This window comes from Mycobacterium sp. E2989 (assembly GCF_001667595.1).
GTDB lineage: Bacteria > Actinomycetota > Actinomycetes > Mycobacteriales > Mycobacteriaceae > Mycobacterium.
Genome location: NZ_LZJX01000086.1, coordinates 1 through 87,229, shown reverse-complemented (window position 1 = coordinate 87,229; position 87,229 = coordinate 1). Strand labels below are relative to the sequence as shown.

At 69.1% G+C, this 87,229-nt stretch carries 89 protein-coding genes, 4 tRNA genes and 2 pseudogenes; 62 read left to right on the top strand and 33 right to left on the bottom strand.

Annotated elements, in window-relative coordinates; all coding sequences use genetic code 11:
* Nucleotides 1–94: pseudogene (locus tag A5680_RS26575) on the top strand (hypothetical protein); the annotation flags it as partial.
* Here A5680_RS26575 and A5680_RS15440 read toward each other — a convergent pair.
* The gene (locus A5680_RS15440; RefSeq protein ID WP_067820715.1) at nt 81–2,981 is read right to left on the bottom strand and encodes a hypothetical protein; all 2,901 of its coding nucleotides are present in this window, start codon (nt 2,979–2,981) and stop codon (nt 81–83) included. The pseudogene A5680_RS26575 and the gene A5680_RS15440 sit on opposite strands and share 14 nt — an antisense overlap.
* Nucleotides 2,982–3,166: 185 nt before the next feature.
* Here A5680_RS15440 and A5680_RS15435 point away from each other — a divergent pair, with 185 nt between their 5' ends.
* The 3 genes from A5680_RS15435 to A5680_RS15425 all read left to right on the top strand — a co-directional run bounded on the left by A5680_RS15435 (nt 3,167) and on the right by A5680_RS15425 (nt 4,739).
* Complete coding sequence (locus A5680_RS15435) at nt 3,167–3,955, top strand: hypothetical protein (protein ID WP_156675123.1); 789 nt, start codon at nt 3,167–3,169, stop codon at nt 3,953–3,955.
* Between the two features lie 49 nt (nt 3,956–4,004).
* Nucleotides 4,005–4,235 (top strand): hypothetical protein, encoded by a 231-nt coding sequence (locus A5680_RS15430; protein WP_055403595.1) that lies wholly within the window; start codon nt 4,005–4,007, stop codon nt 4,233–4,235.
* A 147-nt stretch (nt 4,236–4,382) separates the two neighbouring features.
* On the top strand, nt 4,383–4,739 hold the full coding sequence (locus A5680_RS15425; protein WP_067820709.1) for a hypothetical protein: 357 nt from the start codon (nt 4,383–4,385) through the stop codon (nt 4,737–4,739).
* 24 nt (nt 4,740–4,763) lie between these two features.
* On the opposite strand, the gene A5680_RS15420 is transcribed toward A5680_RS15425, so the two are convergent.
* Nucleotides 4,764–5,666 carry an IclR family transcriptional regulator gene (locus A5680_RS15420; RefSeq protein ID WP_067820706.1) on the bottom strand — a complete coding sequence of 301 codons (903 nt, stop codon included), beginning with the start codon at nt 5,664–5,666 and terminating at the stop codon, nt 4,764–4,766.
* A 65-nt stretch (nt 5,667–5,731) separates the two neighbouring features.
* Here A5680_RS15420 and A5680_RS15415 point away from each other — a divergent pair, with 65 nt between their 5' ends.
* The 6 genes from A5680_RS15415 (at nt 5,732) to A5680_RS15395 (ending at nt 10,839) form a co-directional block, all read left to right on the top strand.
* A complete protein-coding gene (locus A5680_RS15415) occupies nt 5,732–6,661 on the top strand; it encodes an SDR family NAD(P)-dependent oxidoreductase (RefSeq protein ID WP_067820704.1) in 930 nt (309 codons plus the stop codon).
* On the top strand, nt 6,658–7,461 hold the full coding sequence (locus A5680_RS15410) for an acetoacetate decarboxylase family protein (protein ID WP_067820702.1): 804 nt from the start codon (nt 6,658–6,660) through the stop codon (nt 7,459–7,461). Before A5680_RS15415 ends, A5680_RS15410 begins: the two co-directional genes overlap by 4 nt.
* 4 nt (nt 7,462–7,465) lie before the next feature.
* Complete coding sequence (locus A5680_RS15405) at nt 7,466–8,680, top strand: amidohydrolase family protein (RefSeq protein ID WP_067820699.1); 1,215 nt, start codon at nt 7,466–7,468, stop codon at nt 8,678–8,680.
* Between the two features lie 14 nt (nt 8,681–8,694).
* Nucleotides 8,695–9,972, top strand: a complete 1,278-nt coding sequence (locus A5680_RS15400; protein WP_067820696.1) for an amidohydrolase family protein — start codon at nt 8,695–8,697, stop codon at nt 9,970–9,972.
* Nucleotides 9,973–10,077: 105 nt separating this feature from the next.
* Nucleotides 10,078–10,269 (top strand): hypothetical protein, encoded by a 192-nt coding sequence (locus A5680_RS25785; protein ID WP_156349575.1) that lies wholly within the window; start codon nt 10,078–10,080, stop codon nt 10,267–10,269.
* Nucleotides 10,270–10,338: 69 nt separating this feature from the next.
* Entirely contained in the window at nt 10,339–10,839 is a 501-nt protein-coding gene (locus A5680_RS15395; protein ID WP_067820693.1) for a hypothetical protein, read from the top strand.
* Between the two features lie 43 nt (nt 10,840–10,882).
* Here the strand turns inward: A5680_RS15395 and A5680_RS25780 are convergent, their stop codons facing one another.
* Complete coding sequence (locus A5680_RS25780; RefSeq protein ID WP_156675122.1) at nt 10,883–11,947, bottom strand: hypothetical protein; 1,065 nt, start codon at nt 11,945–11,947, stop codon at nt 10,883–10,885.
* Nucleotides 11,948–12,322: 375 nt separating this feature from the next.
* Here A5680_RS25780 and A5680_RS25775 point away from each other — a divergent pair, with 375 nt between their 5' ends.
* From A5680_RS25775 to A5680_RS26570, 7 genes are all read left to right on the top strand, one after another.
* Nucleotides 12,323–12,553, top strand: coding sequence for a hypothetical protein (locus A5680_RS25775; RefSeq protein WP_156349576.1), 231 nt, complete (start codon nt 12,323–12,325; stop codon nt 12,551–12,553).
* 10 nt (nt 12,554–12,563) lie between these two features.
* Nucleotides 12,564–13,235: a hypothetical protein gene (locus A5680_RS15385; protein WP_067820690.1), complete on the top strand. Its 672-nt coding sequence runs from the start codon at nt 12,564–12,566 to the stop codon at nt 13,233–13,235.
* Nucleotides 13,236–13,298: 63 nt separating this feature from the next.
* Entirely contained in the window at nt 13,299–13,595 is a 297-nt protein-coding gene (locus A5680_RS15380) for a hypothetical protein (protein WP_156669622.1), read from the top strand.
* 101 nt (nt 13,596–13,696) lie between these two features.
* Nucleotides 13,697–15,628: an alpha/beta hydrolase gene (locus tag A5680_RS15375; protein ID WP_067820685.1), complete on the top strand. Its 1,932-nt coding sequence runs from the start codon at nt 13,697–13,699 to the stop codon at nt 15,626–15,628.
* 139 nt (nt 15,629–15,767) lie between these two features.
* Nucleotides 15,768–16,181 carry a hypothetical protein gene (locus A5680_RS15370; protein WP_067820681.1) on the top strand — a complete coding sequence of 138 codons (414 nt, stop codon included), beginning with the start codon at nt 15,768–15,770 and terminating at the stop codon, nt 16,179–16,181.
* A 1,562-nt stretch (nt 16,182–17,743) separates the two neighbouring features.
* The gene (locus A5680_RS25770; protein ID WP_156675121.1) at nt 17,744–17,911 is read left to right on the top strand and encodes a hypothetical protein; all 168 of its coding nucleotides are present in this window, start codon (nt 17,744–17,746) and stop codon (nt 17,909–17,911) included.
* A gap of 125 nt (nt 17,912–18,036) precedes the next feature.
* Nucleotides 18,037–18,630, top strand: coding sequence for a zinc ribbon domain-containing protein (locus tag A5680_RS26570; protein WP_082970384.1), 594 nt, complete (start codon nt 18,037–18,039; stop codon nt 18,628–18,630).
* Between the two features lie 432 nt (nt 18,631–19,062).
* Here the strand turns inward: A5680_RS26570 and A5680_RS15355 are convergent.
* The 3 genes from A5680_RS15355 to A5680_RS15345 all read right to left on the bottom strand — a co-directional run bounded on the left by A5680_RS15355 (nt 19,063) and on the right by A5680_RS15345 (nt 19,325).
* Nucleotides 19,063–19,137: transfer RNA gene (locus A5680_RS15355), tRNA-Val, on the bottom strand.
* Between the two features lie 13 nt (nt 19,138–19,150).
* Nucleotides 19,151–19,224: transfer RNA gene (locus A5680_RS15350), tRNA-Cys, on the bottom strand.
* Between the two features lie 28 nt (nt 19,225–19,252).
* Nucleotides 19,253–19,325 (bottom strand) — tRNA-Gly (locus A5680_RS15345).
* Between the two features lie 181 nt (nt 19,326–19,506).
* On the opposite strand from A5680_RS15345, the gene A5680_RS15340 reads away from it, so the two are divergent.
* From A5680_RS15340 to A5680_RS15325, 4 genes are all read left to right on the top strand, one after another.
* A tRNA-Val gene (locus A5680_RS15340) sits at nt 19,507–19,581 on the top strand.
* 120 nt (nt 19,582–19,701) lie between these two features.
* Nucleotides 19,702–22,959 (top strand): serine/threonine-protein kinase, encoded by a 3,258-nt coding sequence (locus tag A5680_RS15335; protein ID WP_067820673.1) that lies wholly within the window; start codon nt 19,702–19,704, stop codon nt 22,957–22,959.
* A gap of 33 nt (nt 22,960–22,992) precedes the next feature.
* Nucleotides 22,993–23,286: a hypothetical protein gene (locus tag A5680_RS15330; protein WP_067820733.1), complete on the top strand. Its 294-nt coding sequence runs from the start codon at nt 22,993–22,995 to the stop codon at nt 23,284–23,286.
* 53 nt (nt 23,287–23,339) lie between these two features.
* On the top strand, nt 23,340–24,170 hold the full coding sequence (locus A5680_RS15325; RefSeq protein WP_055403607.1) for an enoyl-CoA hydratase/isomerase family protein: 831 nt from the start codon (nt 23,340–23,342) through the stop codon (nt 24,168–24,170).
* Here A5680_RS15325 and A5680_RS15320 read toward each other — a convergent pair.
* The 3 genes from A5680_RS15320 to A5680_RS15310 form a co-directional block, all read right to left on the bottom strand.
* Nucleotides 24,165–24,953 carry an MBL fold metallo-hydrolase gene (locus A5680_RS15320; RefSeq protein WP_067820670.1) on the bottom strand — a complete coding sequence of 263 codons (789 nt, stop codon included), beginning with the start codon at nt 24,951–24,953 and terminating at the stop codon, nt 24,165–24,167. The genes A5680_RS15325 and A5680_RS15320 overlap by 6 nt on opposite strands.
* On the bottom strand, nt 24,950–26,500 hold the full coding sequence (locus A5680_RS15315; protein WP_067820667.1) for a long-chain-fatty-acid--CoA ligase: 1,551 nt from the start codon (nt 26,498–26,500) through the stop codon (nt 24,950–24,952). The genes A5680_RS15320 and A5680_RS15315 overlap by 4 nt, the downstream gene beginning before the upstream one ends.
* Before the next feature lie 156 nt (nt 26,501–26,656).
* A complete protein-coding gene (locus A5680_RS15310) occupies nt 26,657–27,130 on the bottom strand; it encodes a hypothetical protein (protein ID WP_067820730.1) in 474 nt (157 codons plus the stop codon).
* A gap of 240 nt (nt 27,131–27,370) precedes the next feature.
* Between A5680_RS15310 and A5680_RS15305 the strand changes: the two genes are divergently transcribed.
* The 3 genes from A5680_RS15305 to A5680_RS15295 are packed head-to-tail and all read left to right on the top strand — an operon-like array spanning nt 27,371 to nt 29,952.
* Nucleotides 27,371–28,159 (top strand): SDR family NAD(P)-dependent oxidoreductase, encoded by a 789-nt coding sequence (locus A5680_RS15305; RefSeq protein ID WP_067820664.1) that lies wholly within the window; start codon nt 27,371–27,373, stop codon nt 28,157–28,159.
* Nucleotides 28,160–28,176: 17 nt separating this feature from the next.
* A complete protein-coding gene (locus A5680_RS15300; RefSeq protein WP_067820661.1) occupies nt 28,177–29,109 on the top strand; it encodes a catalase family peroxidase in 933 nt (310 codons plus the stop codon).
* Nucleotides 29,110–29,166: 57 nt separating this feature from the next.
* Nucleotides 29,167–29,952, top strand: coding sequence for a sulfite exporter TauE/SafE family protein (locus tag A5680_RS15295; protein WP_055403918.1), 786 nt, complete (start codon nt 29,167–29,169; stop codon nt 29,950–29,952).
* A gap of 142 nt (nt 29,953–30,094) precedes the next feature.
* Here the strand turns inward: A5680_RS15295 and A5680_RS15290 are convergent, their stop codons facing one another.
* Nucleotides 30,095–31,183 carry a glutamate--cysteine ligase gene (locus tag A5680_RS15290; protein ID WP_067820658.1) on the bottom strand — a complete coding sequence of 363 codons (1,089 nt, stop codon included), beginning with the start codon at nt 31,181–31,183 and terminating at the stop codon, nt 30,095–30,097.
* Between the two features lie 38 nt (nt 31,184–31,221).
* Nucleotides 31,222–31,659, bottom strand: coding sequence for an anti-sigma factor antagonist (locus tag A5680_RS15285; RefSeq protein ID WP_055403920.1), 438 nt, complete (start codon nt 31,657–31,659; stop codon nt 31,222–31,224).
* Nucleotides 31,660–31,814: 155 nt separating this feature from the next.
* Between A5680_RS15285 and A5680_RS15280 the strand changes: the two genes are divergently transcribed.
* On the top strand, nt 31,815–32,435 hold the full coding sequence (locus A5680_RS15280) for a TetR/AcrR family transcriptional regulator (protein WP_067820655.1): 621 nt from the start codon (nt 31,815–31,817) through the stop codon (nt 32,433–32,435).
* 4 nt (nt 32,436–32,439) lie between these two features.
* Here the strand turns inward: A5680_RS15280 and A5680_RS15275 are convergent, their stop codons facing one another.
* A complete protein-coding gene (locus tag A5680_RS15275) occupies nt 32,440–33,105 on the bottom strand; it encodes a DedA family protein (protein ID WP_055403922.1) in 666 nt (221 codons plus the stop codon).
* A 36-nt stretch (nt 33,106–33,141) separates the two neighbouring features.
* Nucleotides 33,142–33,951, bottom strand: coding sequence for an SGNH/GDSL hydrolase family protein (locus A5680_RS15270; protein ID WP_067820727.1), 810 nt, complete (start codon nt 33,949–33,951; stop codon nt 33,142–33,144).
* A 103-nt stretch (nt 33,952–34,054) separates the two neighbouring features.
* Between A5680_RS15270 and A5680_RS15265 the strand changes: the two genes are divergently transcribed.
* Both A5680_RS15265 and A5680_RS15260 read left to right on the top strand, forming a co-directional pair.
* Nucleotides 34,055–35,125 (top strand): permease, encoded by a 1,071-nt coding sequence (locus A5680_RS15265; RefSeq protein ID WP_067820652.1) that lies wholly within the window; start codon nt 34,055–34,057, stop codon nt 35,123–35,125.
* 30 nt (nt 35,126–35,155) lie between these two features.
* On the top strand, nt 35,156–35,962 hold the full coding sequence (locus A5680_RS15260) for an IclR family transcriptional regulator (RefSeq protein WP_067820649.1): 807 nt from the start codon (nt 35,156–35,158) through the stop codon (nt 35,960–35,962).
* On the opposite strand, the gene A5680_RS15255 is transcribed toward A5680_RS15260, so the two are convergent.
* From A5680_RS15255 to A5680_RS15230, 6 genes are all read right to left on the bottom strand, one after another.
* The gene (locus tag A5680_RS15255; protein WP_369817907.1) at nt 35,950–36,681 is read right to left on the bottom strand and encodes a polysaccharide deacetylase family protein; all 732 of its coding nucleotides are present in this window, start codon (nt 36,679–36,681) and stop codon (nt 35,950–35,952) included. The two genes, A5680_RS15260 and A5680_RS15255, sit on opposite strands and share 13 nt — an antisense overlap.
* Before the next feature lie 180 nt (nt 36,682–36,861).
* The gene (locus A5680_RS15250; protein ID WP_067820646.1) at nt 36,862–37,584 is read right to left on the bottom strand and encodes a class II aldolase/adducin family protein; all 723 of its coding nucleotides are present in this window, start codon (nt 37,582–37,584) and stop codon (nt 36,862–36,864) included.
* Nucleotides 37,581–38,375 carry a 3-(cis-5,6-dihydroxycyclohexa-1,3-dien-1-yl)propanoate dehydrogenase gene (gene hcaB / locus A5680_RS15245; protein WP_067820643.1) on the bottom strand — a complete coding sequence of 265 codons (795 nt, stop codon included), beginning with the start codon at nt 38,373–38,375 and terminating at the stop codon, nt 37,581–37,583. The genes A5680_RS15250 and hcaB overlap by 4 nt, the downstream gene beginning before the upstream one ends.
* Nucleotides 38,359–38,601: a dihydrodiol dehydrogenase gene (locus A5680_RS15240; protein WP_067820639.1), complete on the bottom strand. Its 243-nt coding sequence runs from the start codon at nt 38,599–38,601 to the stop codon at nt 38,359–38,361. Before A5680_RS15240 ends, hcaB begins: the two co-directional genes overlap by 17 nt.
* Entirely contained in the window at nt 38,598–39,125 is a 528-nt protein-coding gene (locus A5680_RS15235) for a 3-phenylpropionate/cinnamic acid dioxygenase subunit beta (RefSeq protein ID WP_055403928.1), read from the bottom strand. Before A5680_RS15235 ends, A5680_RS15240 begins: the two co-directional genes overlap by 4 nt.
* Nucleotides 39,122–40,420, bottom strand: coding sequence for a Rieske 2Fe-2S domain-containing protein (locus A5680_RS15230; protein ID WP_067820721.1), 1,299 nt, complete (start codon nt 40,418–40,420; stop codon nt 39,122–39,124). The genes A5680_RS15235 and A5680_RS15230 overlap by 4 nt, the downstream gene beginning before the upstream one ends.
* A gap of 346 nt (nt 40,421–40,766) precedes the next feature.
* Between A5680_RS15230 and A5680_RS15225 the strand changes: the two genes are divergently transcribed.
* Genes A5680_RS15225 through A5680_RS15205 form a run of 5 tightly spaced genes read left to right on the top strand, consistent with a single transcriptional unit; the run spans nt 40,767 to nt 44,762 of the window.
* A complete protein-coding gene (locus tag A5680_RS15225) occupies nt 40,767–41,693 on the top strand; it encodes a Rieske 2Fe-2S domain-containing protein (protein WP_055403929.1) in 927 nt (308 codons plus the stop codon).
* Entirely contained in the window at nt 41,690–42,175 is a 486-nt protein-coding gene (locus A5680_RS15220) for a hemerythrin domain-containing protein (protein ID WP_067820633.1), read from the top strand. The genes A5680_RS15225 and A5680_RS15220 overlap by 4 nt, the downstream gene beginning before the upstream one ends.
* A 55-nt stretch (nt 42,176–42,230) precedes the next feature.
* Nucleotides 42,231–42,986, top strand: a complete 756-nt coding sequence (gene pcaH, locus A5680_RS15215; protein WP_067820629.1) for a protocatechuate 3,4-dioxygenase subunit beta — start codon at nt 42,231–42,233, stop codon at nt 42,984–42,986.
* Complete coding sequence (gene pcaG / locus A5680_RS15210; protein WP_067820626.1) at nt 42,979–43,539, top strand: protocatechuate 3,4-dioxygenase subunit alpha; 561 nt, start codon at nt 42,979–42,981, stop codon at nt 43,537–43,539. Before pcaH ends, pcaG begins: the two co-directional genes overlap by 8 nt.
* Nucleotides 43,536–44,762, top strand: coding sequence for a lyase family protein (locus tag A5680_RS15205; RefSeq protein WP_067820623.1), 1,227 nt, complete (start codon nt 43,536–43,538; stop codon nt 44,760–44,762). The genes pcaG and A5680_RS15205 overlap by 4 nt, the downstream gene beginning before the upstream one ends.
* Here A5680_RS15205 and A5680_RS15200 read toward each other — a convergent pair.
* The 3 genes from A5680_RS15200 to A5680_RS15190 form a co-directional block, all read right to left on the bottom strand.
* Nucleotides 44,753–45,400, bottom strand: coding sequence for a TetR/AcrR family transcriptional regulator (locus A5680_RS15200; RefSeq protein WP_055403933.1), 648 nt, complete (start codon nt 45,398–45,400; stop codon nt 44,753–44,755). The two genes, A5680_RS15205 and A5680_RS15200, sit on opposite strands and share 10 nt — an antisense overlap.
* Before the next feature lie 147 nt (nt 45,401–45,547).
* Nucleotides 45,548–47,389, bottom strand: a complete 1,842-nt coding sequence (locus A5680_RS15195; RefSeq protein ID WP_067820620.1) for a long-chain fatty acid--CoA ligase — start codon at nt 47,387–47,389, stop codon at nt 45,548–45,550.
* A gap of 133 nt (nt 47,390–47,522) precedes the next feature.
* Nucleotides 47,523–47,786: a hypothetical protein gene (locus A5680_RS15190; RefSeq protein ID WP_055403935.1), complete on the bottom strand. Its 264-nt coding sequence runs from the start codon at nt 47,784–47,786 to the stop codon at nt 47,523–47,525.
* Between the two features lie 354 nt (nt 47,787–48,140).
* On the opposite strand from A5680_RS15190, the gene A5680_RS15185 reads away from it, so the two are divergent.
* From A5680_RS15185 to A5680_RS15175, 3 genes are all read left to right on the top strand, one after another.
* Nucleotides 48,141–49,085 (top strand): GNAT family N-acetyltransferase, encoded by a 945-nt coding sequence (locus tag A5680_RS15185; protein ID WP_067820718.1) that lies wholly within the window; start codon nt 48,141–48,143, stop codon nt 49,083–49,085.
* Nucleotides 49,086–49,164: 79 nt separating this feature from the next.
* Nucleotides 49,165–50,418: a S9 family peptidase gene (locus tag A5680_RS15180; RefSeq protein WP_067820617.1), complete on the top strand. Its 1,254-nt coding sequence runs from the start codon at nt 49,165–49,167 to the stop codon at nt 50,416–50,418.
* Between the two features lie 14 nt (nt 50,419–50,432).
* Nucleotides 50,433–51,833: a wax ester/triacylglycerol synthase family O-acyltransferase gene (locus tag A5680_RS15175; protein ID WP_067820614.1), complete on the top strand. Its 1,401-nt coding sequence runs from the start codon at nt 50,433–50,435 to the stop codon at nt 51,831–51,833.
* A gap of 6 nt (nt 51,834–51,839) precedes the next feature.
* On the opposite strand, the gene A5680_RS15170 is transcribed toward A5680_RS15175, so the two are convergent.
* Nucleotides 51,840–52,034, bottom strand: a complete 195-nt coding sequence (locus A5680_RS15170; RefSeq protein ID WP_197281273.1) for a hypothetical protein — start codon at nt 52,032–52,034, stop codon at nt 51,840–51,842.
* Nucleotides 52,035–52,273: 239 nt separating this feature from the next.
* On the opposite strand from A5680_RS15170, the gene A5680_RS15165 reads away from it, so the two are divergent.
* From A5680_RS15165 to A5680_RS15145, 5 genes are all read left to right on the top strand, one after another.
* Entirely contained in the window at nt 52,274–53,434 is a 1,161-nt protein-coding gene (locus tag A5680_RS15165) for a site-2 protease family protein (RefSeq protein WP_067820611.1), read from the top strand.
* 258 nt (nt 53,435–53,692) lie between these two features.
* On the top strand, nt 53,693–54,373 hold the full coding sequence (locus tag A5680_RS15160) for a metalloregulator ArsR/SmtB family transcription factor (protein WP_055403941.1): 681 nt from the start codon (nt 53,693–53,695) through the stop codon (nt 54,371–54,373).
* A complete protein-coding gene (locus A5680_RS15155; RefSeq protein ID WP_055405731.1) occupies nt 54,370–54,795 on the top strand; it encodes a hypothetical protein in 426 nt (141 codons plus the stop codon). The genes A5680_RS15160 and A5680_RS15155 overlap by 4 nt, the downstream gene beginning before the upstream one ends.
* 31 nt (nt 54,796–54,826) lie before the next feature.
* Nucleotides 54,827–55,171, top strand: a complete 345-nt coding sequence (locus tag A5680_RS15150) for a cupin domain-containing protein (RefSeq protein WP_055400833.1) — start codon at nt 54,827–54,829, stop codon at nt 55,169–55,171.
* Nucleotides 55,172–55,175: 4 nt separating this feature from the next.
* Complete coding sequence (locus A5680_RS15145) at nt 55,176–56,117, top strand: nitronate monooxygenase family protein (protein WP_067820608.1); 942 nt, start codon at nt 55,176–55,178, stop codon at nt 56,115–56,117.
* Between the two features lie 83 nt (nt 56,118–56,200).
* Here A5680_RS15145 and A5680_RS15140 read toward each other — a convergent pair whose 3' ends face one another.
* Nucleotides 56,201–56,701 carry a DUF1990 family protein gene (locus tag A5680_RS15140; RefSeq protein ID WP_067820605.1) on the bottom strand — a complete coding sequence of 167 codons (501 nt, stop codon included), beginning with the start codon at nt 56,699–56,701 and terminating at the stop codon, nt 56,201–56,203.
* 56 nt (nt 56,702–56,757) lie between these two features.
* On the opposite strand from A5680_RS15140, the gene A5680_RS15135 reads away from it, so the two are divergent.
* From A5680_RS15135 to A5680_RS15090, 10 genes are all read left to right on the top strand, one after another.
* The gene (locus A5680_RS15135) at nt 56,758–57,651 is read left to right on the top strand and encodes an aldo/keto reductase (protein WP_067820602.1); all 894 of its coding nucleotides are present in this window, start codon (nt 56,758–56,760) and stop codon (nt 57,649–57,651) included.
* A gap of 20 nt (nt 57,652–57,671) precedes the next feature.
* On the top strand, nt 57,672–58,295 hold the full coding sequence (locus A5680_RS15130; protein ID WP_055400841.1) for a PaaI family thioesterase: 624 nt from the start codon (nt 57,672–57,674) through the stop codon (nt 58,293–58,295).
* Between the two features lie 164 nt (nt 58,296–58,459).
* Nucleotides 58,460–59,164: a trimeric intracellular cation channel family protein gene (locus tag A5680_RS15125; RefSeq protein WP_231977634.1), complete on the top strand. Its 705-nt coding sequence runs from the start codon at nt 58,460–58,462 to the stop codon at nt 59,162–59,164.
* Between the two features lie 16 nt (nt 59,165–59,180).
* A complete protein-coding gene (locus tag A5680_RS15120; RefSeq protein ID WP_067820599.1) occupies nt 59,181–60,419 on the top strand; it encodes an amidohydrolase in 1,239 nt (412 codons plus the stop codon).
* Between the two features lie 207 nt (nt 60,420–60,626).
* The gene (gene thrS / locus A5680_RS15115; RefSeq protein WP_067820596.1) at nt 60,627–62,681 is read left to right on the top strand and encodes a threonine--tRNA ligase; all 2,055 of its coding nucleotides are present in this window, start codon (nt 60,627–60,629) and stop codon (nt 62,679–62,681) included.
* Nucleotides 62,674–63,243, top strand: coding sequence for an HIT domain-containing protein (locus tag A5680_RS15110; protein WP_067820593.1), 570 nt, complete (start codon nt 62,674–62,676; stop codon nt 63,241–63,243). Before thrS ends, A5680_RS15110 begins: the two co-directional genes overlap by 8 nt.
* 7 nt (nt 63,244–63,250) lie before the next feature.
* The gene (gene pgsA / locus A5680_RS15105; protein ID WP_055400849.1) at nt 63,251–63,883 is read left to right on the top strand and encodes a phosphatidylinositol phosphate synthase; all 633 of its coding nucleotides are present in this window, start codon (nt 63,251–63,253) and stop codon (nt 63,881–63,883) included.
* An 8-nt stretch (nt 63,884–63,891) separates the two neighbouring features.
* Nucleotides 63,892–64,821: a phosphatidylinositol mannoside acyltransferase gene (locus A5680_RS15100; protein ID WP_067820590.1), complete on the top strand. Its 930-nt coding sequence runs from the start codon at nt 63,892–63,894 to the stop codon at nt 64,819–64,821.
* Nucleotides 64,821–65,945: a glycosyltransferase family 4 protein gene (locus A5680_RS15095; RefSeq protein ID WP_055400854.1), complete on the top strand. Its 1,125-nt coding sequence runs from the start codon at nt 64,821–64,823 to the stop codon at nt 65,943–65,945. Before A5680_RS15100 ends, A5680_RS15095 begins: the two co-directional genes overlap by 1 nt.
* Complete coding sequence (locus tag A5680_RS15090; RefSeq protein WP_067820587.1) at nt 65,945–66,970, top strand: NUDIX hydrolase; 1,026 nt, start codon at nt 65,945–65,947, stop codon at nt 66,968–66,970. Before A5680_RS15095 ends, A5680_RS15090 begins: the two co-directional genes overlap by 1 nt.
* 4 nt (nt 66,971–66,974) lie before the next feature.
* On the opposite strand, the gene A5680_RS15085 is transcribed toward A5680_RS15090, so the two are convergent.
* Both A5680_RS15085 and A5680_RS15080 read right to left on the bottom strand, forming a co-directional pair.
* Nucleotides 66,975–68,174 (bottom strand): PE-PPE domain-containing protein, encoded by a 1,200-nt coding sequence (locus A5680_RS15085; RefSeq protein ID WP_055400858.1) that lies wholly within the window; start codon nt 68,172–68,174, stop codon nt 66,975–66,977.
* 12 nt (nt 68,175–68,186) lie between these two features.
* The gene (locus tag A5680_RS15080; RefSeq protein ID WP_082970381.1) at nt 68,187–69,275 is read right to left on the bottom strand and encodes a PPE family protein; all 1,089 of its coding nucleotides are present in this window, start codon (nt 69,273–69,275) and stop codon (nt 68,187–68,189) included.
* A 218-nt stretch (nt 69,276–69,493) separates the two neighbouring features.
* Between A5680_RS15080 and pdxS the strand changes: the two genes are divergently transcribed.
* From pdxS to A5680_RS15055, 4 genes are all read left to right on the top strand, one after another.
* Nucleotides 69,494–70,405, top strand: coding sequence for a pyridoxal 5'-phosphate synthase lyase subunit PdxS (gene pdxS, locus A5680_RS15070; RefSeq protein ID WP_067820578.1), 912 nt, complete (start codon nt 69,494–69,496; stop codon nt 70,403–70,405).
* Nucleotides 70,406–70,419: 14 nt separating this feature from the next.
* Nucleotides 70,420–71,265, top strand: coding sequence for an acyl-CoA thioesterase II (tesB, locus tag A5680_RS15065; RefSeq protein ID WP_055400944.1), 846 nt, complete (start codon nt 70,420–70,422; stop codon nt 71,263–71,265).
* Nucleotides 71,262–71,858: a pyridoxal 5'-phosphate synthase glutaminase subunit PdxT gene (gene pdxT, locus A5680_RS15060; protein ID WP_055400864.1), complete on the top strand. Its 597-nt coding sequence runs from the start codon at nt 71,262–71,264 to the stop codon at nt 71,856–71,858. Before tesB ends, pdxT begins: the two co-directional genes overlap by 4 nt.
* A 124-nt stretch (nt 71,859–71,982) precedes the next feature.
* On the top strand, nt 71,983–72,738 hold the full coding sequence (locus A5680_RS15055) for a YebC/PmpR family DNA-binding transcriptional regulator (RefSeq protein WP_067205682.1): 756 nt from the start codon (nt 71,983–71,985) through the stop codon (nt 72,736–72,738).
* Nucleotides 72,739–72,808: 70 nt separating this feature from the next.
* On the opposite strand, the gene A5680_RS15050 is transcribed toward A5680_RS15055, so the two are convergent.
* Genes A5680_RS15050 through A5680_RS15030 form a run of 5 tightly spaced genes read right to left on the bottom strand, consistent with a single transcriptional unit; the run spans nt 72,809 to nt 76,429 of the window.
* Nucleotides 72,809–74,395: a polyamine aminopropyltransferase gene (locus A5680_RS15050; protein WP_067820575.1), complete on the bottom strand. Its 1,587-nt coding sequence runs from the start codon at nt 74,393–74,395 to the stop codon at nt 72,809–72,811.
* Entirely contained in the window at nt 74,392–74,847 is a 456-nt protein-coding gene (locus tag A5680_RS15045) for a DUF350 domain-containing protein (protein ID WP_055400870.1), read from the bottom strand. The genes A5680_RS15050 and A5680_RS15045 overlap by 4 nt, the downstream gene beginning before the upstream one ends.
* A 28-nt stretch (nt 74,848–74,875) precedes the next feature.
* Entirely contained in the window at nt 74,876–75,307 is a 432-nt protein-coding gene (locus A5680_RS15040) for a DUF4247 domain-containing protein (RefSeq protein ID WP_055400874.1), read from the bottom strand.
* Nucleotides 75,304–75,807: a DUF2617 family protein gene (locus A5680_RS15035; RefSeq protein ID WP_067820572.1), complete on the bottom strand. Its 504-nt coding sequence runs from the start codon at nt 75,805–75,807 to the stop codon at nt 75,304–75,306. Before A5680_RS15035 ends, A5680_RS15040 begins: the two co-directional genes overlap by 4 nt.
* A 10-nt stretch (nt 75,808–75,817) precedes the next feature.
* Complete coding sequence (locus A5680_RS15030) at nt 75,818–76,429, bottom strand: DUF4178 domain-containing protein (protein WP_055400878.1); 612 nt, start codon at nt 76,427–76,429, stop codon at nt 75,818–75,820.
* A 181-nt stretch (nt 76,430–76,610) separates the two neighbouring features.
* Between A5680_RS15030 and ruvC the strand changes: the two genes are divergently transcribed.
* From ruvC to A5680_RS15000, 6 genes are all read left to right on the top strand, one after another.
* Nucleotides 76,611–77,165 (top strand): crossover junction endodeoxyribonuclease RuvC, encoded by a 555-nt coding sequence (gene ruvC, locus A5680_RS15025; protein WP_055400880.1) that lies wholly within the window; start codon nt 76,611–76,613, stop codon nt 77,163–77,165.
* Entirely contained in the window at nt 77,162–77,755 is a 594-nt protein-coding gene (gene ruvA, locus A5680_RS15020; RefSeq protein ID WP_067820569.1) for a Holliday junction branch migration protein RuvA, read from the top strand. The genes ruvC and ruvA overlap by 4 nt, the downstream gene beginning before the upstream one ends.
* Complete coding sequence (gene ruvB, locus A5680_RS15015) at nt 77,752–78,804, top strand: Holliday junction branch migration DNA helicase RuvB (protein WP_055400884.1); 1,053 nt, start codon at nt 77,752–77,754, stop codon at nt 78,802–78,804. The genes ruvA and ruvB overlap by 4 nt, the downstream gene beginning before the upstream one ends.
* A 110-nt stretch (nt 78,805–78,914) precedes the next feature.
* Entirely contained in the window at nt 78,915–79,598 is a 684-nt protein-coding gene (locus A5680_RS15010) for a hypothetical protein (protein ID WP_055400886.1), read from the top strand.
* Nucleotides 79,599–79,734: 136 nt separating this feature from the next.
* On the top strand, nt 79,735–80,121 hold the full coding sequence (locus tag A5680_RS15005; protein WP_067820566.1) for a DUF1304 domain-containing protein: 387 nt from the start codon (nt 79,735–79,737) through the stop codon (nt 80,119–80,121).
* Between the two features lie 128 nt (nt 80,122–80,249).
* A complete protein-coding gene (locus A5680_RS15000) occupies nt 80,250–80,930 on the top strand; it encodes a hypothetical protein (protein ID WP_067820563.1) in 681 nt (226 codons plus the stop codon).
* Between the two features lie 61 nt (nt 80,931–80,991).
* On the opposite strand, the gene car is transcribed toward A5680_RS15000, so the two are convergent.
* The gene (gene car, locus A5680_RS14995) at nt 80,992–84,525 is read right to left on the bottom strand and encodes a carboxylic acid reductase (RefSeq protein ID WP_067820560.1); all 3,534 of its coding nucleotides are present in this window, start codon (nt 84,523–84,525) and stop codon (nt 80,992–80,994) included.
* Nucleotides 84,526–84,673: 148 nt separating this feature from the next.
* Nucleotides 84,674–86,014: a 4-aminobutyrate--2-oxoglutarate transaminase gene (gabT, locus tag A5680_RS14990; protein ID WP_067820557.1), complete on the bottom strand. Its 1,341-nt coding sequence runs from the start codon at nt 86,012–86,014 to the stop codon at nt 84,674–84,676.
* Between the two features lie 209 nt (nt 86,015–86,223).
* Between gabT and yajC the strand changes: the two genes are divergently transcribed.
* Together yajC and A5680_RS14980 are read left to right on the top strand one after the other, a co-directional pair.
* Nucleotides 86,224–86,559 (top strand): preprotein translocase subunit YajC, encoded by a 336-nt coding sequence (gene yajC / locus A5680_RS14985; protein ID WP_055400896.1) that lies wholly within the window; start codon nt 86,224–86,226, stop codon nt 86,557–86,559.
* A 78-nt stretch (nt 86,560–86,637) separates the two neighbouring features.
* Nucleotides 86,638–87,177: pseudogene (locus A5680_RS14980) on the top strand (protein translocase subunit SecD); the annotation flags it as partial.
* Nucleotides 87,178–87,229: the final 52 nt, after the last annotated feature.

The window sequence follows — 87,229 nt, the reverse complement described above, 5'->3', positions numbered from 1 at the left end:
CGGTCCGCTGATGCACGTCATCGCGGGCAAGGCGGTCGCACTGAATATCGCCGCCCCCGCCGGAATGAGCCGCCGCCCGCTCACTTCAAGACGTAGTCCGCAGCCTTGTAGGCCTCCGCTCCCATGATCCGGCCGAGCGCGGTGTATGCGGCGAACTGCCCTTCGTTGAACCATTGGTCTGATGTCGGGTCGTGGGGGAAGACGACGTTCGACGCGGCATAGGTCAAGAGCCACTGTGGACACGTTTCGCTGAGAACGGCTTTCGCGTAGATCAGCACGCCCTTGCGGTCGTCCTTCGCAAGACCCGAGGCGGCCGGGTAGGTGATGGTGGCCACCGCGACCGTCTTCTTGGTGACGCGGTCTTTCAAGCTTTCCAACGCCTTGTCTTCTGGAAGCGTGCCCGAGCCCGGGGCGAGGTAAGTCAACGGGTAATCGGCCGAGTCGAACGTGATCGTCACGCCCAGCTCGTATTTGGCCAAGCGGATCGCGTCGGCCAGCCCACTGAGCAACGGGGGAGTGTCGCCGCCGCCGTCGAAGCAGAAGATCAGTCGGCTGCGACGACGCAGTGCCTCGACAAGTCCCAGGTTTTCGTAGTGGCCGCCGTCACTGATCTGCACCAAGCGCGCGTCGTTGTAGTTGAACCCGAACAGTTCTCGGTAGAAGTAGCCGGCGCCGCGGATGGTGGGTAGCCACTTCGGCCACGGCCTCCGGTTCTCCTTCTCGTCGCCGCCGGTCCCGTCCTCGGCGTTTTTGAGGCTGGCGACGAAGTTGGGATTGGGCAACCAGGTCCCCAGTCGGGCGCCCGAAACGGCCAGCAGCTTTTCGAATCCCTTTTGTTGGCGGCCCATCGCCGAGGCGAAGGCCGCGCCGCTCACCGCGACCGCGGCCACCACCGTCAGATCGCGTTTGATGCGTGGTGGCGCGATAGCGAAGAGGGTGGGGGTGTGCAACCATCCCAGCTCGGGGCCGCCGATGTGGTCACCGCTGAGCACGTAGGAAACCGCATTCAGTCCCGGCGCCGGCTTTCCGTCGCCGGTGATGGTGGCCGCGGCGGCGAAAATGAATCGGGGCCCTCGGTCGCCCGGCACCTGGCCATAGTCGGGCAACCACGTCCACTCGATCTCCTCGTAGCGTTTCGCCCGCCAACCACCGCCCGGTGCGCGGACGCGACGCACGGCGAAGGTGCGGGCGAGGCGGCGCCGGTAGAAGGGATGCAAGCTCACCGAGGTGACGTCCACCACGCCGATCCACAAAATGGTGACGACCAATGCCCCGACGAACCACACGTTGGGCACGTATCGAGAGCCCCCCTCCACCCCGTCCGCGGTGACAGTGCGGAAGACGGCCGCGGCGAAGACGCCGAGGGTGGTCAGCCACGCGATCAGTAGGACGGCGAGTGTGACGGTCACCAGGATCGTCGGGACAATGCCGGGCGGCAGCAACCGTTTCCAAGTCGAAAGCTTCGCCGCCTCTTCGGAGAGGGCGGTGCGTTTCTTCCACGCCATCGCGACCACCGCGGCCAGATAGTTCAGGCCCACCACGCCGGAGAAGGTCGCCGCCGCGGCGCCCGGATTGTCGGAGGCGTGCAGACTCAACGTCGAGCACAGCCGCATCAGAACGGGCAAACCGACGGCGACCGCCAGCACCACCAACCCGAACACCGCGCTGCCAACCGCGAGCCTCTGCATCCGCATCTTCCAGGTCTCGCCCCCCTCTTGCCAGCTGAGCAATTCGATGACGATCGCCACGGTGGTGAAAATTACTGCCGAGGCCGCGAAGAACCCGACTGCATACCACGACGCGGGATGGCTGATCAGGCAGAGGGAATAACCCCGGGGCAGGCGCTTGAGTCCCTCGTTGACAAGCGGATTCGGCACGGGAACGATGGCCGCGAATGAGAATTGCGGGCGGGCCAGCAGATAGCCGAATACCCATCCCATCAGGATGGGAAGGGTGAAGAGGATGGTTAGGGATGCCAGCAGGTTCTTGAGCACCTCGGCCAGCGCCCTGATCAAGTCGGCCGGGGAGTCCGCGATATAACTGGAGCCCCTGCGGAAATGGTCGAACTCGACCGACCCGTCCTCGAATCGCTCGGAAATCAAGGGGCTTTCGGGGTCGCTCTGCAGGGCGAGCAGTCGGGCGCCCGCGGTGTATCCGCCCCCGGACACCGAAATGATGTAGTCCACGGTGTCGACCAGTTTCGGCTCGACGCCCTTGCCGAATCGCTGCGGATCGTCGCGCGTCTTGAGTTTGTCCTCGGTGGAAAACACCTGCAGCGCCCCCATCGCCACGCAGGCCGACCGCACCCCGCCGCCGGAAAGGCAAATGGCTTGTACCCGTTCCTCTTTCCGGCGGTCGAGCACGTCGTTGGCGCCCGGCACGCTGTACGCCTCGACCCAGCTCCACTCGTCCTCGGTGACAAGCGGTGTGGTCGTGCCCGGCGACCGCACGCCCGTTTGCTCCTTCGGAATCAACACGCGATCCCACCACGCGGTGGCGGCGTCCTCGGCCGACGTGAGCCGCCCGTACCTGCACCATGCGGCCGCCTGGCGGAAAAGGATCCCCACCGTCGTGGGTATGCCCAGGAGCGCTATCAGCAGGGCGCACCATTTGACGGTCGCCGCCGCGGACGTCGCATTGATCAAGATCGTGGACTTCTGGTTATGCACCGTGAGGTAAAGCAGCCCATCCTCGGCGAGGTCGGCGAGGGCCGTAAGCACCACGGCCGCAACGACGTACCCCGCCACCAACCGGCCGGTCACGGAGGCGGCCCGGGTCCGGAAGTAGCACGCGAAACCGCCGAGCACCAATACGTAACCGAGGATGACGAAGAGGTCCGCGCTGACGTAGGCGGGAATCCGATCGGCGACGCCCGGCACGCCTTTTCGGTCGCCGTAGATATAGCGCGCGATGTGGGGCACGCAGGTGTGCGGCAGAGCCAACAGCGCGATCGCCGAGCCGCCCGCGATCGCCAGAACCACTAACACCCTTTGGGCCGCGCGATGAGAAATGAAGCTCTCGGTTTTCGGCATCGTCTACCTCGTTAACCGGGTCCTGTCTCAGCGCATGGTAATTAAGCCCAGACACCGATGTAGCGCAACGGCGGAATTGCTCCCGCGAGTTCTTATAGCCGTTTCGGCGACAAAGGCTTTGGCGCTGGTGTAGCGTGCCGATCAATTTCATAGCGACGTGGCAGAAAGACCGAGCAATGAAAGCAGCAATCGCGGCCGCGACCGTAGCCGTTTTTGCGTTAGGTCTGCCCAGCGCCGCGCCGGCTCACGCCGATACGACCGCCACCGTCAAAGCGCCGACGACCCCGCGCATGAAGGGCTCCAAATCGAATGCCGGCCAGGACGGCGTCTACAACGCCGGCCAGGTCCTGACGCTGGTCTGTCACAGCGCGGGCGACCCGGTGAAGGGGTTTTTCAGCTACCAAATCGCCAACGACGGCTGGGATAGCCTCTGGTACAAGACAACTGACGGCCACTACGTCGCCGATGTCGACATCGACACGCGCACTCTCGACGCGCTGGGGCCCGACTGTGGCGGCGCCGCCGCGGCGGCGCCCGCCGCGTCACCCGGCGAGGACAAGGCGGCTCACGCGATGGCGTGGGCGCGCGGACAGATGGCCGCGGATCCCGACAGCACGGTGCAGTGCGAGGCGTTCGTCGAGCAGGCCTACAACCACACGTTCAGATACCCGTCGGCGATGGATGCCTTCAACGACTTCAATCGCAAAGGGCTGATCCACCCGAACGGCGACAATATCCCGGAGGGAGCGCTCGTGTTCACCAGCAATCCGGGGTTCGACCACGGCACCGGACACGTGATGCTCAGCGAGGGCAACGGCCAGTACCTCACCGCCAACTACTTCACCCCGCCGCACATCCGCGAAATACGGCCGAGCCCCACCGATTCGCAAAACATCTTTCTCGGTTGGGCGTTCGCGCCGTAGTCGAGGCGCGGCGTCGGCGTTCGCCGCCATCTGTGGTACTCACGACCACATGAACAATCCTTCGCCGGGCCCGGGTTGGTGGCTGGCCTCCGATGGCAAGTGGTACCCCCAGCAGTGGGAGTACACGTGGGATTACCTGGAGGGCGACACCGCCATGGAGGAGATGAAGCAGAAGGCGGACGAACTCGGCCGCCAGGGGTGGGAAATGGTCGGACTCGATGCCGACCACCGCGGGGCCTTCTCCGTCGCGTGCTTCTTCAAGCGGCCGCTTGCGCCGTAAGCCGCGCTGATAGCTGGGCCGCCCCTTCGAGCGCCGCTGCCCGAGTCCGGCCGGACATTCGGTGAGACGTGACCGGCGCAAGTGGGTAAACAACGCTGTAACGCGCCGGGCGCGTCGGTAATGCAATCAATTGAAAGGCGGCATCAGATGGCTCGTGACGAGGGCGGCCGGTGGGACGTCGGCATCAAGGACGACGCGGTTTTTGTGCAGCGCGTCTCGGAGGCCGACGAGCAACTATTCATCGATTCGTTGGACTCTGATGAGGCTCGCAAATTGGCTGAGCTCTTGACGAAGTACGCGGACAAGCTGGATAACTCCGATCAGGACGAGGGCGAGAAGAAGGACAAGAAGGACAAGGACAAGGACAAGGACAAGAAGGACAAGGACGACAGAGACGAAGAAAAGGACAAAGACGAGGACGACAGCGACGACGAGGACGACGAGGACGACGAGGACGACGAGGACGATAAGGACGACGAAAAGGACGACAAGGACGACGACTGAGTCCACCCGCGCTCGTCGGGTTGGCTACGAACTAATTTGGCCCACCGAGTCGTCGGCCAACGCCGCGCTTAGCCGGCGGGTCACGGAAGCGAGCTGCGCCCCCATCCGGGTGACCGCCTCGCCGCTCATCGGTTCGGCGCTGGGGACCAGGCTGATCATCAGCGCGATGCGGGACCCGGGCTCGAGGATCGGGGAGTCGATGTGGCTCACTTCGTAGGTGCGCTCCGGCGCCAGGCTGACGGGGAACCACTCCTCCTGATGGATCAGTTCGTTGGTCAAGGCCTGCGCGAGTTGGCTCAGCCGCGTTGAACGGACTTCGGCGCTGCGCACGATCAGCGCCAGTTCCTGCAGCCGTAGATCGGGCAGCAGGTGCAGACCGACCGCGTAGCCCCGCTCCCGGGCCGTGGTGATGGCTTGGCGGTAGCGATCGCGCACATCCGCGGGCAGCGCGGCCAGCCAGCGCTCCCGAGCCTCCGGCGCGGACCACGCGACGGTCGACGCCCCATACGGCGGGCGGTGCGGGAACTGAGTGCCGATCGGCATCGGGTGCCCGCCGCCGTGCCGGCTTCGGACCTGATCGACCACGGTGGAGTAGTCCTCGCTCACCGAGAAGGCCACGCAGTGGGCGCCCGTCGCGGCCGACAGTTCGGCCATCGCCGAGCGGGCCAACACCAGGGCGGGGTAGCGCGCCGCCGCCTCTCGGCCGAGGCGGACCAGGGCGGGACCGAGGTGGTAGGTCTTGCGGACCGGGTCGCGCAGCAGCCAACCGGCGCGCAGCAGTTCGGAAAGCATCGAGTGGCAGCTGGCCTTGTGCACGCTCAGGTGGCGCGACACCTCGGCCAACGTCAACCCGCGGCTCGCGTCGCCCGCCAGCTGCTCGAATAGGTTCACCACCCGCTCGGTCTGCGGAGAAGGGCGCGGCGCCATGGGCGCAATGGTCGCATAATGCGACCGCTTGCGATGTCATAAGCGCCTATGTGACGATCGCCACAATGAAGGACCTCGCGGGCAAGGTGGCGGTCGTAACCGGCGGGGCCGGTGGCATCGGCCGGGCCATGGGCAGGCGTTTCGGCCGAGAGGGCATGAAAGTGGTGCTGGCCGACGTCCTCGCCGAACCCCTCGACGAGGCGACCCGGGCGCTCGCGGACGAGGGCGTCGACGTGGCCGGCGTGGTCACCGATGTCACCGACTATGCCTCCGTCGAATCGCTGGCCAAGGAGGCGCAATCTCGCTTCGGTGCGGTGCACGTGGTGTGCAACAACGCCGGCACCGGCGGCGTCTCCGAGGGCTACATGTGGGAACACGACCTGGCCGACTGGCGCTGGGGGATCGACGTCAACGTGCTGGGCGTCATCCACGGCATCAAGGCGTTCGTGCCGCTCCTGTTCGAACAAGGCGAAGGGCACGTGGTCAACACCTGCTCGGGCAACGGCGGGTTCGCACCGATCGCCCGGGGGGCAATGGGCGGACCGGCCACCGCGGTCTACCCGATGACCAAGGCCGCGGTGCTCTGCCTGACTGAGAGCCTCTACACGCATCTGCAGATGACCGGAACCCGGGTGCGGGCGCACGTGCTGTTCCCCGGCGGCTTCTTGAACACCGGCATCTGGGAGTCCTGGCGACACCGGCCGGAGCGCTACGCCGCGACCCAGGAACGCCGCACACCCGACCAGACCCTAGAGAAGGTGGTGGCCCGCTTCGAGGCCGCGGGCGTGCATGTCGCGTTCACCCCGCTCGAGACGGTCGCCGACCAGGTCGTGGACGGGATTCAAGCGGACCGGTTCTGGATGATGGGTCCGCCCACACCGGCCGATGAGGTCGTGAGCAAGAAGGCGGTATCGATCCTCGCCCGCGGCGAGCCCGACTACCTGGTCGATGTCCTCGGCCAGCATGCCAAGCACACCGAAGGAGGAACACGTTGAGCGCCAACCAGATTCGCTACGGCCCTCGCCCGCCCGAGGCGCAAGTCGACCACGAGATCGACGCCACCAAGGCGCCCATCGCCACCGAGGCGATCACCGTCACCTACCTCACCGATCCCGACATCGTTGCGGCCGTGCTGCCCAAGCCGCTGGAGCCGGCGGCCCAACCCCTGGTGCGCGTTCAGCTGCAGCGGGTCCGGATCGAAGGTATGGCGCCCTTCGGGTCGGCCGTGTTCTCGGTGACCGCCCGGCACGGCGAAGTCGAGGGCGACTATCCGCTTTTCATGCCCCAGTCCACCGAACAGTCGGTCACGGGTGGGCGCGAAACATTCGGCGAGCCAAAGAAATTGGCGCATATCGAGGTCGAGCGCGACGGTGACCGCGTCACCGCCGGCGTTGACCGGTTGGGCCACCAGCTGATCAGGGTGGACGGGCGTATCAGCGGCCCGGCGGAGTTGCCGCCCGACCAGGTGAACACCGAGTTCTACTTCAAGTTCCTGCGCGCCCCCGACGGCAGCGGCATCACCGACCCCCATCTGGTCTACGGCGAATATCACCGGCATTACGAGCTTTTGGAGAACATCGACGGCACGCTCGAGCTGGGGGAGTCGCCGCTCGATCCGGTGGCCGACGTCGCCGTCCGCGAGATCACGTCCATCACGTGGTGTCGGCGCCGCACCATCCAGGTGGGTCGCATCGCGGCGCGGGTGCCGCAGGAGTGGCTGCTGCCGTACGTGCACCAGCGCTACGACGACGTGGCCCTGCTCGCCGCCCCCGGGCCCGAGCCGGCGCGGGTATAGGCGCATGGACCGGTACACGGTCATCTCGGCCGACTGCCACGCCGGCGCCGACCTGCTCGACTACCGCAACTATCTGGACCCGGGCTACCGCGACGAATTCGACAGCTGGGCAAAGACATACGTCAACCCGTTCGGGGATCTCGCGGAGGCCGACGCCGAGCACAATTGGGACAGCGACCTACGCAACTCGGAGCTGGATCGCGAAGGCATCGCGGGGGAGGTCATCTTCCCTAACACCGTGCCGCCGTTCTTCCCGCACGCCAGCCTGGCCGCCCCGCCGCCGGAGACCGCCCGCGAGCTCGAGCTGCGCTGGGCCGGCTTGCGTGCGCACAATCGCTGGCTGTCCGACTTCTGTTCCCTGTCGCCCGAGCGGCGCGCCGGGGTGGGCCAGATCCTGCTGGGCGACCTCGACGAAGCCATCGCCGAGCTGACGCAGATCGCCAAGCTGGGCCTGCGCGGGGGCGTGCTGCTGCCCGGAATCGCCCCCGGGACCGGCCTTCCCCCGCTTTACGCCGAGCATTGGGAGCCGCTCTGGGCGGCGTGCGCGCACGCGGGCCTGGTGGTCAACCACCACGGCGGTAACGCGGGGCCGAGCCCGATGGATGGCTGGGGAAGCTCGCTGGCGGTGTGGGTGTACGAGACGCACTGGTGGGCGCACCGGGCGTTGTGGCACTTGATCTTCAGCGGTGCGCTGGATCGGCATCCGGACCTCACGGTCGTCTTCACCGAGCAGGGCGCCGGGTGGATACCGGCAACCCTCGACTCGCTCGACGTGGCCGCGGCCCGGTACGGGCGAGCGAGCTCTGCGATCGCCCGGTTCGCCGGACCCACCGCCGGTTCGCTGAGCCTGCGGCCCAGCGAGTACTGGTCGCGCCAGTGCTACGTCGGCGCGAGCTTCATGCGTCCGGTCGAGTGCGCCGAGCGCCACCGGATCGGCGTCGACCGCATCATGTGGGGAAGCGATTATCCGCACTACGAGGGCACCGCCCCCTACACGCGAGAAGCATTGCGGCACACGTTCTCCCATGTCCCGGCCGAAGAGGTGGCGGCCATGCTGGGCGGGAACGCGGCGGCCGTCTACGGCTTCGACCTCGAGGCGCTCGCGCCGTTGACCGCCCGCATCGGCCCGACCGTGGCCGAGGTTGCCGAACCGCTGGCCGCCGTGCCGGCCGACGCGAGCAGCACCGTGTTCGAGCCCGACCCCATCCGCACCTGGTAGCGAAAGGACGCACCATGAACCGTCAGGCCCCGTACGTCATCATCTCCGCCGACACCCACGCCGAGCTCCCGACCGAGCGCTACCGCGAGTACGTCGACCCCGAATACCGGGACGACTTCGAGGCGTACCTGGCGGAGAAGACCGCGGCGGCGCAGGCCGGGGGATTCATCGACGAGCAGTTCGCGCAGGAGTGGTTCTCCGAGAACGGCGAGGGCATCGCCGGCGGATGGGACGTCGCGCTGCGGGACAGGGAGCTCGACGGCGACGGGGTGGTCGGCGAGGTGATCTTCCCCGACGCCGACGCCGTGACCGGGGTCGCCGGGGCGCCCTTCGGGGCCGGGCTGGGCCAATCGGGCGACCTCGACCCGGGGCGCGCGATGGCCGGGGCGCGCGCCCACAACCGCTGGTTGGCCGAGCTGTGCAGCCACAGCCCCGAACGGCGGGCCGGGGTCGCGGTCGTGCCGATCCTGGCGGACGTCGACGCCGCGGTCGCCGAGATCACCCGCGCGGCCGAGTCCGGGCTGCGAGGCGGGATCCTGATTCCCGCGCGCTGGGTCGGCTACCCGCCCTACCACGACCGCCGCTACGACAAGGTCTGGGCCGCGTGCCAGGACCTGCAGATGCCGGTGCACACGCACTCTGGCCCCGCGCCGCAGGAGGAGTACGGCGGCCACCTGGGGATCTACGTCACCGAGGTGCGCTGGTGGGGTGCCCGGCCGATGTGGTTCGCGCTGTGGTCGGGGGTGTTTGAGCGCTTCCCGCGGCTGCGATGGGGCGTCACGGAGTGCGGTGCGTTCTGGGCCAACGACCTGCTCTGGCTGATGGACACCCGGTATCTGCGCGAGCACTCGGCCAAGAAGATGAGCCACCAGATGGAGGGCGACCTGACCATGCCGCCCTCGGCCTACTTCGACCGCAACTGCTTCATCGGGGCCACCACCACCGAGCGCCGGGAGCTGGCGCGTCGCTACGAGATCGGCGCGTCTAACCTGTTGTGGGGCAACGACTTTCCCCACCCGGAGGGCACGTGGCCGCACACCCGGAAGTGGCTGCATCGCTCCTTCTGGGACATTCCCATCGACGAGACCCGACAGATGCTGGGCCTGGCCGCGGCGGAGATATACAACTTCGACCTGGGCGCCCTCGCCGGGTTGGCCGAACGCATCGGCCCCACTCCCGAGGACCTCGGTCAAGACGACGCGGTCAGCATCCCCAAGTGGGAGGCGGCCCGCCTCACCGGACGCCACTGGCTGACGGACGCCGAGCCCATCCCCGACCTCGTCCAGCGCTGATCGCAGCGAATGCCGTTGAGTCCATGAGGTTTCGGCGCCGGCACCTTTAGGACGGCAGACGGGCTCTGTAGCATTGGCACTTTCGGTGGTGCTGATGGGTGGAGCGTGCCCCTTAAACGTGTTGACGAGTTGAAGCCCGGCGACAAGATCCGGATGAAGATCGGGCACGCCACCGTCGTGGCGACCGAGCCCCTCGACGACGATCGCACCCTGCTGACCTTCAGCTACGGCACCCAGGGCGCGGCCGACAACGCGCTGACCGTCGATGTCCTCGAGGACGACGAGTGGGGTTGGTGAGGCCGGGGGCTTGCCCGTGCTGGACCTCCGGACGAATATTGCATGGATACGGCCCTTTGAGGAGAGACGATGACGTCGACCCGCTGGAAGAGCTTCGCCGGTTTATGCGCGGCGTCGCTCCCGCTCGCCCTGCCCGTTTCCCCCGCCGCCTTCGCCGACAATCCGTCCTGGAACGGCCAGTACGCGATCACGTTCATGGTCGGCCCCAAGGCGGGGAACAGCATGGCCGTCGGCAATCCCGAGCAGCAGCACACCGAGACCTACGGTTTGCGCTCGAGCTGCAACAACGGAAAGTGCGTCGCCACGATCGTCAGCGGCCCGCCGCCCACCAACCCGACGGTTCCGCAGCCGATCCAGTTCACCTGGGATGGCAAGTCCTGGACGCAGACCAACGACTTCCAGTGGGACTGCATGATGCCCGACACGTCGATCCAGTGGAACCCGGCCCGCGCCACCGTGACTTACACGCCCCAATCCGACGGGTCGCTTAACGGCCTGATGCACACCGAGATCTTGAGCGGCGCGTGTCAGGGAACCATCGACATGGACATGAAGGCCGAGCGCGTCTGACGTACGACGCCGCGCGCGAGACTTTCATTCGACCGGATGGCAGCTAGTACAGGTAGACCACTGCATCGTTCGCGCCCGTGCAGGTGACTACGTGGGACCCCATGCAGGTCATCAGGTAGCTCTGGTTGGTGACAGGACTCGTGACGTTCAGCGTCACCGTCGTGCCTCGTAAAGCTTGTCGAAGGTACTGAGCGCGCACCGCTTCAGCGAATGGGCAACTGGTTATCTCGGTTCCAGCCGCAGAGTTCCCGAGCGGGATGTTGACGGGATTGTTTGAGCAGTGCGTAGCGTCCGGCGGGAGTGATTCAGGAGGAGCAATCGGCGGGGGAGGCTGGTTTTGCGGCTGGTAAGTAACCGTTGATGTCGGGGGCCGCTCCGTCACGGTTCGAGTAGCCGTTGCTGTCGCTTGTTGGCTGTCACCGTTGTCGACCATCAACGGCCGGTAAGCACTGATGATCGCAATCACGAAGATCACCGCCGACGCGATAATGGCTGCCCATCTCCAGCCGGCTGCCCAAGTCCTTTGTGAACGGTGGCTGTAATCCTGGCTGGCGTTGCCTACCTGAACGGCCACGATTGTGCTTGTTATGGAGAGCACCGCTGAAGAAATAGCTACTAGCCACAGCCCCCATCCGACTTGGGCGACATGAGGTGCTCCGAAGAAGATCTTTGACACGGACATGACCGTGGCGATGTTGACCAAAGCAATAGCTAGACATCCGATGCCCGAAACTAGCACCGTCCACGCGATTGGTACCGCCCAACGAAGATTGAAACTCGTCCTGCCCCAGTTGATTTGAATGAACGAAGCGACGGCCGCAACAGCGCCCAGTATGAGAGTGACAAGTCCCCAATTCCCGGGAAAATCCATGCCGCCAAAATTTATTGGTCCGAGCGATGCCCAGGTGCCGATGCTCCCGACTACGATCCCTATGCCCGCGACGATCGCTGCGATTACATTCGGCAGATAGAACGGTGCCGCGCTGAGCGGTGCTTGCGTAGGCGGGTATTCGATCGGTGGGCCGGCGCCCGGTGATCGTCCCCAGGAAGCCCCGCCCAGCTGGTGAAGGAAGTCAGTATTTTCTTGATCGTCCCCCGGTGCCGCCATATGCACTGCCTTCCACAGTCATCGACGTTCATCCAATTCGTCGATCGGAAGCGTAGGCGCTTCGGCGTTTACTCACATTGAGAATTGTGGAAATCTGTTCGCAGATCGAAACGGCCGCTTGGTCAGCCTGCTGCGTTGACCCGCCCCGTCCGCCACACTGCCAGCTGTCTCACCTCACAACGAGCGTCGCTGATACAGCTCGGAGCCGATGTCGCGCGCGCTGAAATTCTCAAACGCCAGACACCTTCTAGCCACCCTAATAGCCTCGACTTACGCCCAAAATGGTCTCCGCAACACGTACCGAAAAGCTTTCAACTGCGGTGATCGTCCACCTGCATGGCTTACCACCGCGGCCGTCGACGCAAAAGGAACATCATGACGACACCAGGACTTACAAGATTGGCCGCCCGCACCGTCCTCGTCGCGGGGTTGGGGATGGCCGGCATGGGACTGACCGCGGCCGTGGCGAACGCCGACCCCGCGACGCCCAGCACCCCCGGGCCCAACCCCACCGCGGCCCAGAACCCGCACTCGGAATCGGGGCTCTGCAACCAAACCGTCGTCCCGCGCGGCGCCCCGGCGCCGCCCCCGGGGTACTGCGGGTGAGGGCCGACGAATGAACTGGGCGACATTGATAACCAACGCGCTGGTACCCCTGGCGTCGGTGATCTCGAGCGCCACCGTCGCGATCTGGACGAAGCGCATCGACTTCAGGACCAAGGAGGAAGACCGCCGCCACGAGCGCGTCCTCGACTTCGAGAAGCGGGCGGCCGATGACAAGAAGGCCGTGTTGAAGTCGCTGATCTCGGCGACCATCTACATCAAACGCGCGGCACAGTACGAGGGGTCCGGCACCCCCGAGGAGATCGCCAGCCAGCGGCGCGCCGAGGCCATTCGGGAGCTTTACGACTTCCGCATGCGCCTGGGGCTCGACGACGGGGTGGCCGAGCTGATGGTCTACGCCGCGCCGCCGGTGCGCGACGCGGTCAGCCTCCTGCTCGACGAGTGGGACCGCCAGTTCCGCGAGCATGGCTATTCGTTGACCCAATTGGATTCGTGCAAGCGGCAATTGGCGCAGTCCACCTCGTGTCCCGAACCGCGGGAGGACGTCACCGTGTACTACGAGGGCGAACTCAAGTGGTCCGAGCTGAGGAAGGTCGAGACGGTGTGGCTGGACCGGTTGGGCCGGGAATCCGAGCTCGACCTCGACGCACTCCTGGCGTTATGCGACCGCACCCTGGAGGCCGCGCACAAGGACCTGCGCGGCGGATACGGGCTCGACTGCTGAGTGCCTCGCACGGCCTGACCGTTTGCTGATTATTCGGCGTTATTGCTGGGTAACCTGGCGATCATGCGTGTCGTCTACGTTGCTGTCGCGATCGGCATAGCCATCGCCTTGTTCTCGGTCGCCCCGGTGGCGGCGCCTGCCCGTGCCGACTTGAGCGGTTACGGAAATTGCGTGGGAAGCATCACCGAAATCCCGCTCTGGGAACACGACTACCAGAACGGTCAGCTCATCGGGGTGATCGAGCAGGACCTCAATTCCGGTGTTACTCCCGCGGCCGAAGGCCAGAAGGTCTCGCGGATGGGGTTCGACCCGCGCCTGGCCAATCGAATCGTGGAGTGCGTCATTCAGGAGCGCCCGTAAAGCCTTTGGCGGCCTTTCGTCGCGTGACGTCGCCGGGGCGCCCGCGGAGGTAACCTCATAGCTGGTTTTCAGGACCGGCGACAGGCTCGAGGGGCGATGTGATGCAGCTGAAATGGCTCAGCGTTGCCGACCTGATCGGTAGGGCCGGCGGCGATCCGTGGGCGATCAACCAGAGCCTGCAGGCCGGCAGCCCGGCTCAGATTTCGAGCCTGGCCGAGGCCTTTCATAGCGCGGGCCGGTGCACCGCCGAGGCCGATCACGCGTTCGAGCAAGCCCGCAAGCGCTTCGACGCCGCGTGGAACCACCAGAACGGCGACCATCCCATCAACGACTCCGCCGAGGTGCAACGGGTTGTGAAATCCCTTGGCGCACAGTCCGAGCAGTTGCCCAAGATCGGTGCGGACCTGGAGAACGTCGCCGCCGCGTTGGCCGAGGCGCAGAAGGCGGGTGCCCAACGGATCGCCACCTTGGAACATGAGCTGCAGGGCCTGGACAACCTCATCGACGCCGCGGAGCACGATCTGCAGCATGGCAACCTCGACGCAAAGAGCAAGGCCTTCCTGGAGAAGTTGATCGAGGACGCGAAGGCCGACGCCGCCGACGATGTCCGGGATGCCCTGCACGACATGGAGTCGATCCGGGACGGCTACTCGTCCACGCTGCAGAACTGCCTGGGCAACCTGCGCACCGACGGCTACGACCCGAACGTGATTGCGCCCGTAGACGCCGACACCCAGATCCCGCCGCCGAACACCAAACCCGAGGACGTGAACCGTTGGTGGACATCGCTGACCCCGCAGCAGCGGCAGCGATTCCTCGCCGAGCACCCCGACCAGATCGGCAACCTCAACGGCGTCCCCATCCTGGCGCGCAATCAGGCCAACCTCACGGTGATGAACCAGGACCTCGACCGGGTGCGCGGTGTCGCCAGCCGCAGCGGCGTCTCGGTAGACGACGTCCTGCGCGACCCGGCGAAATTCGGGCTGTCACCCACGGACATCACCCGCTACCAGAACGCCAACGAGACCAAACTGGGCCTCGACCACGACGCGGGGGACCCGCTTCGTCCGAAGCCGGTCTACCTATTCGCTTACGACCCAATGGCATTCGGCGGCAAGGGCAGGGCGGCGATCGCGATCGGCAACCCGGACACCGCGAAGAACACTGCGGTGATCGTGCCCGGCACCAGCAGCAGCGTCAAGGGCGGCTGGCTGCACGACGGCCACAACGACGCGATCAACCTGTTCGAGCAGGCAAACGCCGCCGACCCGAACAACCCGACGGCGGTGATCGCGTGGATGGGTTATGACGCCCCGAACGGGTTCGACGACGTGCAGCGCATCTCCACGCCGGAACTGGCCCGCACCGGCAGCGCGGCGCTGGCGCAGGACGTCAACGGCCTGTGGGCGACACACCTGGGTGCGGGCCAGCATGTCACGGTGCTGGGCCACTCCTACGGTTCGACCACGGTCGCCGACGCGTTTGCGTTGCACGGCATGCACGCCAATGACGCTGTGCTGCTGGGTTGTCCGGGCACCGACGCGGCGCAGTCCGCGGCGCAGTTTCACCTGGACGGTGGCCATGTTTTCGTCGGGGACGCATCCACCGATCCCGTCGGCATGCTCGGTTCCCTCGACGGCACGAGCAAGAGCGTCTTCGGGCAGAACTTCTTCGGCACCAATCCCGGCCTGGGCACCGACCCCGCCGTCGACGGGTTCGGCTCGGTGCGCTTCCGCGCCGAGGTCCCCGGCTCGGATGGCATCAACCCGCACGACCACTCGTACTACTACCACCGCGGCAGCGAAGCGCTCTACGGCATGGCCGACATCGTCTCCGGCCACGGCGACCAGCTCCAAGCCGACGGCATGACGGCCGACCACCGTTACTCGGTAGGGGGCATAAAAGTTGGTGTTCCGGGTCTGCCCCCGGTCACCATCGGCCCGCACACGCCGGCCGTCATTGACCCGGAGTGGGAGCGGTCGCCAGGATCCATTACCGACAACCATGTTTTCGATGCCCAACACCACCACTAAGGAACGATGAATGTCGTTGCGACAAGCACTGATTGCTTCCGGGTTGGTCGTCGCCGTGTTGTTAGGAGGGTGCGCGCCAGTGCAACACAAACCACAAGCCGGCGGGTCGAGTAACCCGTACGAAGACACGGCCCACCCCATGAGTGACGAGCAGACCAAGGCTCAAGTGATCGAGCCGGCGCGACAGATCGTCGCCGCCGCCAAGCTGGACGGGGTCAGCGGGGCGTTCTCTTACGCTTCCTGCAACGACCAGGGAGACCCGCCGTTTCAGGGCACCGTCACGCTCAGCTTCCTGATCCACGGCGACCCCGACGCCTATTTTCAGCAAGTCCGGACGGCGATGACCTCGAACGGCTGGAGCGACGGGGCGCCGGCCGGCCAGCACCTGCACGGCGCCGCGCTCAACAAGGACGGCGTGGTCGCGACTATCAGTTACCAGCCGTCCGACCACGCTTACGGGCAGATCATCCTCGACGGCCAGTGCCGAAACATGGGCAACCACAAGGGCGAAGGCCAGTGGACCAACATCAACGATCAGCTGGGTGGGCGGTAGGGCTTAGGTTCGTGCGCGCGGGGAACCGCTTAGCCTGGGCGCGGTGGGTTCTTCGCGGCTCTTCCTCTGGGTTGAGACGGCTGCGTGGTTTCGCAGAGCGCTACGCGTGGGTGTGCCGAACCGCCTAAGCTTTTGAAGGAATTCTTGAGGCGTCCATGCCCGGCCAGCTCGCCGCGTTATCAAGCGGCCCGTGTGCCACGTCGATCGAGCAGCGGCCTCCGGTCCTGGGGCCACAGAGTTTACGAACAGCTTCCCGGCGGGCTCATTTCATGGGCTGCAGCCAGATCCACGGATGACCGTGCAGAAGGCCGAATCACTGTTCAAATATTCCGTTGCCGCCTACTGCCCGGACATGCTCAAAGCGTATTGGGCTCGTTAGGTAGCCGCTGGACGCACGGACGCGCGTCCGCGAAAGTCCTTGTGCCGCATGACCGCATCCTCACACCGTCCGCGTTGCCCGTTCATGACCCCCTGGCTAGCCGATGGGGTTCTACCGCAACGTCGAGGTTGAACCCGAGGGCACGCCCGCGGCTACCCACCGTCGTCGCCGCGCCCATCGACCCGAGGGAAGACCGGCCTGCCCGCCGACCCAAAGCGACGTTCGCATGACCATTCAGCTAACCCAGCACGGGCCGGTGGCTACCGCTAGCAAACACGGTGACCGTGGGGGAGGCCCCCGCAGGGCGTTTTGGCCGCCGCATCCCAGGCATCGCGGCTTTTCAAGCACAGCGTTTCCGCTGTTCAAGGCTGCGCTTGTGGCTTCCCGGCCCGGCGGAGTACAGCAAATTCGCCGTACACCCTCGAACGTTTGCACGGCCAGCAAATAATTTCACACACGCCCGGGTCCACGCGAGGTTGGCAACGCTGTCACAGGTCGACGGCACCCCAGTTCGGGTGAAATTGCCCCGGTCACGCCCATGACGAGGATGATGAGAACACCACTACTGCGTCGGGCGGGGGCATTGGGGGTGAAGCCATGAAGGCGAATCGCAGTGTCGACGGCTATGGCCGCAGTCGCACTACCTCCGATGGCACATGCCGAACTCTGCGCCTGGCAACCCTGCAACAGAAAGAATCGAATCATGTGGTTGAAAGCTGTGTCCGCCGCGGCGGTGTTGGTCGCGTGGATGTTTATACCCTCAACAGCAGCGAACGCGGCGGGGCAATGCACCGACAAGACCAATCCGCAGGCCCATCAGGTATGTATTGCGAACGCGAACGGGCAGTGCGGCGGCATCGGAATGTTCGGGGCGTCGCACTCCACCTGCACCTACCCTGATGGTTCCCGCGATGAATGCGACTGGCACATCACCAGCCTCACCACCGCAACCGGCTCCTGCACGTGGTTCCCGACGCCGCCAGATTTCCCTATTGGCCCACCGCCCCCAGCGCCGTGACCAAAGTCTGCCCAGCTTTTAGTGCGGTGGGGACCGCCGTGGAGATGAGGATGCCGGGCAAGACCCCGCTTGGCGCGGACATGACGCTGGTGTCGCTGGCCGACTGTGACCGGTTGCCGGCGTTGCGGCGGATGGCCGCCCGCCTGGCCGAGCAGATCGACGCCTGTGACAACGCGCAATTTGGACCGGCTCTGTGCCGGGCTGCGTGCGACGCTGGCCGAGGTCGCCGAGTTGGAAGTCGTCGAGGGGGTGTCGGCGGCTGATGAGATTGCGCGGCGTCGGGATGCGCGGCGGGCGGGACGGGCGAAGGGCCGCGGCGGGGCGTCGGCGTGAGGGCTTCCCTGCGGTGCGGTCAGTGGATCACACTGCGGGGGTGGAGCCCTCCGGCCGCGAACACCGCTGACAATTTTCCGTCAACCGGCTGAGCGACGGCATGCGGTTCTGGTAGGGGTTAACTCATGCCGTCGTGGCCGTCGTGGCCGTCGTGGAGACCATTCACGCAACTCATCCTCGCAGCCCAGTTAGGCTTCGCCGCCTGGCTGTACAACGCCCTTGAAAGCTCTAACACCGATTGCCCTAAAGACCAAGTCGCGGACTTTTGCCAAGCTGGTAAAGCGCTCGGTATGGCGGTCGGTGGGGTATTCATCCTCTTTATCTGGGCTTTGGTCGATGTCATCCTCGGTGTCTGCTGGGTGGTGACGAACGACCGTCTGAGGGAGTGTCCGGAGTGCGGAGCGAAGTCTAAGAACGGGTTCCTCGCCTGTCCGGACTGTGGGTATCAGTTCGTACCGGCCGCATCACCAGTCGGGTCGCATACCAAGACCTGCCCAGACTGTGCCGAATCGGTTCGCGCGAAGGCCAAGGTGTGCAGGTACTGCGGACATCAGTTCCCAACACAGAAGGCCGCCCCAGCGAAGAAAGTCACCCCAACGAAGACAGTCACGCCAGCGAAAAAGGTCAGGTGCTTTAAATGCCAGCATGTCCAGGCGGTGCTGGCGAGCGAGACTGAGTACACCTGCGAGCAGTGCGGCCAGCGCTTAAAGCGTAAATAGGCTGAACCGCGCTGACCCTGACGGCGCACCCGCGCGGTGGGTGCCGGGGTGGGGTCGGGCGGGCCGGCCTAGTCGAACCCGGCCCGCCACGACACCCGATGTCTAGCAAGCGATTTGGACCGAGCGACCGGGGATAATGCGAGCCCGCCGCGGCCGGTCTCCTTGCCTCGGCTGGCTCTTCGCGGCGGGACCTCGCTGCGTCGCGCGGCTTCCAGAAGTTCCTGGTCCGAGTAGGCCGTGACGCCGTCGTCGGACGAGGCCGCGAAGTTGCTGTCGTTGTCGGGGTCCATGGCGTCCGGACGCTACCCGCGGCCGAGCGACGTGTCCGCCGGCAAAGGTATCGTGACGGCCGCTCGGGTGCCGGATCGGCAGCGTATAGGCAGCGGACCGCTCGGGGCAAGTCGAAAAATCCGCTTTGACGTGCACAAACTCTGGTGCGCGATACTGGGATTGAACCAGTGACCTCTTCCGTGTCAGGGAAGCGCTCTCCCGCTGAGCTAATCGCGCCGGGATCAAAAGCTGGAGGTGGAGACGGGAATCGAACCCGTGTGCACGGCTTTGCAGGCCGTTGCCTCACCACTCGGCCACTCCACCGCTGGGATTGATGCCACTTGCACCTTCGAGCGGATGACGGGATTCGAACCCGCGACCCTCACCTTGGCAAGGTGATGCGCTACCAACTGCGCTACATCCGCGCGCCTCGGACGAGATCGTCGCCCGGTGCGAAGCACGACGATAGTCCACGTGAGCGGGCACATACAAATTTCTCCGTACGAGCCGCGTCCAGGCTAACGCAGCGTCCTGACGGCGCATGCGGGCCGGTATTGTCGAGGCGAGGCTCGTGCTAATCTTCGACGTCGTTCGCCTCTCGGCGCCGGTCCCGTGGCTCAGTGGGAGAGCGTCCGCTTCACACGCGGAAGGTCGCTGGTTCGATCCCAGCCGGGACCACCACTTCGTGGCAGCCAAGCATCGGCCACCGCCCCGAACGCCCGAAACTTCCGGCATCGCCCCAGGTCAATCCGCGCTATGGTGACACGACCGGGGGCCCTCTCTACTCGCGAGGACAGGTCGATGGCCGACGTGGACGCAGCGGCGATCCAGCAGGATCTGATCGCCGGCATCGGCACGGAACTCGACTTCGACGACGTCACCGAGATCGGCCGCGGCGGATTCGGGGTCGTCTACCGTTGCGCTCAGCCTGAGCTCGACCGCCTGGTGGCGGTCAAGGTGCTCACCAACGACCTCGACCCCGAGAACCTCGACCGCTTCCTGCGCGAGCAGCGCGCCATGGGCCGGCTCTCCGGGCACCCGCACATCGTCACGGTGCTGCAGGCTGGCACCACCCGCAGCGGCCGGCCGTTCATCGTGATGCCCTATCACGACCGCGGCTCGCTTTGGGGCCTGGTTAGCGGCGGGGGTCCCCTGCCCTGGCCCGAGGTGCTCAGCATCGGCGTCAAGCTCGCCGGCGCGCTGGAAGCCGCGCACCGTTCCGGCATCCTGCACCGCGACGTCAAACCGGGCAACGTCCTGCTGACCGACTACGGCGAGCCCCAGCTCACCGACTTCGGCCTGGCGCGCATCGCCGGCGGGTTCGAGACCCGCGCCGGGGTCGTCATGGGCTCACCGGCGTTCATCGCCCCGGAACTTCTCGAAGGCGCCACGCCGACAACCGGATCCGACGTCTACTCGCTGGCCGCGACGCTGTTCTGCGCGCTGACCGGACACCCGCCGATGGGCCGGTCGGTCCACGAGATGCTGACCGAGCGGGGTGTGCCCGACGACGTCATCGCCGTGATCGAAACCGGCATGACCCGCGATCCCAGCCGTCGGCCGGTCTCCGCGCTCGACTACGGGGAGCAGCTGCGCGAGGCGCAACGCCGGCGCCGGACCCCGGTAGACAGCATGGTCGTGCCGGTCGACGCCGCGGGGTCGACGGTCCCGGCCGCGGCGTATCGCGCTCGGGAAACCACGCCGCCGGCGCCGGCGACGAAATTCCGCCCCCCCGCGTCGACCCGGGCGCTCGTCGCGCGCGACCGGTTGATGGCGCTGCTGCGCGAGGCCGGGCGCCGGCGGCTGATCCTCCTGCACGCGCCGTCGGGATACGGCAAGACCACCCTGGTGGCCCAGTGGCGCGCCGAACTGACCGCCGCCGGCGTGACGGTGGCCTGGCTGACGGTCGACGACGACGACAACAACGTGGTGTGGTTCCTCGCCCACCTGCTCGCCGCGATCCGGCGGGTGCGTCCCGCCCTCGCCGAACCGCTGGAGCAGATGCTCGAACAGCGCGGCGACGAGGCCACCCGCTACGTGCTGACCTCACTGATCGACGCGATCGACGACCTCGGCGAACCCATCACCCTGGTGGTCGACGACTGGCAGCGGGTGTCGGACCCGCAAACGATCGACGCCCTGCGCTTCCTGATCGAGAACGCGGGCGATCACCTGCAGGTCGTGGTGACCAGCTGGGCGCGCCCCGCCGTGACGTTGAGCAAGCTGCGGGTCCGCGACGAGCTGGTCGAAATCGATTGCGAGAAGCTGCGTTTCGACGCCGACGAGGCGCGGTCCCTGCTCAACGACGTCGCCGGCCTGCAGCTGCCCGGTGAGGACGTCGAGGCCCTGACCGCGTCGACGGACGGCTGGGTCGCCGCCCTGCAACTGGCGACGCTGTCCCTGCGCGGCGGCGGCGACGCCGGCGACCTGGTGAGCCGCATGTCCGGCGACGACGAGGCGGTCGAAGAGTTCCTCGCCGAGAACGTCCTGGACACCCTGGAGCCCGAGCTCGTCGAGTTCATGATGGCGACCTCGATCACCGAACGGATCTGCGGGGAGCTGGCGTCGGTGCTGGCCGAAGTCGGTGGGGGCCACGCCATTCTCGAGGACATCGAGCGGCGCGGGCTGTTCCTGCGGCGCATCGACCATGCGCCGCAATGGTTTCGCTACCACCAGATGTTCGCCGGGTTCCTGCGGCGCCGGCTCGAGCGCGAGGAACCCGGAAGCCTGGCCGAGCTGCACCACACGGCCTCGGAGTGGTTCGCCGAGCACGACCTCATCAACGAGGCCGTCGACCACGCGCTGGCCGCGGGGGAGGCCGCGCACGCGGTCGACCTGGTCGAGCGCCTGGAGACCAGGGCGCTGATCAACCAGTCCCGCATGACCACCTTCCTGGGCCTCGTCGAAAAGCTGCCGCCCAGCCTCGTGGTCTCCCGGCCGCTGCTGCAGCTCGCATCGGCGTGGGCCAACATCCTGCTGCACCGCAGCGAAGCCACCGAGGCCGCGCTGATGCGCTTCGCCGCCGCCCTGGCCAAGGCGGACCTGCCCGAGGAGAGGCGCGCCGACCTGGCGCTGGAAGCCAGCGTGGTGGGGGCGGTGGCCGAGATCTACGCCGACCGGACCGACGGGCTCGAGGAGCAGTTGGCCGACGTGGTCTCCGGCGCGGACCAGCTGCGTCCCGTGCTGCCGCAGGCCGCCGCCACCGCCCTGGCGTTCGCCGCGATCTACCGCTTCGACCTGCCGGCCGCGCAGCAACTCCTGGAGTGGGCGGAACCCTTCAACGAACAGGTCGGCGCGGTGGGCGCCGTGTACGCGTGCTGCTGGGCCGGCATCGCCGCCCGCCAGCAGCTCGACATCGGCCTCGCGTTGCGCAAGTTCCGCGAGGGGTTCGAGATCGGCTCGGCGGTGGGCCCGCACTCCTACGCGGCGCGCATCGCCGGCGCGGCGCTCGGCGAATTGCTCTACGAGACAGGCGAATTGGACGAGGCCGCCGAGCTGCTGGAGGAAAGCTACCACCTGGGTCCCGAAGGCGGCGGGGTCGACTACCTGGCGGCCCGCTACGTCGTCGGCGCCAAAGTCAAAGCCGCACAGGGCGATCGCGAGGAGGCGGTCGGCCGCCTCGACGCCGGGATGGCGGTGGCCGAGAAGCTGCGGCTGCCGCGCCTGGCGGCCGCCATCAACCACGAGCGGGTCCGGCTGGGGTGCAAACTCGATCCCGCGGAGGCCGACCGGCTGCGGGCCACCGGTGACGTGGCCCGCGACGGCGACGGGATCGCCACCGTCACCGCCGAGCTCGACGCGGCCTCCGGCATCCGGCTGCTCGCCCGAAGCCGCGCCCGCGACGACCGCGACCTGGCCTGCCGCAACGCCGCCGCGCTGCTGGCCGGCATCGATCCGGCCGCCCGGCCGCTGGCGAATTTGCAGGCCCGGCTGCTGCTGGTCGAAACCCTCACGGCCGTCGGGCGCGCCGACGACGCGCTCGAGGACCTGGCGCTGGTGCGCGACCTGTGCGCCCGACACGGATTGCCGCGGCTGCTCACCGACGCCGGCCTCGGTTAACGACGACACACAACACGCGAAAGGACGGTGGCCGTGGTAGGCAACCAAGAAGGCATCGGCATCCTGAAACTCGAATGCCCGCAAGGCCATCCCGTCGGCAGGCTGCTCAAGGACACCCCGCACCAGGCGGTCGCGTTCGACCCGGGCGCCCAGGTGGGGCCCCGCCGGTTCTGGCCCGACGAAGACGACCAACCCAGGTTCACCCTCAACTGCCGGTTCTGCGAGAAGCCGGTGGCCGAGGCCACGACCGCGTTGCGGGACAAGCTCGCGACCCTGCTCGACGACGCATCGGCGGGCAGCGCGACGGTCACGCTGGCGTACGTGTAGATCGGCGCGGCTACTGTAAGAGCGACAGTAGCGACCGATGTGAGAGGAATCCCGTGGCCGAGACCCCGCACGACAGCCCCCGCCCGCCCGAGGGGGATTGGCTGGGCACGCCCTACCTGACCTTCGAGCGTCAGGGGTCGATCGCGGTGTGCACCATCGACCGTCCGGAGGCGCGTAACGCCCTGACCCCCGCGATGTACTTCGGAATCCGTTACGCCGTGGGACGTCTCAACGAGGACCCCGAGCTGGCCGGGCTGTTGATCACCGGGACGGGTGACGTGTTCGCGCCCGGCGGCGACATGGGCGGCGGGGGAGCGACCGACAACTGGATCACGTTCGGCGGCGCGCTGGGCATGGACGTCACGCCCTTCGACACGGTGCGCACCTCGGCCAAACCCATCGTCTCCGCGGTCAACGGCCTGTGCCAGGGCGGCGGGTTCCAGATCGCGCTGTGCAGCGACCTGTCGGTGGTCAGCGAGCGCGCCACCTTCCGCGTTCCTGAGCTGTTCCGCGGCTACGCCGACACCTACTACAGCCAGATGCTGGCCCGGGTCATCGGGCCGGTGCGCACCCGCGACCTGATGTTCACCGGGCGGGTGCTGACCGCCGCCGAGGCCCTGGACTGGGGCCTGGTCACCCGGGTGGTGCCGCACGAGGCCCTGCTCGACACCGCGAAAGAGCTTCTCGCACAGTGCTGTCGGACCGCCCCGCGCGCCCGCGGCGTGATTAAGTCCAGCATCGACAGCTACCTGGGTCTCTACGACCGCATCGGCATGGTCAGCAGCCTCAGCGACGCCGAGGCCCGCGAGGGCTTCCGCGCGTTCAAGGAGCGCCGCTCGCCCGACTGGGTGCACCCCGACCTGCGGGCCGAGGGGCGGCTATAGGTCGATCCACTCCCCGTGGGCGGCGACCCGCAGCCGGTCGCCGATCCCGGCCTGATCGAACGCCGCCGCGAATTCGTCGACGCCCTCGCTGAAGTGGGCCCAGCCGTCGACGTGGGCGGGTATGACGACGCGGGCGCCCAGGACCTCGGCGGCGGCGGCCGCGCGCGCCGAGGTCAGCGTCAGCGGTCGTCCGCGCTCCTTGGTCGGCACGCTGGCCGCGCCCGCGAACAGTACCGCGACGTCGACGACGCCGACGCGCTCGGACACTTCCTTGACCGCCGCGATCGAGGCGTTGTCGCCGCTGAGGTACACGGTGGGCAGGTCGGGTCCGGACAGCACGAAGCCGGTCACCTCGCAGTTGACATGGCCGCTCTCGTCGCGCTGCCCGTCCGCCGGGCCGTGTACCGCCGGAACCGCTTGCACCACAAGCGATTCGGATAGCTTGTAGGTCTGCCAGGGCGCGACGCCCACCGCGGGCGGTCCCAGCCGGGCGGCGCCGCCCGGGTGGGTGAGCACCAGCGGCGCGGCCAGGGCCATCGCGCGACCCTCGTCGTCGAGGTTGTCGGGGTGCTGGTCGTGGCTGATCAACACCGCGTCCACGGCTCCGAGCGCTTCAGCGCGCACCGCCGGGCCGGTGAGCTTGGTCAGGTACGCGTGCACACCCGGCGGGTCGAACGTCGGGTCCATCACGATCCGCTGACCCGCGATGTCGACCACCGTGGTCGGGCCGCCCAGCACACTGATCGCGCGGTCGCGCCGCCGCGCGTCGACCACCGCGCTCATATGCCCCGGGCCCGGTCGCGCCAATACGGCGCGCGCAGTTCGGCTTTCAAGATCTTCCCGCTCGCGTTGCGGGGCAGCGTTTCCACGAAGCCGACCGTTCGCGGGCACTTGTAACCGGCCAGGTGCCGGCGGCAGAACGCGATGACGTCGTTCGCGTCGACCTCACCGTCGGGCACCACGATCGCCTTGACCGATTCACCCCAGAAGTCGTCGGGCACACCGATCACCGCCGCGTCGGCGATGCCGGGATGCTCGATGAGCACGCTTTCCACCTCGGGCCCGTACACGTTCTCCCCGCCGGTGATGATCATGTCCTTGAGGCGGTCCTCGATGTAGACGTAGCCGTCGGCGTCCAGGCGGCCGACGTCACCGGTGCGCACCCAGTCGTCGTCGGTGATGGTCTCGGCGGTCGCCTCCGGCCGGTTGAGGTAGCCACTCATGTTCTGGTTGCTGCGCACCCAGATCTCGCCGGGCTCCCCGGCCGCCACCTCGGCGCCCGTCTCGGGATCGACCACGCGAATCTCGGTGCCCAGCACCGCCTTTCCGGCCGCCAGCTGCAGGTGCGGGCGGGCGGAATCGCGGTGGTCGTCGTCGCTGAGCGCGGTGACCGCGCCACACAATTCGGTCTGCCCGTACACCTGGACGAAACGCGTGTCCGGCCAGGTGTCCAGCGCCCGGTGCAGCAGCGGCAACGGCATGGGCGCGGCCCCGTACACGATGTAGCGCAGGCCCGCGATCGCGGCGTGGGCGGCCTCGCCGGCCTCGAGGAACCGGGCGATCACCGGCGGGACGAAGAACGCGTGCGTCGCGCCGGCCCGCACCGCGCCCACCAGGGCGGCGGCGTCGGGTTCGCGGGTCATGATCGTCGGCACCCCGGCCCGAATCCCGAAGAGCGCGTAGCCGATTCCGCCGACGTGGAACAACGGCATCGCCACCAGGTTCGCTTCCCCGTCGCCGAACGGGAACGCCGGCGCGAGGTTCGCCGCGTGATTGACCAGCGCGCGCTGGCTCAGCAGCACGCCCTTGGGCCGCCCGGTGGTGCCCGAGCTGTAGATCACCAGCGCGGTCTCGCTCAGGTCGACGGCGGCGTCGCCCTCGGTGGGCTCGGCCGCGGCCAGCAGGGACTCGTATTCGTCGCCCACCGCGACGATGCGCTCCAGGCCCGGCACGCGTTCGGCGGCCGCCTCGGCCGCGGGCCGCAGCTCGGCGCCGGCGAAGAGCAGCCGCGCCCCGCTGTCGTGGAGCACGTGCACGAGTTCGTCGCCCATCACGCGCCAGTTGACGACGGTGGTCACCGCCCCGATCGATGCGGCGGCGAACAGCACCTCGAGGCAGGCGGGGTGGTTCTTGTCCAGGAACGCCACGCACTGTCCGCGCTGCACCCCGGCGGCGCGCAGCGCGCCGGCCGCGCGACGGATCCGCGCCGCCCAGTCAGCCCAGGACCACTGCCGCTCCCCGTAGCGGATCGCGATGGCCTCGGGCCGTTGCCGCGCGTGCCGCTCGACGAACCCGGCGAGCGTTTCGGTCGTGTGGTCGCCTGCTGGCATGAACCCCTCCGCGTAGTGAACTTCCTCCCGTCGAGTGTGCACTGAGGGCTTTGACTGTGCGCTGAGGGCCGAAATTGCGCGGTTTTCCCGCCGTGGACGCACGCGCAAAGCCGTGGACGCACGCGCAAGCCCGGGAGGCACACCCGCGAAGCGGAATCAGAACATGGACTCGATCATCGTGCCGCCGTCGCTGACCGCCTGCGGGGTCGCACTGTTGTCCTGGCGGTAGTCGATGAACGCCGACTGCCCGGTCGAGGGGTTCAGCAATTCGGTGAAGCTGCCGATCACGGGAATCGCGCCCTCGGGGGCCAGCACGTCGGCGGTGTAGTCGACGGAGGCCTCCTGCTGGAAGTGCCGTCCCGCCTCCGCCTTGGTGTGCGGCTCGCCCACGACCTGCACGTTGCGCAAGATGGCCGACGCGTCCCCGGCCAGCTGGTCCTTGTCCGCCTGCAGCAGGACGAGGGCATCGGTCCCGCCGGCGGGCTTGACCGTGACCCGCAGCTGCGCGCTGGCGTCGGCGTTGCTGAGCGCCACCCAGTTCGGGCCGCGGTGCCCGAGCGTCCAGCCGGGTGCGGGGACGATGGAGACGCCCTGGGCGATGTCGATCGCCTCGGCCGAGGCGAGCCGCACCGGCGGGGCCCCATTGGCGGTGGCCGTCAGGACCACTATGGCCGTCGCGGCGACGGCGGGGAAGGCGTACAGCCGGGGGCGCAACGGCGCGGGCACGGGCAAATTGAACATGGTCCTACGATCGCGCCGCCGGCACGCGATGTCCAAGACCGCCCCGCTATTTGCTGATAGCTCTCCCTTATCGACGGGGTGTGTCAGCATTTCTGCGGCAACACGATCGTCGAAAAGAGGGGACCAGCCGTGGCGAATCCTGACCGAGCCCGCTCACGCACCTTCGTCGTCACGGGCGCCGCCTCCGGGATCGGCCTGGCCACCGCGCGGCGCCTGCTGGCCGAGGGGGGCACGGTGATCGGCGCGGACCTGGCCGAGCCGCCCGACCTCGGGCCCCGGTTCGAGTTCGTCGCCGCCGACGTCGCCGACGAGGCCGCGGTCGCCGCCGTGCTGGCCGCCGTCCCGGATCGCCTCGACGGCGTCCTGCACGCCGCCGGGGTGGCCGGGGGCGGCCCGGTCCACCTGCTCGACCGGGCCGAATGGGACCGGGTGATCGGGATCAACCTCACCGGCACCTTCCTGGTCGCCAAAGCCGCGCTGGCCCGGATGATCGAGCAACCCCGCGTCGACGGCGAGCGGGGTTCGCTCGTGACCGTCGCCAGCGTCGAGGGGCTGGAAGGCACGGCGGGCGGCAGCTCGTACAACGCGGCAAAGGGGGGCGTCGTGTTGCTCACCAAGAACATCGCGCTCGACTACGGGCCCAGCGGAATCCGCGCCAACGCCATCTGTCCCGGCTTCATCGAAACCCCGATGGCCCAAGGCGTGTTCGGCCTCCCGGGCATGGAGGGCCCGCTGCAATCGATCACGCAAGAGCACGCCCTGCAACGGCTGGGCCAGCCCGAGGAGGTCGCGGCCATGGCGGCCTTCCTGCTGTCGCCCGACGCCTCATTCGTCAGCGGCCAGGCCATCGCCGTGGACGGCGGCTACACCGCCGGCCGCGATCACGGTGTCGTCAAACTCTTCGGCTTTCCCTCCTAGCGCCTTAAGATTCGCGCATGGTCACTCCCGATGACGCGATCGAGGCGATTCGAGGCACCGGCGGGGCGCAGCCGGGCTGCCGCGCGCTGCACGCCAAAGGCACGCTGTACCGCGGCACCTTCACCGCCACCCCCGATGCGCTAATGCTCTCGCGCGCAAAGCATCTCGACGGCTCGACCGTCCCGGCGCTGATCCGCTTCTCCAACGGCGCCGGAAATCCCAAGCAGCGCGACAACGCGCCGGGCATCCGCGGGATGGCGGTCAAGTTCACCCTGCCCGACGGCTCCACCACCGACTTGTCGACGCAGACCGCCCGCCTGTTCGTGTCGAGCACCCCGGACGGGTTCGTCGACCTGCTCAAGGCGATGCGGCCCGGGCTGACCACGCCGCTGCGCATGGCCAGGTACTTCCTCACCCACCCCCGGCTGCTCGGCGCGCTGCCGGTGGTGCGCGACGCCAACAAGATCCCGGCGAGCTACGCCACCGTCGAATACCACGGCCTGCACGCCTTCCGCTGGGTCGCGGCCGACGGCAGCGCGAGATTCGTTCGCTATCACCTGGTTCCGGCCGCGGCGGAGAAGTTCCTGTCGCCGTCGGCGGCCCACGGCGAGGGGTCCGACTTCCTCGCCGACGAGCTGAACGCGCGCCTGGGCAGCGGGCCGGTGCGGTTCGAATATCGCGTGCAGATCGCCGGGCCCACCGACTCGACCGTCGACCCGTCCGCGCCCTGGCAGAGCACCCAGATCGCGACCGTCGGCACCATCGAGATCACCGGCTTGGAAACCGAGCGCGAGCACGGCGGCGACATCGTCGTGTTCGACCCGATGCGGGTGACCGACGGCATCGAGCCCTCCGATGATCCGGTGCTGCGCTTCCGGACGCTCGCGTATTCGGCGTCGGTGAAGCTGCGCACCGGCGTCGATCGCGGGGACGAAGCCCCCGCCGTCTGAGGCGCAAGCCGAACCCGCCGCCCGCCGAAACCGGCGGCAGGCTAGGGTTTTCCCTCAGTGTCGCCTTCCCACATTTTCCTGATTTGCTTGGCCGGGCTCGGCGCCGGCGCCATCAACGCCCTGGTCGGGTCCGGCACCCTGATCACGTTCCCGACGCTGGTCGCCCTCGGCTTCCCGCCGGTCACGGCCACCATGTCGAACGCGACGGGGCTGATCGCCGGCAGCGTCTCCGGCACCTGGGGGTATCGCGCGGAGCTGCGCGGCCAATGGGATCGGCTGCGCTGGCAGCTGCCCGCGTCGCTGGCCGGCGGGGTGCTGGGTGCCTTCCTGCTGCTGCACCTGCCGGAGAAGGTCTTCGCCGAGGTGGTGCCGGTGCTGTTGGTCCTGGCGCTGGTGCTGGTGGTGATCGGCCCGCGGATCCAGGCGTGGACGAGCCGGCGCACCGAGGCGGCGGGCCGTTCACCGGAGCACATCACCCCGGCCCGCATGGCCGTCCTGGTGCTGGGCACCTTCGGGGTCGGCGTCTACGGCGGGTATTTCACTGCCGCCCAAGGCATTCTGCTGGTCGGCCTGATGGGGGCGTTGCTGCCCGAGTCGGTGCAGCGGATGAACGCGGCGAAGAACCTGCTGACCCTGGTGGTGAATGTGGTTGCCGCCGTTGCCTATACGTTGGTGGCGTTCGACCGGATCAGCTGGCCGGCGGCCGGGCTGATCGCGGCGGGCTCGCTGGTAGGGGGGCTGATCGGGGCGCGCTACGGGCGCCGGTTGTCGGGCAACGCGCTGCGCGCCGCGATCGTGGTGGTGGGGCTGATCGGGCTGTACCGCCTCCTCCTGGTGGCGTGACGGAGGCCAGGCAAACGGGTTGGCGCAGGGCTGCCTGCATCGAGTGTGCGTTTACGGCTTTGAGTGTGCGTCCATGGCGGGGCCGCTCGGCGTGTCGCCGCCCTGGGCGCACGCGCAAGTGACCGCAAGCGCGGCAACGGACTCAGCTCAGCGTGGCGGCGGCCGCCTCGCTGACGACGTCGGCCACCTCACCCCGCCGGCGCCAGGCCCGCAGCTGGCGCATGGCCCCGTTGCCCTGGGTGGCGACGCGGTCGAGTTCGCTTGCGACGCGGTCGTATTCGCCGAGCGACTCCAACGCCGGGCGCACGCGTTGCACCAGCGCGTCCAACTGGTCGGTCGCGGGCACCGCTCCGCGGCCGTGGATCAGGTCGAGCGTGCGTCCGGCGAGCCCGTCGTGGGCGGCCTTCCAGTACGCCGCGCGCAGGGCCGCCGGCGCGAGCCGCCCGGGCTCGTCCTCGGGCGCGTCGAGCGCGGTCATCACCGCCGCCCTGACCAGCGTGGCGAGCAGCACCGTCTCCGCGACGGTGGCCGGCACGTCGGCCACCCGCACCTCGATGGTCGGGAAGTTCTCCGACGGCCGCACGTCCCAATAGACCATCTTCTCGTCCAGGATCACGTCGCTGTCGATCAGCATCCGCACCGTGCGGTCGTAATCGTCGGGTGAGGGAAAGAAGGGCGGCGGGCCGGCCACCGGCCAGCGTCGCCACAGGACGCTGCGCCAGCTGGCGTAGCCGCTGTCGGCGCTGCGGTACACCGCCGAATTCGCCGACAGCGCAAGCAAAGACGGCAGCCAGGGGCGCAACCAATTGCTGACCCGGATGGCGGCCGCCCGGTCCGGAACCTGCACGTGCACATGGCATCCGCAGATGCCCTGCTCGTGCGCGACCATCCCGTACTCGGCGCCAATGCGCCGGTAGCGGGGCGTGTCGGTGACGGGAAACTCGTGCGGTGTGGCGGGCGGGAGGCCGGCCGCCAGCAGCTGCAGGCCGACCGCCTCGGCGGCCTGCGCCGCGGTGCGCCGCAGCCGGGCCAGTTCCTTGCCGAGTTCCGAGCTGGCCGCCACCACGCTGGAGGTGGTTTCCACCTGGCAGCTGCTCAGTTCCAGCTGCAGCTCGACTCCAAGGCGCTTGGCCTCGGCGGCCACGTCGTCATTGCGCGGCGCTGGTTCGCCGGTTCGCGGGTCGACGAGGAGGAATTCCTCCTCCGCGCCGAAGGTGGGGGGGCCGCTCATCCCGACGGGGAGGCCCGATCAGTGACGGTGCTGACCCGTCACCAACGGGCCGCGGACGCCAGCGCGGAGTCGGCGGTCGGGTAGATGGGCAGCAGGCCCGACAGGCCGCACGCGTCGACGAGGCGGGTGACGACCGGCTCGCGGCTCACCAGGCGCAGTTCGACGCCACGGTCCTTGCACCGGCGCGCCTCGTCGGCCAGCACGGCGAACGCGCAGCAACCCATGAAATCCAGGCCCGTCACGTCGACGACCAGGGGACCGGGCGCGATGACGATGCCCGCGACCTCGCTGACCAGTTGGCGCCAGGTGTGCTCGTTGCAGGCGTCGACCTCGCCGCCCGCGTAGATCAGCACGGCCGGGCCGGTGCGATCGGCCGTCGCGCGCAGCGTGCTGTTCGGATCGCCCAGCTCGTAGACCAGCTTCGTGCTCAGCATCAAGTGCGTGGTTGTCATAAGTTCTGCAATGGCCGAGCTCATCGTGGACTCCTAATCGACCGGCGTCTACGACGCTGCGAATGGATGCCCGTCCTGCCCTCTGAAGACAGACTCTTCGCGGAGTGCGAATCTCTTTTCTATAACAAGACAGGTCTGTCTGTCTACATAACTGACTTAAGAGTATGTTGTGGGTTGTTATGACAACTCCCGATGTCGGAACGCCCCCCGCCTCCGCTCGTGAACGTATCTTGGCCGCGGCATATGACCTGTTCAGCAGGCGTGGGATCCGCGCCGTCGGCACGGAAGAGGTGATCGAGCGGGCCGGTGTCGCCCGGGCCACGCTGTATCGGCATTTCGCCACCAAGAACGACCTGGTGCTGGCCGTGTTGCAGCGGCGCGAGGAGCTGTGGACGCACGGCCTGATCGAGGAACAGTCGCGGCAGCGGGGGGAGACGCCCGAGGAGCAGTTGCTGGCCATCTTCGACGTGATGCACGAGTGGATTCAGCTCCGCGACGGCTACGAGGGCTGCTCGTTCATCAACGTGCTGCTCGAGCTCGGGCACGATTCGCCGGCGGGGCAGGCCTGCATCGTCCACATCGATCACGTCCGCGACATCGTGCGTCACCGGGCCGTCGCGGCGGGATTGACCGACGTCGAGGACTTCGCCTCGTCCTGGCACATCCTGATGAAGGGCGCCATCATCCTGGCCGCGGTCGGCGACGCTGATGCGGCGTTGCGCGCCCGCAAGATGGCGGCCGGTCTCATCGAGGAACACCGGCCGGTCGCCCCGGAGGACATCGGCGAGGCGGCCAGCTAAGGGGTCAGGCGGCGTCGGCCGCGGTGCTCTCGGCCTTGCGGTAGTGCTCGGCCTCGAGTTCGGCGATCGCGCGGGAGGTGCGCTCCCGCAGCAACACCGCGGCGATCAGGCCGCAGACGACGGCGATGACGAGCGCGATCCAGGAAAACCGCTCCAGCCAGCGCTCGGCGGCCATCCCGGCGAAATAGACCAGCGCGGTGGTGCCGCCGGCCCAGCAGATGGCGCCGGAGACGTTGGCGGCCAGGAACCGGGGGTAGTGCATCTTCAGGGCTCCGGCCAGCGGGCCGGCGAAGATGCGCAGCAGCGCGATGAAGCGGCCGAAGAACACCGCGCGAACTCCCCAGCGGTTGAACAACTTCTCGGCCAACGCGACGTGTCCGGGACCGAAATGTTTGGGGAACCGGCGGCCGAGCCGGTCGAACAGCGGCATGCCGAACCGGCGCCCGATCGTGTAGCCGATCGAGTCGCCGACCACCGCGCCGATCACCGCGGCGGCGCCGACGCCGACGGGGTTGACCGGCAGGTCGTCGTGTGAGGACATCAGCGCCGCGCTGACCAGGATGATCTCGCCGGGGAGGGGAATGCCCAGGCTCTCCAGCCCGACCACGCCGCCGACCACCAGGTAGACCGCGAGCGGCGGGATCGCGTGCAGCAAAGCCTCGACATTCATGGGTCCAGGATGCCTGACCGTCGGGCGGTGCGCGCCCTAAACCCTGCGGTTGACGCGGCTGGGCGTGCCGAGGCTCTCCAACTGTGGGCGTTTGGGTTCGCGCCCGTCGGCCGACGACATGCCGCGCAGCCGGCGCCAGATCCACGGGAAGAAGCTGTCCTGCGTCCAACGCAGCTGCTCGTACGCGCCGCTGGTGCGCGAGCGCCGCTGGGCGTCGGGCGTCGCATGGGCCCAATCATGGTTGCTGCCAGGCAGATTCAGCGCCTCGGCGGCCGCGGCGGCGAACAGCATGTGCCCTTTGGCCGACGCGTGCACGCGGTCGATGGCCCAGGTGTCCAGCTCGCGCATCGACGGCGCGTTGTACAGATCGACGAGGCCGAACCCGTAGCGCTCGGCGGCCGCGGCGATCGCCGCGTTGATGCGGGCCAGCCGCCCGGACACCAGCCGCCCGAGCGGCAGGAACTGCGCGACGTTCGGGAAGGTGGTCGTCACCACCGTCGCGCCCGATCCGGCCAGCGCCGCGTAGACGTGCTCGAGGTCGACCAGGGCGGGCCCGAACGACCGGCCCGGCTGGATGACGTCGTTCATGCCGACGCACACGGTGATCAGGTCGGGTTCCATCGCCAGCGCCCGCGGCACCTGCTCGTGCAGGACGTCGGCGATGCGTTTGCCGCGGATCGCGAGGTTGGCGTAGTGCAGGCCCGGATGCAGCGAATCGATCATGGCGGCGAGCCGGTCGGCGAATCCGAGGAGGCCGACGACGTCGTCGCCGTCCCACAAGCCCTCGGTCTGGCTGTCCCCGATGGCGACGTAACGGCGATATCCGGAGGGAAAAGCCCCGCGCACGAAGCCGAGAATAATAGCGATCGCGATGCCGGGGCGGGAGGCGTGCCCCGCCACGCGCCTGCCCGGCCCTACGGCGCGTGGACTAGCCTCGATGAACGTGGCTATGCCGTTGAAGGGCAATGCAATTCGGTTCGGGCGCCGGGGAACGGTGGCGGCCGGTGTTTTCGTCGCCGTCACGGTGTTCGTGGTGGGGCTGCTGTGGGCGAAGTGGCTGCCCTACGCGGCGAAGGCCACCGCGGCGCATCGAACCCACCACTGGTCCGCGTCGAGCATTCTGACCGTCGGCGGCGTGCGCGCGGGCGACGGCCCGTCCTGGCACGCGGCGGCGACCTTCTTCCACGCCTACCTGTGGTCGATCTGGCCGGCACTGGTCGCGGCGCTCCTGATCAGCGCCTCGGTGCAGGCGCTGCTCCCGCCGTCGTGGCTGCCGCGCGCGTTGAACCGCCGCCGGCCGCTCTTCAGCGCGGTGGCCGGTGGGGCCGCCGGCATGCCCTCGATGATGTGCACCTGCTGCGCCGCCCCGGTCGCCGTCACCTTGCGGCGCAACGGCATCACCCCCGCGGCGGCCATCGCGTATTGGTTGGGGAATCCATTGCTCAACCCGGCGGTGCTCGTCTTCCTGCTCTTCGTCGCCCCCTGGCAGTGGAGCCTGACCAGGGTGATCGTCGGGCTCGCGGCGGTGCTCGGCATCGCGGCCGTGGTGGGCGTGATCTCCCGTGCCCCCGGGGGCGAGCCGGAGCCGCTTGCCCGCGACGGCGAGGCCACCGCACGGCCGCGCGGGTTCGTGCGGGCGCTGCTGTGGTTGGGCGTGTTCCTGCTGCCCGAGTACGCGGTCCTGGTGCTCCTGCTCGGGGCGTTCCGCGGTGTCCTGCTGACGCTGGGGCAACCCGCGCACCGGGGCGTGCTGGCGGGCCTGCTGATCGTGGCGGTCGTCGCGATCGCCGGCACGCTGATGGTCATCCCGACGGCCGGGGAGATCCCGATCCTGCTGGGGCTGTCCCTGCTGGGCGCGTCGTCCGGGACGATCGGCGCGCTGCTGATCACGTTGCCGGCGGTGAGCGTTCCGGGCGCCGCGATGGTCGCCCGCACGTTCGGCTGGAAGGCCGTCGCGACCGCGACCGGCGGGGTGATCGCGGCGGGACTGGCCGGCGCGGCCGTGCTCAGTTTGCTGTGAGCCACCACCCGCGCGGGTAGCTTCACTGTCATGGCGAAAAAGCGGGCCGCGGCGGACGCCGAAGCGCCGGCCGCCGATTCGCTTGCGCCGCAGTATCCGATCGAGTCGGTCGACAACGCGCTCAAGCTGCTGCTGTTGTTGGGCGAACAACCCCAGATCCGGTTGAGCGAGGCCACCCGCTACCTGGGCGTGGCGTCGTCCACCGCGCACCGGTTGCTGGCGATGCTGGCCTACCGGGGGTTCGTCCGCCAGGACCCGGTGTCGAAGGCCTACCTGCCCGGCCCGTCGCTGACCGGTGTGGCCGTCGCGATCTTCGGCCGCATCGACATCCAGCGGTCGGCCACGCCGATCATGCGCGGCCTCGCCGAGCAACTGCGCGAAACGATTCACGTCGGGATGCTGGACGGCGCCAGCGTCCGCTTCGTCGCCGCGGTGGAAGGCCCCGCCGCGGTCCGGGTGGCCTCCCGGCTGGGTCGCAGCATGCCCGCGCACTGCACCTCGACCGGCAAGGTCATGCTGGCTCAGCTGACCGAGCCCGAGCTGCGTCAGCTGCTGCCGCACGAGCGGTTGGAACGCATCACGGCATCCTCGATCGGCAGCCGCGCCGAGCTGGAGGCCGAGCTTGCCGCGACCCGCGAACGCGGGTACGCGATCAACCGCGAGGAAAGCGAGGAGGGCGTCGCATCGATCGCGGTGCCCATCCCGACGCGGGCCCCCGGCCTGCGGCTCGCGCTCAACGCCGCCGCACCGCAAAACCGGCTGGACGCTTCCCGGCATGCCGCCGTGGCCGCCGCACTTGTCAAGGCGGCCAAGGAGATTGGCGATCAGCTCGGGTGAGGCGTCCGGAACGCGGGCCGCAGGAAGACGTCGTTGAGCGTCACGGTGCGCAGCCCGCGTGACCGGATGATGTCCACGAGCTGGCCGTAGACGCGGGTGACCGACGGGTGGTTGAGATGGCCGATCACGATGTTCTGTGCCACGAACGACTGGCAGGCCATCCTGACGATCTGGTCCTCGGAAACCGGTGCGGAGTCCCGTAAGTCGCCGGACCACAACGTGGTCATCTGGTAGCCCAGGTCGGCCGCCACCGCGGCGACCGCGGCATTGTGATGGCCGTACGGGGGCCGAAAGTAGGGGACCGCGTCGACGCCGTACGTGTTGCGCAGGAACGCATCCGTGCGCGTCAGCTCCTCGGCGATCTGGCCCTTGGACAGTCTGGTCAGGTCGGCATGGGTCCAGGTGTGGTTGCCCAGCTGGATCTGCCCGGAGTCGACCAGCGGTCGAAGCAGGCCGGCGTTGTCCGTCCAGGAGCGGTAGCAGCCGGTGACGAAGTAGGTCAGGCGCACACCGGTGTCCTTGGCGAATTGTGTGTAGAGCCGCACCACTTCGGTGTTGGCGCCGTCGTCGACCGTCCACGCCAAGAGATCGCCATTGCCCGGAAGTTTGTTCAGCACACCGCCACCGGGCAGCGCGACACGTGAGCGCGGGTCCGGCGGCGGTGCCAGCGGCCGGGGCGCGTCCGCGAGCGCCGTCGCCCCGTTGGGCCGCAACGGGATTCCGCTGACGGCCAGCGTCGCGGCCACCGCGACCAGGAGCCGGCGCCGGTCCAGTTCGGTCACGCGAGCACTCCTGGCAAAACGACATTCGGGCAGCTGCCAGGGTAGGGGCGTCGCCGTCGCGAAACCCGGCACATCAGCGGGGTGTTCGCGGAGTTGATATGAAGCTGTGACGCCCGCTCAGCCGGCCGGCAACCGCGCCACTTCGTGACGCCAGGCGGCCTCCGCGGTGAACGCCGGCCCCAGGTCGGGCAGGTCGTCCCAGTCGGCGTCGTCGATGTCGCGCAGGGTCCCGCCGGCGGCCCGCACCCGCAACGACATTCGGGCCAGCGCGTCGAGGCTGATCGCCTGCAGCACCGTCTGCTGCACGGTGGCGGCCGCGCTGGTGATCCCGTGCCCGCGGCAGATCACCACCGGCCGGCCGCGCATGGCGGCCACCATCTCGCGGCCGAGCTCCGCCGTGCGGATCAGCACGGCGCGCTCGTAGACGGGCACGCCGCCGCGCGCGAGCCACGCACCGGGAATGTCGAAGGCGCCGTAGATCGGCCGGATCGCGATGCCGGCCAGGTCGGCGGCGACCACGGCCGGCGGGTGCAGGTGCGCGACGGCCCGGTGCCGCGGATCGGCCCGCAGGGTCTCGACGTGGATGGGCAGTTCGTTGGGCACGCGGTACCCGTCGAGTTCACCTTCCGCGCCGGCGCCGCCGTCGAAGGTGACGAGCCGGATGTCGGCGGGCCGGGTGAACGCCACCCCGGCGTCGGTGTCGCTGCGGCAACGGATCAGCAGGTGCCCGTCGTCCACCCGCAGGCTCAGGTGGCCCAGGATGCCGTCGACCAGGCCGCGGGCGGCCGCGACCCGGCAGGCCTGCGCCACCAGCGCGCGTTGCTCGTCGAGCGAGGTCATTGCGGGGTGCCCAGCCCGAATCCGCCGTCGGGACGGACGCTTTCGCCGGTGATCCCGCGGGCACGGTCGGAGGCCAGGAACACGAAACTCCACGCGTGGTCCTGCCCGGACAGGGCGACGTGCAGCGGCGTGCGCGCGGCCACCTCCTGCGCCCGGCCGGGCTTGTCGTCCAGGCGGACGCCGTCGAGCCCCAGGCTGGCCAGGCCGCGCAGGTCGGTGCCCAGCGTGCCGCCCGGCGCCACGCCGTTGACGCGGATCCGCGGCGCCAGCTCGTGCGCCAGGGCCGCCACCAGGCCGCGGACGGCGAACTTCGACGACACGTACAGCGCGCCGCCGCGTCCGGGATAGAACGACGACGCGGACTCCGTCAGCACGATCGAGGGCCCCGTTCCCGCCCGCAGCCGGGGGAGTGCGGCCTTGACGGACTGCAGGTGGCTCAGCACGTTGGTGCGAAACATCTCGTCGAACGCGCCGGGAAGCGCGTCGGCTTCGATGTCGCCGATGCCCTTGTAGAAATCGAAGATTCCGACGCAGTTGACCAGCGTGTCCACCCCGCCGAAGGCGTCCACCGCGGCGTCGACCGCGCGTTCGTTGGCGTCGCGGGTGATCGCGTCGCCCTGGATGACGGGGACGCCGGGCAGCTGCCGGCGCAGGGCCTCGCATTTGTCGTTATCCCGTTCCAGCACGGCGACTTTCGCGCCCTCGGCGCCGAAAGCGTCCACCACCGCCCGGCCGATCCCCGAACCACCGCCGACGACCAGTGCGCGCTTACCCTCAAGCCAGCCGGTCATCGCCCTCCTCGGAGTCGTCGGGCAGCAGCGGCGCCCCGCACCTGCCGACCATGGTCGTCAGTGTGCGGGCGTTCTGCCATGTCAGCGCCTCCAGTTCCAGCGCGTCGAGGCTGATCGACCGCCCGGTTTTGGGTGCGCTGATCAGCAGGCGAGACCCGTTGCGGGTGTCCACCCGCCGCACCTCGACTTCGGCGAATTCGTTTGCCACCACGATGGATTCATTCACAGGAACACCGCCAAGTTTTGCATCCGCAGCACCGACTCGTCGGCGATGATATTGCGACGGGCCAGCTTCAGCGTCTTTTCGGGGCCGTCGCACCAGCGCAGCACGTCCTCGCGGCCGCACGACAGCAGCGCGCTTTCGTTCACGTCGCCCCGGCTGCGGAACAGCAGTTCGGCCGATTCGACGAACAACTGTGCTGGGTCGTCGCTTTCGAAGGTGCGCACGTTGGCGATGAAGTGCCGCAGCCGTGACGGCGGGTCCTCGGCCCAGGCGTGCTCGGTGCCCATCCGCGCGACCCGCTGGCTCAGCGAATACTTGTCCTCGTCGAAGTGGGCCATCTGCGGTGAGGTGTCGAATCCCGCGCCGCGCGCGGTCGTGACCCGCACCGGCATCACGTAGCGGACATCGTCGGTCATCGTCTCGAGCCAGGCCTCGTACTGCTGGGCGTCCAGCAGGTAGGCCTCGTCCACCAGGAATTGATGCGCCTGGAGGTGCCGAACATCGTTGAATGGCAACGCCTTCCTCACGCGCCGGCCCCCTGAAGGTAATCGGCCCACAGGTTCAGCAGCGCGCGCTGGTTGTGCTCGTTGTAGCCGACCTGCGCGCGTCCCGGCCCGTGGAACAACTCGGCCGTCAGCGGTTCGACGACCGGACTGCCGTCGGACAACAGGCCCATTCGGCTGTTCAGCAGCAGCCGGCGGGCCATCGCACCGCCGGCGGTGGTGGTCAGCGACACCCAGTTCTCCACGTCGTCCTGCTCGAACATGCCGGTCGAACCGAAGCACATCAGATACGCCTTGTACGAATCCCGCTTGTACTGCGGGGGAGCGGCCGAGTCCACCGCGAACCACGAGCACACCTCGGTTTCGTTTTCGCTGATCGGCTGCCACAGCCGAATCGAGATGAACGGCAACGTCTCATCGTGGTGGCCGTCGCGGACCTTGGGCCAGTTGTGCACGAAACTCAGGTTCGGAAAGCAGGTGGCGGCCGAGATCATGAAGCCGTCCTCGCCGACCATCCGCTGCTGTTGCGGCGTCCACACCTGTTTGATCCTCGCGATCATGTCGTCGGGGTAGCCGACGTAGCGCATCCGCTCGTCGAAGCCGCCCGGCGGAAGCTTGTAGGTGGTGCCGCCGCCGCGGTGCGCCCAGTAGGTGGCGCCGTCCTTGCGCTTCTGCGCTTTCGGCTCGCGGAACAGGCCGATGTCGACGATCGACGCGTGGGTGTGCGGCGTGTGGTACATGTCGCCGGCGAAATTCTCGGCGCCGATCTTCCAGTTGGCGTTGATCCGCCAGCGCTGCGGGCCGCGGACTTCCAGGCCGGTGGTGCTCTGCTTGGTGTAGAAGTCCAGGTAGAACGCGAAGTCGCCGAGGAAGTCTTCGAGCGGTTCGGCGCGGGGATCCAGGCTGATGAACAGCAGGCCGTTGTAGCTCGCGAATTTCGGTGCGGGCAGCAGGGTTTGGGTGCTCCGGGCGAACCCGTCCTCGCCCCCGTAGGCCTCCCGATGGAACGGCAGGCCGGTGAGTCGGCCGTCGTTGCGGTAGGTCCAGCCGTGATAGGGGCAGCGGAAGTTGGAGGCGTTTCCCATCTCCGCGCGGCACACCTGCATGCCGCGGTGCAGGCACATATTGAAAAATGCGCGCACCTCGCCGGTCGAGTCGCGGGTGATGATGAAGGAGTCGTCGAGCACCCGGCGCACCACATAGTCGCCGTCCTGCGGAATCTCCGACTCGTGCCCCACGAAGATCCACGACCGGCCGAACAGCCGCCGCTTCTCCAGCGCGAAGACTTCGGGGTCGTTGTAGATGTGGGCCGGGATCATGCCGTGGCGTACGTGGCTGAAAACGCCGTCGGCGAGGGCGTCGCGGGCGCCGCTGTCGACCGTCACGGTAACTCCCAGTTGTCTGCTGAGCAGAGATGCATTCCGCTAAGTAGAATCCCGCATGCACCCGCCGCGGTCAATCGGCGCTCGACCGGCGGGCAGGCATTCACCAGCATGCTTTCTGGTAACTCACAGGTTGCTGACAATCACTGGGCCGCAACGCCGGGCTACGGTGGGTCACGTCGGCTCCGCTGCTCATGTGAGTGTGCGGTAAATCAGCGGTAAATGGTTTGATTTTGCGTGCGCTGCTGCGTGTTGGCGACGCATCTGAGGAAGGGCTGGTGGGATGGCTGCTCGGGATGGTCGGCTGCAGAAACTCGGATCGCGAGTGGTGTCCGCCATCGGGCGGCAAGAGTGGCTGGATCGGCCGAGCTATCGGTTCGAGCACGTGTTGAGCTTCGCCTTCAACGGCCTGGGCGGCGCCCGCAACGCCGTCGCCAACGCTCTGCACGGCGTGTGGCTGGGCCACCCGGTCCACCCGCCGCTGGCGTCGCTGACCAGCGGCGCGCTCGGCACCACCGTCGCGCTGGACGCGCTCAGCTTGCTGCCGGGCCGGCCCGCCACCGAGGTGCGCGACGCGTCGAAGTTCGCCTCCCGCGCCCTCGGGGTGGGCATCCTCGCCAGCATCGGGTCCGCCGTCACCGGCGTCACCGATTGGCAGCACACCCACGAATCGGACCGCCGGGTCGGGGTGGTGCACGGCCTGGTCAACCTGGTCGCCACGGCGCTGTACGCGCAGTCCTGGTGGGATCGCCGCCGAGGCCGACACGGCCGCGGCATCGCCCTCACGGCGACGGGTTACGGCATCACGGTCGCGGGCAGTTACCTCGGCGGCGCGCTGGTGTTCGAGTCCGGCATCGGCATCGACCAGTCGGGCGCGCGGCTGCGCAGCACGGAATGGACGCCGGTGCTCCCCGCGAGCTCGCTGAACGGGAAGCCGGTGCGCGTCGAGGTCGACGGGGTGGGCCTGGTGGTGTGCCGGACCAAGCCGGGCGAGGTCGCGGCGTTCGGGGAGTGGTGCCCGCACCTGGCCGCCCCGATGGCCGACGGCTGGATGGACCGCGGCCGGCTCGTATGCCCTTGGCACGGTTCATGGTTCGCCGCCGAGTCGGGGGATGTGCTGCGCGGCCCGGCGGCCGCGCCGCTGCCGTGTTACCAGGCGAGGTTGGTCGACGGAATGGTCGAGGTACGTGCCGAGGAGGTAGCCAAGTGAACGCGTACGACGTGTTGAAAGAACACCACATCGTGATCAAGGGCCTGGGCCGCAAGGTGAGCGAGGCGCCGGTGAACAGCGAAGAGCGGCATGCCCTTTTCGACGACATGCTGATCGAACTCGACATCCACTTCCGCATCGAGGACGACCTGTACTACCCGGCGCTCAAAGACGCCACCAAGCTGATCGCCGTCGCGCACGCGGAGCACCGCCAGGTGATCGACCAGCTTTCGGTGCTGCTCAAGACGCCGCAGAGCGCGCCCGGTTACGAGGACGAGTGGAACTCCTTCAAGACGGTGCTCGAAGCCCACGCCGACGAGGAGGAACGCGACATGATCCCGGCTCCGCCCGAGGTGAAGATCACCGACGCGGAGCTCGAGGAACTCGGCAACCAGATGGCCGCCAAAATGGAGCAATACCGCGGGTCGGCCCTGTACAAGATGCGCACCAAGGGTCGGGCCGCGCTGGTGCGCTCGCTGTAACTCGGGGCCCCACCCTGCGGGGTTCGGCGGGCCATCGAGAGTAGCGTCACGGCTCATGAACCCCGAGTGCGTCGCGTCTCAGGGTGACATCACGGCCGAGATCGCCGCCATCGCAGCCGAATACCGCGGGCCGGAGCCCCAGCCCCGGCTGGACTACCCGCCCTACCGCGGCACCGTCCTGCGCCATCCCCAACGACCCCTGGTGCCGGTGGATCCCGAGGGGGTCGAACGCTGGGCGCCCTGCTTCGGCGACCAGGACGTCGACCCGCTCGACGCCGACCTGACGGCGGGCCACCCGGGCGAGCCCCTCGGCGAACGCGTGATCGTGGCAGGCCGGGTGCTCGACGGATCCGGCAATCCGGTGGCCGGCCAGCTGGTCGAGATCTGGCAAGCCAACGCCGGCGGCCGCTACCGCCACCAGCGCGACCAGCACCCGGCCCCGCTCGACCCCAACTTCGCCGGCGCCGGCAGGTGCCTGACCGGGCCGGACGGCTCCTACCGCTTCCTGACCATCAAGCCGGGCCCGTACCCGTGGCGCAATCACCACAACGCGTGGCGCCCGGCGCACATCCACTTCTCCCTGTTCGGGACCGCTTTCACGCAGCGCCTGGTCACCCAGATGTACTTCCCGGGAGACCCGATGTTCGACCTCGATCCCATCTTTCAGTCGGTCCTCGACCCCGCCGCGCGGCGACGGCTGATCGCGCGCTACGACCACGACCTCACCGAGCCGGAGTACGCGACCGGCTACCGGTGGGACGTCGTGCTGGCCGGCGCCGCCCGTACCCCGACCGAGGGCGACGATGACTGAATTCCCTTGCACCCCAGGGCAAACGGTCGGCCCGTTCCTGGACCTCGGGCTGCCGTTTCCGGGGGACAGCGCGCTGGTCGGCGACGGACACCCGCAGGCGGTACGGCTGCACGGCACGGTCTACGACGGCGCCGGCGCCGGCGTCGGCGACGCCCTGGTCGAGCTGTGGCAGGCCGACGGCGCCGGCCGCATCCCGCGGCAGGCCGGATCGCTGCGCCGCGACACTTCGTCGTTCACCGGGTGGGGCCGGTGCGCGACCGATGCCGACGGTCGTTACGCATTCACCACCGTGGTGCCGGGTTCGAGCGCCGGAGCGCCGCCGTTCTTCGCCCTGACCGTATTCGCGCGGGGTCTGCTGGACCGGCTGTTCACCCGCGCCTACCTGCCCGACGGCAACCCGGGTGCCGACGCCCTGCTGGGCGGCCTCGACCCCGAACGACGCGCCACCCTGCTCTGCGAACACGAAAGCGATTGCCGGGCATACCGTTTCGACATCCGCCTGCAGGGCCCGCGGGAGACCGTATTCCTGGCATACCGGAGCGGCGGGCGATGACCAACCTGTTGTGGCCCGGGGATCACCGTGCCGGAGAGCACATGACGGACCGGGCGCTCCTGCAGTCGATGGTCGCGGTGGAGTCCGCCTGGCTGGACGCCCTCGTCGCAGAAAAATTGGCCCCACCCGCGTGCGGCGGGGCGGACCTGCCAATGCTGTTGACCGCCAACGATTGTGAATCCCTGGCAGTGGCCGCCGAGGACGGCGGCAACCCGGTCGTCGGCCTCGTCGAGCTGCTGCGCCAACGCGCCGCGCCGGAAGTCGCACCGTGGATCCATCGGGGCCTCACCAGCCAGGACGTCCTGGACACCGCTGTGATGCTCGGCGTGCGCGAGGTCGTGGGGGAGCTCGCCGCACAGCTCAGGGGCCAGGTCTCGACGCTGACCGAACTCGCCGCCCTGCACCGGAGCACTCCCATGGTGGCGCGCACGCTTGGCCAGCACGCCGCGCCGACCACCTTCGGCGCGAAGGCGGCCGGCTGGTTGAACGGCGTCGTGGACGCCTTCGAGGGGTTGTCCGAGTTGGTCGTGCCCGCCCAGATCGGCGGTGCCGCCGGAACATTGGCCGCCACCACCGAGCTGGCCGCGCTGCTCGCCGGCGGGGCCGACCCCGCCGGGGTTTCCGCCGGACTGGCGCACAGCGCGGCGACGGCCCTGGGTTTGGCGGTCCGAATGCCTTGGCACACGACGCGCACACCGGTCACCGCGGCGGCCGACGCGTTCGTCGGCTGCACCGACTCGTGGGGCCGGATCGCCGCGGACGTCATCACCCTGACCCGGCCGGAGATCGGGGAACTCGGCGAGCCGGGTGGCGGCAAGCGCGGGGGTTCGTCGTCGATGCCGCACAAACGAAACCCGGTGTTGTCCATCCTCATCCGGCGGACCGCGCTGTCCGGCCCGCAGCTGGCGGCGACCCTGCACACCGCCGCGGCGCTGGCCAACGACGAGCGGCCCGACGGCGCCTGGCACGCGGAGTGGGACACCCTGCGGATCCTGGCCCGGCGCACCATGGTCGCCGGATCCCAATGCCGTGAATTGCTGGCCGGGCTGACGGTGCACGCCGACCGCATGTACGAAAACCTCGAAGCGGCAGACGTTTTGGGGGAGCAGGAAGCGATCGCCGAGCTGGCGGGGAAGCCCGCGTCGCCGACCTACTTCGGTGCGGTGGACCGGCTGATCGACGAGAGCCTGGACCGGGCGCGGCGGGTGATCGGTCAGCGCTGATAGATGCTGGCCAGCCAGATGTGCAGCAGCGTGTCGACGGCGCGGTCCTCGGGCATCGCCTCGTCCTCCCCGGTGAACGTCGCGGCCATCACCCGCTCGCTGAGCATGTTGAGCGCGACCGACAGCTGCTCGGCCGGGACGGTGTCGGGGGCCGCGCCCCGCCCGCGCTCGGCCTTGATTGCCGTCGTGGTCAGCGAGATCCACCGCTGCATCAGCGTGGACCACAACTGCCGCACCTCGGGGTTGGTCGCCTTCGCCGCGGCGCCGGCCACGGCGACCGCCGGGTGCGAGCCCGATACCTCGAAGAACGCCTCGATGCGGGCCCGCCAGAGGTCCGCGGGGTCGCCGGTCGAGATGCCGCCGAGCGTGCTGAGGGCCGCGTGCGCCTTGCCGTTCATCTGGTCGAGCAGCGACAGCAGCACCGCGTTCTTCGATCGGAAATAGAAGTAGAAGGTGGGACGCGAAATTCCGGCGCCTTTTGCTAGGTCGTCCACCGAAAAGTCGGCCAACGGCCGTTCCTGCAGCAGCCGCTCGGCCGTGGCCAGGATCGCTTGTTCGCGGTCGTCACCGGAGTGCGGTGACGACCGGCGGCCGCGCGAGGCGTGCAGGTACTTGGTTCGTGTCGGCAGGTCGGACACGCCCGTTACTGTTGGGCACGCCGATATACGCGAACGAAACGGTTGATTACGCGCAGCAATAATGTCGATTAAGTTCGGCGCTTTGTTCGCGGGTGCCGACGCATTTGCTGGCCGCGCGGTGCGCCCGGTGGCCCGAGGCCTTCGTGCTTATGCGCCGTAGAGGGCGTCGAGGCGGTCGTGGAATTTATCGATGACGACCTTGCGGCGCAGTTTCATGCTGGGCGTCAGATCGCCGGACTCGACGGTGAATTCGCGGTCGGCGATGGTGAACCTCTTGATCTGTTCCCATCGGTTCAGTTCGGTGTTCAGGGCGTCGATGTAGCCGGCGATCAGCTGCCGGGTCTTGTCGTCGCGCGCGATGTCGGCGAAGGACTTACCCGCCAAGCCGTTCTTACCGGCCCACTCGGTGATCGCCTCGCCGTCGAGGCTGACCAGAGCGACGCAATACGGCTTGCCCTCCCCGTACACGACGATCTCGCTGACGTACGGGCAGCAGCCTTTGAAGCGCGCGTCGATCGCCGACGGCGCCACGTACTTGCCCTGCGAGGTCTTGAACATGTCCTTCTTGCGGTCGGTGATGCGCAGGAACCCGTCGGGGTCCACCTCGCCGATGTCGCCGGTGTGGAACCACCCGTCGGTGTCGAGCGCCTCGGCGGTGGCGTCGGGAAGGTCGTGGTAGGCCGTCATCAGCCCCGGCCCTTTGAGCAGGATCTCGCCGTCGTCGGCGATCTTCACGTCGGTGGCCGGGAAGGGCCAGCCGACCGTCCCGAACCGATAGGCGCTGGGGCGGTTGATGAATGAGGCGGCCGCGGTCTCCGTCAGCCCGTAACCCTCGAGCACGATGATGCCCACGGCGTCGAACCACTGGGCGACGTCACGGTCCAGCGCGGCCGCGGCGGAGACGAAGAACCGCAGGCGTCCGCCGAACCGCTCGCGGATGGTGCTGAACACCAGCCGGTCGGCCACCCGGTAGGCCAGCGACGATGCCAGCGAGGGCTTTTTCCCGGACTGTCGCGCCTCCGAGACCCTCTTGCCGACCCCTATCGCCCAATCGAAGATCATTTTCCTGAGCCTGCCGCGCTCGGCGGCCATGTCCTGGATGCGGGCGTGCGCCTTCTCGAAGATGCGCGGCGCCGCGCCCATGATGGTCGGCCGCACGGCCGCGAGATTGTCGATGATCCGCTCGACGCGCCCGTCGATGGCGGTGGGGAAGCCGATCTGCAGGGGCAACGCCAGCATCACCTTGCCGAACGCGTGCGACAGCGGCAGCCAGAGGAAATTGAGGTCGTCGGGACCAAGGATGCCCAACGCGTCGATGGCCGCGGCGGTGTACGTCCATGCCCCGTGCGTCAGCCGCACGCCCTTGGGCCGGCCGGTGGTGCCGGAGGTGTAGATCAGGCTGGCCAGGTCGTCGGGGCCGACGGCCGCGATTCGCTCGTTGACGGCCTCGGGCGCGTCCGCGAGCAATTGCTTGCCCAGCAGATCCAGATCGGCGAGGGAGATCACCCAGTCGCCGTCGCCGTTGCCGTCGATGACGACGACCTTGCCCACGTCGGGCAGTTCGGCCCGGTGCGCGATCAGCTTGTCGAGCTGGGTCTGGTTCTCGGCGACCACCACCCGGCTGCCGGAATTGGCCACGATGTAGGCGACATCGGGCGCGTTGGTCGTCGGATACACGGTCGTGGTCGCGGCCCCGGCGCACATGATGGCGAAATCGACGAGGACCCACTCGTAGCGCGTCGCGGAAGCGAGCGCGACCCGGTCCTCGGGCGCGATACCCAGCGCGATCAGGCCCGCGGCGAGGTTGGTGACGCGTTCACCGACCTGTTGCCAGGTCACGCTCGCCCAGGTGTGGTCCTGTGGATAGCGGAAGGCCTCCGTATCGGGGCTGGCGGCGACGCGGTTGACGAACATCCGTGCGACTGACGGGGCCCGGTTCTCGATCTTGCGGAGGTCGGGCCTCTCCATTGAGGCCAGTGTTGCTTTCATGACGCGAATCCATTACTGGGAGAACGGATACCGGTGACGTGGCGCACCGATATACCGTTCGATCCTGGGCAGCGCGGTGACCTCGCGGTAGAGACGAAAGTCACGTGGGGATCGGCAAACGTCCCGGCGAGCGTCAGTCGGCCAGCGCTATCTCGATGGACAGGCACTCCCCGAGGGCGTGCGCCGCGGACCAATCACCGCCGCGAACCGCGCGCTCGAGGTCGTCGACCAGCGGGCTGTGCGCGCCGAGCTCCGCCAACCACGCGGAGACGGTCGCGGGAATTTGATGGGCGGGCACCCGGGCGATGTGTCCATCGTGGAGGCGATCGGTCAGCTGGTAGATCGTGGCAGTGGGCCTGCGTTGCGGCCAATGCTGCCGCCACTTCGCTGTATTCATGTTCCCTCCCCGTTAGCCTTAACGATCCATCCGACCAGTCCCGAGGGGCCGGGCGTAGAGGCGAAGAGCACGACTACCGAAAGGCTTTGGTCTTGCTTGCGGCCTGCCGAAGTCCCAGTCCGACAGGGTCTTTTGTCACTGCGGTCACCTACTTACTTCTCCGGCGATGGCGGTGCGGGTCGCGTACCGTACATCGGGATGGTGCATCGCCACGTTACTCGTTTCGGGTTCCCCAATTTACGAAATCGGCGAGATGACCGCTTTAGCAATGGATTCGCAATCGGGATGTGATTCCGGGTGGGCGAGCGGGCCGGCGTGAGGGCCGTCAGCGCCGACGAACTTGCCGCTCTGCCGATGTTTGCCGACATCCGGGCGGAGGACCTCGCCCCGCTGGCGGCCCTGCTCGAACCCCTGCACGCCGTGGCGGGCGAGGTGCTGATGCGGCAGGGCGAACGAGCGGAGTCATTCGCGATCATCGCGTCCGGTCGGGTCGAGGTGCGGCACGCCGGCCCCGCGGGCCGGGTGACAACCACCGAGTTGTCGTCGGCAACGATCGTCGGCGAGATCGCGTTGCTGCGGCACGCGACCAGAACGGCGACGGTGACCGCGCGCGAGGACGTGCGCGGCTACACCGGTTACAGCGCCGCGTTCGACCGCATGCTGGCCATGCCGGCCATTGCCGGCCAGATGCTGCGCACCGCGCGGCAGCGGCTCGCCGCCTACATCACCCCCATCCCGGTATCGACCAGAGACGGGGCCCCGCTGTCGTTGCGCCCCGTCCTACCCGGCGACGCCGAGCGGTTTCAAACCAGCGGTTCCTTCTCCCGGGAGACCCTTTACCGGCGGTACCAGGGCGGGACCCCGACCGAGGCGCGCCTGAGCTATCTGTTCGAGGTCGACTACGTCGACCACTTCGTCTGGGTCGTCACCGACGGCGCCGCGGGGCCGGTGATCGCGGACGCCCGCTTCGTCCGGGACCAGGACGATCCCGCCTCGGCGGAGGTCGCGCTCACCGTCGCGGACGGCTACCAGGGCCGCGGGATCGGCACGCTGCTGCTCGGTGCGCTGGCGGTCGCCGCGCGCGTCGACGGCATCAGGCGGTTTCACGCCCGCGTGCTGGCCGATAATCCGCCCGCGCGCGCGTTGGGGGAGAAGGTGAAGGCGCGCTGGGCGCACGAGGAGCCGGGCGTGGTCACCACGACGGGCGAGATTCCGCGCTTCGCCGACCTGCCGCTGGATCCCGAGGTGTCACAGCAGATCCGCCGGGTCGCCCGCCAGGTGATCCAGGCGTTCGACTAGGCCGGGCATGGACTTTCGCGGCGGCGACCGGGCCGTAAGTCCCTAACCGGCCGGTTTGACCGCCTGCTACCTTGCCCCCATGGCGGGACCGACCAACGACGGCGCTTCCGAACCCCCGGGTGCGGCGCCTTCCAGCGCATCCGGTGGCATCGGGTTGAGCAGCGCAGTCAGGCCGTTCACCAGCACCGGTCGATACCTCGCCCAGTCGTGGCGCGACTACCTCGGGCAAGCGCCCGACGAGCTTCCGATCGCGCGGCCCACCCTCGCCCTGGCGGCGCAGGCGTTCCGCGACGAAGTCGTCCTGGTAGGCCTGAAGGCGCGCCGCCCGGTCAGCCGACCCGACGACTTCGAGCGGATCACGAGCGAGGTGGACGCGGCGCTGAAGTTCTACGGCGACCGGGGCTGGCTGGACCATCCGAAGAAATTTTTCGGTGCGCCTCCGCCGCTTTCGGATGTCGAGGTGCGAAAGGTCAAGAAGGGCAGGCGTTCCTACTACCGGATGTCCTTCGAGAGCGGATACCACCCCCGACCGGGTGAGCAGGGCGCCGAGCGGTGGATGGGCTACACCGCCAACCGCCGCGAGTACGCCCTGTTGCTCCGCCATCCACAACCGCGGCCCTGGCTGGTGTGCGTGCACGGAACCGAAATGGGCCGGGCCGCTTTGGATCTCGCGCTGTTCCGGGCCTGGCGGTTGCACGAGGATCTCGGGCTCAACGTGGTGATGCCGGTGCTGCCGATGCACGGCCCCCGCGCCCGCGACCTGCCGAAGGGCGCGGTGTTTCCCGGGGAGGACATCCTCGACGACGTGCACGCGACGGCGCAGGCGGTGTGGGACATCCGGCGGCTGTTGTCCTGGATACGCCGGCAGGAGCCGGAATCGCAGATCGGGTTGAACGGTCTTTCGCTCGGCGGCTACATCACCGCGCTGGTTGCCAGCCTCGAAACCGGGCTCACCTGCGCGATTCTCGGCGTTCCGGTCGCCGACCTGGTCGGGCTGCTCAACCGGCACGCGGGGCTGCCCCCCGAGGACCCCCGACGCCAGACGATGGAACTGGCCGAGGCGCTGGGGCGGATGACCTCGCCCCTGTCGCTGGCGCCCCTGGTGCCCCTGCCGGGCCGTTTCATCTACGCGGGCGTCGCCGACCAGGTGGTGCACCCGCGCGAGCAGGTGATTCGCCTTTGGGAGCATTGGGGCAAACCGGAAATCGTCTGGTACCGCGGCGGTCACACCGGATTCTTCCGCGCGCGGCCGGTACAGCGGTTCGTCGAGGCGGCATTGCAGCAGTCGGGCCTCTTGGCCGGGGCCATGACCGAACGCGACCGCCCCGCCTAGTCGCGGAGGCCGAAATGCAACCCTTGGATCCGTTGGACGCGGCCATGATGACCGCGGAGTGGGTGTCGAGCCCGATGCACGTCGGCGCCGTGCTGATTCTGTCGCCGCCGGATGACGCCGGGCCCGATTACGTCGAGGAACTGCACCGGACGGCGCTCGCCGGGATCGACCCGGTCGATCCCCGGCTGTGCAAGTACCCGCATCGCGGTGTGGACACCGGGGGCATGTGGGTCTGGCGACACATGGATCCCGTTGACGTGAGCCGACATTGCCAGCGCCGCACCGTCACCGAAGACGGGTTCTGGCGGCTGATCGGGGAATTGGACGCGCTGCGCCTGGACTGGAACCGGCCGATGTGGATGTCGTATCTGATCGACGGGCTGGACGGGGGCCGGTTCGCCTTCTACATCAAGGTGCATCACACCGTCACCGACGGGGTGGCGGGCTTCCAGATGATCACGGACGCGCTGAGCACCGATCCGAATCGCCGCTCGATGCCACCGTTTTACGCCGACCATCGGCGTGCGCCCGCACCGCCGGCCCCGGGCGGCGGCCTGGTGTCCCGCCTGGTGGCACCGGTGAAATCGCTGACCGACGCGGCGGCCGCGGGCGCGGGGCTGATCGGGCGGGTGGCCGCCGGCGAGATCACCACCGTGCTGGACTCGCTGGTGGGGCACACCACCGTGCTGCCCCTGGGCGCCCCCTTCACCCGGTTCAACGGCCGCCCGGGCCCCGAGCGCGCGGTCGCCGCGGGCAGCTGGGCACTCGAGCGCATCCACGCGGTGCGCGAGGCGGCCGGGGTGACCGGCAACGATGTGCTCACCGCGATGGCGGCCGGCGTGGTGCGGCGCTGGTTGGGCGATCACGGCGAATTGCCCAATCGGTCCCTGGTGGCGGCCTGCCCCGTCACGGTGCGCGACCGCGACCACGACGTGCCGGATGACCAGCACGGCAACCGCTTTGGATTGTGGATGTGCCCGCTGGGCACCGACCTGGACGATCCGAAGGACCGGCTCGATCTGATCCATCGGTCGATGTCGGAGGGCAAGCGGTGGGTGTCCAAGCGGGGAGCGGCGGCATCGCTGCTGACCAACGCCGGAAGCATCGCCGCGACGGCCATCGGCCCGTTGCTGCCGTTCACACCGAAAATCCGCACCGGGTACAACCTGCCGATCTCGCACGTTCGCGGCCCCTCGGCCCAAATGTATTGGAACGGCGCGCGTATCGAGGCGATGTACCCGGTGTCGACGGTGTACGACGGCCACGCGCTCAACATCACGACGTGCCTGTACGCCGAGCGGGTCGGATTCGGTTACGCCGCGGGCCGCGACGTGGTGCCAGATATCGAGACGCTGATCCCGTGGACCGAGGAATCCCTTGCCGAGTTGGAAAGCGTTGTGGGCGTTGCTAATTGAAGCGCGTTAGCTGCGGCGGCGCCCCAGAACGCGTTCCAGGACGGTGTTGGACAGGTCGCCGTCGTCGGCGACGCGGGAGAGGCCGCGGCGACGCAGGAATGTGTCCAGGCGGCGGTCGGGGGACCAGTCGGCGTAGATCGGCCCAAGATAGTGCGATTGCAAGAATTCCGAAGCCAGGGCGTCCACGTCAGAGTCGGTCAGCAAGAGATACCCCCATAGCCGTCTCACTCCTTTGGTCAACCGCATCAGTCAAGTTACGGGAGACCGCGCGGTAATTCCGTCACGCGCAGATTGCGGATGCGGCCCAAAGTCATCACGGCAAGCCGGCCCGGCCGCCGGCGCGGGGTCCAACGACCCTAGTGGCGACGCCGGCGTCGACCTACGTTCGGGTCAGAGGCGGCCCTCGAACCGCCTCCCCTCAACGACTTTGGAGGTTCGAGGTGCGCGACGCGATCCCACTGGGGCGGATCGCCGGCTTTCCGGTGAACCTGCACTGGAGCGTGCTGGTCATTTTGTGGTTGTTCACCTGGAGCCTGGCCAGCACGCTGCCCTCCAGCGTCGGGGGTTATTCGCCGCTCGCCTACTGGGCGGCCGGCGCGTGCGGTGCGCTGGTGCTGCTGGCGTCGCTGGTGGCGCACGAGCTGGCGCACGCCGTGGTCGCCCGCCGCGCCGGGGTGCCGGTGGGCAGCGTGACGCTGTGGCTGTTCGGCGGCGTGACCACGCTCGGCGGCGAGGCGAAGACGCCGGCGGCGGCGTTGCGCATCGCGATCGCGGGTCCGGTCACCAGCCTCGGGCTGGCGGCCGTCTTCGGCGGCCTGGTTGCCGCCCTGCCGGCCATGGGCGCCAGCCCGATCGCCGTCGGGGTCGCTTCGTGGCTGGCCGGCATCAACCTGCTGCTCGGGCTGTTCAACCTGTTGCCGGGCGCCCCCTTGGACGGTGGCCGGGTGCTGCGGGCCTTCCTGTGGCGCCGGCACGGGGACAGCGTGCGCGCCACCATCGGCGCGGCCCACGCCGGGCGGGTGGTCGCGTTCATCCTGATTGCGTTGGGATTGGCCGAGTTCCTGGTCGGCGGTGTCGTGGGCGGTGTGTGGCTGGCCTTCATCGGCTGGTTCATCTTCGCCGCCAGTCGCGAAGAGGAGACGCGGATTTCGACGCAGCAGATGTTCGCCGGGGTGCGCGTCGCCGACGCCATGACCGCGCGGCCGCACACCGCGCCAGGCTGGATCACCGTCGACGATTTCGTGCAGCGCTATGTGCTCGGCGACCGGCATTCGGCGTATCCGGTCGTCGACCGGAGCGGGTCGGTTACGGGGCTGATCACGTTGCGGCAGTTGCGGGACATGGAGCCCGGGCGGCGCGCCACCGCCACCGTGGGTGAGGTGGCGCAACCCCTGCAGGAGGTGCCGTCCGGCGCGCCGCAGGAGCCACTGACCGCCCTGCTGGAGCGGATGGCCCCCGCCGGCCCCCGCAGCCGTGCGCTGGTGTTCGAGGGCGACCAGGTGGTCGGCATCGTCACGCCCACCGACGTGGCTCGGCTCATCGAGGTGTATCGGCTCGCCCACCCAGAAGACCCGAAACGGGCGTCGGCGCAGAGCATTTGAGCGCATGGCTCTAGGCGGGGGGGGGGGTGCCGGGTGTGATCTTCAGCCGCCTTTCGTTTTTACAAAAATTTATTGTGTAAACTCTTGGCCCATGGCGTGCGTGCGTGGTGCGGCTTTGGCCGAGCGCCCGGCTGGGTGGGCGCCGGGCGGCCGCGGGATTCGCGGGTTGGGCGGCCAAGACGCCCCGGGCCGGTGTAGACACGCCTTGGGTGGCCGCTCGAGCGATGGCCGGCCAAGCAGAAGGAGCGTGAGGGTCCCGTGAAGTTGCCGCCGAGGTCGACCGGCGAATCCGCCAGCCGCCGCCGCGAGGTGCTGCGGATCCTGCGGGCGTCGCCCGATGCCATGAGCATCGCCGCCATCGCCGAGGTGCTGGGCGTGCATCCCAATACCGTCCGCTTCCACCTCGAGAGCCTGGTCGGCCAGGGCCAAGTGGAGCAGGTCGAGCTGGACCGCAAGGGGCCGGGCCGTCCACCCCTGATGTTCCGCGCGGTGCGGCAGATGGACCGCGGCGGCACGCGGCACTATCGCCTCCTCGCCGAGATCCTGGCCGTGGCGTTCGCCGGCGAGCGGGACGCCGGCGCCAAGGCCTTGGCCGCGGGCCGCGCCTGGGGCCGAAAGCTGGAATCCAGCCTGGAAGCGGTGCCGCCGAAGGCCGCCAACGCCGCCGACGCCATCGACCAACTGGTGAACATGCTCGACGAACTCGGCTTCGCACCCGAGCGCCGGAAGGCCGATGGCGGGCAGCAGGTCGGGCTGCGGCACTGCCCGTTCCTGGAATTGGCCGAAGACCGGATGGCCGTCGTCTGCCCGGTGCACCTCGGCCTCATGCAGGGCGCCATGGAGGCGTGGGGCGCGCCGGTCTCGGTCGACCGGCTCGACGCGTTCGTCGAACCCGATCTGTGCGTGGCGCACCTGGCGCCGCAGAAAGTGGCCAAATGAGCGCCGGGCCGGCGGTCGCCGTCGCGGTGACGTTCGTGTGGCTCGGCATGGTGCTGGCCATTTCGTTCCTGGAGGCGCCGCTGAAATTCCGGGCGCCCAACGTGACCTTGCAGATCGGACTCGGCATCGGGCGGCTGGTGTTTCGCGCCCTCAACACCGTCGAGGTCGCCTTCGCCCTGGTTGTGGCGGCGATCGTGGTCGCCGGCCCCTCGCGGGCGGGCGTCGCCGCGGCGATCTTCGTCGCCATCGGCGCGCTGGCGGTGCAGTTGATCGCGGTGCGGCCCCGATTGACACGCCGATCCGACAGCGTGCTCGCCGGGGCGCAGGGGCCGCGCTCGCGGGCCCACTACGTGTACATCGGCTTGGAAGTGGTCAAGGTCATCGCGTTGGTGGTGGCGGGGATACTGCTATTGACGGCCTGATCGCGTCCGCTCAACCGCAAAGGACTCAGCTATGGAATCGATCTCGTTGACCAGCCTCGCGTCCGAAAAGCTGGCCGAAGCCAAGGAATCGCACAGCGGCCGGGCCGCCCACACCATCCACGGTGGCCACACCCACGAACTTCGCCAGACCGTGTTGGCTTTGCTTGGCGGCCATGACCTTTCCGAACACGACAGCCCCGGCGAGGCGACGCTGCAGGTCCTGCAGGGTCATGTCCGCTTGACGGCCGGCGGTGACGCGTGGGAGGGCAGGACCGGTGACTATGTCGCCATCCCGGCGGAGCGGCACGCGCTGCATGCGGTCGAGGATTCGGTGGTCATGCTGACCGTGCTCAAGACCCTTCCCGCGGTTCACTAGCCGGATGCTCGCCACGCGCTGGTCGAGGGAATTCGGGCTGCGGGTCCCGATCGTCAACGCGCCGATGGGTGGGGTCGCCGGCGGCCGGCTGGCCGCGGCGGTCACCGCCGCCGGCGGTCTGGGCATGGTCGGCATGGGCAGCGTCGCGACGAGGGAACTGCTGCAAGCACAGCTGCGGCACGTGCGGGGGACCTTCGGCATCGGTCTGGTCGACTGGGTGATGCGCACCGAGGCGGGCCTGCTAGACGACGCCGTGGCCGCACGGCCGGCGCTGCTGTCGGTCAGCTTCGGGACCGACTGGTCGTGGGTCGCCAAGGCCCACGACGCCGGAATCCCCACGGCGACACAGGTTTACGACGGCATCGGGGCTCGGCAGGCGGCCGACGCTGGCGTCGACATCCTGGTGGCCCGGGGTGCGGAGGGCGGCGGGCATGGCGAGACGAAGCTCGCGACGCTGCCGTTGCTCGACACCGTGCTGGACGCCGTCTCGGTGCCGGTCCTCGCGGGTGGGGGTGTCGCGTCGGCGCGCAGCCTGGCCGCCGTGCTGGCCGCCGGGGCGAGCGGGGCGTGGGTGGGCACCCGCCTGGCCGCGTGCCCGGAGGCGCTCTCCGGCGACGGCAGCCGCCGCGCGCTGATCGCGGCCCGGGCCACCGACACCGCGGTCACCCGGGCGTTCGACGTCGCCCAGGCCCGGCCGTGGCCCGCGCGCTTCCCGTCGCGGGTGCTGACCAACGACTTCGTCGAGCGCTGGACCGGCAAGGAGGACGCGCTCGACCCGCAGGCGTGCGACGAACTCGAGGCCTCGATCGCCGCCGACGATCGCCGGGTGGCCCCGGTCGACGCCGGTCAGGGCGTCGGGATGATTCGCGACGACGCGTCGGTGGCGGAGGTGATCGACGAAATGTGTTCGGGCGCAGAGCGGTTGCTGAGGGCCTGGGGATCCTAGCGCCGCCCGCCACGCTGGCGTGACGTTCGGCGGCCTACGTCACGCTGGCGTGACGCTCGGCGGCCTGGGGACCTAAGCCCGGCTCAGACCCCGCGCAGATAGCGTTTGGCGATGACGCGCTGGGCCACCGCCACCACCGGCCTGGCGACCTTGCTCCACCAGGTCGCCGGCCGGGAGAACGCCGTCACCTCCGCGAACACCGCGGAGGTGGCGGGGTCGCGCCGGACGACGAAGCGTTCCTCGCCGGACTCCGGATGCCCAGGCAGGGTGCCGTAGGCGAATCCGCGCATGTCGGGTTCGTCGATCACGTACACCACCCGGCACGGCGCGGGCAGAAAACCCATGCGTACCAACACAACCGTGTCGACCTCGGCGACCTCCGAGCTGGCCCGCACCCGCAGGCCCGCGCCGTGCTGCATGCCCCACCGCATGACGGCGTCGGCGGCCTTCTCGAAGCGCTGCTGCCCCGTGCCGATCTGTTTCTCGGTGTGCAGGTGGCCGTACCCCGCGGGCAACGTGCCGGACGCGGTCGCCCCCACCTCGGAGTAGGTCAACGGCAGTTCCTCGAGCGCTCCTAGGTCCACCGGCCCAGCTTGCCACGCCGGGATGCGCGGCGGATTTCCGGCGTACGGTCGTAAAAGTGACCGCACAAAACTCGGAAACCGTTGCATCAAAAAGCCAAGCGTCCGGAACGTTCACACTCGGCGGCGACCTGACCATCAACCGGCTCGGGTTCGGCGCCATGCGCCTGACCGGCAAGGGCGTCTGGGGCCCGCCGGCCGACCGGGACGAGGCCGTCCGGGTGTTGCGCCGGGCCGTGGAACTCGGGGTGAACTTCATCGACACCGCCGACTCCTACGGCCCCTACATCGCCGAGGAGATCATCCGCGAGGCGCTGCACCCCTACGACGGGTTGGTCATCGCCACCAAGGCGGGCCTGCTGCGCACCGGACCCGACGTCTGGATCCCGCTGGGCAACCCGAGCTATCTGCGCCAGGAATGCGAGATGAGCCTGCGCCGCCTCGGCGTCGAGACCATCGACCTGTTCCAGATGCACCGCATCGACCGTGACTTCCCGCTGGCCGATCAGGTGGGCGAGCTGGCGGCGCTGAAGAACGAGGGCAAGATTCGCCACATCGGCCTGTCCGAGGTGAACGTCGACCAGCTCACCGAGGCCCAGCGGATAACCGAGATCGTGTCCGTGCAGAACATGTACAACCTGTCGGCCCGGGGCGCCGAACCGCTGGTGGACGCCGCGACCAGCCAGGGCATCGGGTTTATCCCGTGGTTCCCGCTGGCCGCCGGGCCGCTGGCAGCTACCGACGGCCCGCTGCAGCGCATCGCCGCCGATCACCACGCCAGCCCGTCGCAGCTGGCGCTGGCCTGGTTGCTCAAGCGGTCGCCGGTGATGCTGCCGATTCCCGGCACGTCGAAGGTGGCACACCTGGAGGAGAACGTCGCCGCCGCCCAGATCGAGCTGAGCGACGACGAGTTCGAGGCGCTGTCGACCGCCGGAGGTCAGAACACCGTCTGAGCACCCGATACGGTGTCCGGGTGAGCAGCGGACAGGCCAGGCATCCCGGCGGCGGGTTCAACCCGCCCGAACCGACGACCAAGGGCGGCCCCGACTACGGCCGGTTCATCGACGCCGTGCGCAAGCTGCAGGACCACGCCCGCGCCGTCGACGCCCCCGACGAGGTGATCACCGAGGCGGCGAACCAGCTGGAGAAGGTGTCGGCGTTGCTCGCGCCGTACGACGCCGACGAGTGGGCCTCGCCCTCGGGCCGGCGCATGGACCTACCGATGCGCGGCAACCTCCTGACGGTCCCGATGTCGGCCCGCAAGGGTGACGACGGCCGCGTGCACGGCTGGGCGCGCTTCGCCCGGTTCCATCTGGGACGCAACGGCGCGGTGCACGGCGGCTCGCTCGGCATGCTCTTCGACACCGTGCTCGGCCTGACGGCGGTGCTGCTCACGGGGAGCCGCCGCCAGCGCACCGCGTACCTCAAGATCGATTACCGCAACATCGTGCCCATCGAAAAGGAGTTGCAGTTCGACGCCGGGGTGGACCGCGTGGACGGGCGCAAGATCTTCGTGTCCGGGCGGTTGACCGACGGCGACACCCTGCTCACCGAAGCCGACGCCCTGTTCGTGCGGCTCAAGCCCGGGCAACCCTAGCGCTATGTCGTGCCGAAAATCGTTGCCCCGTAAGGGTTTCGGCGACCTCCGTTGGACGGCGGCACGGTCGACTGCGTCGGTGCGTCGGCCCTGTCCGCGCGGGTACCCGGGACACTGACCCGGGTGGGGAAAGGGGTTTCGGTGTGACGCTCGCCGGCCTGACAATGGCGGACTTGTTCCGTGCGGTTGACCTGACCGGCGTGTTCGGCAATGCCCTGCTGGGCGGCGTGGTCGCCCGCAAGGAGAGGCTGGACCCCGTTGGCTTCGCGGCCCTCGCCGTGTTGTCGGGCCTGGGTGGCGGGATGATCCGCGACACTCTGCTGCAGCGTGGCACCCCGGTCGCGCTCACCGACTACGCCTATCTGTTGACCGCCCTGGCTGGAGCGGCGTTCGCCTTCGCATTCCGGGTCGAGGGCCGGGTGTGGAACCGGGTATGGCCGGTGGTGGACGCGCTGGCATTGGGATGCTGGGCGGCGACCGGTGCGCATAAGACGCTCGCCGTGGGGCTCGGCTGGTTGGCGGCGTTGCTGCTGGGCACGATCTCTGCAGTCGGCGGGGGAGCGACGCGGGACATCGTGATGCGTCGCGTCCCGGGAATCTTCGGTGGCAACACCCTGTATGCCACCTGCGCCCTCGCCGCGAGCGGCGTCCTGGTGCTCTTCAACTATCGCGACCATCCGACCCCCGGGCTGCTGGTGGGCACACTGACAGGGACGGTGTTGTGCTGGCTCGCGCAGTGGCGTGGCTGGATGTTGCCCGCCGTGGGCGCCTGGTCGCCGGCAACCCGTTTCACCGGGGGTCGGTCCGGCGGGTCGGCGCCCGGGGCGCATCAGACGGAGGAGGACGTCAACGATGGGGACAGCCACTAACTCGGTGTCAACCCGGGTGCTCGCGGGCCTGCGCGACGCCCGGGACTGGCAGGAGGACTTCTACCGCAACCTGCACCAACACCCGGAACTGTCACACCAGGAGCGCGACACGGCTGCGGCCGTGGCCGAGCGGCTGGGTGGCTTCGGTTACGACGTGCACGAGGGCATCGGCGGCACGGGCGTCGTCGGGATCCTGCGCAACAGTGACGGCCCGACCGTGTTGCTGCGGGCCGACATGGACGCGCTACCGGTCAAGGAATCCACCGGCCTGCCGTACGCCAGCACTGCCACCGCCACCGATGCGGACGGCAACCGGGTGCCGGTGATGCACGCCTGCGGCCACGACGTTCACGTGACCTGCCTGCTCGGAGCGGCCGCATTGCTGGCGGGCGCCCGCGGTCAGTGGAAGGGCACCGTGATCGCGTTGTTCCAGCCCGCCGAGGAGGTCGGCGACGGCGCACGCGGCATGCTCGACGATGGTCTCGCAACGCTGGTCGGCCGCGTCGACGTCGCCCTCGCCCAGCACGTCCTGCCTTTCCCGGCCGGTCAGGTCGGCGCGCGGCCCGGGCCCGTCCTGTCTACCGCGGACAGCGTGCGGATTACCGTGTACGGCCGCGGCGGGCACGGCTCGATGCCCCAGGCCACCGTCGATCCGGTGGTGCTCGCCGCCATGATCGTGATCCGGCTGCAGACCGTGGTCTCCCGTGAGGTCGCGCCAACCGATTCCGCCGTGCTGACCATCGGCAGGATCGAGGCGGGAACCAAGAGCAACATCATCGGCGACCGCGCCGTGCTGGAACTCAACCTGCGCACCTACAGCGAGCAGACCCGCACCAGGGTCCTCGACGCGATCCGGCGCATCGTCACCGCCGAATGCCGGGCGTCCGGCTCCCCGATGGATCCCGACTTCGAGCTGTTCGACCACTACCCGGCGACCGTCAACGATCCCGCGGTCGCGGAGCGGGTGCGCGCCGCGTTCGACGATTTCTTCGGCGACCGATCGTCCGAGCTGCCGCTGCAGGCCGCCAGCGAGGACTTCAGCGACATCCCGAGTGCGCTCGGGACGCCCTATTGCTACTGGGGTATCGGCGGCGTCGACCCCGACACCTATCGCAATGCGGTGAACGCGGGCCGCGTCAGCGAGGACATTCCGGTCAACCATTCCCCGACGTTCGCGCCTGTCATCCAGCCCACCCTCGACACCGGGACTCAAGCCCTGACGGTCGCCGCGCTGGCCTGGCTCGCGCCGCCATAATCGTGGGGCCACAACCGGCGCTCCACCACCAGACACACGCCGGTGCCGATCTTCAAGCTGCTCGTGGCCGCCGCTGCGGCGGTGCGGCACCATCGCCGGACTGAAGAACCGTTCGCCCGGCGCGGAAGCGCTCTGTCGGCGGCCCTGCTTGCGTCCGGAACGCCCCGATAGCATGGTCGTCGACCACCGACCTAGGAGAACCCACGGATGAGCGCCCCGGCAAACCCGTCCCCAGCAGGCCCTATCCGGGTGCCCGCCGGGACCACCGCCGCAGCCGCGGTGCGGGAGGCGGGGCTGCCGGGCCGCGGGGCGCCCGACGCGATCGTGGTGGTGCGCGACGCCGACGGCAAGCTGCGCGACCTGAGCTGGGTGCCCGGGGCCGACGCCGACGTCGTTCCCGTGCCGGCCAACACCGACGAGGGCCGCAGCGTCATCCGTCATTCGGCGGCGCACGTGCTGGCCCAGGCCGTCCAAAATCTGTTCCCGCACGCCAAGTTGGGCATCGGGCCGCCGATCACCGACGGCTTCTACTACGACTTCGACGTGGCCGAGCCGTTCACACCCGAGGATCTGGACAAGCTGGAAAAGCGGATGCGCCAGATCGTCAAAGAGGGGCAGCTCTTCGAGCGCCGGGTCTACGAGTCCAAGGACCAGGCGCGCGCGGAGTTGGCGAACGAGCCCTACAAGCTCGAACTCGTCGACGACAAGTCGGGCGACCCCGACATCATGGAGGTCGGCGGCGACGAGCTCACCGCCTACGACAACCTCAATCCCCGCAGCCGGGAACGGGTCTGGGGGGACCTGTGCCGGGGTCCGCATATCCCGACCACCAAGCACATCCCGGCCTTCAAGCTGACCCGAAGCTCGGCCGCCTACTGGCGCGGCGACCAGAAAAACGCCAGCCTGCAACGCATCTACGGCACGGCGTGGGAGTCGCAGGAGGCGCTGGATCACCACCTCGAGCTGCTCGCCGAGGCGCAGCGCCGCGACCACCGCAAGCTGGGCACCGAGCTGGACCTGTTCAGCTTCCCCGACGAAATCGGTTCCGGGCTGGCGGTTTTCCACCCCAAGGGCGGTTTGGTGCGCAGGGAGCTGGAGGAGTATTCGCGGCGCAAGCACATCGAGGCCGGATACGAATTCGTCAACACCCCGCACATCACCAAGGCGCAGCTGTTCCACACCTCGGGGCACCTGGACTGGTACGCCGACGGGATGTTCCCGCCGATGCACCTCGACGCCGAGTTGAACGACGACGGGACGGTGCGCAAACCCGGGCAGGACTACTACCTCAAGCCGATGAACTGCCCGATGCACACGCTGATCTTCCGGTCGCGGGGGCGCTCGTACCGCGAACTTCCGTTGCGGCTCTTCGAGTTCGGCACCGTGTACCGCTACGAGAAGTCCGGCGTGGTGCACGGGCTGACCCGGGCGCGCGGGTTCACCATGGACGACTCGCACATCTTCTGCACGCGCGAGCAGCTGCACGGGGAGCTGGCGTCGCTGCTGCGATTCGTCCTCGAGCTGCTCGGCGACTACGGCCTGGAGGACTTCTATCTGGAGCTGTCCACCAAGGACCCGGAGAAATTCGTCGGCACCGACGAAATGTGGGAGCAGGCCACCAATTCCCTGGCCGAGGTGGCCGCCGAGTCGGGCCTGGAACTGGTTCCCGACCCCGGCGGCGCGGCGTTCTACGGCCCGAAGATCTCGGTGCAGGCCCGCGATGCGCTGGGCCGCAGCTGGCAGATGTCCACCATCCAGGTGGATTTCAACTTCCCGGAGCGCTTCGAGCTGGAGTACACCGCGCCCGATGGCACCCGCCAGCGGCCCGTGATGATCCACCGCGCCCTGTTCGGGTCGATCGAGCGGTTCTTCGGCATCCTCACCGAGCACTACGCGGGCGCGTTCCCGGCGTGGCTGGCGCCCGTACAGGTGGTCGGCATCCCCGTCGCCGACGAGCATGTGCCTTATCTGGAAAGCGTTGCCGCGCAACTGAAGTCGCACGGCGTGCGGGTGGAGGTGGACGGCAGCGACGACCGGATGGCCAAGAAGATCGTGCACCACACCGGCCAGAAGGTGCCGTTCATGCTGCTGGCCGGCGACCGCGACGTCCAAGCGGAGGCGGTGAGCTTCCGCTTCGGCGACCGCACCCAGATCAACGGCGTGCCCCGCGACAGCGCCGTCGACGCCATCGTGGCCTGGATCGCCGACCGCGAAAACGCCGTCCCCACAGCCGAACTCGTGAAGGCCACCGGCGGTGAGTGAACGCGAGGAACGCACCGAGGACACCATCCTCGACACCGGTGTCGGCGAGGACGACCACCTGCAACGGCTGTGGACGCCGTACCGGATGACCTATCTGGCCGAGGCGCCGATGAAGCGCGCCTCGTCGGGCAAGACCGAGCAGCCCTTCACCGACATCCCGCAACTGCCCGACGAGGAAGGCCTGGTGGTCGCCCGCGGCGAACTGGTCTACGTCGTCCTCAACCTCTACCCGTACAACCCGGGACACCTGATGGTGGTGCCGTACCGGCGGGTGTCCGAACTCGAGGACCTCACGGCCGAGGAGAGCGCGGAGTTGATGGCCTTCATCCAGAAGGCGATTCGCGTCATCAAGAACGTGTCAAACCCGCACGGCTTCAACGTCGGCGTGAACCTGGGCACGTCGGCCGGCGGGTCGCTGGCCGAACACCTGCACGTGCACGTCGTGCCGCGCTGGGGCGGCGACGCGAACTTCATCACCATCATCGGCGGCGCGAAGGTGATCCCGCAGCTGCTGCGCGAAACCCGCCGGCTGCTGTCGACCGAGTGGGCCAAGCAGCAATGAGTCGCGCATGAGTAAGGTGCCGTTCCTGTCGCGGGCGGCGTTCGCGCGGCTCACCACCCCGACCGCCAGGGCGTGCCTGCGCATGGGGCTGACGCCGGACGCCGTCACGATCCTGGGCACCGTCGTCGCCGTGGCGGGGGCGCTGACGCTGTTCCCGATGGGCAAGCTGTTCGCCGGCACGCTGGTGGTCTGGTTCTTCGTGCTGTTCGACATGCTCGACGGCGCGATGGCCCGCGAGCGCGGGGGCGGCACCCGGTTCGGCGCCGTGCTCGACGCGACCTGCGACCGCGTCAGCGACGGCGCGGTGTTCTGCGGCCTGCTGTGGTGGATCGCGTTCGGCCTGCACGACAAGCCGCTGGTGGTGGCCACCCTGATCTGCCTCGTCACCTCGCAGGTCATCTCCTACATCAAGGCGCGGGCCGAGGCCAGCGGGCTGCGCGGCGACGGCGGCCTCATCGAACGCCCGGAGCGCCTGATCATCGTGCTGGTGGGCGCCGGCGTGTCGGACTTCCCGTTCGTCGCCTGGCCGCCCGCGCTGCCGGTGGCGATGTGGCTGCTGGCGGCGGCCAGCGTCCTCACCTGCCTGCAGCGGCTGCACACGGTGCGGACCTCGCCCGGCGCGACGGAGCGCATGCCGTGATTCCGGGCATGGGTTTGATCTCCGCGCCGCGCCGCCTGGTGTCCGGCACCGCGACCGACTGGACCTACGCGGCCGGCTGGATGGCCGTCCGGGCGATGCCGGAATTCGCCGCGCGCTCCGCGTTCGAGACCGGCGCCCGCTATGCCGCCCGCGGCGGCGGTCCGCAGCAGCTGCGCAAGAACCTGGCCCGCGTCATCGGCGTCACGCCGGCCGAGGTGCCCGACGAGCTGATGCTGGCCTCGCTGGTCTCCTACGCCCGCTACTGGCGGGAGGCGTTTCGCCTGCCGTCGATGGACCTGCGCGCGCTGGCCGGCGAGCTCGACGCCGCTTTCCGGGGGGCCGACAACCTGGACGCGGCGCTGACCACGGGCCGGGGCGCGATCTGCGCGTTGCCGCACAGCGGTAACTGGGACATGGCCGGCGTGTGGTTCACCCAGACGCGCGGCACCTTCACCACCGTCGCGGAACGGCTCGAACCCGAGTCGTTGTACCGGCGCTTCCTGCGCTACCGCGAGAGTCTCGGGTTCCAGGTGCTGCCGCTGTCGGGGGGCGAGCGGCCGGCCTTCGAGGTGCTGTGCGACCGGCTGCGAGACAACCAATTGGTGTGCCTGATGGCCGATCGCGACCTCACCCGCACCGGTGTGCAGGTCGACTTCTTCGGCGAGGCCACCCGGATGCCGGCCGGGCCGGCGAAGCTGGCGATTGCGACCGGTGCGGCGTTGCTGCCGGTGCATTGCTGGTTCGACGGTGATGGCTGGGGGTTCGAGGTGTTCCCGCCGCTGGATTGCAGCGGCGGGGACGTGGCCGCCATCACCCAGGCGCTGGCCGACCAGTTCGCCAAGAACATCGCCGCCTACCCCGAGGACTGGCACATGCTGCAACCGCAGTGGCTGGCCGACCTGTCTGAAGCCAGACAGGCGCGGCTCAGGGAGATCTGATGCGCATCGGGATGGTGTGCCCCTACTCGTTCGACGTGCCGGGCGGGGTGCAGTCGCACGTGCTGCAGCTGGCCGAGGTGATGCGTCAACGCGGGCACGAGGTGAGCGTGCTCGCGCCGTCGTCGCCGCACGCGGTGCTGCCCGAGTACGTCGTCTCCGCCGGCAAGGCCGTCCCCATTCCCTACAACGGCTCGGTGGCCCGGCTGCGGTTCGGCCCGGCGACCCACCGCAAGGTCAAAAAGTGGCTCGCCGAAGGCGATTTCGAGGTCCTGCACCTGCACGAGCCCAACGCGCCGAGCCTGTCGATGCTGGCCCTGAACATCGCCGCGGGGCCGATCGTGGCGACGTTCCACACCTCGACCACGAAGTCGCTGACCCTCACGGTGTTCCAGGGCATCCTGCGGCCGATGCACGAGAAGATCGTCGGCCGGATCGCGGTGTCCGACTTGGCCCGTCGCTGGCAGATGGAGGCGCTGGGGACCGACGCGGTCGAGATCCCCAACGGGGTGGACGTCGACTCGTTCGCCTCGGCGCCACCTTTGGACGGGTACCCGCGGCCGGGCAAGACCGTGCTGTTCCTGGGCCGCTACGACGAGTCCCGCAAGGGCATGCCCGTCCTGCTCGAGGCGCTGCCCGGGGTCCTCGCGCGCTTCCCGGACATCGAGCTGCTCATCGTCGGCCGCGGCGACGAGGACGAATTGCGCGGCCAGGCAGGCGAATTGGTGAAGCACATCCGGTTTTTGGGGCAGGTCGACGACGCCGGGAAGGCGTCGGCGATGCGTAGCGCGGACGTGTACTGCGCGCCCAACCTCGGCGGCGAGAGTTTCGGCATCGTCCTGGTCGAGGCCATGGCGGCCGGCACCGCGGTGGTGGCCAGCGATCTGGACGCGTTCCGGCGCGTGCTGCGCGACGGCGAGGCGGGCTGCCTGGTGCCGGTGGGCGACGGCGCCGCGCTGGCGGATGCCCTGATCGCGGTGCTAGAAAACGATGTGCAGCGCGAACGCTATGTGGCGGCCGGTTCGGCGGCCGTCCAGCGCTACGACTGGTCGGTGGTGGCCAGCCAGATCATGCGGGTCTACGAGACGGTCGCCGCGTCCGGCGCCAAGGTGCAGGTGGCCAGCTGATGACGTGGCTGGTGGTCGCCGTCGCGGTGCTCGTCGCGGTGCTGGCGATCGTCGGCGCCTGGGCGTATCAGACGGCCAACCGGCTGGACCGGTTGCACGTGCGCTACGACCTGTCGTGGCAGGCGCTCGACGGCGCCCTGGCGCGGCGCGCGGTGGTCGCGCGCGCGGTCGCCATCGACGCCTACGGCGGCGCCTCCGAGGGCCGGCGGCTGGCCGCGCTGGCCGACGCCGCCGAGGCCGCGCCGCGGCAGGCGCGGGAGTCCTGCGAGAACGAGCTGTCGGCCGCGCTGGCGATCGTGGATCCGGCGTCGCTGCCGGCGGGGCTGATCGCCGAGCTGGCCGACGCCGAGGCGCGGGTGGTGTTGGCCCGCCGCTTCCACAACGACGCGGTCCGGGACACGCTGGCGCTGGCCGAGCGGCCGCTGGTGCGCCTCTTCCACCTCGGCGGAACCGCCGCGCTGCCCAGCTATTTCGAGATCGTCGAACGGCCCCACGCGTTGGCGCACGGCGACCACGGGGTGCTCAACCACCGCACCTCGGCGCGCGTCGTGCTGCTCGACGAGACCGGCGCCGTCCTGTTGCTGCGCGGTTCGGATCCGGCCATCCCCCGCGCGGACGCGCCGAGGTGGTGGATCACGGTCGGCGGCGAGGTGGGCAAGGGCGAGCGGTTGGCCGAGGCCGCCGCCCGCGAGTTGGCCGAAGAGACCGGGCTGCGGGTCGCACCGGGTGAGATGGTCGGCCCGGTCTGGCGGCGCGACGAGGTGTTCGAGTTCAACGGCTCCCTGATCGACAGCGAAGAGTTCTACTTCGTCTACCGCACCCGGCGGTTCGAGCCGTCCGGCGCGGGCCGAACCGACTTCGAACGCAGCTACATTCACGGCCACCGCTGGTGTGACGCCTCCGACATCGCCCGGCTGGCCGCGGCCGGCGAGACGGTGTACCCGATGCAGCTGCCCGAACTCCTCGGCGACGCGGCCGCGCTGGCGGCCGGCCGGGCGCCGGGGCCGCTGGTGTCGATCCGCTGACGCGCTAGAAGCCGCTGGCCACACCGCTGGGGGCCAGTGGGGGCACGCCGAGCACCAACGGTCCGGCAATTCCGGACGTGACGCCCTGGCCGAGGGAACCGGCCATGGTCACCGGGCCCGGCAACAGCCCGGGCGCGTAGTAGCCAAGGTCGACGAACGGCTTGACGAACGGTTGCAGCAGGTCCGCCAGCGGGTTGCCGAGGATCGGGATCCATCGGATGGGATCCAGCAGCGGCAATTGCGCGGTCTGCATGAAGTAGAAGGTCATGTTGCCCACGTGTTGCTGGATCGCGCCGGCGACCTGCGCGGCCGACAGGAAGGGCATCGTGTGGTGCAGGTCGAAGAACCCGAACAGGGCGTTGAGGTCCGACGGCAGCCACAACCAGTTCGACGGGAAGTTGGCGATCGCGTCGTATTGCAGCGTGAAGATGGACGTCGCGTAGGACGTGGTGAGCGGGGTGGCGAAGTGGAACGCCCCGAAGCCCGGAATGAAGTGCGTCAGGATGCCGCCCATCGGGTTGTTCGGGTCGGCGAGCAGGACGAAGTTCAGCAGATCCTGACTCGGGCGTAGGGCGGCCGGCAGGGCTTGCAGGTAGCGCATTTCCAGGCTGGCGATCGTCGCGCTCTGCGAATAACCAACGACCACAACGTGATTGCCGGCCGCCGTTTGCGTCAGGATCGCGGAGTTCAGCGTGGCCATGCCCTGGTAGACCGACTTGCCGAAGGTCTCGCTACCCAGCCCGGTGATCGGCCAAAACTGTTCGGGCGTACGCAAACTCACCAGGGTGTAGTCGGAGTAATTCTGCGCGAGGTACGCCTGCTGGATCGACGTCATGTACTTCAGGTCCGGCGACGGGTTCCCGGTGCCGCCCATGATCAGCGCGATCTTGTCCGTGCCCGTCGACGACTGCATGGCGGCCGCGTTGGTGGCCTCGGTCTGCGCGTACGCGTTCTTCGCGGTGATCAGGGTTTCCACGAACTGGTTGTGGAACAGTTCCGCCTGCGCGCTGAGCGCCTGGTACTGCTGGGCGTGCGCGTCCAGCATCGTCGCCACGCGCACCGACACCGAATCCGTGGCCGGCGGCAGCACTCCGGTCGTCGGGCCGGCCACGGCCGCGTTCGTCGCCTGCAGCGACGAGCCGATTCCTTGCAGCTCGTCGGCGGCCGTCGCCATCGCGTCGGGTTCGGTGATCACGAACGACATCGGCTCTCCGCCTTACCGACTCAACACCGGGCGCGCCGCCAGGCCTTCGCGTGGTCCGGCGATCGAATGGGAGGCTGCGGCCGTCGCTCGCCCGGGAATTCCCGTCGAGGGCAGGTGGGGCGCGGCGGACGGGCCCGCCGAAACGGGGGTGACCGGGGCGCCGGGCGCCACGGCGGCCGGGGCGGCCGGGGGCGCCGACGGCGCCGCGGCGCCGGCCCAGCTGGAGGGCACGGACAGCGGCCCGATCGAACCGGCCCGGCCCGCGCTCGCCGAGACGACGCGGCCGGCGAGCTGGGCGGTGACGGGGCTGGGGGCGCCCATGCCCGGGCTGGCGGTGGACGCCAGGACCGGATCCATGGCCGGGACGGTGCCGGCGCTGCCCAGCAGCGGGTTGGTGCTGGACATCAGCTGGCCCATCACCGTGTTCATCGGCTCCATCGCGAACTGCGCGGGCGTCGAAAGCATCTGCAGCTGCGTCATCGGGTTCATCAGTTGCTGGGTCAGCGACTGGCTCAGCGCCTGGAGCAGTTCCTGGCCGAAGGAGGTGAACTGCGGGGTGGGCAGGCTCGTCAGGGTGAGGGGTGGGCTGGTGAACGGCGTCCAGGTCGCCTCGGCCGCCGTGACGCTGGCGTCGTAGGCGGTCATCGCGGCCACGTCCTGGGCCCACATCTCGGCGTACTGGGCTTCGGTCGCCGCGATCGCCGCGGTGTTCTGCCCCAGGATGTTGGTGGCGATCAGCGACATCAGCAGCGCCCGGTTGGCCGCGATCACCTCCGGCGGCACCGTCGCGGTGAACGCCACCTCGAACGCCGCGGCCGACAACCGGGTCTGGTTGGCCACCAGCTCCGCCTGCCCCGACGTCGCGGTCAGCCACTGCACGTACGGGGCGGCGGCCGAGGCCATCGTCATCGAGGCGGGGCCCTGCCACACGCCACCGGTCAGCGTCGAGACCGTCAACTCGAAGGAACTCGCCGCGGACGCCAACTGCGCGGACAACGCGTCCCACGCCGCCGAAGCCGCCCACATCGTCCCCGAACGAGGCCCCGCATACATCCGCGCCGAATTGATTTCCGGCGGCAACAGCACGTAATCCGGCAACACCCGAGACCTCTTCTCGGCCGACCGCCTCGGCCGGTGTGACCACGGTTGCCCACCCAGAATCCACACCAGCAGCAACGGTCTCGCAAATAGCTGACGCAATTTTTAACACAATGTGACGCTCGTCGCAGGCGCTTGGCGGGACTGATGGAAGCGGAGGGAAAACCGGTTTGTTTCCACCACTAGAGTGGAAGCGCGATGGTCGAGGAGAGCGGGAGCTAGTGGAGAGCGGCGGACAGTCCAACCAGGCCAACCAGACGGGAACGGCGCGGGTCAAACGCGGCATGGCCGAGATGCTCAAGGGCGGCGTCATCATGGACGTGGTCACCCCGGAGCAGGCCCGGATCGCCGAGGGCGCCGGCGCCGTCGCGGTGATGGCGCTGGAGCGGGTGCCCGCCGACATTCGCGCCCAGGGCGGCGTGTCGCGGATGAGCGACCCCGACATGATCGAGGGCATCATTTCCGCGGTCACCATCCCGGTGATGGCCAAGGCGCGGATCGGGCATTTCGTCGAGGCGCAGATCCTGCAGAGCCTCGGGGTGGACTACGTCGACGAGTCCGAGGTGCTGACCCCCGCCGACTACACCCACCACATCGACAAGTGGAAGTTCACCGTGCCGTTCGTGTGCGGGGCGACCAACCTGGGCGAGGCCCTGCGACGCATCAGCGAGGGCGCGGCCATGATCCGGTCCAAGGGCGAGGCCGGCACCGGCGACGTCTCCAACGCGACCACCCACATGCGGGCGATCGGCGGCGAGATCCGCCGGCTGACGTCGCTCTCTGAGGACGAATTGTTCGTCGCCGCAAAGGAATTGCGCGCCCCCTACGACCTCGTCGTCGAGGTGGCCCGGGCGGGCAAGCTGCCCGTCACCCTGTTCACCGCGGGCGGCATCGCCACCCCCGCGGACGCGGCGATGATGATGCAACTGGGCGCCGAGGGCGTGTTCGTCGGCTCCGGCATCTTCAAGTCGGGCGACCCCGCGCAGCGCGCCGCCGCGATCGTCAAGGCCACCACGTTCTACGACGACCCCGACGTGCTGGCCAAGGTCTCGCGCGGCCTGGGCGAGGCGATGGTCGGCATCAACGTCGAGCAGATCGCGCAGCCCCATCGCCTGGCCGAGCGTGGCTGGTAAGCCTAGGGCTATTGGTGGCAATCGAAGAGATCCTTGATCTCGAGCAACTCGAGGTCAACATCTACCGCGGTCGGGTGTTCAGCCCGGAGTCGGGATATTTCCAGCGCACGTTCGGCGGCCACGTGGCGGGGCAGTCGCTGGTCTCGGCGGTGCGCACGGTCGACCCGCGTTACCAGGTGCACTCGCTGCACGGCTACTTCCTGCGGCCCGGGGACGCCAACGAGCCGACGGTCTTCATCGTCGAGCGCACCCGCGACGGCGGTTCGTTCGCCACCCGGCGCGTCAACGCGATTCAGCACGGCGAAATCATCTTCAGCATGGGGGCGTCCTTCCAGACCGATCAGGAGGGCATCCACCACCAGGACGTCATGCCCGCCGCGCCGCCCCCCGACGGGCTGCCCGGCCTGGACTCGATCAAGGTGTTCGACGACGCCGGGTTCAAGCAGTTCGAGGAGTGGGACGTCTGCATCGTGCCGCGCGACCGGCTGCAACTGTCGCCGGGCAAGGCCTCCCAGCAGCAGGTATGGTTCCGCCACCGCGACCCGCTGCCGGATGACCCGGTGCTGCACATCTGCGCGCTGGCCTACATGAGCGACCTCACGCTGTTGGGATCGGCGCAGGTCAACCACCTCGACGTCCGCCAGCACCTGCAGGTGGCGTCCCTGGATCACGCGATGTGGTTCATGCGGGCCTTCCGGGCCGACGAGTGGCTGCTCTACGACCAGTCGTCGCCGTCGGCCAGCGGCGGGCGGTCGCTGTGCCAGGGCAAGATCTTCACCCAGTCCGGTGAGATGGTGGCGGCGGTGATGCAGGAGGGGCTGACCCGCTTCGACCGCGAGTTTCAGCCGACCGGGCAGTGAGCGCGCCGCGCATCGGCGTGCTGGCGCTGCAGGGAGACACCCGCGAGCACCTGGCCGCGCTGCGCGAAGCCGGCGCCGAGGCGACGCCGGTGCGGCGGCGCGCCGAGCTCGAGAAGGCCGACGGGCTGGTCATTCCCGGTGGGGAGTCCACCACCATCAGCCACCTGCTGCTCGAACTCGACCTGCTGGAGCCGTTGCGCGGTCTGCTGGCCGACGGGCTGCCCGCGTACGGCGCGTGCGCCGGGATGATCCTGCTGGCCAGCGAGATCCTGGATGCCGGCGCGGGCGGCCGGGAGGCGCTGCCGTTGCGGGCCATCGATATGACCGTGCGGCGCAACGCCTTTGGGCGGCAGGTCGACTCCTTCGAGGGCGACATACCGTTCGCCGGCCTGGACGGTCCGGTGCGCGCGGTGTTCATCCGCGCGCCCTGGGTGGAGCGGGCCGGTGCGGACGTGCAGGTGCTGGCCGAGGCGTCCGGGCACACGGTCGCGGTGCGCCAGGGCGCGAAGCTGGCGACGGCGTTTCACCCGGAGATGACCGGCGACCGCCGCGTCCACCGGCTCTTCGTCGACATCGTCAACGGCGTCGCCTGACGGCCGCCTCGGCTCCTCTCGTGGGGCCTTGCACCCGATGCGCAGCGCCCGGGCCGTCGGGCGTCGGCGCCCACGTAGACTCGTCTGGCGAACTTTTACAAGACAGAAGAGGTAAGAGACACCGATGAGCGGCCATTCCAAGTGGGCCACCACCAAGCACCAAAAGGCCGTCAAGGACGCGCGCCGAGGCAAGGAGTTCGCCCGGCTGATCAAGAACATCGAGGTCGCCGCCCGTACCGGCGGCGGGGACCCGGCGGGCAACCCGACGCTGTACGACGCCATCCAGAAGGCGAAGAAGACCTCGGTGCCCAACGACAACATCGAGCGCGCCCGCAAGCGCGGCGCGGGCGAGGAAGCCGGCGGGGCCGACTACCAGACGATCATGTACGAGGGCTACGGACCCAACGGCGTGGCGGTGCTGATCGAGTGCCTGACCGACAACCGCAACCGCGCGGCCGGTGAGGTCCGGGTGGCGGTGACCCGCAACGGCGGCACGATGGCGGACCCCGGCTCGGTGTCGTACCTGTTCACCCGCAAGGGCGTCGTGACGCTGGAGAAGAACGGGCTCACCGAGGACGACGTGCTGACGGCCGTCCTCGACGCCGGCGCCGAGGACGTCAACGACCTCGGTGAGAGCTTCGAAATCATTTCGGAGCCAACGGATCTCGTCGCGGTGCGGACGGCGTTGCAGGACGCCGGCATCGACTACGAGTCCGCCGAGGCCAGCTTCCAGCCGTCGGTCAGCGTGCCGGTGGACGTGGACGGCGCCCGGAAGGTGTTCAAGCTCGTCGACGCGCTGGAGGACAGCGACGACGTGCAGAACGTGTGGACCAACGTCGACCTGTCCGACGAGGTGCTGGCCGCCCTCGACGAGGAGTAGGCCGCCCCGCTAGTCGTCGATCGCAAGCGCGGCGCAGAGCGCCGGGCGAAGCGGGTCGGCGCCATCAGATCTAGTCGTATCCGTGCCGCATGTCCTCGACGATGCGGGGATTGTCCAGCGTCGACGGCTCGAGCGGGCGGGGGCGGGTGTCGTCGGGAAACACCATGGCGGCGTCGAGCACGTGCTGGTTGAGGAAGCGCAGCGCCGGCGCGTTGGGCGGCACGGTGGGCGTGGGCGCGCTGCCGCCGCGGCGCGCCAGCGCGAAACCCCAGTCACCGAACGTCGGCACGTACACGTGGTAGGGCGTCGCGGCGTAGCCGGCCGTGCGGATTGACGAGACTGTGCGCCAGAACGCCGTCTGCGTGGAGAACGGGCTGCCCGCCTGCACGACCATCAGCCCGTCGGCGGCGAGCGCCCGCCCGACCAGCCCGTAGAACTCGGTCGAATACAGCCGGCCCAGGACCGGGGTGTCGGGGTCGGGCAGGTCCACGATGATCGCGTCGAAGCCCCCGGGCGGGACGACGTCGGGGTGCGGCGAGCGCAACCACCGCATCGCGTCGTCGATCACCACCTTGACCCGCGGGCTATCCAGCGAACCGCCGTTCGCCCCGCGCATGGTGGTGCGCGCCAGCTGGATCACCGCGGGGTCGAGTTCCACCTGCACGATCCTCGTGATGCCCGGCTGCCGCAGCAGCTCGCGGGCCACCAGCCCGTCGCCGCCGCCGAGGACGAGGACCGAGCGCGCGCCCGCCCCGAGCGCGGGGTAGACCAGGCTCTCGGTGTAGCGGTACTCGTCGCGGGTGGAGAACTGCAGGCCCCCGTCCAGGTACAGGCGCATGTCGTTGCCGCGCTGGGTGATGACGATCTCCTGATAGGCCGAGTGCTGGTAGGCGATGATCGGGTCGGCGTAAAGCCGTTGGCGGCTCGTCGTCTCGATGTCGGCCGACCGTGCGAGCAGCGTGGCCAGCAACGCGAGGGCGGCGGCCAGCGCGCACAGCGCGGTCGCCAGCTGGCGGGGCGAAAAGACTTGGCGCAGCACGAAAATGGCGACCACGGCCGCGGCGAGCAGGTTGACGATGCCGGTGGCCGCCGCGCCGCGGATCATGCCCAGCTGCGGCAGCAGCAGGAACGGCCACACCAACCCGCCCAGCAGCGCGCCGAGGTAGTCGGCCGCGTTGAGGTTGGCCAGCGTCCGGCCGGTGTCGGGCGCCTCGGACGTGCGCCCCTGTTGCAGCATCGTCATCAGCAGCGGCACCTCGGCGCCGACCAGCCCCCCGATCAGGGCCGTGCCCAACGCCAGCATCCACATCGACTCGTCGTCGATGAACGCGAACACCGTGTACAGCGCCGCGGCGGACAGGCCGCCGACGATGCTGAGCAGCACCTCGACCGCGATGAACGTGACGGCCGCGTGCGCCAGCAGCGGCTTGACCACCAGGGCGCCCACCCCGAGCGCGGCGATGTAGCCGGCGACGATCAGTGAGGTGGCGACGATGCCGCCGCCGTTGAGGCTCGCGGCCAGCGTCAGCAGCGCGAGTTCGTAGATGATGCCGGACGCCGCGCAGGCCGCGACGGCGGCCAGCAGCACGGCCCGCCACCGCCCCGAGAACGCCGTCGATGCGACCGGCGCCGGCGTGCGGCTGTCCGTGGCGGTCATGAGATGGCGGCGGCGATCACTCCTCCGACCGCCACCAGCATGGTCGCAGTGGCGAACGCGGCCGGGTGCAGCTCCGGCTCGTCGACGTGCTCGCGAAACTTGCCGGGCACCGCGATCTGCAGGATCAACAGCGCCCCGCCCTGCAACAGCACGCCCACCAACCCGTACACCGCCACGCCGACGAGTCCCTGCCCCAGCTGGCTGTAGCTGCTCGCGATCGCGCTGATGATGACGATGGCGAGCGCGATGTACATGGCCGACGCGAGAACCACGGCGTTGGGCCGCTTGTCGATGAATACCAGCTGGCGCAGGTTTCCGGGCGTGAGGACGTCCACCATCAGGAAGCCCGCGATCAGGACGACGACGCCGACCGCGAAGTACAGCACGACGGCGACCACGCCCTGGGTGATGGTGCTGAAGTTGGTGGCTCCGAAATCGAGCGCGAGGTACATGGTTGTCTCCTTTGCGATACCGGCTGGGTCACTTAACTCCGCCCGGGCCACCCGGACTGCCCCCCGCGCCGCCCGAGGGGGAGCCGGGTGTGAATCCGGGGCCGAGAAAGATGAAGGCGCCGTGGCTGTATCCGCCGCTGAGGCCTTCCAGGCGGATGCTGCAGGGGTGACTGCCGTCGGGCCCGATCGTCACGATGTTGTTGCTGTAGCGCAGGTATTCGTTGTCGCCGTTGGCCGCACGCGCCTCGGGGGCCTGATACTCCGCGAGCGTGTCGGCCACGTCGTCGGCCGATCCGCTGCACTCGTAACGCGTCCCGTTCGCGTCGTGGGCGTACTCGTGATAGTGGCTGGCGATGTAGGACCCAATGTTCTTGTTCAGCAACATGATTCCGGGCACCAGGCAGGCGATTGCGGCGACGGCCAGCACACCGGCGATCACGAACAGGCGGTTGCGGCTCACGGATGCCACCGACTGGTGGTGTGCACGACCATCCCGCCGCTGCCGGCCGGATACAGGTGCCAGGTCCGCCAGTGCCAACCGGCGCCGTCGGGTTCGGCGGCCAGCGCGGTCAGCGCGGCGTCGTCACCGGGGAAAGAGCCACCGAGCCAACCCTTTTCCCGCGCGCAACGGTCACGCAGGTCGCGCGCCATGCGGCGGAAGGTGCCCTCGTCGTACTTGTCGACGTGGGATTCCAGGACATAGCCGGGCGCGGCGGTGCGCTCCGGCAGATCGACGCCGAGCCCGCGCGCGGTGCACGAAACCTCCTCGGAGAACCGGCCCGCGGCGTGCTCGACCGTGACGACGTGCGACGCGCCGAGCACGCCGAGCAGCAGCGCTCCGCCGTCGGGGTGGCCTAGGAGACAGGTCGCCAGCGGCGGCGGCGCGGGCGCGTTGAGGGCGAGCCCGAGCTTCTGCCCGGACACGTCCGAAGGAGCCACGGCGAGCTGATGAAACGGCACCGACGCGTCCCTAGGGGGAGGAGGGCGGGGGCGCCGGATACACGGTCAGCTCGCCGGTCAGCACGGGCTTGCCGGTGGAGACCTCCCACGGCATGCCCGGCGCCCAGCGCTCGAACGACAGCAGCACGGACTCGTCGGCGTTGGCGCAGTCGACGAACTCCATCTCGCCGCCCGCCGGCAGGCCCGTGGTGCCCTCGGTGGTGAACGAGGCGCGACCGCGCTCGGATTCGTGGAACGTCACCCCGTCGACGACGTACTGCTCGCCCGGCTGCAGCGTGACGTCCTTGCGGCTGACCCACATGGCCAGCTTGAGGCGCCCGTCGTCCTCTTCGACGCTGAACCAGATCGGCTGGTCGCCGCCCTCCAGCAGGTGCTCCCACCACACGAACGGGCCCTCGCGGTAGGTCACCGACCCGCGCACCACGTAGTCGATCCCGCCGTAGCTGACGATGGCGCCGGGGCCGAGCTGGCGGGGGCCGAATTCCGGCATCGCGTTGAACGAGAGGGGATCGGTGCGGCCGCGCGGCGGCCCCGGTTGCTTGGGCCGCCGCAAAGCGATGATCAGCACCACGATGGACGCGATGAACAGCACGATCGCGATAATGACCAGGAGTGATCCCACGCGAAACCTTCCGTTGCCACATGGCTTGAGCGAACGTGGGCTAAAGCTAACAGCTTTTGGGCCGGTTCGGCGTTGCAACGTGCCGACGCGGGAATTGGCGGCGCCGCCGCGTGTCGTCCGCGGGGCCGTCGGTCCCGGCCGCTAGGGTATCGAACAGCTGTTCTAGAGGTGGGAGCGGGCAATGCGCGTATTGGGCGTCGACCCCGGGCTGACCCGATGCGGGCTGTCGGTGGTGGAAAGCGGGCGCGGGCGCAGCGTGGTCGCCCTCGACGTCGACGTGGTGCGCACCCCGTCGGACGCGCCCCTGGCCAAACGGCTCCTGGCCATCAGCGACGCCGTCGACCATTGGCTGGCCACGCACCAACCCGACGTGGTGGCCATCGAGCGGGTGTTCTCCCAACTCAACGTGACGACGGTGATGGGCACCGCGCAGGCCGGCGGCGTGGTGGCGCTGGCGGCGGCCAAGCGCGGCATCGACGTGCACTTCCACACCCCCAGCGAGGTCAAGGCCGCGGTGACCGGCAACGGCGCCGCCGACAAGGCGCAGGTCACCGCCATGGTCACCAAAATCCTTGCGCTGCAAGCCAAGCCGACACCGGCCGACGCCGCCGACGCGCTGGCCCTGGCGATCTGTCACTGCTGGCGGGCGCCGATGATGGCCCGGATGGCCGCGGCCGAGGCGCTGGCCGAACAGCAGCGGCACAAGTATCTGGCCAAGCTGAAGGCGGCGCGATGATCGCCTCGGTGCGCGGTGAGGTGCTCGAGGTGGCGCTCGATCACGCGGTCATCGAGGCCGCCGGCGTCGGGTACCGGGTGAACGCGACACCGTCGACGCTGGCGACCCTGCGCACCGGCGGCGAGGCGCGGCTGATCACCGCGATGGTGGTCCGCGAGGACTCGATGACGCTGTACGGGTTCACCGACACCGACACCCGCGACCTGTTTCTCACGCTGCTGACGGTGTCGGGCGTGGGCCCGCGGCTGGCGATGGCGACGCTGGCGGTTCACGACGCGTCGGCGCTGCGGCAGGTGCTGCACGACAGCGACGTGGCCGCGCTGACCCGGGTGCCCGGGATCGGCAAGCGCGGCGCCGAACGGATGGTGCTCGAGCTGCGGGACAAGGTCGGTGCGGCGGGTGCGACCGGGGGCGCAACCGTGGTGAACGGGCACGCGGTGCGCGGTCCGGTGGTGGAGGCGCTGGTCGGCCTGGGCTTCGCCGCCAAGCAGGCCGAGGAAGCCACCGACAAGGTGCTGGCCGCCGAACAGGACACGACGACGTCCGGCGCGCTGCGCGCCGCCCTGTCGCTGCTGGGTAAGTCCCGATGACCGGCCCCGACGACTACGCCGACCGCGAGCTGTCCCCGGCGCTGGCCGTCGGGGAGGGCGACATCGACGTCAGCCTGCGCCCGCGATCGCTGCGCGAGTTCATCGGCCAACCCCGCGTCCGCGAACAGCTGCAGCTGGTGATCGAGGGGGCCAAGAACCGCGGCGGCACACCGGATCACATCCTGCTGTCGGGCCCGCCGGGGCTGGGCAAGACGTCGCTGGCCATGATCATCGCGGCCGAACTCGGCTCGTCGCTGCGGGTGACGTCCGGTCCGGCGCTCGAACGCGCCGGCGACCTGGCCGCCATGCTGTCCAACCTGGTCGAGCACGACGTGCTGTTCATCGACGAGATCCACCGCATCGCGCGGCCCGCCGAGGAGATGCTCTACCTGGCGATGGAGGACTTCCGGGTCGACGTGGTGGTCGGCAAGGGTCCGGGGGCGACGTCCATCCCCCTCGAGGTGGCGCCCTTCACGCTGGTCGGCGCGACCACCCGCTCCGGCGCGCTGACCGGCCCGCTGCGCGACCGGTTCGGCTTCACCGCGCACATGGACTTCTACGAGCCCGACGAGCTGGAGCGGGTGCTGGCCCGCTCCGCGGGCATCCTCGGCATCGAGCTCGGGGCCGAGGCGGCCGAGGAGATCGCCCGGCGCTCGCGCGGGACGCCGCGCATCGCCAACCGGCTGCTGCGCCGGGTCCGCGACTTCGCGGAGGTGCGGGCCGACGGGGTGATCACCCGCGACGTGGCCAAATCCGCGCTGGCGGTCTACGACGTCGACGAACTGGGCCTGGACCGGCTGGACCGGGCGGTGCTGTCGGCACTGACCCGCAGTTTCGGCGGCGGCCCGGTCGGCGTGTCGACGCTGGCGGTGGCCGTGGGCGAGGAGGCCACCACCGTCGAGGAGGTGTGCGAGCCGTTCCTGGTGCGCGCCGGGATGGTCGCGCGCACACCGCGCGGCCGCGTGGCGACCGCGCAGGCGTGGACGCACCTCGGCATGAGCCCGCCGGCGGGGGCCGTCGGCCTGGGACAACCCGGCCTGTTCGACTAGCGGCGAGCCGTCGCGGCCAAATCGTGACCTTTGAGCCGTCCTCGCGGTCGGTTATTCGTCGGCGCCGTCGGGTAACCAAGCTCACAGCAGCGATACCTAAGGAGATTCTGATGAGGACCAGGCGCTACGACTACGACCGCCCTCGAGCGCTGTACATGCCGCGTTCCCGCGGCGCGCTGACCGGGCTACTGCTGATTATCTTGGGCGCCTGGGGCGCCCTGGTGCCCTTCTTCGGGCCCAACATCGACTGGGCCTACATGTCTGACCCGGCGTGGACGTGGACCACGGCCAAGGGTTGGCTCGAGGTGCTTCCGGGGGCCGCGACGGCCCTCGGTGGCCTGCTGGTGCTCCTGTCCGGCAACCGCGCCAGCGCCGTGCTCGGCGGCTGGCTGGCGGTCGCGGGCGGCGCCTGGTTCGTGGTCGGTCGCGCGTTCGCGTCGACCCTGGGCATCGGCGACGTCGGTTCGCCGGTGGCGTCGACGGACCTGAAGCGAGCCCTGCTCGAGGTCACCTACTTCACCGGGCTGGGCGCCCTGATCGTGTTCCTGGGCGGGGCCGCCGTGGCGCGCGTGGCCGTGCGGCATGCGCGTGACGTCGTGGCGCGGGAACCCGCCGCGGTGGCAGCCGCGCCTGCGGGCGAACCGGCGATGTACGACGAAACGCGCGGACCGGTCGCGGCGCGGACCGACCGGGTGGCGGCCGAGCCCGAGGCGGGGGAACGCACCGGGCGTGGCCTGTTCGGTCGACGCACCGGCGGCGGCCTGTTCCACCGCCACCACCACGCCGGCGTCTAGTCGGTAACACCTACGGCGGGAGGCGCCGGTAGCCCATGGCTACCGGCGCCATTTCGCGTCGGGGGCGGTCCGGGCGCCCGCGGGTGGGTAAAGTCACCCGCGCCGAGACGCAGGCCTCGAACCGCGAGGAGGAGCGATGATCACTGCCGGGCTGGTATTCGCCGCGCTGGCGGCTTTACTGCACGTCTACATCTTTGTGATGGAATCGTTGACCTGGACCTCGCCACGCACCCGTGCCACCTTCGGCACCACGGCCGAGGAGGCCGAGACCACCAAGCTGCTCGCTTTCAACCAGGGGTTCTACAACCTGTTCCTGGCGGTGGTCACCGGGGTGGGCATCGCGGCAATTGCGTTGCGCCACAACGCCGTTGGAGCGGCGCTGATTTTCGCCGGCGTCGGCTCCATGGCGGCGGCCGCGGTGGTTTTGCTGCTGTCGGCCCGCGACAAAGCGCGGGCCGCGGTCACGCAGGGCGCCTTCCCGGCCATCGCGGTCGTGCTGCTGCTGATCGGACTTCAGCAGTAACACCAGTCTCACCAGCCCCAAAAGGCCGCGGGGAACGGTGCTTTCGGGGCGGCCCTGGGTTACACGCGCAACCCGCCGGGTACCCACCCCGGGCCGGAAATAGGCCCGGTATTCAACGAGGGGAAATCATGAAATACGCAGAAGACGGCCAGACCCGCGGGCTGAGCATGCCGCGTTCGCGTGGCGCGGTCAGCGGATTGCTCCTGGTCATTTTGGGAGCTTGGGGGGCGTTAATACCGTTTGTCGGACCGCGCTTCAATTTCGCGTACACGCCCGACCGGGAGTGGGCGTGGAGCACGGCTCGAGGGTGGCTCGAGGTCCTGCCTGGAGCGGTGACCGTGCTGGGCGGTCTGTTGCTGATCGTCGCCGGGAACCGCGTGGCGGCGATGCTGGGCGGTTGGCTGGCGGTGTTGGCCGGCGCCTGGTTCGTCGTGGGCGGTCAGTTCGCGCCGGTGCTGGGCATCGGCTCCGCCGGTGACCCGGTCGCCGCCACCGACCGCAAGCGCGCGGTTCTCGAGGTCACCTATTTCTCTGGACTGGGCGCGCTGATCATCTTCGTGGGTGGCATGGTGCTGGCCCGCACGGCCGTGCGCCTGGCGCGCGACGTGCGGCCGCCGGCGCCGGCGGAAGCCGTGCCGGCCGTCGAGCCGTACCGGGAATCGGCCTACGAGCCCGCCGAGGTTTCCTCGAGCGCGCTGACCAAGCCGCGCACGGCTTCCGACCCGCAGCCGAAGCGGGGATGGCGTCGCGAGCGTTCGACGTCGGGCGCCAACGCCGCGTACCTGCGCTGGCCGCATCCCCAGCAATAACTCGCACACAAAAGAGCAATCGCCCAGTCCCCGCGGGGACTGGGCGATTGCTTTTCTGCGCTTACAGCAGTCCGAGCAACTGCAGGTCGGTGATGTACTTGACGATGACCGGCGCCGAGACATGTGGAATGTCTTTGTCGGGGCCGATTTTCGCCTCCTGCACCGCGGCGCGGAAGCGGTCGGTCGGTGCCATCGAACCGTTGATCGGCTTCTCGGGTTCCTGGTAGTTGTGCAGCAGCGGCAGCAGCGAGTACTGGCGCTGGCGCTCGGGCAGGCCGCGCATCGTGCCCTCGAACCGCCGCAGCCATTCGCCGTAGTCGGCGATGCGCTGGATCCCGTAGCCGGCTTCGATCAACCAGTCGACGTACTCGTCGAGACCGATGCCGTCGTCGTACGGGTTCATCACGTGGTAGGTCTGGAACCCGTCGCCTTGAGGGATGTTGTCGAGCACCTGCGTTCCCAGCGTCGAGATCGCGGCGGCGATGAACTCGACCGGCAGGCCGTCGTAGTGCGACCGCTGACGGTTGCCGTCGGCGTCCAGCTCGTAGAACGAACCGGGCGCGACACCGGTGGCCACCAGGCTCAGCATCAACCGGGTGAACATGTCCGGCAGGTTGAGCTGTCCGGCGTAGGTGGTGTCGGCCAGGATCATGTCGCACCGGAACACCGCGACGGGCAGGCCGCACAGGTCGTGCGCCTCGCGCAGCAGCACCTCGCCGGCCCACTTGCTGTTGCCGTAGCCGTTGGCGTAGTTGTCGTTGATCGCGCGGGTGGCGCTGATCTGCCGGATGTCGGCGTCCTCGACGAATTGACCGGGCTTGATCTGGTCACCGACGCCGATCGTCGACACGTAGGTGTACGGCTTCAGCTTGGTGGTGAGCGCGATCCGGATCAGTTCGGCGGTGCCCAGCGCGTTGGGACCGAACAGCTCGCTGTACGGCAGCACGTGGTTGACGAGGGCCGCCGGGTCGACGATCAGGTCGACGGTGTCGGCCAGCCGCTGCCAGGTCTGCGCATCCAGGCCGAGATTGGCCTCGCCCTTGTCCCCGGCGATGACCTCCAGGTGGTCGGCGGCCAGTTCCTGGTAGTGCGCCAGCAACTTCGGGTCGCCGCTATCGAAGGTGTTGTCCAGCCGGGCGCGCGCCTCCTCGTCGGACTTGGCCCGCACCAGGGCGATCACCTTGCCGTCCACCATGTCCATGCGCTCGAGCCATTCCAGCGCGAGGTAGCGGCCCAGGAAGCCGGTCGCGCCGGTCAGCAGCACCGTGCGCACCTCGGCGGCGGGCCCGGGCAGGCCGGGCGCCGCGGCCAGCGTCTCGGCCTCGAGGAACTTGTCCAGGGTGAGGTCGGCCGCGTGCACCTCGGTCGCCCCGCGTCCGTGCACGGCGGCGAAGGTGGGCCGCTTGGTGCCCTGGCGCTCGCCCTCGATGTAGTTGGCGATGGCCTGCAGGTCGCTGGCGGGGCTGACGATCACGCCGACCGGGACGTCGATGTCGAAGATCTCGCGCAGCAGGTTCCCAAACGTCAACGCCGACAAGGAGTCTCCACCCAGGTCGGTGAAATGGGCGTCGGGGGTCAGCTCGGTGCTCGCCGTGCCCAGCATGGCCGCGGCGGCCCGGGTCACGGTCTGCAGCACGGGCGCGTTCGCGCCGTTGCGCCGCAGCTCGGCGAGCTCGTTGGCCTGGCCCTCGGCCAGCTCGGCGTAGAGCCGCTCGAGCCGCTCGCCGTAGTGCTGCTTGAGCTTCGGCCACGCCAGCTTGCGGATCCCGGTCAGCAAGCCGTTCTCCAGGCTGAACGGGGTGGTCTCGATGATGAAGTCGCGCGGCACCTCGTAGGACTGCAGCCCGGCCTGACGCGCGACGTGCTGCAGCGAGTCGGCGATCCTGGGCTTCAGCGACTCCAGGTCGCCGCCGGCCAGGGCCTCCTCGGTCGGCACCACGACCGCCAGCAGGTAGGGCTGCGCGCTGTTGCCGTAGACGTAGATCTGGCGCACCAGCGGGCTGTTGCCGAATTCGGCCTCCAGCTTGGCCAGGGTGACGAACTCGCCCTGCGCCAGCTTCAGCACGTTGTTGCGGCGGTCGACGTACACCAGCTTGTCGGGCGCGATCTCGGCGAAGACGTCGCCGGTCCGGTAGTAGCCGTCCTCGTCGAACACGTTCGCGGTGGTCTCGGCCCGCTTGTAGTAGCCGGGGAACATGTTCTCGGTCCGCAGCAGCAGCTCGCCGCGCGGGTACGGCCGGTCGGTGCTGAAGTAACCCAGGTCCGGCACGTCGACGAGCTTGTAGTCGACGACCGGCGGGCGCTGGATCTCGCCGTCGAACAACACCATTCCGGCCTCGGTCGACCCGTAGCCGTCCATCAGGTGCATCTCGAGCAGGGACTCGACCCAGCTGCGCAACTCCGGGGAGGTGGGCGCGGAGCCGGTCATCGCGAAGATGAACCGCCCGCCCAGCAGGTACTGGCGCTGCTCGGCCAGCACCTCGGCCGCCACAGCCTCGCGGGCCTCCGGGCCCGCATCGCCCTCGGCCAGCCGCCGTTCCACCTGGCGCTGGAATTCGCCGAACAGGGTCTCCCAGATGCGCGGCACGAAGTTGAGCTCGGTGGGCCGCACCAGCTCGAGGTCCTCGAGCAGCGTCGAGAGGTCGCTCTTGGCCGCGAAGTAGGCGGTGCCGCCGTTGCCCAGGGTGCCGTACAGGATGCCGCGGCCCATGACGTGGCTCATCGGCATGAAGTTGAGGGTGATTGACGCCGCGCTCTCGCCGAACCAGTTCCTGCTGCCCCGGCGCCAGATCTTGGCCACATTGCTCTGCGGGTACATCGCGCCCTTGGGGGCGCCGGTGCTGCCGGAGGTGTAGATCAACAGGGCCAGCGGGTCGGCTTCGTCGCTGGTGGGCAGCGGCGTGTCGGGCAGCGCGCGGCCGCGCTCGAGCGCCTCGGCCAGCGTCTCGACGGCCACGCCGGCGTCCGCCAGCCGGGTGCGCGCGCTCGCCACGGCCTCGCGCTCGTCGTCGACCTCCGGGTGGTGGTCGAACACCACCAGCTTCGCGGGCCGGTGTCCGCTCAGGATGAGCTCGACGGCGTCGGGCAGCTGGTTCGCGCTCGCCGCGATCACGGTGGGCTCGGTCTCGGTCACGATCGGCTGCAGGGAGGTCAGCGACGCGCTGGTCTGCAGCGGGACCGACACCGCGCTGATGGTGGCCAGCGCCATGTCGATGGTGGCGTAGTCGAGGCTGTTGAAGCCCAGCACGCAGACCCGGTCACCGACACGGACCTCGTCGTTGGCCCAGGCGCGGCCGAGCGCCGCCACCCGGTCGCCGAGCTGTCCGTAGGTGATGGTCTCGAAGCGGGGGAGCAGCTCCAGCCGCGTGCGCCCGCTCGCCGGGTCCGTGACGAACTCGACCTCGCGGTGCGCCAGCGCCGGACGGTCGGCGTACCCGTCGAGCACGGTCCGGATGACCTGGGGGAGCCGAAGGCCGGGCTGTTCGAGCGCCGCTTCGATCGCCGGGTTGGGGCGGGCGGCGGCGAACTGCGGGTCGGTGGCGGTGAGGTCGTCGATACGGCGGTCGAGCCGCTCGTCGGTGTTGATGGTCGACATAAGCAATTCCCTTGCAATGAAAGTTATTAGTCAGTTTGGCGACGATGCGCTGACCATTAAAACGTTAGCTAAAGTAACGTTATTCCACCATGGGCCCGCCCCGCCGAAGGTGTGAGATTGCCCACCCGGGCCGGTCGAGCCCCGGGCCTTACACTTCGCGAAGCAGCCGGCCGAGAATGTCGAGCCCCTCGTTCAGCAGGTCGTCGCTGATGGTCAGCGGCGGCAGCAGCCGGATGATGTTGCCGAACATGCCGCAGGTCAACACCACCACTCCCGCCGCGTGCGCCGCGGTGGAGAGCTTTTGCGTCAGTTCCGCGTCGGGCTCCGCGGTTCCCGACTTCACCAGCTCGATGGCGATCATGGCGCCCCGACCGCGCACATCGCCGATCCGGTCATCACCGGCCTGCAGACGCAACAACGGTTCGGTGATCAACCGTTCCAGCTGTCGCGCCCGCTCGATCAGTCCGTCACTTTCGATCGTGGTGATGGTGGCCAGTGCCGCAGCACAAGCGATTGGGTTACCGCCGAATGTGCCGCCCAAACCGCCGACGTGCGACGCGTCCATGATTTCCGCGCGGCCGGTGACCGCCGACAACGGCAGCCCGTCGGCGATGCCCTTGGCGGTGCAGATCAGGTCGGGCTCGATGCCGTCGTGCTCGCAGGCGAACATCGCGCCGGTGCGCGCGAACCCGGTCTGCACCTCGTCGGCGATGAACACCACGTCGTTGTTCCGGCACCAGTCGAGCAGGGCGGGCAGGAAGCCCTCGGCGGGCACGATGAATCCGCCCTCACCGGCGATGGGTTCGATGATGACGGCGGCGAGGCTGTCGGCGCCGACCTGGGTCTCGATCACGTCGATCGCCCGGGCGGCGGCCTTCTCCCCGTCGGTGGCGAGCTCCTTGTCCACCAGGCCGTCCCGGTAGGGGTAGGACACGGGGGCTCGATAGACCTCCGGCGCGAACGGGCCGAAGCCGCTCTTGTACGGCTTGGATTTGGCGGTCAACGCCATCGCCAGGTTGGTGCGGCCGTGGTAGGCGTGATTGAACGCGACGACGGCGGGCTTGCGGGTGTAGGCCCGGGCCACCTTGACGGCGTTCTCGACCGCCTCGGCGCCGGAATTGAACAGCACCGAACGCTTTTCGCCGGAGCCCGGGGTGATCCGGTTGAGCTGCTCGGCGACGGCGACGTACTGCTCGTACGGCGCGACCATGAAACAGGTGTGGGTGAACTCGGCGACCTGGGCCTGGACGGCCTCCACCACCCGCGGCGAGGAATTGCCGATGGTGGTCACCGCGATGCCGGACGCCAGGTCGATGAGCCGGTTGCCGTCGACGTCCTCGATGATGCCGCCGAAGGCGCGAGCCACGAACACCGGCAAGGACACGTTCACGCCGTGGGATACCGCGGCGGCGCGGCGTTTGGTCAGTTCCAGCGAAGCGGGACCGGGGATTTCGGTGACCAGCTGACGAGTCTGCTCGAGGCCGGCCACGATTTTCTCCTCACCGCGGCGCGCCTGTCACGTCGCTCCCCAAGCCTATCCGGCCACGCGCCGCCCAGCCCCTCGTGCACCGGGGCGCTCGGAGGCGACCTGCGGCAATGGCACACTGGCCGTTACGAGGTGTGCGGCCCGCGGGTCGTCCCTGGCCCCAATGGCCTCCAGTGCCAGTACGACGCCACTACGAAAAGACAGGCCCGTTCATGGAAAGTTTGATTCTGTTCCTGCCCTTCCTGCTCATCATGGGCGGGTTCATGTACTTCGCGTCGCGGCGCCAGAAGCGCGCGATGCAGGCCACCATCGACCTGCACGAGTCGCTGCAGGCCGGCGACCGTGTGCACACCACGTCGGGTCTTCAGGCCACCGTCGTCGCGATCACGGACGACACCGTCGACCTCGAGATCGCGCCCGGGGTCGTGACCACCTGGATGAAGCTGGCCATCCGCGACCGGATCCTGCCCGACGACGAGGACCTGGCCGACGGCGACGACGCCGACGACTTGGCCGACTCCGACTCCCCGGTGACCAAGGATTCCTGACCGCTTGCGCGAGGCGCGTCTCGGCGACACTAGGCTCTGTCCGGGGTAAGAACCGATACTCGAGGAGATAGAAGGAACGTGGCATCGTCTTCGGCGCCGGTGCACCCTGCCCGCTACCTGTCCGCTTTCCTGCTGCTGCTCGTCGGCGTCTATCTGCTGGTGTTTCTGACCGGGGACAAGCGCGCCGCCCCCAAGCTCGGCATCGACCTGCAGGGCGGTACTCGCGTCACGCTGACCGCGCGCACCCCTGACGGCTCGCGGCCCAGCCGCGACGCGCTGGCCCAGGCGCAGCAGATCATCAGCGCGCGCGTCAACGGGCTGGGCGTCTCCGGTTCGGAGGTCGTGGTCGACGGCGACAACTTGGTGATCACCGTCCCCGGGAACGACGGCAACGAGGCCCGCAACCTGGGCCAGACCGCCCGGCTGTACATCCGCCCGGTGCTGAACTCGATGCCGGCGCAGGCGGCCCAGCCCAAGCCCCCGCAGGCGCCGCCGCCCGGGCAGCCCGCGCCCGGCCAGGCGCCACCGCCGGGACAGGCGCCGCCGCCGGGACAGGCGCCGCCGCCGGGCCAGGCGCCGCCGCCGGGACAGGCGCCGCCGCCGGGACAGCCCGCCGAAGTCTCGAAGAGGTAGGCGGTGTCCGCGATCGCGAAACCCACCAGCCCGGCGA

Bases quoted from the DNA above. Each gene is read 5' to 3' on its own strand.
- A5680_RS15430 (WP_055403595.1), top strand. From the start codon at position 4,005: ATGAACAATCCTTCGCCGGGCCCGGGTTGGTGGCTGGCCTCCGATGGC.
- A5680_RS15425 (WP_067820709.1), top strand. From the start codon at position 4,383: ATGGCTCGTGACGAGGGCGGCCGGTGGGACGTCGGCATCAAGGACGAC.
- A5680_RS15420 (WP_067820706.1), bottom strand. From the start codon at position 5,666: ATGGCGCCGCGCCCTTCTCCGCAGACCGAGCGGGTGGTGAACCTATTC.
- A5680_RS15415 (WP_067820704.1), top strand. From the start codon at position 5,732: ATGAAGGACCTCGCGGGCAAGGTGGCGGTCGTAACCGGCGGGGCCGGT.
- A5680_RS15405 (WP_067820699.1), top strand. From the start codon at position 7,466: ATGGACCGGTACACGGTCATCTCGGCCGACTGCCACGCCGGCGCCGAC.
- A5680_RS15400 (WP_067820696.1), top strand. From the start codon at position 8,695: ATGAACCGTCAGGCCCCGTACGTCATCATCTCCGCCGACACCCACGCC.
- A5680_RS15395 (WP_067820693.1), top strand. From the start codon at position 10,339: ATGACGTCGACCCGCTGGAAGAGCTTCGCCGGTTTATGCGCGGCGTCG.
- A5680_RS25780 (WP_156675122.1), bottom strand. From the start codon at position 11,947: ATGGCGGCACCGGGGGACGATCAAGAAAATACTGACTTCCTTCACCAG.
- A5680_RS25775 (WP_156349576.1), top strand. From the start codon at position 12,323: ATGACGACACCAGGACTTACAAGATTGGCCGCCCGCACCGTCCTCGTC.
- A5680_RS15385 (WP_067820690.1), top strand. From the start codon at position 12,564: ATGAACTGGGCGACATTGATAACCAACGCGCTGGTACCCCTGGCGTCG.
- A5680_RS15380 (WP_156669622.1), top strand. From the start codon at position 13,299: ATGCGTGTCGTCTACGTTGCTGTCGCGATCGGCATAGCCATCGCCTTG.
- A5680_RS15375 (WP_067820685.1), top strand. From the start codon at position 13,697: ATGCAGCTGAAATGGCTCAGCGTTGCCGACCTGATCGGTAGGGCCGGC.
- A5680_RS15370 (WP_067820681.1), top strand. From the start codon at position 15,768: ATGAGTGACGAGCAGACCAAGGCTCAAGTGATCGAGCCGGCGCGACAG.
- A5680_RS26570 (WP_082970384.1), top strand. From the start codon at position 18,037: ATGCCGTCGTGGCCGTCGTGGCCGTCGTGGAGACCATTCACGCAACTC.
- A5680_RS15335 (WP_067820673.1), top strand. From the start codon at position 19,702: ATGGCCGACGTGGACGCAGCGGCGATCCAGCAGGATCTGATCGCCGGC.
- A5680_RS15320 (WP_067820670.1), bottom strand. From the start codon at position 24,953: ATGAGCGCGGTGGTCGACGCGCGGCGGCGCGACCGCGCGATCAGTGTG.
- A5680_RS15315 (WP_067820667.1), bottom strand. From the start codon at position 26,500: ATGCCAGCAGGCGACCACACGACCGAAACGCTCGCCGGGTTCGTCGAG.
- A5680_RS15300 (WP_067820661.1), top strand. From the start codon at position 28,177: ATGGTCACTCCCGATGACGCGATCGAGGCGATTCGAGGCACCGGCGGG.
- A5680_RS15290 (WP_067820658.1), bottom strand. From the start codon at position 31,183: ATGAGCGGCCCCCCCACCTTCGGCGCGGAGGAGGAATTCCTCCTCGTC.
- A5680_RS15285 (WP_055403920.1), bottom strand. From the start codon at position 31,659: ATGAGCTCGGCCATTGCAGAACTTATGACAACCACGCACTTGATGCTG.
- A5680_RS15280 (WP_067820655.1), top strand. From the start codon at position 31,815: ATGACAACTCCCGATGTCGGAACGCCCCCCGCCTCCGCTCGTGAACGT.
- A5680_RS15275 (WP_055403922.1), bottom strand. From the start codon at position 33,105: ATGAATGTCGAGGCTTTGCTGCACGCGATCCCGCCGCTCGCGGTCTAC.
- A5680_RS15265 (WP_067820652.1), top strand. From the start codon at position 34,055: ATGCCGTTGAAGGGCAATGCAATTCGGTTCGGGCGCCGGGGAACGGTG.
- A5680_RS15260 (WP_067820649.1), top strand. From the start codon at position 35,156: ATGGCGAAAAAGCGGGCCGCGGCGGACGCCGAAGCGCCGGCCGCCGAT.
- A5680_RS15250 (WP_067820646.1), bottom strand. From the start codon at position 37,584: ATGACCTCGCTCGACGAGCAACGCGCGCTGGTGGCGCAGGCCTGCCGG.
- hcaB (WP_067820643.1), bottom strand. From the start codon at position 38,375: ATGACCGGCTGGCTTGAGGGTAAGCGCGCACTGGTCGTCGGCGGTGGT.
- A5680_RS15230 (WP_067820721.1), bottom strand. From the start codon at position 40,420: ATGATCCCGGCCCACATCTACAACGACCCCGAAGTCTTCGCGCTGGAG.
- A5680_RS15225 (WP_055403929.1), top strand. From the start codon at position 40,767: ATGGCTGCTCGGGATGGTCGGCTGCAGAAACTCGGATCGCGAGTGGTG.
- pcaH (WP_067820629.1), top strand. From the start codon at position 42,231: ATGAACCCCGAGTGCGTCGCGTCTCAGGGTGACATCACGGCCGAGATC.
- pcaG (WP_067820626.1), top strand. From the start codon at position 42,979: ATGACTGAATTCCCTTGCACCCCAGGGCAAACGGTCGGCCCGTTCCTG.
- A5680_RS15205 (WP_067820623.1), top strand. From the start codon at position 43,536: ATGACCAACCTGTTGTGGCCCGGGGATCACCGTGCCGGAGAGCACATG.
- A5680_RS15195 (WP_067820620.1), bottom strand. From the start codon at position 47,389: ATGAAAGCAACACTGGCCTCAATGGAGAGGCCCGACCTCCGCAAGATC.
- A5680_RS15190 (WP_055403935.1), bottom strand. From the start codon at position 47,786: ATGAATACAGCGAAGTGGCGGCAGCATTGGCCGCAACGCAGGCCCACT.
- A5680_RS15185 (WP_067820718.1), top strand. From the start codon at position 48,141: ATGTTTGCCGACATCCGGGCGGAGGACCTCGCCCCGCTGGCGGCCCTG.
- A5680_RS15180 (WP_067820617.1), top strand. From the start codon at position 49,165: ATGGCGGGACCGACCAACGACGGCGCTTCCGAACCCCCGGGTGCGGCG.
- A5680_RS15175 (WP_067820614.1), top strand. From the start codon at position 50,433: ATGCAACCCTTGGATCCGTTGGACGCGGCCATGATGACCGCGGAGTGG.
- A5680_RS15155 (WP_055405731.1), top strand. From the start codon at position 54,370: ATGAGCGCCGGGCCGGCGGTCGCCGTCGCGGTGACGTTCGTGTGGCTC.
- A5680_RS15150 (WP_055400833.1), top strand. From the start codon at position 54,827: ATGGAATCGATCTCGTTGACCAGCCTCGCGTCCGAAAAGCTGGCCGAA.
- A5680_RS15145 (WP_067820608.1), top strand. From the start codon at position 55,176: ATGCTCGCCACGCGCTGGTCGAGGGAATTCGGGCTGCGGGTCCCGATC.
- A5680_RS15125 (WP_231977634.1), top strand. From the start codon at position 58,460: ATGGCGGACTTGTTCCGTGCGGTTGACCTGACCGGCGTGTTCGGCAAT.
- thrS (WP_067820596.1), top strand. From the start codon at position 60,627: ATGAGCGCCCCGGCAAACCCGTCCCCAGCAGGCCCTATCCGGGTGCCC.
- pgsA (WP_055400849.1), top strand. From the start codon at position 63,251: ATGAGTAAGGTGCCGTTCCTGTCGCGGGCGGCGTTCGCGCGGCTCACC.
- A5680_RS15100 (WP_067820590.1), top strand. From the start codon at position 63,892: ATGGGTTTGATCTCCGCGCCGCGCCGCCTGGTGTCCGGCACCGCGACC.
- A5680_RS15095 (WP_055400854.1), top strand. From the start codon at position 64,821: ATGCGCATCGGGATGGTGTGCCCCTACTCGTTCGACGTGCCGGGCGGG.
- A5680_RS15090 (WP_067820587.1), top strand. From the start codon at position 65,945: ATGACGTGGCTGGTGGTCGCCGTCGCGGTGCTCGTCGCGGTGCTGGCG.
- A5680_RS15085 (WP_055400858.1), bottom strand. From the start codon at position 68,174: ATGTCGTTCGTGATCACCGAACCCGACGCGATGGCGACGGCCGCCGAC.
- A5680_RS15055 (WP_067205682.1), top strand. From the start codon at position 71,983: ATGAGCGGCCATTCCAAGTGGGCCACCACCAAGCACCAAAAGGCCGTC.
- A5680_RS15050 (WP_067820575.1), bottom strand. From the start codon at position 74,395: ATGACCGCCACGGACAGCCGCACGCCGGCGCCGGTCGCATCGACGGCG.
- A5680_RS15045 (WP_055400870.1), bottom strand. From the start codon at position 74,847: ATGTACCTCGCGCTCGATTTCGGAGCCACCAACTTCAGCACCATCACC.
- ruvC (WP_055400880.1), top strand. From the start codon at position 76,611: ATGCGCGTATTGGGCGTCGACCCCGGGCTGACCCGATGCGGGCTGTCG.
- ruvA (WP_067820569.1), top strand. From the start codon at position 77,162: ATGATCGCCTCGGTGCGCGGTGAGGTGCTCGAGGTGGCGCTCGATCAC.
- ruvB (WP_055400884.1), top strand. From the start codon at position 77,752: ATGACCGGCCCCGACGACTACGCCGACCGCGAGCTGTCCCCGGCGCTG.
- A5680_RS15010 (WP_055400886.1), top strand. From the start codon at position 78,915: ATGAGGACCAGGCGCTACGACTACGACCGCCCTCGAGCGCTGTACATG.
- A5680_RS15005 (WP_067820566.1), top strand. From the start codon at position 79,735: ATGATCACTGCCGGGCTGGTATTCGCCGCGCTGGCGGCTTTACTGCAC.
- A5680_RS15000 (WP_067820563.1), top strand. From the start codon at position 80,250: ATGAAATACGCAGAAGACGGCCAGACCCGCGGGCTGAGCATGCCGCGT.
- car (WP_067820560.1), bottom strand. From the start codon at position 84,525: ATGTCGACCATCAACACCGACGAGCGGCTCGACCGCCGTATCGACGAC.
- yajC (WP_055400896.1), top strand. From the start codon at position 86,224: ATGGAAAGTTTGATTCTGTTCCTGCCCTTCCTGCTCATCATGGGCGGG.